The sequence below is a fragment of the Kitasatospora sp. NPDC057936 genome (assembly GCF_042887525.1).
In the GTDB taxonomy this organism is placed as follows: Bacteria; Actinomycetota; Actinomycetes; order Streptomycetales; family Streptomycetaceae; genus Kitasatospora.
In genome coordinates this window covers 1-95,213 of the sequence record NZ_JBHVPD010000028.1, presented here as the reverse complement: position 1 = coordinate 95,213, position 95,213 = coordinate 1, and the positions used below count along the sequence as shown (strand labels likewise).

Here is a 95,213-nt window from a genome sequence, read left to right as displayed (position 1 = left end):
GTCCGTGGCCGAGGGCGCCCAGTTCGTCGAGGACGTGGAGCGTGGTGCGCGGGTTGCCGCCGCACACCTCGGCGAGGCGGTCGACGAAGGCGGGTTCGACCGGGGCGGGCGACCACCGGCCGACGAGCCCGGCGACGGCGGCGCGGTCGAGCGGGGCGAGCGGCAGTGGGCTGACGAACGGGTCCGCGGTGAGGTCGAGCCAGGCCGCGGGGGCGGCCGGGCGGGCGCCGTCGCGGCGGGAGAGGGCGACGAGCAGCGGGAGTCCTGCCGAGCGCCGGAGCAGGAAGTCCAGCCAGCGCAGGGTGTGTTCGTCGCAGGCCTCGGCGTCGTCGAGGGCGAGGACGAGCGGACGGTCCGTCATGAGGCGGGCCGCGGCGCGGTAGAGGGCGTGGAAGACGGGGCAGGCCTCCGCGGGGTCGAAGGAGCGCGTGTGCCGCGGCCGGGGCAGGTGTGCGGCCAGTGCCGCGCCGCCCGATGCCTCGTCACCTGATGTCGCGTCCGGTGAGGTCGCGTCCGGTGTCACGCCGCTCTCGGCGAAGAGGGCGCGCAGGCCCGAGTAGCCCGTGCCGTCCGGCCGTTCGCCGTGCAGGACGAGCGCGCCGTGCCGGGTGGATTCCGCCCGCAGCTCCGCGAGCAGCCGGGTTTTCCCGATTCCGGCCGGGCCGGTGAGGACGACGCAGCCGGCGTTCCCGCGGCGGCCGGCCCCTGCGTGTCCGGAAAGCGTCGCCAGTTCACCTGCGCGACCGAGAATGTTCCCCTGGTCGGGAATTCCTGCCGTAGGCAGCACGGAACCTTCACCCCCCAAGCGCGGACGATTCCGCTATTCCGACACCACGCCCGGACCGCAGGACAATTGCGGTTGACAGGTGCAACAGTACCCCGGGTCATACGATCAAATATGTATGGGACCCGTCAAGAACAGCACGGGTGCCCGAACGATTTCCGGCCGTCGCGACCCCGCCGCGAGGCCGTCGCGCCGTCCGGGCCGGTGGCCGCCCTCCCCGTCGCGGCGCGCGGCCGGATCCCCCAAGGAATGTTGAACCTCCCGTTGGTTTGTCTTTACCGCCGGGCCGCGGTCCAAACCCGCGCACACCAGGACGATCGGCCCCGGCCCCGGGCCGGCCCCGTCCAGGACTAAGGAATTCCCGGCGCGGGGCGTGAGACCAAGGTGGGGTGCACCCCCAGCCGTCCCGCCCCGAGGGAGTCCGATGACCGCCCCGCAGCGTCCGATCCTGTTCGTCAGCCTGCCGGAGAGCGGACTGCTCAACCCGCTGCTGGTGCTGGCCGGTGAGCTGGCCCGCCGGGGCGTGCCGGACCTCTGGTTCGCCACCGACGAGCCCCGGCGCGCCGACGTGCTGGCCCTCGCCGACGGGTCGGCGGTGGAGTTCGCCTCGCTCGGCGAGGTCTTCTCCGAGCTGTCGGCCGTCAGCTGGAGCGACGAGGTCTACCGCGAGGTGACCCAGCCGGACCGCTTCCGCGCCCACCGGGCCGTCATCCACCAGTCCTACCGGCCCGATCTGCAGGCCGAGAAATACCGCCGGCTCGCGGCCGTGGTGGACAAGTGCAATCCGGCCCTGATGGTCATCGACTGCGTCAGCTCCTTCGCCGTCGACCTCGCCCTGACCCGGGGCATTCCGTTCGTGCTCAGCGTGCCGTTCCTGCCGAGCAATGTACTCACCTCGCACAGCCCATTCGGCAGCTCGTACACGCCCAAGGATTTCCCCGTCCCGCATTCCGGCCTGCCGTACCCGATGGGTTTCGGCCAGCGCCTGGCCAACCGGCTGTTCAAGCTGCGCACGCTCGCGCTCTTCTTCAACCCGGCCATGGGGAAGGTGCTTTCCGAGGACGCCCGGCTGCGCAAGGAACTCGGGCTTCCCAAGCCCAGCCCGATGACCCGGATCGACCGGGCCGAAATGGTGCTGTGCAATTCCGTGCGGGAGCTCGACTACCCGTTCGAGATGCCGGGGAAGGTCAAGCTGGTCGGGGCGATGGTGCCGCCGCTGCCGGAGTCCACGCGGGCCGCGGACGACACCGGAGTCATGGACTGGCTCGACGCGCAGTCCTCGGTGGTCTACATGGGCTTCGGCACCATCACCCGGCTGACCCGGCCCCAGGTGGCCGCGCTCGTCGAGGTGGCGCGCCGCCTGGACGGGCGCCACCAGGTGCTGTGGCGGCTGCCCGCCGAGCAGCAGCACCTGCTGCCGCCGAAGGAGCAACTCCCGGACAACCTGCGGATCGAGAGCTGGCTGCCGTCGCAGCTGGACGTGCTGGCCCACCCCAAGGTCGGGGTGTTCTTCACCCACGGCGGCGGCAACGGCTTCCACGAGGGCGTGTACTTCGGCAAGCCGCTGGTGGTGCGCCCGCTGTGGGTGGACTGCTACGACCAGGCCGTGCGCGGCCGGGACTTCGGGATCAGCCTGACCCTGGACCGGCCGCAGGACATCGACCCGGCCGACGTCGTCGACAAGCTCACCCGCGTCCTCGGCGACGGCTCCTTCCGCGAGCGCGCCGAGCGCATCGGCGCCCTGCAGCGCGCCGCCGGCGGCCGCACCACCGCGGCCGACCTGCTGCTCGCCCTGCCCGCCCTCGCCTGACCCTTCCCCCCCGGCGACACCCCCTTCGACCAACGCACCGAGCGAGGACCCTTTCATGCCCTTCACCATCCCCGTGTCCCGGCCCAGTCTGGACGGGCGCGAGCTGGAGTACGTCACGAGCACGATCGGCGACGGCTGGATCTCCTCCCAGGGCCCGTACGTCCGGCGCTTCGAGCGGGCCTTCGCCGACTACAACGGCTCCGCCCACGGCGTGGCCTGTTCCTCCGGCACCGCGGCGCTCACCCTGGCGCTGCGCGCCCTCGGCGTGGGCCCCGGCGACGAGGTGATCGTCCCCGAGTTCACGATGATCGCCACCGCCTGGGCCGTCACCTACACCGGCGCGACGCCGGTGTTCGTCGACTGCGCGGACGACCTGAACATCGACGTCGCGCGGATCGAGGAGAAGATCACCCCGCGCACCAAGGCGATCATGCCGGTGCACGTCTACGGCCGGCGCTGCGACATGGCGGCCGTCATGGACATCGCGCACCAGTACAACCTGCGCGTCGTCGAGGACTCGGCCGAGGCCCACGGCATCCGCCCCACCGGCGACATCGCGTGCTTCTCGCTGTTCGCCAACAAGATCATCACGGCCGGCGAGGGCGGCATCTGCCTCACCGACGACCCCCGCCTGGCCGCCCAGCTGGACCACCTGCGCGCCATGGCCTTCACCACCGACCACAGCTTCGTCCACAAGAAGCTCGCCTACAACTTCCGCATGACGGCCATGCAGGCCGCCGTCGCCCTCGCCCAGACCGAGCGCCTCGACGCGATCCTCGCCACCCGCCGCGAGATCGAGCAGCGCTACGACCAGGGCCTCAAGGACGTCCCCGGGATCACCCTCATGCCGCCCCGCGACGTGCTGTGGATGTACGACGTGCGGGCCGAACGCCGCGCCGAGCTGCGCGAGTTCCTCGCCGCCGAGGGGATCGAGACCCGGCTGTTCTTCCAGCCGATGAGCCGTCAGCCCGGCTACCTCGACCCGGCCTGGCCCGGCCTCAACGCGGCCCGCTTCGCCGCCGACGGCCTCTACCTGCCCACCTACACCGACCTGATCCCCGCCGACCAGGACCGCGTGATCGGCGCGGTCCGCGCGTTCTACGGCGCGTCCTGAACCGGCCCGCCGGAGGAGACCCGAACCCATGACGCCCGACACTGCGACACCCGGCACCGTGCCTCCCGACACCGTGCCCACCGACAACGTGACGTCCGGCGGCACGACGGGCGCCGAACCGCCGGTGGTCGACTTCCCGCTGCGCGTGCCCGGCGAGTCCTTCCCCCCGCCGCGCTACCAGGGCTACCGGGACCGCCAGGGCCTGGTGGTCTCCTACCTGCCGAACGGCCGCAAGGTCTGGCTGGTCACCCGGCACGAGGACGTGCGCTCCGTCCTCACCAACAAGAAGATCAGCTCCAACCCGGACCACCCCGGCTTCCCCAACGTCAGCGAGACGATGGGCGTGCCCCGCCAGGAGCAGATCCCGGGCTGGTTCGTCGGCCTCGACTCGCCCGAGCACGACCGCTTCCGCAAGGCGCTCATCCCGGAGTTCACCGTCCGGCGGGTACGGGAGCTGCGGCCGGCGGTCGAGCAGACCGTCGACCGGTGCATCGACGCGATGCTGGCGGCCGGCGGCGAGGCCGACCTGGTGGCCGACTTCGCGCTGCCCGTCCCCTCGCTCGTCATCTCCTCGCTGCTCGGCGTGCCGCCGGTGGACCGGGACTTCTTCGAGTCCCGCACCCGCACCCTGGTCGCGATCCAGGCCTCCACCGACCAGCAGCGCGACACCGCGTCGCGCGAACTGCTGCGCTACATCAACCGGTTGGTGGCGATCAAGCAGAAGTGGCCCGGCGACGACCTGATCAGCCGGCTGCTGGCCACCGGCGCGATCGAGCCCCACGAGATGTCCGGCGTGCTGATGCTCCTGCTCATCGCCGGGCACGAGACGACGGCCAACAACATCGCGCTCGGCGTGGTGACGCTCCTCCAGCATCCCGAGTGGATCGGCGACGACCGGGTGGTCGAGGAGACGCTGCGCTTCCACTCGGTGGCCGACCTGGTCTCGCTGCGGGTCGCGGTCGAGGACGTCGAGATCTCCGGGCAGCTGGTGCGGGCCGGCGAGGGAATCGTGCCGCTGGTGGCCGCCGCCAACCACGACGAGAAGGCCTTCTCCTGCCCGCACGCGTTCGACCCGGCCCGCACCGAGCGCCACCACGTCGCGTTCGGCTACGGCGTCCACCAGTGCCTGGGCCAGAACCTGGTCCGGATCGAGATGGAGATCGCCTACCGCCGGCTCTTCGAGCGCATCCCCGGCCTGCGCCTCGCGGTGCCCGTCGAGGACCTGCCGCTCAAGTACGACGGCGTGCTGTGCGGCCTGCACGCACTGCCCGTCCGCTGGTAGCACCCGTCCCGCCCGACCGTTTCAGGAGAAAACGTTCATGCGCATCACCGTCGACACCGACCGCTGCGTCGGCGCGGGCCAGTGCGTGCTCAACGCCCCGGCCGTGTTCGACCAGGACGACGACGGCGTGGTCGAGCTCCACGACCCCGCCGTGGCCCCCGAGGACCGCGACGCGGTCGACACCGCCGCCACGCTCTGCCCGTCCGGCGCCATCACCGTCCACCGGGGCTGATCCCCGCGAGGCCGGGCCCGTCCAGGGCCCGAAAAGAGAGGACCGACCCCCATGACCAGTCCCGGCACCGCGAGCACGCTGTGGCTGCGCCGCTTCCACCCGGGCGAGGGCCGCGCCGTGCGCCTGGTGTGCTTCCCGCACGCCGGCGGCTCCGCGAGCTTCTTCCACCCCGTCTCCGCGGCCCTGTCCGCCGAGGCCGAGGTGATCGCCCTGCAGTACCCCGGCCGGCAGGACCGCCGCCTGGAGCCCTGCATCGAGGACATCGCGACCCTCGCCGACCGGATCACCGAGGAACTGCTCACCCTGGACGACCGGCCCACCGTGTACTTCGGCCACAGCATGGGCGCCGTCCTCGCGTTCGAGACCGCGTGGCGCCTGGAGCACAAGGGCACCCACGCGCCCGGGGCGGTCATCGCCTCCGGCCGCCGCGCGCCGTCCACCACCCGCACCGAGACGGTGCACCGGCGGGACGACGACGGCGTCATCGCCGAGCTCAAACTGCTCAACGGCACCAACGCCCAACTGCTCGGGGACGAGGAGATCCTGCGGATGGCGATGCCGGCGATCCGCGCCGACTACCGCGCCATCGAGCGCTACACGTGCGGGACCGACCGCGTGCTCGGCTGCCCGGTCGTCGCCCTCACCGGCGACGCCGACCCGCGCACCACCATCGCCGAGGCCCGCGCCTGGCAGGCCCACACCGCCGGTGACTTCCGCCTCCAGGTCCTGCCCGGCGGCCACTTCTTCCTCGCCGACCAGCAGGCGGCGGTGCTCCGGGAGATCTCCGCCGAACTCGCCGCGCTCCGCTGACGGACCGCCGGCCCGGACAAGGACCCCTGATGCGCACACTCCTGGTCGACAACTACGACTCCTTCACCTACAACCTCTTCCACTACCTCGCCGAGGCCAACGGCCGCGATCCTGAGGTCATCAGCAACGACGACCCGGCGTTCCGGCCCGAACTGCTCGACGCGTTCGACAACGTCGTGCTCTCCCCGGGGCCCGGCACCCCGCACAACCCCGCGGACTTCGGCCACTGCGCCGGCATAGCCCGCGAGGGCCGGCTGCCCGTCCTCGGCGTCTGCCTCGGCCACCAGGGCCTCGCCCTCGCGCACGGCGCCACCGTGGGCCGGGCGCCCACGCCCCGGCACGGCCGTACGTCGGCCGTGCGGCACACCGGCACCGGGCTCTTCCACCACCTGCCGAACCCGCTGGAGGTCGTCCGCTACCACTCGCTCGCGGTCACCTCCCTGGCCCCCGCCCTCGAACCGATCGCGTGGGCCACCGACGACGGCGTGGTGATGGCGCTGCGCCACCGCGAACTCCCCATGTGGGGCGTGCAGTTCCACCCCGAGTCGATCGGCACAGAGGCGGGCAAGCGGCTGCTGTCCAACTTCCGTGACCTCACCGAGCAGCACGGACGCCGCCGCCGCACCGCCGCCGCACCGCGACCCTCCGCGTCACAAGCCTCCGCCACCGTGAGCGCCGCGCCCCGGCCGGCCGCGCGCCGGCTCGCGGTCCTGACCCGGCAGGTCGGGACCAGCTGGGACGCCGAGACCGTCTTCGACCGCGTGTTCCGCGGCGGCAGCCACCCGTTCTGGCTCGACAGCAGCCTGCCCGGCGGCCGCCTCGGGCACGTCTCCGCGATGGGCAACGCCGCCGGGCCGCTCGCCCGCGTCGCCACCGCCGACGTCCAGCGCGGCACCGTCACGGTCACCGCCGGCGAAACCGCGCAGGTGATCGAGGGCGAGTTCCTGGCCTGGCTCGACGACGACCTGCGCACCCTGGACGTCGACGTGCCCGAGCTGCCGTTCGACTTCGCGCTCGGCTGGGTCGGCTGCCTCGGCTACGAGCTCAAGGCCGAGTGCGGCGGCGACCGCGCCCACCGCTCGCCCGACCCGGACGCCGTCATGGTCTTCACCGACCGCGCCGTCGTCGTCGACCACCACACCGGCGCCGCCCACCTGCTCGCCCTCGCCGAGGACGGCCGGAACGACGCCGCCCTCGCCTGGCTGGACGAGACCGCCGCCCTGCTCACCGGGCCCGCCCCGCACACCGACCCGCCCGCGCACACCCCGCCCGGCGAGGACTCCCGGCTGCGGCTGCGCCACCCCCGCGACGCCTACCTCAAGCTCATCGACGCGTGCCAGGACGAGATCGCGGCCGGCGAGACCTACGAGGTCTGCCTCACCAACATGATCGACGCCCCCACCGACCTCGACCCCTGGCAGGCCTACCGCGCCCTGCGGCGGATCAGCCCGGCCCCGTTCGCCGCCTTCCTCTCCTTCGGCGACCTCGCCGTGCTCAGCTCCTCCCCCGAGCGCTTCCTGCGGATCGGCCCGGACGGCCTCATGGAGTCCAAGCCCATCAAGGGCACCCGGCCGCGCGGCGCCACCCGCGAGGAGGACGCCCTGCTCGTCGCCGACCTCGCCACCAGCGAGAAGGACCGGGCCGAGAACCTCATGGTCGTCGACCTCGTGCGGCACGACCTCGGGCGCTGCGCCCGGACCGGCTCCGTCGTCGCCGACCCGCTGTTCAACGTCGAGACGTACGCCACCGTGCACCAGCTCGTCAGCACCGTGCGGGCCCGGCTGCGCCCCGAGTGCAGCGCCGTCGACGGCGTCCGGTCGGCGTTCCCCGGCGGCTCGATGACGGGCACGCCCAAGCTGCGCACGATGCAGATCATCGACCGGCTGGAGAACGGGCCGCGCGGCATCTACTCGGGCGCGATCGGCTACTTCTCGCTCAGCGGCGCCGCCGACCTGAGCATCGTGATCCGCACCGCCGTGCTCAGCGGCGGGCGGCTGCGCTACGGGGTCGGCGGGGCGATCATCGCGCTGTCCGACGCCGAGGGCGAGTTCGACGAGACGGTGGTCAAGGCCCGGCCGCTGCTCGCGCTGCTGGACACCGCGCTCCCGCTGCAGAACCCGCCGGCCTCCGCCCGCCGGCGCCGGCCGTCCAGGGCCTTCCCGGCCGTCTCGGGCTGAGAGCCCCCTCCGCAATTCAGGCTGGGGACGGCCGCCGCAGCCGCCCAGCGACCCCGTCAGGAGCGAAGGTGTCCGTCCACAGCGATGACTACGCGATCGATCCGGCCGCCGGCTCCCCCGGGGCGCTGGGCGGCCACACCCTGCCCGCCGTGTTCGCGGCGGCGGTGCTCCGGGCGCCGGACGCCGTCGCCCTGGTCGACGGCGAGCGGGAGCTGACCTGGCGCCAGTGGGCCGACGAGGCCGCCGCGCTGGCCCGGGCGCTCCAGGAACTGGGCGTCGCGCCGGGCGACGTCGTCGCCGTCCAGCTGCCCAACTGCCGGGAGTACCAGACGGCGCACGTCGCCGTCGCCACCGCGGGCGCCGTCCTGCTGCCCGTGCACGCCGGGCACGGCGCCGCCGACGTGCGGGCGCTGCTGGCCCGGGTGGACCCGGTGGCCGTGCTGCTCCCGGCGGACGCGGCGGCTGCGGCGCCCGGCCTCCTGGCGGACGTACCCTCCCTGCGGGCGGTGCTGGTCGCGGGCGGCGAGGACCCGGCCGGGGGCGGCGAGGACCCGGCCGCGGCCGGCGTCCACGCGCTGGACCGGCTCACCGCCGCGTGGGCGGGCCACCCGCCGCACCCCGTGGAGGTGCGGCCCGAGGACCCGCTGGTCCTCATCCCGTCCTCCGGCACCACCTCGGCCCGGCCCAAGATCTGCGTGCACAGCCACGACGGACTGCTCTCCAACACCGCGTCCGTCGCCGAGGAGGGCGGCCCGGCCTTCGCCGAGGCGATCCTGACGGCCTGCCCGCTCACCCACCTCTTCGGCCTGCAGTCGCTGCACACCGCACTGTTCCGCGCCTGCCGGCAGGTGCTCCTGCGCGGCTGGGACCCGGAGCGCTTCCTCGCCCTCGCCCGCGCCACCGCGCCGAGCGCCGTCTTCGCCGTCCCCGCGCAACTCCACGACGTCGTCGCCTCCCTGGCCCGCAGCGGGCAGCCGGCCGGCTTCCGGCCGCACGAGGTGCGCACCGCCGGAGCGGCGATCCCCGCCGCGCTGGCCGCCGACGTCCGGGCGGTGCTCGGCGGCGAACTCGTCGTCGTCTGGGGCATGTCCGAACTCGGCACCGGCACCCGGACCTCCCCCACCGACCCGGTCGGCGCCGCCGTGCGCAGCGTCGGCCGGCCCACCAGCGGGGCGCGCGTACGGATCGTCGGCGAGGACGGGTGCGAACTGCCCCCGGGCGAGCCGGGCGACCTCCAGTACCGCAGTCCGAGCATGTTCCGCGGCTACTACCGCGAGCCCGAACTGACCGCCGCGGCCGTCACGCCGGACGGCTGGCTGCGCACGGGCGACCGGGCGAGCCTCGGGGCGGACGGACTGCTGCGCTTCCACGGGCGCGCGGCCGAGCTGATCAACGTCGGCGGGCGGAAGTTCGACGCGACCGAGGTCCAGGAGCTGCTGGCGGCGATGCCGGGCATCGGCCCGCTCGCCGTCGTCGGACGGGCGGACGCGCGGCTCGGCGAGATCCCGTGCCTGGTGCTCACCCGCGCGGCGGACCCGGCGATCGGGCTGCGGGCCGTGACCGGCTTCCTGCGGGAGCGCGAGGTCGCCGAGTACAAGATGCCGCTGGAACTGGTGACCGTCGACGACCTCCCGCGCACCCCGGCCGGGAAACTGCACCGGCGGTCACTGGAGGAGCTGGCGGCCGGGGAAACGGTCGTTCCACCACTGTCGATGGACTACCGCGACGCGCTGGACCTCGTGCGCTCGTGCGCGGCCGAGGTCATGGAGCGCGGCCCGGACGACGGACCGATCGGCGCCGACACGGCGTTCCGCGCCTACGGACTGGACTCGGTGCGCACCATCCGGCTGCGCAACCTGCTGGCGGAGGCGACCGGCCGTCCGCTGCCGGTGAGCCTCGGCTTCGACCACCCGACCCCGGCGGCCGTCGCCGCGTTGTTGTCGGGCGCGGTGCCGGACCGGTCGTCGGAGGAAGGTCCGGACGACGCCTCCTCCGATGAACCCATCGCCATCGTCGGCATGGCCTGCCGCCTGCCGGGCGGCGTCTCCTCCCCCGACGACCTCTGGGCGCTCGTCTCCGACGGCACCCACACCGACTCCCCGTTCCCCGCCGACCGCGGCTGGGACCTCGACGGCCTCTTCGACGACGACCCCGAGCACCCCGGGACGTCCTACGTCCGCCGGGGCGGGTTCCTGGACGGCGCAGGCCGGTTCGACGCCGCCTTCTTCGGCTTCTCCCCGCGCGAGGCCCTGGCCGCCGACCCGCAGCAGCGGCTGCTCCTGGAAACGGCCTGGGAGGCGCTGGAGCACGCCGGGATCGACCCGACCGGGCTGCGCGGCAGCCGCACCGGCGTCTTCACCGGGGCGATGTACCACGACTACGGTGCGGGCGCTCCGGCGGAGTTGGAGGGCCTGCTCGGGATCGGCACCGCCGGCAGCGCGCTGGCCGGGCGGATCTCGTACTGCTTCGGCCTGGAGGGCCCGGCACTCGCCGTCGACACCGCGTGCTCCTCCTCGCTCGTCGCCCTCCACCTCGCCTGCCGTTCGCTGCGGTCGGGCGAGTCCTCGCTCGCGCTGGCCGGCGGCGTGGCGGTGATGGCCACGCCGACGTCGTTCGTCGAGTTCTCGCGGTTGCGCGGCCTCGCCGCGGACGGCCGCTGCAAGTCCTTCTCCGACGACGCCGACGGCGCCGCGTGGGCCGAGGGCGCGGGCCTGCTGGTACTGGAGCGGCTGAGCGACGCGCGGCGCAACGGGCACCCGGTGCTCGCCGTCGTCCGCGGCTCGGCCGTCAACCAGGACGGCGCCTCGAACGGCATCACCGCGCCCAACGGGCCCGCCCAGCAGCGCGTGATCCGCCGCGCGCTCGCCGACGCGGGGCTCGCCCCCGGCGACATCGACGCCGTCGAGGCCCACGGCACCGGGACCTCGCTCGGCGACCCGATCGAGGCGCAGGCGCTGCTCGCCGTCCACGGGGGCGCGCGCCCGGCGGACCGGCCGCTGTGGCTCGGGTCCGTCAAGTCGAACATCGGGCACGCCCAGGCGGCGGCCGGGGTGGCCGGCGTGATCAAGACGGTGCAGGCGCTGCGGCACGGCCTGCTGCCGCGGACCCTGCACGTCACCGAGCCGACCACCCGTGTGGACTGGTCCTCCGGCGCCGTCCGGCTGCTGACCGAGGCGCAGCCGTGGCCCCGGAAGGACGGGCGGGCGCGGCGGGCGGGGGTGTCGTCGTTCGGGATCAGCGGAACGAACGCGCACGTGGTGCTGGAGGAGGCACCGGCCGCGGGCGCCGGAGACGGGCCGACGGGGTCCTCCGACCACGGGGAGGCGACCGCGCGGCGCACGGACGCCGGGCACACGGTGCTGCAAGACGCGCCCGCGGCGGGCTCCGGAGACGGGCCGACGCGGCCCACCGACCACGCGGACGCAGCCACGCGGCACACCGACGCCGGGCACACGGCCCTGCAAGACGCGCCCGCGGCGGGCTCCGGAGACGGGCCGACGCGGCCCACCGACCACGCGGACGCAGCCACGCGGCACACCGACGCCGGACGGGCCGAGGCCGGGACCGTGCTGCCCGGGGCTTCCGAGCGCGCCGACGACCGTCCGGTGCCGCTGGTGCTCTCCGCCCGCAGCGAGCCCGCCCTGCGGGCCCAGGCCGGGCGGCTGGCCGAGCACGTCGCCGCCCACCCCTCGTACGCTCTGCCGGACCTCGCCCACGCGCTGGCCACCACCCGGGCCGTCCACGGTCACCGGGCGCTGCTGGCCGCCGCCGACCGTACCGGACTCGTCGACGCGCTGCGGCGGTTCGCCTCCGGGGAGCCCTCGCCGGTCGCCCCGGCCACCGGTCGGCGCGACGGCGGCGGGCGGCTCGCCTTCGTCTTCGCCGGGCAGGGCAGCCAGCGACCCGGGATGGGGCGCGAACTCGCCGCCGCTTTCCCGGAGTTCGCGGCCGCCCTGGACGAGGTGTGCGGCGTCCTGGATCCGCTGCTGGAACGGCCGCTGCGCTCCGTCCTGTGGGACCGTTCCGACGGGCTCCTCGACCGGACGGAGTTCGCGCAGCCCGCACTGTTCGCCCACGAGGTCGCGCTCCACCGCCTGCTGGGGTCCTGGGGCGTGCGGCCCGACCTGCTGGCCGGGCACTCGGTCGGCGAGATCGCCGCCGCGCACGTCGCCGGGGTGCTGTCACTGGCGGACGCGTGCACGCTGGTCGCCGCCCGGGGGCGGCTCATGCAGGCCCTCCCGGCCGGTGGCACGATGCTCGCCGTCCGGGCGGCGGAGGACGAAGTAGTGCCGCTGCTGGGCGAGTTCGTCTCGCTCGCGGCCGTCAACGGGCCGTCGTCCGTCGTCGTCTCGGGCACCGAGGACGCGGTCGCGGCGATCGAGGCGCACTTCGCCGACCGGCGGACGACGCGGCTGCGCGTCTCGCACGCCTTCCACTCCCCGCTGCTGGAGCCGATGCTGGCCGAATTCCGCGGTGTGCTGGAGGGGTTGTCCTTCGCCGCACCCGCCGTGCCGCTCGTCTCCGGCGTGACCGGCCGCCCACTGACCGCCGACGAGGCCCGCGACCCCGGCCACTGGGTGCGGCAGGCCAGGGAGCCGGTCCGCTTCCGGGACGCCGTCGCCCGGCTGGGCGCGGAGCGCGTCGACGCCTACCTCGAACTCGGGCCCGCCGCCGCACTCGCCCCCATGCTCGGCGAGTGCCTCGCCGCCGCGGAGGCCGGAGCGTCGGCCGCCGTCATCGCCACCGGCTCGGCCGACCAGGGGGACGGGACGCGCGCCCTGCTCGACGCCGCCGGACGCCTCCACCTGCACGGCGTGCCGGTGGACTGGGACGCCGTCCTGCCCGGCGCCCGGCCGGTGCCGCTGCCGACGTACCCGTTCCAGCGGCAAACGTACTGGCTCGCGGCCGCCGCTCCGACGCCGCCGGGCGTAGCCGTCGCCGACGCACCGCTGCTCGACGCGCCGCTGTTCGACGCGCCGCTGTCCGACGACCGGCTCGCGACGGCGAGCCCCGAGGAGCGTGACGCCCTCCTCCTCAAGCTCGTCCTCGCCGAGACCGCCGCCGTGCTCGGGCGCGGCGCCGACGACCTCGACGCCACCCACGCGTTCTCCGACCTCGGCGTCAACTCCGTCAACGCGATCGAGCTGCGCGAACGCATCGCCGCCGCCACCGGCACCGCCCTCCCCGCGACCCTCGTCTTCGACCACCCCTCCCCGGCCGCCGTCGTCCGTGCCCTCGGCGCCCTCCGCGCCGCCCGCGCCCGGCCCGACCGGGGCGCCGAACCGGAGCCCAGCGCGGCCGACCTGGTCGACCGGCTCGCCGCGCTGTTCGCCGCCGGCACCACCCCCGACCCGGCCACCGCCACCCGCCTGCGCGACCTCGCCCGGCGCTGCGCCGTGCCCGCCGGGCCGACCCACCCCGGTCCCGGGCCCGACCTCGACGCGGCCACCGACGAGGAGCTCTTCCGCCTGATGGACGCCGTCGACTGACGTGCCCCGACTGACGAGCCCCGACCGCCCGTCCCACCACCGCCCAACGGAGAACCGGCCATGACTTCCCCGCCCACCCCGGCCGACGACGACCTCGTGATCGAGGCGGTCGACGTCGGCATGACCTTCGGTACCGTCCGCGCGCTCGACTCGGTCAGCCTCGCCGTCCCCCGCGGCAGCGTGCTCGCCCTGCTCGGCCACAACGGCGCCGGCAAGACCACCCTCGTCGGCGTCCTCACCACCGCCCTCGCACCCACCACCGGCCGGGCCAGCGTCGCCGGGTTCGACGTCTCCCGCCGCCCCGCCGAGGTCCGCCGCCGGATCGGCCTCACCGGCCAGTACGCGACCGTCGACGGGCGGCTCAGCGGGCGCGACAACCTCCTCCTGCTCGCCGGGCTGCTCGGCGCCGGACGCCGCGCCGGACGCGCCCGCGCCGACGAGCTCCTCGACCTGTTCGACCTCGGCCACGTCGCCGACCGGCCCGCCCGCGGCTACTCCGGCGGCCTGCGCCGGCGCCTCGACCTCGCCGCGAGCCTGGTCGGCCGGCCCGAGGTGGTGTTCCTCGACGAACCCACCACCGGGCTCGACCCGGTGAGCCGGCTCGGGCTCTGGGAGATCGTCGAAGGCCTCGTCGCCGAGGGCACCACCGTCCTGCTCACCACCCAGTACCTCGACGAGGCCGACAGGCTCGCCGACGCCATCACCGTGCTCTCCGGCGGGAGCGTCGTCGCCCACGGCACCCCGGCGGAACTCAAGGCCCGGGTCGGCCGGCGGACCGTCACCGTCGTCCTCGACGGGCCTGCCGGGGGCAACTCCGGAAACGACCCCGGGAGCGACGCCGGCCGCGACTTCGAGCGGGCCGCCGACGCGCTGCGCCGGGCCGGGCTCGCCCCGGTCACCGGGCGCGAGGGCGCCGCCCTCGTCGTCCCCATCGAAGCCACCCGCGACATCGCCGCCGTCGTCCGGGCGCTCGACGGGGTCGGGATCGAGGCCGCCGAGCTCACGTTCGGCGAACCCGGCCTCGACGACGTCTACCTCGCCCTGGCCCACCACCCCGACAGCCTCGACCGCCTCGACCGCCTCGACCGGCTCGTCAGCCCGGAAGGACCCAAGCGGTGACCACCACTCTCGACACCGGCCGACCGCCCCGCACCCCGACGGCCACCGCGCCCGCCTGGCGCGGCAGTTCGCGGCTCACCCAGGTCCGCATCCTCACCGGCCGGTCGCTGCGCGCGCTCGTGACCGACCCGGCGGTCCTGCTCTTCGGCCTGCTCCAGCCCGTCATCACGCTCGTGGTGCTCTCCCAGGTGTTCAGCCGCATGGGGCTCCCCCCGCACTTCCCGCCGGACGTCACCTACCTGGACTTCGTCCTGCCCGCCGTCCTCGTCGACAACGCGGTGCAGTCCGCCGTCCAGTCCGGGGTCGGCCTCGTCGAGGACCTCCAGAACGGCATCGTCGCCCGCCTGCGCTGCCTGCCCGTCGCCCCGAGCTCGCTGCTCGTCGCGCGCAGCCTCACCACGCTCGTGCGCGCCGCCGTCCAGGCCGTGATCATCCTGGCGCTCGGCACCCTCGTCCTCGGCTACCACCCGCGCGGCGGGGCCGGCGCGGTCGCCGCCTCGATCGGGCTGACGCTGTTCATGAGCTGGGCGCTCGGCTGGCTGTTCATCGCGGCGGCGGCCTGGCTGCGCCGCGCCGAGCCGATCCAGAACCTCGCGATCATCGCCGTGCTCCCCCTGATGTTCGCCTCCAGCGCCTACGTCCCGACCGCCGACCTCCCGGACTGGCTCGCCGCCGTCGCCCACGTCAACCCCCTGACGTACGCCATCGATTCGACGCGCGCCCTCGCCCTCGGCCTCCCGGGGACGGGCACGGCGGTGCCGGCCCTGCTGCTCGGCACCGCCGTGGCGGCGCTCGGCGCATGGCTGGCGGTGACGGGCTTCCGCAGGCCACTCACCCCACGCTGAGCAGCGCAGCCGGTGCGCAGGAAGTCGAAATAGCCGACTTCCTGCGCACCGGCATTCCGTGATCCGGCGACACCAACCCCGCCACTCCGCGCCACCCCGACCCGAGCACACTCATAGGAAGTCGACCCGCCCGACTTCCCACGCACCGGCACTTCGTGATCCGGCGACAGCAGACGGGCTTGGGCGGAGCAGGACACGAACGTCAAAGCGCGGTTGCGGCGGCCGCTTCCCGCAGAGCGAAAGCCGCACGTTGGGCGATCGGGTCGCCATGCTCGAAGGCCGCCGTTTCGACCTCCCGCTCAGCAAGCCGACGCAGTGACCGGATCGCTCGGACGCGGTCGGTGTCGAAGGCGCCCGGCATGGTCCGGCCGATGGCCGAGCCGGTGTGGCCCCGTGCCAGTGCGTCAGCACGATTCGCCGCGGTCGCCGTCCACCAGCACCTCCTCGATCCGCGCCGCGCAGCCCGTCGGTGCCGGGTACCTCGTGGCGGCCGTGCCACGCCCTTGACCTCAACCGCGCTTGAGGTCCTAGCTTGGCGATCATGACGACCGCAAACACCCCGAAGAACGGCACCACCGCCCTCGGCCAACGGCCCATCGCCCTGGTCGCCTGGGGCGCCACCGAGGCGATCCTGCGACACTCGCAGGCGGCCCTCGCACGCATCGACGTGACCCAGCCCCAGTGGTGGGCGCTCAACAACATCGTCCGGGCCGAGCAGGGCCTCGCCAGGGAGGAGATCCGCGCCGTGGCCGTGCCCTACGGCATGGGCCCCGAGGTGATCGTCCACGCCGTGGACGCCCTCGTGCACAGGGGCTGGCTCGGCATCGGCACGGACGACCGGCTGACCCTCACGGAACAGGGCCGTGAGGGCCTGACGACGGCGAAGGAACACATGAACCGGGTGCGGACGGATTTCCTCGGCGACATCACGGAGGCGGAGTACGCGGCTGCGGTCGCCGTGCTCCAGCGCATCACCGACAACCTGGCCCAGGAGCCGTTGTAGCAGTACTGGGCCCAGCGCCGTGCGCAGGAAGTCCACCGGGCCGACTTCCTGCGCACCCGCATGCGGGACCATACGGTCATGGAATTCCTCTGCTACCACCGCGACCGGACCGGTTCCCTGCCGCTGCGCCACGAACTGCTGGAAGACCACTGGTCCTACATGGACCGGTTCGCGGAGGAGATGATCGCCCGCGGCCCGACCCTCGACGACGACGGCGCGCCGACCGGCAGCCTGCACATCGTCGACCTGCCCGGCCCCGCCGCCGCCCGTGCGTTCGCCTTCGAGGAGCCGGGCTACCAGGCCGGCGTCTACCGGGACGTGCTGCTGCGGCGGTGGCGCAACCTGCTGGGCCGCACCATGTGGGACTTCCCGGGCGGCCGGACCGGCGGCAACCGGTACCTGGTGCTCGGCCTCGGCACGGGCGAGGCGGCCGACCTCGCCGTCCCGGCCGACCGGGACGAGCTGATCGCCTACGGGCCGCTGCTGTCCGACGACGGAGCCACCTGGCTCGGCACGGCGGCGCTGCTCCGCGCGCCGGACCGGGAGACGGCACGCGCCGTCCTGACCCCGGACCGGTACGCCCACATCGAGGTGCACGCCTGGCAGTTCGGCGGGCGGCGCTGACGACCCCGGGTGCTCGCCGACTACGAGCTGCACGGGGACCCGCTTGCGCGGGTCGGTCTCCGGTGGTTCTAGAACGCTTTCGCGCGGCGACGCGCCTGCACGGCCCGTCTTGATCAGCCACCTGAATCTCCAGACCACCCGCGGCTACGTCGCCGTGTTCGACGAGGACGTCGTGCGCCACTACATGGCCTACCTCGCCGAGCGGCGCGAGGTCAGGCCCTCCGAGGAGTACCGCGAGGCCACGACCGCCGAGTGGGAGGAGTTCGAGGAGCACTTCGACAAGCGCAAGGTCGAGCTCGGCTCCTGCGCCCGTCCCTATGGCACCCCCTGCCAGCACGAACACGCCTGCATCCGTTGCCCGATGCTCAACGTCAACCCCAAGATGCTCGGCCGGCTGAACGAGCTCGAAACCGACCTCCTCACCCGCCGCGAACGCGCGGAGGCCGAAGGCTGGTTCGGGGAGATCGAAGGTCTGGACCTCACCTTGCGCTCCTCCGCTCGATTAGGGACGAAACGGAGCGATTCACTCGCAGGCCCGTCATCGACCTCGGCATTCCCGCGCCACGAACAACCCCATCCCCACCGAAGACAGTTTGAATGCCGACATAGCCACGTTCGCCGCAAAGCGCTTTGCCCACTGGTCAGTTCATGTTCGTGAAGACAATCACATCATGGGGTAGATCTGGAAGACTGCTGCCCGGCGCGAGCTGGCGTCAGGGCAGGGAACCTGGAGGAGGGGGAGAGCCGCTGTGGAGCCGGTCCTCATCGTTCTGATCATCTTGGTGGCACTCGTCATCAGGACGTTGTTCAAAACGGTTTACATCGTTCGGGAGGCCAGCGCCGCCATCGTGGAGCGCTTTGGGCGCTACACCCGCACGCTAGACCCCGGTCTGAACTTCGTCATCCCGATCATCGACAAAGTTCGCTTCCGGGTCGACCTGCGTGAACAGGTCATGGCGGTTCCGCAGCAGCAGGTGGTCACGCAGGACAATCGACGCGTCGACATCGACATCTTTGTCTCCTACCAGGTGTCCGATGCAAGGGCCGCCACCTACGGCGTGACCAGCTACGTCCAGGCAATCGAGCAGCTCACGGTCGCCACGATGCGCCGCACCATCGACGGCATGGACCTCGAACGGGCCTTGAACTCCCGAGAGGAGATCACCATGGACCTGCTCGCTGCGCTTGATCGGGACACCGCCCGCTGGGGTATCCGGGTCCACCGAGTCGAGTGCAAGATGGGCGCACTGCCTACGCTCATCCAGGATCCGACACCGCAGCAGGCTCACGCTGACCGGTACAGGGGTCCCGTCGCCCCGACACATGGTGATGGGGTGGCGCCTGGTACGCCGCAATCGCTCGTGCGGTCGGGCATCGCCCCCGGGCACCGTCCGCTGCGGCAGGATGATCCTCGCCGTATCGGCCGCTACCGGCTGACGGCGGTACTGGGGCAAGGCGGAATGGGCACGGTCTACCTCGGCCAGTCGCCGGGGCAGCGCCTGGTCGCGGTAAAGGTCATCCGGCGGGAGCTCTCCGAGGATACGACCTTCCGGAAACGCTTCGCCCGCGAGATCGAAGCCGCAGGCCTCGTCGGTGGGTTCCACACCGCGTCAGTGGTCGACGCCGATCCCCACGGCGACCCGCCCTGGCTGGCCACCGAGTACATCCCCGGCCCATCACTGCACGAGGTCCTCAGCCAGCAAGGGGCCCTGCCCCCGAGGACCCTGCACACCCTCGCTGTCGGCGTCGCCGAAGCGCTTGAGCGCATCCACGCCCGCGGCATTGTCCACCGCGACCTCAAGCCAAGCAACGTCATCATCTCCAGCTCGGGACCCCGCATCATCGACTTCGGCATCGCTCGCGCCCTCGACAGCATCGGACTCACCAGTACCAACTATGTCCTCGGCACGCAGGGGTTCCTCGCTCCGGAACAGCTCACAGGCGCGCCGATCACACATGCCACGGATCTCTACGCCTTCGGCATGGTGTTGTGCCATGCCGCAGGAGCCGCGCCGCTCCCGGACGGCGAATCCCTGGAATCTGCTCTCAGCTTGTTACCCTCTCGGTTTGTCGGTGTCATCACCCGGTGCCTCGACCACGATCCCAGCCGCCGTCCGACTGCGACCGACGTACTCGAACTGCTATCCCGAAGCGACCAGTCGACAGGCGATTGGTTGCCGCTCCCAGTGCGCACGATGGTTGACCTGTACAACCCTCTTACCATCGCAGCACCTTGAAGCCCCCGCGCGTTCGATGGTGATCAATCTGCGGATTCGCCCTCCCAGTGGGCTCTGATCCGGTAGACCGCCTTGCGCGGCGCGAGTGCACCTGACGGACACCGTGTTGCATCGGAACCCAGGTGATCACCGGTGAGAGAACATTCGCCGCCGAACCGGCCCGCCGCATCGCTTGATTGAGTGAAGTGCAGAGAAGCGCCCCACGTCGTAACTGTGGCGCTGCTGCTCGGCGTCAGGGCCTTCCGTCGGCTCCCCGCCGATCGGGGCCGGGAGCGCGGAGCGGCGGCGGCCGCGCAGCCCGGTCGCGGCGGACAGGACGACGGGGGCCGCGGCCAGGGCGAAGCACACGGGCAGGGGCAGCCGCCCCACCAGCAGCCCGGCGCCGGCCGTCGCCGACGACGAGCCGGCGTTGAGGGCCGTGTTCACCCATGCGCCCGCCTTGGTGCGCGCGCCCGGGCGGGCGCACTCGTCGGCGATCAGATACGCCGTCGTGACGGCCGGGGCCACGAAGAGCCCGCCCAGTGCCGCACCGACGATGAGCACGTAGGGGTGGGGCGACAGACCGGTCGCCGCCAGGACGAGCCCCAGCGCGACCGCGAGCACCGACAGCCGGAGCCTGCTGGAGCTGCGCCACGGGACGGCGCCGTAGACGAGACCGCCGACGGCACTGCCCGCCGACAGCGCCGCCAGGACCCACGGCACCGCGTCCGGGACGTGCCGTGCGTCGGCGACCGCGATCACCAGGAGGTCCAGGGCTCCCAGGGCCACGCCCACGCCCGCCGCGACGGCGATCGCCTGCCCCGGCCCGGGACGGCCGCCCGGCCGGCCGGGCGTTCCGCCGTCCTCGGTCTTCCCCGCAGCGGCCCAGCCGCCGGCCGCCGGGGAGGTGGCCAGCGCGAGTGCTCCCGTCAACGCGAGGGCGGCGCTCACCGCGAGACCCACCGACGGCACGGCCACCTTCACCAGCACACCCACCAGCAGGGGTCCGGTGACGAACAGGAGCTCCTCGGCCACCCCGTCCAGGCTGTACGCGCGCTGCAGCAACCCCCGATCAGGGACGAGGGCGCTCCACAACGACCGCATCACCGGACCGAGCGGCGGTGTGGCGGCCCCGGCGGCGCCGGCGAGGACGCCCAGCACGACCGCCGACGCGCCCGACCACGCAGTCGCCAGCGCCAGCGCGGTCAACAGCGCCGCGTAGCCGGCGGCCATGACCGGCAGCACGCGGCGCGGTCCGTACCGGTCCACCAGGGCAGCGCGGGCTGGAGAGAGAAAGACACTGGTGAGGCCGAACACGGCCATGACGCCGCCGGCCGCGGCGTAGGAGTCGGTGGCCCGTCGGACCGCCAGGACCAGTGCGAGAGAGACCATTCCGTACGAAAGGCGGCCCAGCAGCGCCGCGCCGAACGTGCGGCGGGCGTAGGGGATCCGCAGCACGGCCGCGTACGACCGTGCCGTGAGAGGCGAAGACATGAACGTGTTCCTCGGGAATGCGCGAAGACGTGTGCGTGGGCAGCAAAAGGCCGCGCCCGGACGGGACGCAGCGACGGCGGCTTCTACGCACAGAGGAGGAACATGCCTGCGAACGTATCAGATCTTGCAGCCGAAAGAGACCGGGGCGCCTCCCGCACTGTGCGCGCACGGTGCGGGAGGGGCCCGGCCGTTGGCGTTCTCAGGCCTCGGTCCGGACGGCCGAGGAGTACAGCGGCCAGCCGTCCTGGTCCGGGCGGCACGTCACCTCGGCGAAGCGGCCGGACTCCCGCAGCAGCGCCGGCACCGTCGCGCCGTGCAGGTGCCCGTGCTCGACGACCAGCGCGCCGCCCGGCCGCAGCATCCCGGCCGCCGCCTCCACCACCTGCCGCACGACCCGCAGGCCGTCGGCGCCGCCGAACACGGCCTGGCGGGGCTGGTAGCGGCCGAATTCGTCCGGCACGTCGGCCGTGTCCGGCATGAACGGCGGGTTCGCGAGCACCAGGTCGGCCCCGGCCGCCAGGCCGGTGAGCGCGCCCGCCCGGTCCGCCGGGCCCTCGTGGACGGTCACCCCGGTGTCCCCGAGCGCGGCCCGACGGGCCGCGTTGCGGCGGGCGAAGTCCGCGGCGACCGGATCGAACTCGACCGCGTGCACCCGGGCGTCCGGCCGCGCGTGGGCGAGGGCCAGCCCGATCGCGCCGGAGCCGGCGCACAGGTCGACCACCGTCGGCGCCTGCGTCTCCGCGACGGCCTCCAGGCCCGCCGCGAGGACGAGCTCGCTGTGCACCCGCGGCACGAACACCCCCGGCCCGACGAGGAGTTCCAGCCCCCCGAACACGGCCCGCCCGGTCAGGTGGCCGAGCGGCACGCCGTCGGCTCTCCGGCCGACCAGGTCCCGCAACCGCCGCACCGATCTCCCGTCGAGCTCCCGCCGCGGATCCAGCCCGCCCGGCTCCACCCCGAGCACCCGCGCGGCCAGCTCCTCCGCCTCCCGCCGCGCGTCCGGCCCCACCGCGCCCTTCTCAAGTATCAGCACGGCCTCGTCGAGCAGATCCCCGAGCATCGTCGTCCCCATCCGTAGCCTCCAGGCCCCACCGCACGGCACCCACCGCCGCACGCTACCGCCAACTGTGCGGCCGCGGTGGCTAGGTGAGCGTCCAAATCTCTTGTCCTGAACGGTGGTTGGACGCTCGGGAACCTACGGTCGGCCTGGAGTCCCGGCCGTTCGCCTGCCTCCGAAACATCATCTGCGTGCCCTCAGGCTCACTCGCATGAGCTCGATCAGAGCCTCACGGCTCGCGTAGTGGTCGGCTTGCGGTCGGCGAAGTGCGCGCGGACCGCGTCAAACCGCGACGTCGCGGGAGCCCGGGGTGGGCTCCCGCGACGCGGGGGTGGGTGCGGGCGGGCCGGGGTCAGTCGGAGAGGCCCAGTTCGTTGTCCAGGAGGTCGAACATCTCGTCGTCCGACGCCGAGTCGAAGTCGAAGGCGTCGGCTTCGGAAGCGGCGGTACGGGAGGCGAGCCACTTCGTGCGCAGGACCTCCAGGCGGGCGGTGACCTGGGCGAACAGCTCGTCGTCGGAGACGTCGAGCTCCGTCGTGCCGAACGCCTGCTCCAGGCGGTCGAGTTCGGCCAGCAGGGCGGCCGGGCCCTCGGTGGGTTCGGGCCGCAGGCCGAGGCGGTCGAAGAGGTGGTCGGCCAGTTCCGCCACCGTCGGGTGGTCGAAGACCAGGGTGGCCGGCAGCCGCAGGGCCACCAACGCGCCCAGGCGGTTGCGCAGTTCGACCGCCGTCAGGGAGTCGAGGCCGAGGTCCTGGAAGGCCCGCTGCGGGTCCACCCCGGAGGCGTCGGTGTGGCCGAGGACCGCGGCCACCTGGCGACGGACCGCCTCCAGCAGCGCCTCGCGCCGTTCGGCGCCCGGCAGTTCGGACAGCCGCCGCACGAACTCGGCGCCGCCGCCCGTCCCGCCGTCCGCGCCCGCGGCCGCGCCGCGCCGCACCGGCACCCGCACCAGGCCCCGCAGGAGCGGCGGAACCTCGCCGCGCCGGCTCAGGCCGGCCGGGTCGAGGCGCAGCGGCAGGACGGCGGGTGCCGTGCCGGCCGTGGTCGCGTCGAACAGGGCGAGGCCGAGGTCCGGCGTGAGCGGCGGCATGCCGGCCCGGGCCAGTCGTTCGGCCTCGGCCTCGGTGAGGGTGCCGGTCATGCCGCCGGTGCCGGTCCAGGGGCCCCATGCCAGGGAGACGGCAGGCAGGCCGAGGGAGTGGCGGTGGCGGGCGAGGGCGTCCAGGAACGCGTTGGCGGCCGCGTAGTTGCCCTGGCCGGGGTTGCCGAGCGTTCCCGCCGCCGAGGAGAACAGGACGAAGGCCTCGACGCCCTCGGCGGCCCGGTGGAGGTTCCACGCGGCGTCCGCCTTCGGGCGCAGGACGGCGCCGATGCGCTCGGGCGTGAGCGAGCCGATCGTCCCGTCGTCCAGGACGCCGGCGGTGTGCACCACCGCGCGGACGTCGTGGCGGGCGAACAGGCCGGTGACGGCGGGCCCGTCGGCGACGTCGCAGGCCTCGACGGCCGTCTCGGCGCCGAGGTCGGCCAGTTCGGCGACCAGTTCGGCGACGCCGTCGGCGGCGGCGCCGCTGCGGCTGACGAGGAGCAGGCTGCGCACGCCGTGCTCGGCGACCAGGTGCCGGGCCACCAGGCGGCCCAGGCCGCCGGTGCCACCGGTGATCAGCACCGCGCCCTCGGTGGGCCAGCTCGGGGCCTCGGCCGCGAGCTCCGCCCGTGCGAGGCGGGCGGCGGACAACTCGCCGTCGTGCAGCAGGAGTTGCGGTTCGTCGACGGCGAGGGCGGCGGGCAGGAGCCGCGTCTCGGCGGTGGCCAGGTCGAGCAGGCCGAACCGGCCGGGCTCCTCCGAGGCCGCCGAGCGGACGAGGCCCCAGGCCGCCGCACCGGCGAGGTCGGTGCCGGACACCGCGCCCCGCGTGACGAACACCAGCCGCGAGGCGGCGAACGCGTCCTGCGCGAGCCACGTCTGGACCAGCTCCAGGACGGCGGTCACCGTGAGGTGCACCGACTCGGCGCCGCCGGAGGGGAGTTCGGCCAGGACGACCGGCGGCACCTCGGACGTCGCCGCGAGTTCGGTCAGCGCCTGCGCGGTCGGCTCGACGGCCGCGAACGCCACGTCCGCGTCGGCGGGCATCTGCACCGGCACCCAGTCGAGGCGGAACAGCGCGTCGTGGCCCGCCGGGCGGGCGGCCGCGCCGAGTTGTTCGGCGGCGATCGGCCGGACGGTGAGCGAGCCGACCGACGCCACCGGCCGGCCTTCCGGGTCGGCCGCGGCGAGCGCCAGCCCGCCGGACGCCGACGGCGTCAGCCGGACGCGGAGTGCGGACGCCCCGGAGGCGTGCAGCGCGACGTCCTCCCACGCGAACGGCACCCCGGCGCCGCCTTGCCCGGCAACGCTCGCCTCACGACCGGCGCTCACGGCGAGCGTGTGCAGGCAGGCGTCGAACAGGGCCGGGTGCAGGCCGTAGGCGCCGCCCTCGACGCCCTCGGGCAGAGCGACGTCCGCGAAGAGCTCGTCGCCCCGGCGCCAGACCATCCGGAGACCCTGGAACGCGGGACCGTACCCGAACCCGGCCTCCGCCAGGCCGTCGTAGAGGCCGGTCAGGTCGACCTGCTCGGCGTCGGCCGGCGGCCACACCGAGGCGTCGAACTCCGCCGGTGCCGCGCCCGTCCCGAGCACGCCGCTGGCGTGCAGGGTCCACGGGTGCAGGCCGCCCGAGCCGGGCCGCGAGTGCACGCTCACGGACCGGCGGCCCGCGTCGTCGGGCGCCCCGACGGCGACCTGGAGCTGAACGGCTCCCGTCCCCGGGAGGACCAGCGGCGCGGCGAGCGTCAGTTCCTCGACGGCGTCGCAGCCGACCTCGTCACCGGCGCGCACGGCCAGCTCGACCAGGGCCGTGCCCGGCACCAGGACCGAGCCCATGACGACGTGGTCCGCCGCCCACGGGTGGGACCGCGCCGACAGGCGGCCGGTGAACAGGAGGCCGTCGCTGTCCGCCAGCTCCAGCGAGCCGGTGAGCAGCGGGTGTTCGGCGTTCCTGAGCCCGGCGGACTCGGCTCCGCGGCCGGCGGGCAGGCCGCTCGGCCAGTAGTCGCGGTGCTCGAACGGGTAGGTCGGGAGTTCGGCGAGGTGGCGGCCGGCTCCGGCGAGCAGCGTGCGCCACTCGACCTTCGCGCCGTGGACGTGCAGGCTCGCGAGGGCCTGGACGAGGTTCGCCTCCTCGGGGCGGTCCTTGCGGAGCGCGGGGGTGGCCACGGTGTCGGCGTCCTCGGGCAGCGCGCCCGCCGTGAGGGCGGTGAGGACGGCGCCGGGGCCGAGTTCGAGGTAGCGGCGGACGCCGGCCTCGTGGAGGGTCCGGATGCCGTCGGCGAAACGGACGGCCTCGCGGACGTGGCGCACCCAGTAGTCGGGGGTCGTGATGTCCTCGCCCAGGGCACCGGTCAGGTTGGAGATCACCGGGAGCGAAAGAGCGCTGTACGTCAGCCCGTTGAGGACCGTACGGAAGTCCTCCAGCATCGGGTCCATCAACGGCGAGTGGAAGGCGTGGGACACGCGCAGGCGCGTGGTCCGGCGGTCGGCGAAGTGCTCCTCGATCGCCGCGACGGCGTCCTCCGCTCCCGAGACGACGATCGAGCGCGGGCCGTTGACGGCGGCGATCGACACGAACTCGCCGATCAGTGGCAGGACTTCGTCCTCCGTCGCCTGTACGGCGAGCATCGCGCCACCGGACGGCAGCGCCTGCATGAGCCGGCCACGCGCGGTCACCAGGGCGCAGGCGTCGGCCAGGCTGAACACCCCGGCCACGTGCGCCGCAGCGACCTCACCGATCGAGTGCCCGGCCAAGAACTCGGCCCGCAGGCCGAGGGATTCGACGAGCCGGTAGAGCGCCACCTCGACGGCGAACAGCCCGGCCTGGGCGTACGCGGTCTGGTTCAGCAGTTCCTCGTCCGAGCCCCACACGACGTCCCGAACGGGAAGCTCCAGCGCCTCGCACACCTCGTCGAAGGCCTGGGCGAACACCGGGAAGCGGTCGTACAACTCCCGCCCCATGCCCAGCCGTTGCGAGCCCTGACCGGAGAACAGGAACGCGCTCTTGCCGTCGCCCGCGACCCCCCGGGCCACCTCCACGCCGTCGACGAGCACCGTGCGGTGCGGCAGCGCCGACCGCCCGGCCAGCGTGAACGCCACATCCGCCGAAGGCAGTTCCTCGGCATCCGTGAGCCGCGCGAGCTGTGCGTCCAGCGCCGCCTCCGACTTGGCGGACACCACCCACGGCACGAGACCGGGTGCGGCCCCCTTGTCCGGCTCCGCCGACTCGGGCAGTTCCAGGATGACGTGGGCGTTGGTGCCGCTGATCCCGAAGGACGACACGCCCGCCCGGCGCGGGTGGCCGGTGGCCGGCCAGTCGATGCGCTCGGTGAGCAGCTCGACGGCGCCGGCCGTCCAGTCCACGTGCGAGGAAGGCGCGTCCACGTGCAGCGTGCGCGGCAGCACGCCGTTCTGCATTGCGAGCACCATCTTGATCACGCCGGCGACACCGGCCGCGGCCTGGGAGTGGCCGATGTTCGACTTGATCGAGCCGAGCAGCAGCGGGACTTCGCGGTCCTGACCGTAGGTCGCCAGCAGCGCCTGCGCCTCGATCGGGTCACCGAGTGTGGTCCCCGTGCCGTGCGCCTCGACGGCGTCCACGTCGCCGGACGTCAGCCCGGCGCTCGCCAGCGCCTGCCGGATCACGCGTTGCTGCGACGGACCGTTCGGCGCCGTCAGACCGTTGGACGCACCGTCCTGGTTGACGGCACTTCCCCGCAGCACTGCGAGGACGCGGTGGCCGTTGCGGCGGGCGTCCGACAGGCGCTCCAGCACCACCATGCCGATGCCCTCGCCCCAGCCCACACCGTCCGCCGCCTCGGCGAAGGCCTTGCTGCGGCCGTCGGCGGCGAGGCCGCGCTGCCGGGAGAACTCGACGAACGTCGCCGGGGTGGACATCACCGTCACACCACCGGCCAGGGCCAGCGTGCACTCGCCGCTGCGCAGGGCTTGCGCGGCCAGGTGCATCGCGACGAGGGACGACGAGCAGGCCGTGTCGACCGTCACCGCCGGGCCCTCCAGGCCGAGGGTGTACGAGACGCGGCCCGAGGCCACGCTGCCCGCGCTGCCGCTGCCCTGGTGGCCCTCGAACTCACCGCCGCCGAGCAGGTTCGCGTAGTCGGCGTACATGACGCCCGCGAAGACGCCCGTCCGGCTGCCGCGCAGGGACACCGGGTCGATGCCCGCCCGCTCGAAGGCCTCCCAGGAGGTCTCCAGCAGCAGACGCTGCTGCGCGTCCGTCGCCAGCGCCTCGCGCGGGCTCATCCCGAAGAACGCCGCGTCGAACGCCGCCGCCTCCCGCAGGAACCCGCCCGTCCGGGTGTAGGACGTGCCGCTGTGGTCCGGGTCCGGGTCGTACAGCGTCTCGACGTCCCAGCCGCGGTCGGCCGGGAACTCCGACACCGCGTCCACGCCGTCGGCCACCAGCCGCCACAGGTCCTCCGGCGACGCCACGCCGCCCGGATAGCGGCAGGCCATCCCGACGAGCACGATCGGATCATCGGACGGGACGGGCACGGCCGCCGGAAGCGGTTCCGCCGCCTCCGAGGCGCCGAACAGGCCCTCCAGCAGGAAGCCGGCGATCGCGTGGGCGGTCGGGTAGTCGAACACGACGGTGGCCGGCAGCTGGAGACCGGTCACGGTCCGCAGCCGGTTGCGCAGTTCGACCGCCGTCAGCGAGTCGAAGCCGAGGTCCTGGAAGGCCCGCGACGGATCCACCGTCGACCGGCCCTCGTGGCCGAGCACGAGCGCGATCTGGTCGCGCACCAGCTCCAGGACGGCCTCGCGCCGCGCGTCGCCGCCCAGCCCCGACAGCCGCCGGGTCAGGTCGACCGCGGCGGGGGCCGTGGCCGCCCGGCGCGCCGGGGCCCGGACCAGGCCGCGCAGGAGGGTGGGGACGTCACCCCGGTCCCGCAGGGCGGGCAGGTCGAGCCGGACGGGCAGGACGGCCGGCTCGGCGCCGGTGGCGACCGCGTCGAACAGCGCCAGCCCGTGCTCCGGGTCGAGCGGCGGCACGCCGGCGCGGGTCATCCGCTCCCGCTCGGCGTCGGTGAGCGTGCCGGTCATGCCCGCCACGTCGGACCACGGGCCCCAGGCGAGCGAGACGGCCGGCAGGCCGAGGGCGCGGCGGTGGACCGCCAGGGCGTCCAGGTAGGCGTTGCCCGCCGCGTAGGCGGCCTGGCCCGCATTGCCGAACGTACCGGCCATCGACGAGAACAGGACGAACGCTTCGACGTTCCCGGCGGCCCGGTGCAGGTTCCACGCCGCGTCCGCCTTCGGGCGGAGGACGGCCGAGAGCCGCTCGGGGGTCAGCGAGCCGATCACGCCGTCGTCAAGGACGCCCGCCGTGTGGACGACGGCACGGATGTCGTGCCGGGCGAACAGGTCCACGACAGCGGCCTCGTCGGCCACGTCACAGGCCTCGACCCTCGACCCCGCGCCCAGCTCCGCCAGCAACTCCTCGACGCCCTCGGCCTCCGCACCCCGGCGGCTCACCAACAGCAGGTCACGCACGCCGTGGTCGGCCGCCAAATGCCGGGCCACGAGCTTCCCGAGACCTCCGGTACCACCGGTGATCAGGACCGTGCCCTCACTCGGCCACGCCACCGCCGTCTCGGCCGCTGCTTCCGTACGCACCAGGCGCGCAGCCAGGACTTCACCGTCGCGGACGAGCAGCTGCGGCTCATCCAGGCCCAGAGCCTCCGGCAGAAGCACCTCGTCCCCCGCCAGATCCACCAGACCGAACCGGCCCGGCTCCTCCGACACCGCCGACCGCACCAAACCCCACACCGCCGCACCGGACAGGTCCTCGCCCGCCACCACACCACGCGTCACGAACACCAGACGCGAACCCGCGAAACGCTCCTCCGCCAGCCAGCCCTGCACCAGCTCCAGCACCCGCGCCGTCCGCGCGTGCACCTCACCAGCAGCCGCCTCGAAAACGACCACCGGCGGCACATCCTCCGGCACCTCCGCCAACGACCCGACCGCCACGAACGCCGAAGCAGCGCCCGCCTTCACCGGCACCCAGTCCACCCGGAACAGCGAGTCCCGGCCAACCCGCGTCCCGGCCGCGAGCTGCTCGGCGGCGATCGGGCGCACCGTCAGCGCGCCGACCGAGGCCACCGGCCTGCCGTCGGCGTCGGCCACGGCGAGCGCCAGGGCACCGGAGGCCGACCGCGTCAGCCGCACCCGCACCGCCGAAGCACCGGTCGCGTGCAGCGCCACGTCCTCCCACACGAACGGCACGCCGCCGCCCTCGCCGGACCCCGCCAGGGCGAAGCCGTGGAGGCAGGCGTCGAAAAGAGCAGGGTGCAGGCCGAAGCCGCTGCCGTCGGTGCCCTCGGGCAGGGCGACCTCCGCGAAGAGCTCGTCCCCGCGCCGCCAGGCGGCCCGGAGGCCCCGGAACGCGGCGCCGTACTCGAACCCGGCCTCCGCGAGGCCCTCGTACAGTCCGGCCGCGTCGACCGCCTCGGCACCGGCCGGCGGCCACACCGACGCGTCGAACGCCACCGGCACCGCGCCCGAGCCCAGCGCACCGCTCGCGTGCAGCGTCCAGACCGGCTCCGGACCGGTGTCCGCCGTGGAGTGGATGCCGACCGCGCGGCGCCCGGAGTCGTCCGGCTCGGCCAGGCGCACCTGGATCCGGACTGAGCCGTCCTCGGGCAGCACCAGCGGCGCGGCCATGGTCAGTTCCTCGACCAGGTCGCAGCCGGCCTCGTCCCCGGCCCGCACGGCCAGTTCGACCAGCGCCGTGCCCGGCACCAGCACCGAACCCATGACGACGTGGTCCGCGAGCCACCCGTGCGACCGGGCCGACAACCGGCCGGTGAACACCAGCCCGGCGGTCCCGGCCAGTTCGAGCGAGCCGGTGAGCAGCGGGTGGTCGGCATCGCGGAGCCCGGCGGACTCGGCCGTCGGGAAGAACGCCGGGGCGTCCGTCCAGAAGCGGCGGTGCTGGAACGCGTACGTCGGCAGGGCGACCCGGCGGGCGCCCGTCCCGGCGTGGAAGGCGGACCAGTCCACCGGGACGCCGAGCACGTGCAGGCGCGCCAGCGCCTCGACGACGGTCCGCTCCTCGTCGCGACCGCGGCGCAGCGCCGGGACGGCTTCGGCCTCGCCGTCGGGCAGCGCACCCGCGGTGAGGGCGGTGAGGACGGTGTCGGGGCCGAGTTCGAGGTAGCGGCGGACGCCGGCCTCGTGGAGGGTCCGGATGCCGTCGGCGAAGCGGACGGCCTCGCGGACGTGGCGCACCCAGTAGTCGGGCTCCTGGAGGCCTTCGGCCAGTCCGCCGGTCAGGTTGGAGACCACCGGGATCGAAGGCACGTTGTACGTCAGCCCGTCGAGAACAGCGCGGAAGTCCGCCAGCATCGGGTCCATCAGCGGCGAGTGGAACGCGTGCGAAACCCGCAGCCGCGTCGTCTTGCGATCGGCGAAGTGCGCCTCGATCTCCGCGACAGCCTCCTCCGCGCCGGAAACGACGACGGAGGTCGGGCCGTTGACCGCAGCGATCGACACGAACTCGCCCAGCAGCGGCAGGACTTCCTCCTCAGTCGCCTGTACGGCGAGCATCGCGCCGCCGGACGGCAGCGCCTGCATCAGACGGCCACGGGCACTCACCAGCGCACACGCGTCGGCCAGCGAGAACACCCCCGCCACGTGCGCCGCAGCCACCTCACCGATCGAGTGCCCCGCCACGAACTCGGCGCGGACGCCCAGCGATTCGACGAGACGGTACAGCGCCACCTCGACCGCGAACAGCCCCGCCTGCGCGTACTCGGTCCGGTTCAGCAGCTCCTCGTCCGAACCCCACACCGCATCCCGAACGGGAATCTCCAGCGCCTCGCACACCTCGTCGAAGGCCCGGGCGAACACCGGGAAGCGGTCGTACAACTCCCGCCCCATCCCCAGCCGCTGCGACCCCTGCCCCGAGAACAGGAACGCCGTCCGGCCGCTCGTGGCGACGCCGGTCGGCGCTTCGCCGTCCGCCACCGCCCTCAGGCCGGCCAGGAGTTGCCCGGTCCCGTCGCCGACCACGGCCGCGCGGTGTTCGAGCGCGGCGCGGGTCGTCGCCAGCGAGTACGCGACGTCCGCCGGGCGGGCGTCGTCCACGGCCGCGATGAGCCGCTCCGCCTGCGCGCGCAGCGCCTCCGGGGTCGCGGCGGACAGCAGCCACGGCACGACCCCCGGTTCGACCTCCGGCACCTCCGTGGACGGCGCCGCTGCCGGGGCCTCCTCGATGATCACGTGGGCGTTGGTGCCGCTGATCCCGAAGGAGGAGACGCCCGCGCGGCGCGGACGGTCGCCCGGGGCCCACGGCCGGGGCTCGGTCAGGAGCCGGACGGCCCCCTCCGACCAGTCCACGTTCGCGCTCGGCTCGTCGACGTGCAGCGTCGACGGCAGCTCGCCGTTGTGCATCGCGAGCACCATCTTGATCACGCCGGCGACACCAGCCGCGGCCTGGGTGTGCCCGATGTTCGACTTGATCGAACCCAGCAGCAGCGGCTGTTCCCGGTCCTGCCCGTACGTCGCGAGGAGCGCCTGGGCCTCGATCGGGTCGCCCAGCGTCGTGCCCGTGCCGTGCGCCTCGACCACGTCGACCTGGTCGGCGCCGAGGCGGGCGTTGGCGAGCGCCTGGCGGATCACCCGCTGCTGCGACGGCCCGTTCGGCGCCGTCAGGCCGTTCGACGCGCCGTCCTGGTTGACGGCGCTGCCGCGCACGAGCGCCAGCACCGGGTGCCCGTTGCGCAGTGCGTCCGACAGCCGCTCGACGACCAGGAAGCCCGCGCCCTCGGCGAAGCCCGTGCCGTCGGCGGCGGACGCGAACGACTTGCACCGCCCGTCGGGGGCGAGCGCGCCCTGGCGGCCGAACTCGGCGAACACGCCCGGCGTGGCCATGACCGTCACGCCGCCGGTGATCGCGAGCGAGCAGTCGCCCTGGCGCAGCGCCTGGGCGGCCAGGTGCAGGGCGACCAGGGAGGAGGAGCAGGCGGTGTCGACGGCGACGGCCGGGCCCTCCAGGCCGAGCTTGTACGAGACGCGGCCGGCCACGACGCTGCCGTTGCCGTCGCTGCCCGGGTAGTCGTGGTACATCACGCCGGTGAAGACACCGGTGCGGGTGCCGCGCAGGCCGCTCGGGTCGATGCCGGCCCGCTCCAGGGCCTCCCAGGAGAGCTCCAGCGTGAGCCGCTGCTGCGGGTCCATGGCGAGGGCCTCGCGCGGGGAGATCCCGAAGAAGCCGGGGTCGAACTCGGCGGCGCCGTCGAGGAATCCGCCCGCGTGGGTGTGGGACGAGTCCCCGGCGCCCCCGCTGTCCTCGGTGCGCAGCGTCGAGAGGTCCCAGCCGCGGTCGGCGGGGAACGGCGCGATGGCGTCCGCGCCGGACGTCACCAGCTGCCAGAGCTCCTCGGGCGTGGTCACCCCGCCCGGGTAGCGGCAGGCCATGCCGACGATCGCGATCGGGTCGTGGCGGACCTCGGCCGCCGCCCCGGGGTTGTCCGTCGCAGCGTCGGTCTCTTCGCCTGCGGCACGGATCCGGTCGTCGGTGAGGTCGAGCAGGGCGTCGACCAGGCCCGCGTCGCGCAGACGGCGGGTCGGGATCGACTGCAGCGCGGCCCGCAGGTCGGCCTCGGCGCGGGACGCCTCGCCGCTCGCGGCGGCGGTCCGCACGCCCAGCTCGGTGACGATGAGCTCCGTGACGGCCTCGGCGTTCGGGTGGTCGAAGGCGAGCGTGGCGGGCAGGCGCAGGCCGGTGAGGGTGTTGAGCTGGTTGCGCAGGTCGGTCGCGGCGAGGGAGTCGAAGCCGAGCTCCTGGAAGGCACGGTCCGGCTCGATCGCGTCGCCCGACTCGTGGCCGAGCAGCCCGGCCACCCGGGCCCGGACGAGGTCGAGGACGGTCCGCCGCTGCTCCGCCTCCGTCAGCCCGGCGAGCCGGGCCGCGAGGCCGTCCGCCGGGGCGGCCGGTGCCAGGGCGTGCGCCGCCGTGCGGCGGGCGGCCGGGACGAGGGCGCGCAGGAGTGCGGGGACCTCGTCGGTGCGGGCGCGCAGGGCGGCGGCGTCGACCCGGACCGGGACGACGGCGGCGCGCTCGCTGCGCAGACCGGCGGCGAACAGCGCCAGACCGGCTTCCCGGGTGAGCGGCGGGACGCCCTGGGCGGCCATGCGGTTGCGGTTGAGCTCCAGGAGCTGCTCGCCGAGGCCGGCGCCGACGTCCCACATGCCGTAGGCCATGGAGGTGGCGGGCAGGCCGGCGGCGTGGCGGTGGGCGGCGAGGGCGTCGAGGAAGACGTTCGCGGCCGCGTAGTTGCCCTGGCCCGCGGTCAGCACCAGGCCGCCGGCGGAGGAGAAGAGCACGAACGCGGTCAGGTCGAGGTGACTGGTCAGCTCGTGCAGGTACCAGGCGCCGTCGGCCTTCGGGGCCAGGACGGCATCCATCCGGTCCGGGGTGAGCGCGCCGACCAGACCGTTGTCACCGACACCGGCGGCGTGGACCACGGCGCTGAGCTCCGGGATCGCGTCGATCAGCGCGGCCACGGCCGCGCGGTCCGCCATGTCACAGGCACGCACGTCGGTGGTAGCGCCGAGGGCGGACAGCTTCGCCACCAGCTCCACCGCGCCCGGCGCCTCCAGGCCACGACGGCTCGTCAGCACCAGACTGCGGACGCCGCACTCGGCGACCAGGTACCAGGCCACGACGGCCCCCAGACCACCCGTACCACCGGTGATCAGCACCGTGTCATCCGAGCTGATCGGCAGCGGGCCCTCCGGCTGCGGCAGCCGGCTCAGACGCGGGACGCAGACAGCCCCGCCACGCACGGCCGACTCCGGCTCAGCGGTGACGATCACCTGCCCGTCCGTGTCCAGCAGGACGAAGCGGCCAGGGTTCTCCGCCTGCGCCGCCCGGACCAGACCCCACACCGGAGCCTGCGCCAGATCCACCGGCTCACCTTCACGCACGGCCACCGCACCCCGCGTCACCACCACCAGACGCGACACCGCGAACCGCTCCTCCACCAGCCACGCCTGGAGGACCTCCAGCACGGCGTGGACGTTCACACGGACACCGCTCGGGACGTCCTCGGGGCCCATGAAGCCGCCGCAGTCGAGGACGACCACGCCGGGCACCGGCTCCGAGGACTGCGAGACGTCCTCCCACAGCGCCCAAGAGCTCTCGGAGCCGGCCGGACCGGACAACTCCGCCCACTCGATCCCGTAGAGCGGGTCGACCGAGCCCAACTGCTCCGCCGACACCGCCCGGCCCACCATCGAGGCCACGGCCAGCACCGGGCCGCCCGCCGGGTCGGCGAGGTCGAGCCGCAGCCCGCCGCCGCCGCCGTCGCCGTCGCCGAGCCGGACGATCCGCACCCGCACCGCCGAGGCGCCGACGGCGGACAGGGTTACGCCGGTCCACGCGAACGGGATCATGGTCTCGCGCTCGCCGCCACCGGCCAGGATCGCGGCGTGCATGGCGGCGTCGAGCAGCGCCGGGTGGACGCGGAAGCCGTCGGCCGCCACCCCCTCCGGCAGCGCGACCTCGGCGAACAGCTCGTCGCCGCGCCGCCAGGCCGCCCGCAGCCCCTGGAACACCGGGCCGTAGCCGAACCCGGCCTCCGCCATCCGCTCGTACGCGCCCTCCACCGGCAGCGACTCGGCGCCGGCCGGCGGCCAGACGTCGAACGCCTCCGCCTCGACGGCTCCGCCGACGGCCAGCGAACCGGCCGCGTGCTGGACCCACCCGGCGTCCGGATCCCCGTCCAGGCGGGAGTGGATGGTGACCGCGCGCCGTTCCGAGGCGTCCGGGCCACCGACCCGCACGTGCAACTGGACGGCGCCGCGCTCGGGCAGCACCAGCGGTGCGGCGAGCGTCAGTTCCTCCACCACCTCGTACCCGACCTCGGCCGCGGCCCGCAGTGCGAGCTCGACCAGCGCCGCACCCGGGACCAGGACGGTGTCCAGGACCCGGTGGTCGGCCAGCCACGCGTGCGAGTCCAGCGACACCCGGCCGGTGAGGAGGAACCCGTCCGTGTGGGACAGGTCGACGGCCGCGCCCAGCAGCGGGTGCGCGAAGGCGCCCACGCCGACCGCGCCCAGGTCGCCGAGCGGGGTCGTCGCGTCGAGCCAGAACCGGCGGTGCTGGAACGCGTAGGTGGGCAGTTCCACCGTGCGGGCGCCGGTGCCGGCGAAGAGGACGGACCAGTCCACCTCCGCCCCGGCCGTGTGCAGCCGGCCGAGCGCGCCGACCAGGCTCGCCTCCTCGTCCCGGTCCGCGCGCAGGGCGGGCACGACGCACGTGCCCACGGCGGTCGGGTCGTCCAGGACGCCCTGCACCAGTCCGGACAGGACGGCGTCGGGGCCGAGTTCGAGGTAGCGGCGGACACCCGCGGCTTCCAGCGTTCGGACCCCGTCGGCGAAACGGACGGCCTCACGGACGTGACGCACCCAGTAGTCGGGGGTCGTGACGTCCTCGCCCAGGGAGCCGGTCAGATTGGACACCACCGGGAGCGAAGGAGCACTGTACGTCAGCCCGTTGAGGACTTCGCGGAAGTCCTCCAGCATCGGGTCCATCAACGGGGAGTGGAAGGCGTGGGACACGCGCAGGCGCGTGGTCCGGCGGTCGGCGAAGTGCTCCTCGATCTCCGCGACGGCGTCCTCCGCTCCCGAGACGACGATCGAACGCGGGCCGTTGACGGCGGCGATCGACACCACGTCGCCCAGCAACGGCAGGACTTCGTCCTCCGTCGCCTGTACGGCGAGCATCGCGCCGCCGGACGGCAGCGCCTGCATCAGACGGCCACGCGCGGTCACCAGGGCGCAGGCGTCGGCCAGGCCGAACACCCCGGCCACATGCGCCGCAGCGACCTCGCCGATCGAGTGCCCCGCCACGAACTCGGCGCGGACGCCCAGCGATTCGACGAGACGGTAGAGCGCCACCTCGACGGCGAACAGCCCGGCCTGGGCGTACTCCGTCCGGTTCAGCAGCTCCGCGTCCGACCCCCACACCACGTCGCGCAAGGCCGGATCCAGCTCCGCGCAGACCTCGTCGAAGGCCTCGGCGAACACCGGGAAGCGGTGGTACAACTCCCGTCCCATGCCCAGCCGTTGCGCGCCCTGACCGGAGAACAGGAACGCCGTCGCCCCACCCGCCCGGGCGGACGAGGTGGCCGCGCCCGGGGCGGTTTCGCCCCGGCTCAGCGCCTCCAGCCCGGCCAGCAGTTCCTCCCGGTCCGCGCCGAGCAGCACCGCGCGGTGCTCCAGCGCGGGCCGGGTCGCGACGAGCGAGTGGGCGACGTCCAGTGCGGCGAGCTCCGGCCGCGCGCCGACGAAGGTCGCGAGCCGCTCGGCCTGCGCCCGCAGGGCCTCCGGCGTCGCCGCGGCGAGCAGCCACGGCAGCGTGCCCGACTCCCGCCCACCGGTGGACGGTTCGACCACCGGCTCGGGGCCCTGCTCGACGATCACGTGCGCGTTGGTCCCGCTGATCCCGAAGGCGGACACGCCCGCCCGGCGCGGACGGCCGGTGGCCGGCCAGTCCCGGGCCTCGGCCAGCAGCTCGACCGCGCCCTGCGACCACTCGACGTGCGGCGAGGGCCGGTCGATGTGCAGCGACTTCGGCAGCACGCCGTGCTGCATCGCCAGCACCATCTTGATCACGCCGGCCACACCGGCCGCCGCCTGCGCGTGCCCGATGTTCGACTTGACCGAGCCGAGCAGCAGCGGGAGTCCACGGTCCTGCCCGTAGGTGGCGAGGACCGCCTGCGCCTCGATCGGATCGCCCAGCGTGGTGCCGGTGCCGTGCGCCTCGACGGCGTCGACGTCCGCCGCCGACAGACCGGCGCTCGCCAGCGCCTGGCGGATCACCCGCTGCTGGGACGGACCGTTCGGCGCCGAGAAGCCGTTGCTCGCGCCGTCCTGGTTGACGGCCGTACCGCGGATCACCGCGAGCACCCGGTGGCCGTTGCGCTCCGCGTCGGACAGCCGCTCGACGAGCAGCACCCCGACGCCCTCGGACCAGCCGACGCCGTCCGCCGCGCCGGCGAACGCCTTGCACCGGCCGTCCGCCGAGAGGCCCCGCTGCCGCGAGAACTCGATGAACATGCCCGGCGTCGACATCACCGTCGCGCCGCCCGCGAGGGCCAGCGAGCACTCGCCGGTGCGCAGCGCCTGGACCGCCAGGTGCAGGGCGACGAGCGAGGAGGAGCAGGCCGTGTCGACGGTCACCGCCGGGCCCTCCAGGCCCAGCGTGTAGGACACCCGGCCCGAGACGACGCTGCCGCCGCTGGTGCCGGAGGGGTTCGTGTTGAGGGCGTAGTCGTGGTACATGACGCCCGCGAAGACGCCGGTCCGGCTGCCGCGCAGGGACAGCGGGTCGATGCCCGCCCGCTCCAGCGCCTCCCACGAGGTCTCCAGGAGGAGCCGCTGCTGCGGGTCCATGTAGAGGGCCTCGCGCGGCGAGATCCCGAAGAAGCCGGGGTCGAAGTCGCCGGCGTCGTGCAGGAAGCTGCCGTGGCGGGTGTAGCTGTGGCCCTCCTTGCCGGGCTCGGGGTCGTAGAGGTGCTCGATGTCCCAGCCGCGGTCGGTCGGCAGTCCGGTGACGGTGTCGACGCCGTCCGCCAGCAGCCGCCACAGCTCCTCGGGCGTGGTCGCGCCGCCGGGGTAGCGGCAGGCCATGCCGACGATCGCGATCGGCTCGTCGGAGGTGAGCGGGCGGGCCGCGGTGCCGGTCGTCGGGGTCGCCTCCGGGCCCGTGCCGGCCAGGTCGAGGAGGTGCTCCGCGACGGCCCGCGCGTTGGGGAAGTCGAAGGCGAGGGTGGCGGGCAGGCGCAGGCCGGTGCGCTTGTTGAGGCGGTTGCGCAGGTCGGTCGCGGCGAGGGAGTCGAAGCCGAGCTCCTGGAACGCGCGCTCCGGCGCGATCGCCTCGGCGGAGGCGTGGCCGAGCACGGCGGCGACCTCGGTCCGGACGAGCTCCAGCGCCAGGCGCCGGCCCTCGCTCGCGCCCAGTGCGGCGAGGCGCCCGGCCAGGCCGGTCCCGGTCGCGCGGCCGCTCGCGGGCAGCTCGGCCCGCCGGCGCGGCGCGGCGAGGGCGCGCAGGAGTGCGGGGACCTCGTCGGTGCGGGCGCGCAGGGCGGCGGCGTCGACCCGGATCGGGACGACGGCGGCGCGCTCGCTGCGCAGGGCGGTGGCGAAGAGGGCGAGGCCGGTCGCGTGGTCGAGGACGGGGACGCCCTGGGTGGCCATCCGTGCCCGGTCGACGTCGGCGAGGTCGCGGCCGAGGCCGGCGCCGACGTCCCAGAGGCCGTAGGCCATGGAGGTGGCGGGCAGGCCGGCGGCGTGGCGGTGGGCGGCGAGGGCGTCGAGGAAGACGTTCGCGGCCGCGTAGTTGCCCTGGCCCGCGGTCAGCACCAGGCCGCCCGCGGAGGAGAAGAGCACGAACGCGGTCAGGTCGAGGTGACTGGTCAGCTCGTGCAGGTACCAGGCGCCGTCGGCCTTCGGGGCCAGGACGGCATCCATCCGGTCCGGGGTGAGCGCGCCGACCAGACCGTTGTCACCGACACCGGCGGCGTGGACCACGGCGCTGAGCTCCGGGATCGCGTCGATCAGCGCGGCCACGGCCGCGCGGTCCGCCATGTCACAAGCACGCACGTCCGCGACAGCACCGAGGGCGGACAGCTCCGCCACCAGCTCCACCGCGCCCGGCGCCTCCAGACCACGACGGCTCGTCAGCACCAGACTGCGCACGCCGCACTCGGCGACCAGGTACCAGGCCACGACGGCCCCCAGACCACCCGTACCACCGGTGATCAGCACCGTGTCATCCGAGCTGATCGGCAGCGGGCCCTCCGGCTGCGGCAGCCGGCTCAGACGCGGGACGCAGACGGCTCCGCCGCGCACGGCCGACTCCGGCTCAGCGGTGACGATCACCTGCCCGTCCGTGTCCAGCAGGACGAAGCGGCCAGGGTTCTCCGCCTGCGCCGCCCGGACCAGACCCCACACCGGAGCCTGCGCCAGATCCACCGGCTCACCTTCACGCACGGCCACCGCACCCCGCGTCACCACCACCAGACGCGACACCGCGAACCGCTCCTCCACCAGCCACGCCTGCACCGCGCGCAGCACGTGCTGCGTCACCTCGCGCACGGCCGCCGGAACATCGCCGTCCGGAGCAGGCACGGCCGAGCAGTCCAGGACGACGGTCTCCGGGGCCGCGCCCTCGGCGGGCAGGGCGTCCCAGGCCGTCCACTCCGCGCCCGCGTCCGGGGCGGCCGGCAGCTCCGCCCACTCGACCGCGTACAGCGGGTCGGCCGAGCCCAGCTGCTCCGCCGAGACCGCACGGCCCTTCACGGAAGCCACCGTCAGCACCGGGCCGCCCGCCGGGTCGGCGAGGTCGAGCCGCAGCCCGCCACCGTCGAGCCGCACCAGGCGCGCCCGCACCGCCGACGCGCCGACGGCGCGCAGCGCGGCGCCCGTCCACGCGAACGGGACCACGGTGTCGTCGCTCCCGGCGTCCACGATGGCGACATGCATGGCCGCGTCGAGCAGCGCCGGGTGCACGCCGAAGCCGTCGGCCTCGACGTCCTCGGGGAGTTCGACGTCCGCGAACAGCTCGTTCCCGCGCCGCCAGGCCGACCGCAGGCCCTGGAAGGCGTGGCCGTAGCCGAACCCGGCCTCCGCCATCCGCTCGTACGCGCCCTCCACCGGCAGCGACTCGGCGCCGGCCGGCGGCCAGACGCCGAACGCCTCCGCCTCGACGGCTCCGCCGACGGCCAGCGAACCGGCCGCGTGCTGGACCCACCCGGCGTCCGGATCCCCGTCCGGCCGGGAGTGGATCGTGAGCTCCCGGCCGCCGGTGGCGTCCGGCGTTCCCACGCGGAGCTGGAGCTGGAGCGCACCGTGCTCGGGCAGCACCAGCGGCGCGGCCAGCGTCAGTTCCTCGACCTGCTCGCAGCCCACCTCGGCGGCCGCGCGCAGCGCGAGTTCGAGCAGGCCGGCGCCGGGGACCAGGACCGTGCCCTGGACGACGTGGTCGGCCAGCCACGGGAACGCGGCCGTCGACAGCCGTCCGGTCAGCACCAGCCCGTCCTCGTCGGCCAGTTCGACGGCGGCGGCGAGCATGGGGTGCGTGGTGACGCCGAGGCCCGCGGAGCGGACGTCGCCGCCACGGGCGGCGAGGGGCGCGGGCCAGAAGCGGCGGCGCTGGAAGGCATAGGTCGGCAGGTCGACGGGCCGGGCGCCGGTGGCGGCGAACAGAGCGGCCCAGTCCACCGTCGCGCCGTGGACGTGGAGGCGGGCGAGGGCGTCGACGAGAGTGCGCTCCTCGGCCCGGTTACGGCGGAGCGCCGGGATGGTTTCGGCCTCGCCGTCGGGCAGGGCGCTCGCGGTGAGGGCGGTGAGGACGGCGTCGGGGCCGAGTTCGAGGTAGCGGGTGACGCCGGCCTCGTGGAGGGTCCGGATGCCGTCGGCGAAACGGACGGCCTCGCGGACGTGGCGCACCCAGTAGTCGGGGGTGGTGATGTCCTCGCCCAGGGCGCCGGTCAGGTTGGAGATCACCGGGAGCGAAGGAGCGCTGTACGTCAGCCCGTTGAGGACCGTACGGAAGTCCTCCAGCATCGGGTCCATCAACGGGGAGTGGAAGGCGTGGGACACGCGCAGCCGGTTCGTCTTGCGGTCGGCGAAGTGAGCCTCGATCGCCGCGACGGCGTCCTCCGCTCCCGAGACGACGATCGAACGCGGGCCGTTGACGGCGGCGATCGACACCACGTCGCCCAGCAACGGCAGGACTTCGTCCTCCGTCGCCTGTACGGCGAGCATCGCGCCACCGGACGGCAGCGCCTGCATCAGACGGCCACGCGCGGTCACCAGGGCGCAGGCGTCGGCCAGGCCGAACACCCCGGCCACATGCGCCGCAGCGACCTCGCCGATCGAGTGCCCGGCCACGAACTCCGGCCGCAGGCCGAGGGATTCGACGAGCCGGTAGAGCGCCACCTCGACGGCGAACAGCCCGGCCTGGGCGTACGCGGTCTGGTTCAGCAGTTCCTCGTCCGAGCCCCACACGACGTCCCGAACGGGAAGCTCCAGCCCGTCGCACACCTCATCGAAGGCCTGGGCGAACACCGGGAAGCGGTCGTACAACTCCCGCCCCATCCCCAGCCGTTGCGAGCCCTGACCGGAGAACAGGAACGCGCTCTTGCCGTCGACCGCGACCCCTCGGGCTACTTCGGAGCCGTCGACGATCACTGCTCGGTGCGGGAAGAGCGACCGCCCCGCCAAGGTCAACGCCACGTCTTCGGAGGGACGTTCATCAAGCTCCGCGAGCCGCGCGAGCTGCGCGTCCAGTGCCGCCTCGGACTTGGCGGACACCACCCAGGGCGTCACTCCCGCCGTCACCGTGACGTCCAGCCCGGCCTCGGGCTCGGCCTGCTCCAGGATCACGTGGGCGTTGGTGCCGCTGATCCCGAAGGACGACACGCCCGCCCGGCGCGCGTGACCGGTGGCAGGCCACTCGGTGCGCTCGGTGAGCAGTTCGACGGCGCCGGCCGTCCAGTCCACGTGCGAGGAGGGCGCGTCCACGTGCAGCGTGCGCGGCAGCACGCCGTTCTGCATCGCGAGCACCATCTTGATCACGCCGGCGACACCGGCCGCGGCCTGGGAGTGGCCGATGTTCGACTTGATCGAGCCGAGCAGCAGCGGCAGTTCGCGGTCCTGCCCGTACGTCGCCAGCAGCGCCTGCGCCTCGATCGGGTCACCGAGTGTCGTACCCGTGCCGTGCGCCTCGACGGCGTCGACGTCGGCGGTCGACAGCCCGGCGCTCGCCAGCGCCTGCCGGATCACCCGCTGCTGCGACGGCCCGTTCGGCGCCGTCAGACCGTTCGACGCGCCGTCCTGGTTCACCGCGCTGCCGCGCAGGACGGCCAGCACGCGGTGCCCGTTGCGGCGGGCGTCCGACAGCCGCTCCAGCACCACCATGCCGACGCCCTCGCCCCAGCCCACGCCGTCCGCCGCGTCAGCGAACGAGCGGCACCGGCCGTCCGCCGACAGGCCGCCCTGCCGCGAGAACTCCACGAAGGTGTTCGGCGTCGACATCACCGTCACGCCGCCCGCGAGCGCCAGCGAGCACTCGCCGCCGCGCAGCGCCTGCGCCGCCAGGTGCATCGCCACCAGCGACGACGAGCACGCCGTGTCCACCGTCACCGCCGGGCCCTCCAGGCCCAGCGTGTACGAGACGCGGCCCGAGGCCACGCTCCCCGCGCTCCCGCTGCCCTGATAGCCCTCGAACTCACCGCCGCCCAGCAGGCTCGCGTAGTCCGCGTACATGACGCCCGCGAAGACGCCCGTCCGACTGCCGCGCAGCGACACCGGGTCGATGCCCGCCCGCTCAAACGCCTCCCACGAGGTCTCCAGCAGCAGTCGCTGCTGCGCGTCCGTCGCCAGCGCCTCGCGCGGGCTCATCCCGAAGAACTCGTGGTCGAACTCCCCTGCCGTGTGCAGGAATCCACCGGAGCGCGTGTAGGAGGTCCCGGTGTGCTCCGGGTCCGGGTTGTAGAGGGTCTCGACGTCCCAGCCGCGGTTCACCGGGAAGCCGGACACCGCGTCGACGCCGTCGGCCACCAGGCGCCACAGGTCCTCGGGCGACTCGACGCCGCCCGGGTAACGGCAGGCCATGCCGACGATGACGATCGGATCGTCCGACGGCGACGGCAGAGCCTCGGGGACGTGGACGACGCTCTCGGTGCCGAACAGACCCTCCAGCAGGAAGGCGGCCAGCGCGCTCGCCGTCGGGTAGTCGAACACGACGGTGGCCGGCAGCTGGAGACCGGTCACCGACTTGAGCCGGTTGCGCAGCTCGACCGCCGTCAGCGAGTCGAAGCCGAGGTCCTGGAACGCCTTCGACGGGTCGACCGCCGCGCCGGCGTCGTGGCCGAGCACGAGCGCGATCTGATCGCGCACCAGGTCGAGGACGGCCGCCCGGCGCTCGGCCTCGCCCAGACCCGACAACCGCTGCGCCAGGCCCGCCGACACGGCCGAACCGGCGACGGCGGCGCGCCGGACGCGGCCCCGCACCAGGCCGCGCAGCAGGGTGGGAACCTCGCCGTGCGCGGCCATCGCCGCCACGTCGAGGCGGACCGGCAGCACGGCCGGGTGTCCGGCGGCGAGAGCCGCGTCGAAGAGCGCGACGCCCTGTTCCGGGGCGATGGCCGGCAGGCCGAGCCGGGCGATGCGCTCGGCCTCGGCGCCGGTGAGCGTGCCGGTCATGCCGGCCACGTCCGACCACGGACCCCAGGCGAGCGAGACGGCGGGCAGGCCGAGGGCGCGGCGGTGGACCGCCAGGGCGTCCAGGTAGGCGTTGCCCGCCGCGTAGGCGGCCTGACCTGCGCTGCCGAGCGTGCCGGCGACGGAGGAGAAGAGGACGAACGCTTCGACATTCTCGGCGGCCCGGTGCAGGTTCCACGCCGCGTCCGCCTTCGGGCGGAGGACGGCCGAGAGCCGCGAGGGGGTGAGCGAGCCGATCACGCCATCATCGAGCACACCGGCGGTGTGGACGACCGCACGGATGTCGTGCCGGGCGAACAGGTCCGCGACGGCAACATCGTCGGCCACGTCACAGGCCTCGACCTTTGCCCCCACGCCCAAGTCCGCCAACAGCTCCTCGACGCCCTCGGCCTCCGCACCCCGGCGGCTCACCAACAGCAGGTCACGCACGCCGTGCTCGGCCACCAAGTGCCGAGCCACGAGCTTCCCCAGGCCACCGGTACCACCGGTGATCAGGACCGTGCCCTCACCCGGCCACGCCACCACCGTTTCGGCCGCTGCTTCCGTACGCACCAGGCGCGCAGCCAGGACCTCACCGTCACGGACCAGAAGCTGCGGCTCGTCCACGCCCAGAGCCTCCGGCAGAAGCACCTCGTCCCCCGCCAGATCCACCAGACCGAACCGGCCCGGCTCCTCCGACACCGCCGACCGCACCAAACCCCACACCGCTGCGCCCGGCAGGTCCTCACCCGCCACCACGCCACGCGTCACGAACACCAGACGCGAACCCGCGAAACGCTCCTCCGCCAGCCAGCCCTGCACCAGCTCCAGCACCCGCGCCGTCCGCGCGTGCACCTCACCAGCAGCCGCCTCGAAAACGACCACCGGCGGCACATCCTCCGGCACCTCCGCCAACGACCCGACCGCCACGAACACCGGAGCAGCGACCGCCTTCACCGGCACCCAGTCCACCCGGAACAGCGAGTCCCGGCCAACCCGGCTAGCCTCGCCCGCCGCCACCGGGCGCACGACCAGTGACCCGACGGTCGCCACCGGGCGTCCCTCGGTGTCCGCGATCGCGAGCGCCATCCCGCCACCCGCCGCCGGCGTCAGCCGCACCCGGACCGCCGACGCGCCGGAGGCGTGCAGCGCCACGTCCTCCCACGCGAACGGCACGCCGCGCTCGTCGGAGCCGGTCAGCGCGAACGCGTGCAGGCAGGCGTCGAACAGCGCCGGGTGCAGGCCGAAGCCCGCGCCCTCCGTGCCCTCGGGCAGAGCGACCTCCGCGAAGAGCTCGTCCCCGCGCCGCCAGGCCGCACCGAGCCCCCGGAACGCCGGGCCGTACCCGAACCCGGCCTCCGCCAGGCCCTCGTACAACCCGGTCAGGTCGACCGCCTCGGCACCGGCCGGCGGCCACGCGGCCGCCTCGAAGGGCACGGGCGTAGCGCCCGTCCCCAGCACACCGGTGGCGTGGAGGGTCCAATCCGTCCCGTCCGCTTCGTCCGGCCGGGCGTGCACCGTGAGCGCACGCCGCCCGGACGCGTCCGGCTCGCCGACCCACACCTGCACCCGCACGCCGCCCCGCTCGGGCAGGACCAGCGGGGCGGCCAGCGTCAGCTCCTCGACCAGGTCGCAGCCGACCTCGTCGCCCGCGCGCACCGCCAGCTCGACCAGCGCCGTGCCCGGCACCAGGACGGAACCCATGACGACGTGGTCCGCGAGCCACCCGTGCGACCGGGCCGACAGCCGGCCGGTGAACAGGTAGCCGTCCGTGTTGACGAGCTCGACGGCCGCACCCAGCAGCGGGTGCTCGGCGGCACCGAGGCCTGCGAGCCGGACGTCGCCGCCGCGCGCGAGGGTGACCGCCGGCCAGTAGTGCCGGTGCTGGAACGCGTACGTGGGCACGTTCACGGCGCGGGCGCCGGTGCCGGCGAAGAGGGCGGCCCAGTCGACGTGCGCACCGGTGACGTGCAGGCGTGCGAGGGCGGCCAGGACGGTCGTGTCCTCGGCCTGGTCCTTGCGGAGGGCGGAGGCCAGCACGGCGTCGTCGGAGAGCGAGGAGGCCGCGAGCGCGGTGAGGACACCGTCGGGGCCGAGCTCCAGGAAGCGCGTGACGCCCGCGGCCTCCAGCGTACGGACGCCGTCGGCGAAACGGACGGCCTCGCGGACGTGACGCACCCAGTACTCGGGCGAGGTCAGGCCATCCGCCAGTTCGCCGGTCAGGTTGGAGACCACCGGGATCGACGGCGCGTTGTACGTCAGCCCGTCGAGAACGGAACGGAAATCCGCCAGCATCGGGTCCATCAGCGGCGAGTGGAACGCGTGCGAGACGCGCAGCCGCGTCGTCTTGCGGTCCGCGAAGTGCGCCTCGATCTCCGACACGGCCGACTCGGAACCAGAGACGACGATCGAGCGCGGGCCGTTGACGGCGGCGATGGACACGAACTCGCCCAGCAGCGGCAGGACTTCGCCCTCCATCGCCTGCACGGCCAGCATCGCGCCACCTGCGGGGAGCGCCTGCATCAGACGGCCACGGGCACTCACCAGCGCACACGCGTCGGCCAGCGAGAACACCCCGGCCACGTGCGCCGCAGCGACCTCACCGATCGAATGACCGGCCACGAACTCCGGCCGCACACCAAGGGATTCCACCAGACGGTACAGCGCTACCTCGACCGCGAACAGCGCAGCCTGCGCGAACTCCGTCCGGTTCAACAGCTCCGCATCCGACCCCCACACCACCTCACACAGGGCCGGATCCAGCTCCGCGCACACCTCGTCGAAAGCCGACGCGAACACCGGGAACCGGGCATACAACTCCCGCCCCATCCCCAGCCGCTGCGACCCCTGCCCGGAGAACAGGAACGCCGTCCCGCCCTCGCCCGCGAGCCCCCGGGCCACCTCGACGCCGTCGACGAGCACCGCCCGGTGCGGGAAGGCCGTGCGCCCCGCCAGCGTGAACGCCACCTCCGCAGCCGGGAGTTCACCGAGCTCTCCGAGTCGCGCGAGCTGCGAGTCCAGCGCTGCTTCGGACTTGGCGGATACCACCCAGGGCATCGCCCCCGCCGTCACCGGGGCGTCCCCCGCAGCCTCGGGCTCGGCCTGCTCCAGGATCACGTGAGCGTTGGTGCCGCTGATCCCAAAGGACGACACGCCCGCCCGGCGCAGCCGGCCGGCCTCCGGCCACTCCTGGGCCTCGGCCAGCAGCTCCACCGCGCCGGCCGTCCAGTCCACGTGCGAGGAAGGCGCGTCCGCGTGCAGCGTGCGCGGCAGCACACCGTTCTGCATCGCCAGCACCATCTTGATCACGCCGGCCACACCGGCGGCCGCCTGCGCGTGCCCGATGTTCGACTTGATCGAACCGAGCAGCAGCGGCAGTTCGCGGTCCTGCCCGTAGGTGGCCAGGAGCGCCTGGGCCTCGATCGGGTCACCGAGTGTCGTACCCGTGCCGTGCGCCTCGACGGCGTCGACGTCGGCGGTCGACAGACCGGCGCTCGCCAGCGCCTGCCGGATCACCCGCTGCTGCGACGGACCGTTCGGCGCCGTCAGACCGTTCGACGCACCGTCCTGGTTGACAGCGCTCCCCCGCAGCACCGCGAGCACGCGGTGCCCGTTGCGGCGGGCGTCCGACAGCCGCTCCAGCACCACCATGCCGACGCCCTCGCCCCAGCCCACGCCGTCCGCCGCGTCAGCGAACGAGCGGCACCGGCCGTCCGCCGACAGGCCGCCCTGCCGCGAGAACTCCACGAAGGTGTTCGGCGTCGACATCACCGTCACGCCGCCCGCGAGCGCCAGCGAGCACTCGCCACCGCGCAGCGCCTGCGCCGCCAGGTGCATCGCCACCAGCGACGACGAGCACGCCGTGTCCACCGTCACCGCCGGGCCCTCGAAGCCGAAGGTGTAGGACACCCGGCCGGAGGCGACGCTGGGGGCGCTGCCGTTGCCCCGGAAGCCCTCGAACTCCTCGCCGTCGAGGAGCGAGCGGTAGTCGGTGTACATGATGCCCGCGAAGACGCCCGTCCGGCTGCCGCGCAGCGACACCGGGTCGATACCGGCCCGCTCGAACGCCTCCCACGAGGTCTCCAGCAGCAGGCGCTGCTGCGCGTCGGTCGCCAGCGCCTCGCGCGGGCTCATCCCGAAGAACTCGGGGTCGAACTCCCCCGCGTCGTGCAGGAACGCGCCGCGCCGGGTGTACGACGTGCCCGGGACGGACCGGTCCTCGCTGTAGAGCGAGTCGAGGTCCCAGCCTCGGTTCGCCGGGAAGTCGGAGACCGCGTCGACGCCGTCGGCCACCAGCCGCCACAGGTCCTCGGGCGACTCGACGCCACCGGGGTAGCGGCACGCCATGCCGACGATGACGACCGGGTCGTCCGACGACACCGGGAGCGCCGACGGGAGCTCCTCGGCCTCCTCGGCGCCGAACAGGCCGTCCAGGACGAAGCCGGCCAGCGCGCTCGCCGTCGGGTAGTCGAACACCACCGTGGCCGGCAGCTGGAGACCGGTCACCGACTTGAGCTGGTTGCGCAGTTCGACCGCCGTCAGCGAGTCGAAGCCGAGGTCCTGGAACGCCCGGGACGGGTCGACGACCGAGCCGCCCTCGTGGCCCAGGACCACGGCGATCCGATCGCGCACCAGCTCCAGGACGGCCGCCCGGCGCTCGGCCTCGCCCAGGCCCGACAGGCGCTGCGCGAGGCCGGCCGAGGCGGCCGAGCCCGCGACCACCGCGCGCCGGACCCGGCCGCGCACCAGTCCGCGCAGCAGGGCGGGCACCGAGTCCTGGGCCCGCAGTGCCGCGAGGTCCAGGCGGACGGGCAGGATCGCGGGCTCGCCCGCCGCGAGCGAGGCGTCGAACAGGGCGGCGCCCTCGGCCGGGGTGAGCTCCGGCATGCCCGAGCGGGCGATCCGGTGCAGGTCGACGTCGGCGAGCGTGCCGATCATGCCGCCGTCGCGGGTCCACGGGCCCCAGGCCTGCGAGACGGCGGGCAGGCCGAGCGAGCGGCGGTGCACCGCGAGCGCGTCGAGGTAGGCGTTGCCCGCCGCGTAGGCGGCCTGGCCGGGGCCGCCGAAGACGCCGGAGACGGAGGAGAACAGGACGAAGGCCGCCAGCGCGCGGTCCTTCGTGGCCTCGTGCAGGTTCCGGGCCGCGTCCGCCTTCGGGCGCAGGACGGTGCTGACGCGCTCGGCGGTCAGGGAGCCGATCACGCCGTCGTCGATCACCCCGGCCGTGTGGACGACCGCGCGGATCTCGTACCGGGCGAACAGGCCCGCCACCGCCGCCGGATCGGCGACGTCACACGCCTCGACGACGGCCTCCGCACCGGCCTCCGCGAGCTCGGCGAGCAGTTCGTCCGTGCCCTCGGCGTCGACGCCCCGGCGGCTGACCAGCAGCAGCTGCCGCACGCCGTGCTCGACGGCCAGGTGCCGGGCGATGACCCGGCCCAGGCCACCCGTGCCGCCGGTGATCAGGACGGTGCCCTCGCCGGCCCACACGACCGGCTCGCCCGCCGCTTCGGCGCGCACGAGCCGCGCCGCGAGGACCTCCCCGTCGCGGACGAGCAGCTGCGGCTCGTCCAATCCCAGGGCAGTGGGCGGCAGTTCCTCCGAGCCCGCCAGATCCACCAGGCCGAACCGGCCCGGCTCCTCCGACATCGCCGACCGCACGAGACCCCACGCCGCCGCGCCCGGCAGGTCCTCGCCCGCCACCGCACCACGCGTCACGAACACCAGACGGGAGGCCGCGAAACGCTCCTCCGCCAGCCAGCCCTGCACCAGCTCCAGCACGTGCGCCGCACGCGCGTGCACGTCGCCGTCCGCCGGTCGGATCACCACTACCGGCGGCACGTCCTCCGGCACCTCCGCCAGGGACTCGACCTCCGCGAACTCCGGTGCGGCAGCGGTCTTCACCGGCACCCAGTCCACCCGGAACAGCCCGTCCCGGGCCGCTGCCGGCTCCCCGCCCGCCACCGCGCGCAGGGCCAGCGACCCCACCGACGCCACCGGCAGGCCCTCGGCGTCGGCGACCGCCACCGCGACGGACCCCTCGCCGGTCCGGGTGACGCGCACGCGCACCGAGGACGCGCCGGAGGCGTGCAGCGACACGTCCTCCCACGAGAACGGGACGACACCGTGCGGCAGCCCGTTGACGGCCGTCACGTGCAGGGCGGCGTCGAGCAGCGCCGGGTGCAAGCCGTAGCCGGTGCCTTCGGTGCCCTCCGGGAGGGCGACGTCGGCGAACACCTCGTCCCCGCGCCGCCAGGCCGCCCGCAGGCCCCGGAACACCGGGCCGTACGCGTAGCCGCCGTCGGCCATGCCCTCGTACAGCCCGGTCAGGTCGACCGCCTCGGCGCCGGCCGGCGGCCAGACGGTCGCGTCGAACGGGGTGCGCGTCTCCCCCGCGGCCAGGACGCCGGTCGCGTGCTGGTCCCAGGCGCGACCGTCGGCGCCCTCGGGCCGGGAGGCGATGGTGAAGGTGCGGCGGCCGGTCTCGTCGGCCGCGCCGACGCGCAGTTGCAGTTGGACGCCCTCGTGCTCGGGCAGGACGAGCGGTGCGGCCAGGGTCAGTTCCTCGACGCGGTCGCAGCCCGCCTCGTCCCCGGCGCGGACGGCCAGTTCGAGGAACGCGGTGCCGGGCAGCAGGACGTTGCCGCGCACGACGTGGTCGGCGAGCCAGGGGTGGGACCGGCGAGAGAGCCGGGAGGTGAACAACAGGCCATCGTCGTCGGAGAGTTCGAGCGAGGCGGAGAGCAGCGGGTGGTCGGCGCTGTCGAGGCCTGCGGCGCCGAGGTCACCGGCCGCTTCGGCAGCGGCGTCGGGCCAGTAGCGACGGTGCTGGAAGGCGTAGGTCGGCAGGTCGACCGGGCGGACGCCGGTGCCGGCGAAGAGCGCGGCCCAGTCGACGTGCGCACCGGTGACGTGCAGGCGTGCGAGCGCAGCGAGCACGGTCGCGTCCTCGGCCTGGTCCTTGCGGAGGGCGGAAGCCAGCATGGCGTCGTCGGCGAGCGAGGAGGCCGCGAGTGCGGTGAGGACACCGTCGGGGCCGAGCTCCAGGAAGCGCGTGACGCCCGCGGCCTCCAACGTCCGGATGCCGTCGGCGAAGCGGACTGCCTCACGGACGTGGCGCACCCAGTACTCGGGCGAGGTCAGGCCATCCGCTAGTTCGCCGGTCAGGTTGGAGACCACCGGGATCGACGGCGCGTTGTACGTCAGCCCGTCGAGAACAGCGCGGAAGTCCGCCAGCATCGGGTCCATCAGCGGCGAGTGGAACGCGTGCGAGACGCGCAGCCACGTCGTCTTGCGATCGGCGAAGTGCGCGCGGACCGCGTCAACGGCCTCCTCCGCGCCGGAGACGACGACGGAGGTCGGGCCGTTGACGGCGGCGATCGACACGAAGTCCGTGAGCAGCGGCAGGACTTCGTCCTCCGTCGCCTGCACCGCCAGCATCACGCCACCCGAGGGCAGCGCCTGCATCAGACGGCCACGGGCACTCACCAGCGCACACGCGTCGGCCAGCGAGAACACCCCGGCCACATGCGCCGCAGCCACCTCACCGATCGAGTGACCCGCCACGAACTCTGCCCGGACGCCCAGCGATTCGACGAGACGGTACAGCGCCACCTCGACCGCGAACAGCCCCGCCTGGGCATACTCCGTCCGGTTCAGCAGCTCCGCATCGGAACCCCACACCACCTCGCGCAAAGCCGGATCCAGCTCCGCGCACACCTCGTCGAAGGCCGACGCGAACACCGGGAACCGGGCATACAACTCCCGCCCCATCCCCAGCCGCTGCGACCCCTGCCCCGAGAACAGGAACGCCGTCCCACCGCCCCGGACCGCGCCCTCGACGACCGCGCCCTCGACTCCCCTGCCCGAGCCCGCCGCCAGCGCGTCGAGCCCGCGCAGCAGCGCGTCCCGGTCCGAACCCACCACCACGGCCCGGTGGTTGAGCATCGAGCGGCTCGTGATCAGTGCCACCGCGATGTCGGCGGCGGGCCGGCCCGCCGCGATGTCGCGCAGGCGGGCGGCCTGGGCGCGCAGCGCCTCCGGCGTCCGGCCGCTCAGCACCCACGGCAGGACGGCCGAAACCGGGGCGGCCTCCGCGGGCTCGTCCGCCGCGACCTCGTCCGCCTGCTCCAGGACCACGTGCGCGTTCGTCCCGCTGATGCCGAACGCCGAGACGCCCGCCCGGCGCGGACGCCCGGTCCGCGGCCAGTCGCGGGCCTCCGTCAGCAGCTCGACGGCGCCCGCCGTCCAGTCCACGTGCGAGGACGGCTCGTCGACGTGCAGCGTGGCCGGCAGCACGCCGGCGCGCAGCGCCATGACCGTCTTGATCACGCCCGCGACGCCGGCCGCCGCCTGGGCGTGGCCGATGTTCGACTTGACGCCGCCGAGGTAGAGCGGCCGGTCGGCGGGCCGGTCCTGGCCGTACGTGGCGAGCAGGGCCTGGGCCTCGATCGGGTCGCCGAGCGTCGTGCCGGTGCCGTGGGCCTCGACGGCGTCGACCTGGTCGGGGGTGAGGCGGGCGTTGGCGAGCGCGGCCCGGATGACGCGCTGCTGCGAAGGGCCGTTGGGGGCGGTCAGGCGGCTGCTGGCGCCGTCCTGGTTGACGGCGGTGCCCCGGACGACGGCGAGGACCTCGTGGCCCAGGCGCCGGGCGTCCGAGAGCCGCTCGACGAGCAGGACGCCGACGCCCTCGGCCCAGGAGGTGCCGTCCGCGCCCTCCGCGAAGGGCTTGCAGCGCCCGTCGGGGGCGAGTCCGCGCTGGCGGGAGAACTCGGTGAACAGACGGGTGGTCGGCATGACGGCGACGCCGCCGGCGACGGCCATCGAGCACTCGCCGGCGCGCAGCGCGCGGACCGCGAGGTGGAGGGCGACGAGGGCCGAGGAGCACGCGGTGTCGACGGTGACGGCCGGGCCCTCCAGGCCGAGGGTGTAGGCGATGCGGCCGGAGAGGACGCTGACGGCTCCGCCGGTGAGGAGGTGGCCCTCGGTCTCCTCGGTCCGGCGGGCGAGGGAGCCGTAGTCGGTGTCGGCGCCGCCGATGAACACGCCGGTGTCGCTGCCGCGCAGGGCGGCGGGGGCGATGCGGGCGCGCTCGACGGCCTCCCAGGCGGATTCGAGGAGGAGCCGCTGCTGCGGGTCCATGGCGAGGGCCTCGCGGGGGGCGATGCCGAACAGCTCGGCGTCGAAGTCGGCGACGCCGTCGAGGAAGCCGCCGTGGCGGACGTAGCTCTTGCCGGGGGTGCCGGGGGTGGGGTCGTAGAGGCCCCCGGTGTCCCACCCGCGGTCCTCCGGCAGGTCGCCGATGGCGTCGGCGCCGTCGGCGACGAGCCGCCAGAGGTCCTCCGGGGTGCGGACGCCGCCGGGGTAGCGGCAGGCCATCCCGATGATCGCGATCGGCTCGGCGTCCCTCGCCTCGACGGACTCCAGGCGCTGCTTCGTGCGCCGCAGGTCCGCGGTGACCTTCTTGAGGTAGTCGCGGAGCTTGTCCTCGGAGGTGCTGGCCATGGGTGGGAAACCTCGCAGTTCGGAAGGGTGGTACGGGCCGGCGTCTTACGGGGTCGCCTCAGGCGAGTCCGAGCTCGCGGTCGATCAGGTCGAACATCTCGTCGTCCGTGGTGGCGTCGAGCGCGTCGTCCGGCCCGTCGGCGGCCGCGGGCGACTCGGTGGTGTCGCCGTCGAGCCGCCACTGGAGGCTCTTGAGGCGGGCGAGGAGGCGGGTGCGGGAGTCGGCGTCCAGTTCGGTGGCGCCGAGCGCGCTCTCCAGCTCGTCGAGTTCGGCGAAGACGGGCCGGGCGGGCGCCGTGGTGCCGGCGGGTGCGCCCACCAGGTCGCGCAGGCGCCCGGCGAGGGCGGTGGGCGACGGGTGGTCGAAGATCGTCGTGGTGGGCAGCCGCAGGCCGAGTTCGGCGTTGAGGCGGTTGCGCAGCTCGACGGCGGTCAGGGAGGACATCCCGAGGTCGAGGAAGCCGCGCTCGGGTTCGACGGCCTCGGGCGAGCCGTGGCCGAGGACGGCGGCGAGGTGGCCGACGACGACGTCCAGCAGCAGCTTCTCCTGCTGGGCGGCGGCGAGGCCGGGCAGCCGGTCGAGCACGCCCCGATCGCCGGTCGCCGTGCTCCCGGCCGGGCCGGCGGCCGTGCGCCGGGCGGCGGCTCGGCGGGGCGCGAGCTCGGCGAACAGCGGTGGTGCCCCGGCCGTGGCGAGGGCGTGCCGGTCGAGCCGGATCGGGGCGAGGTGCGGTCGGTCGACGCCGCTCGCGGCGTCGAGCAGGGCGAGGCCCTGGACGGCCGTGAGCGGCAGCATGCCGGAGCGCGCGAAGCGGGCGATGTCCACGGCGTCCAGCGTGGACGTCATTCCACTCGATTCTCCCCAGTATCCCCACGCGAGGGAGACGGCCGGGCGGCCTTCGGCGCGGCGGAGGTGGGCGAGGGCGTCGAGGAAGGCGTTGGCGGCGGCGTAGTTGGCCTGGCCGGGGCCGCCGGCCGTGGCGGCGAAGGAGGAGAACAGGACGAAGGCGGAGAGGTCGAGGTCGCGGGTCGCGTCGTGGAGGTTCCACGCGGCGTCGACCTTGGGGCGCAGCACCTCGGTGAGCTGCTCGTCCGTCAGGCTTTCGAGCAGTCCGTCGTGCAGGACGCCGGCGGCGTGGACGACGCCGGTGAGCGGGTGGTCGGCGGGGACGGTGGCGAGGAGCGCGTCGAGGGCGGCGCGGTCGGCGGTGTCGCAGGCGGCGACGCGGGCGTGGGCTCCGAGGGCCGCGAGGTCGGCGACGAGCTCGGCGGCGCCGGGGGCGTCCGGGCCCCGGCGGCCGGTGAGCAGGAGGTGGCGCACGCCGTGCTCGGTGACGAGGTGGCGGGCGACGAGGGTGCCGAGGGTGCCGGTGCCGCCGGTGATCAGGACGGTGCCGGCGGGGTTCCAGGACCACGCGCGGTCGTCCCCGCCGGAGGGCAGCGCGCGCAGCCGGGGGGCCGTCACCTCGCCGCCGCGGACGGCCAGGCGCGGCTCGTCGGGGACGGCGAGGGCGGTGGGCAGGGACGCGGCGGAGGCCGCGTCCTCGTCGAGGTCGACGAGGAGGAAGCGGCCCGGGTTCTCGGACTGGGCGGAGCGGATGAGTCCGTGGGCAGCGGCTTGGGCGAGAACGGTGGCGTCGGTGGAGGGGGCCGCGGCCTCGGCGCCGTGCGTGAGCAGGGCGAGGCGGGCGTCGGCGAGCCGGGGCTCGCCGAGCCAGGCGCGGGCGAGGCCGTGGGCGGCCCGGACGGCGCGGTGCGCGGCGGTGACGGGATCGGCGTCGTCGGCCGCGGTGAGGCGGTGGACGACGGTGGCGGGTGCGGGCTCTCCGGCGTCCAGGGCGGCGGTGAGGCCGGCGAGGTCGGCGTAGGAGCGGGCGCCGAGGGTGGCGGCGAGCGCGTCGTCGCCGCCGAGGACGGCCGTGTCCTCAAGGCCGGTGGCGGACACGGCGCTGTTCGGTGTCGGAGCCCACTCGACCGCGTAGAGCGGGTCCGCCACCGGGGCGAGGTGCTCGGCGGCGATCGGGCGGACGGTGACGGCTCGGGCGGTGAGCACGGGGGCGCCGTCGGCGTCGGCGGCGGTGAGCGCGTGGCCGCCGTCGGCGGCCGGGGTGAGCCGGACGCGGAGCAGGGCGGCGCCGGTGGCGTGGACGGTGACGCCGCGCCAGTCGGTGGGCTGGGCGGGGTCGGTGCCGCCCGGGAGGGCGGCGAGCAGGGCTTGGAGGAGTCCGGGGTGGACGCGGAAGCCGGCCGTCTCGGTGCGGTGCTCCTCGGGCAGGGCGACCTCGGCGAACAGCTCGTCGCCGCGCCGCCAGCGTGCGGCGACGGTGCGGAAGCGCTCGCCGTACTCGGCGTCGTCCAGGGTGTCCACCGCCTCGGCACCGGCGGGCGGCCATGCGGTCAGGGACGCGCCGTCAGCGCTCTCAGCGGTCAGGGTGCCGCTCGCGTGGCAGGTCCACGGGAGGTCGTCCGGCGCGCCGGTCGGGCGGGCGTGGACGGTGAGGGCCCGTCGGCCGTCGGCGTCGGCGGGTCCCGCGGTGAGCTGGAGGTCGACGGTCCCGTGGTCGGGCAGGGTCAGCGGGGTGAGCTCGGTGAGGTCGGCGACGGCCGGGCAGCCCGCCTCGTCGCCGGCCCGCACGGCCCAGTCGAGCAGCGCGGTGCCCGGCACGACGGCGGTGCCGCGCACGCGGTGGTCGGCCGTCCAGGGGTGCGTCCCGGTGCCGATCCGGCCGGTGAGCAGGACGCTCCCCGAGCCGTCCGCGAGCCGGACGACCCCGTCCAGCCCGCTGGGTTCGAGGGGCGCGCCGGTACGGGCGGCGCCCTGGGCGAGCCAGTAGCGGCGGCGCTGGAAGGCGTAGGTGGGCAGGTCGGCGGGCCGGCCGCCGGCGAGGGCGGGCCGCCAGTCGATCCGCACGCCGTGCACGTGGGCCTCGGCGAGGGAGGCGAGCAGCCGGTCCTGGCCGCCGTCCTCGCGCCGGACGGTGCCGAGCACGACGGCCCGGACGCCCGCGTCGGCGGCGGTGTCCTCGACGGCCATGGCGAGCACGGGGTGCGGGCTGCATTCGAGGAAGGCGTCGTGGCCCTGGGCGAGCAGGGCGCGGACGGACTCCTCCAGGCGGACGGTCCGCCGCAGGTTGCGGTACCAGTATCCGGCGTCGAGCGGGGTGTCGCCGAGCCAGTCGGCGGTGACGGTGGAGAAGAACGGGATGCGGGCCTCGCGCGTGGTCAGTCCGGCGAGTTCGGCGAGGAGGGTCTCCTCGATCCGTTCGACCTGGGCGGAGTGGGAGGCGTAGTCGACGGGGATGCGCTTGGCCCGGACGCCGTCGCGGGCGCAGTCGGCCAGGAGGTCGTCGAGGGCCGCGTTCTCGCCGGAGACGACCACGCCGGACGGGCCGTTGGCGGCGGCCACCGAGATCCGGCCGCCGTGGGGCTCGATCCGGGCGAGGACGTCGGCGTGCGCCAGCGGCACCGACACCATGCCGCCGTGGCCCGAGAGGCCGCGGGCGATGGCCTGGCTGCGCAGGGCGACGACCTTGGCGCCGTCCTCCAGGGAGAGCGCGCCGGCCACGCAGGCGGCGGCGATCTCGCCCTGGGAGTGGCCGAGCACGGCGGCGGGGGTGACGCCGTGGGCCTGCCAGCAGGCGGCGAGCCCGATCATGGTGGCCCACAGCGCGGGCTGGGCGACGTCGACGCGGTCGAGTGACGGCGCCTCGGCCCGGCCGCGCAGGACGGCTTCGAGGGACCAGTCCGTCCAGGGGGCGAGGGCCCGTTCGCAGGCGGCGATCCGCTCGGCGAACTCCGGGGAGGCGTCGAGCAGTTCGGCACCCATGCCGACCCACTGGGAGCCCTGGCCGGGGAAGACGAGGACGGCCCGGCGGTCGCGGCCGGCGCCGTGCCGGCCGGTGACGACGCCCGGGGCGGGCGTGCCGTCGGCGAGCGCGGCGAGCCCGGCGCGCAGGTCCTCGATGCCGGTGCCGACGACGGCGGCGCGGTGCTCCAGGAGCGCGCGGCCGGTGGCGAGGGAGTACGCGAGGTCGAGCGGCGCGGCGCTGCTGGCGGCGAGGTGGTCGAGCAGCGCGCGGGCCTGGCCCCGCAGGGCCTCGGCGCTGCGTGCGGAGAGCAGCCAGGGCAGGGCGGGGCGCTCGGGCCCGGGTGTCGAGGAATCGGGCTGGGACTCCTGCTGGGGGGCCTGTTCGAGGATCACGTGGGCGTTGGTGCCGCTGAGTCCGAAGGAGGAGACGCCGGCGCGGCGGGGCCGTCCGGTGGCGGGCCAGTCACGGGCCTCGGTGAGCAGGTCGACGGCGCCCTCCGTCCAGTCGACGTGCGTGGTGGGCCGGTCGATGTGGAGCGACACCGGCAGCTCGCCGTGCCGCAGGGCGAGGACGGTCTTCATCACGCCGGCGACGCCGGCGGCGGCCTGGGTGTGGCCGAGGTTGGACTTCACCGAGCCGACGAGGAGCGGGTGTTCGCGCTCCTGGCCGTAGGCGGCGAGCAGGGCCTGGGCCTCGATCGGGTCGCCGAGGCGGGTGCCGGTGCCGTGCGCCTCGACGGCGTCGACCTCGGCGGGCATCAGACCGGCGTCGGCGAGGGCGGCCCGGATCACGCGCTGCTGGGACGGGCCGTTGGGGGCGCTGAGCCCGTTGCTGGCGCCGTCCTGGTTGACGGCGGAGCCGCGCACGACGGCCAGCACCGGGTGCCCGTTGCGCCGGGCGTCGGAGAGCCGCTCGACGAGCAGCACGCCGACGCCCTCGGAGAAGCCGGTGCCGTCGGCGGCGTCCGCGAAGGGCTTGCAGCGCCCGTCGAGGGCCAGACCGCGCTGGCGGGCGAAGTCGACCGGGATCATCGGCGTCGACATCACGGTGACGCCGCCCGCCAGGGCGAGCGTGCACTCGCCGCCGCGCAGCGCGCGGACGGCCAGGTGGAGCGCCACGAGGGACGACGAGCAGGCCGTGTCGACGGTGACGGCCGGGCCCTCCAGACCGAGCGTGTAGGCGACGCGGCCGGAGATCACGCTCGCCGCGTTGCCGGTGCTGACGTACGGCGCGGCCTCGTCGGGGATGCGGGCGACCCGGTCGAGGTAGTCGCTGGAGGACAGGCCGGCGAACACGCCGGTGCGGCTGCCGCGCACCGTGCCGGGGTCGATGCCGGCGCATTCGAGGGCCTCCCACGAGGTCTCCAGGAGGAGCCGCTGCTGCGGGTCCATCGCGAGGGCCTCGTTGGGGCTGACGCCGAAGAAGGCGGCGTCGAAGCCGGCGGCGTCGGCGAGGAAGCCGCCCTCGCGGGTGCGGGAGGAGTCGGGGTGGTCGGGGATGCCGTCGTAGAGGCGGTCGAGGTCCCAGCCGCGGTCGGCGGGGAAGGGGGCGATGGCGTCGGTGCCGGCGGACAGCAGGGTCCACAGGTCGTCGGGGGTCGCGACGCCGCCGGGGAAGCGGCAGGCCATGCCGACGATCGCGATCGGCTCGTCGGCCGCCTGGAGCGCGCCGCCGGTCCCGGGCGCCGCGGCGGTGCCGGTGAGGCCGTCCGCCAGGTGCCCGGCGAGCGCCCCGGGGGTGGGGTGGTCGAACACGAGGGTCGCGGGCAGCCGCAGGCCGGTCGCGGTGTTGAGGCGGTTGCGCAGTTCCACGGCGGTCAGGGAGTCGAGGCCGAGGTCGCGGAACGTCCGCGCGGCGTGGACCTGCTCGGCCGAGGAGTGGCCGAGGACGGCCGCGGTGCAGCCGCTCACCAGGTCGAGCAGCGCCGCGGCGCGGTCGGCCGCGCTGAGCCCGGCCAGGCGGGCGCGCAGCCCGTCGGCGGCTTGGGCGCCCTGCGCGGCACGGCGGGCCGGAGTACCCCCGAGGGAAAAACGCAGCAGGGAGCGCAGCAGGGCGGGGAGTTCGGCCGCGCCGCGCGAGCGCAGGGTGGCGGTGTCGAGGCGGACGGGGACGAGGAGGGCGCGGTGGTCGGCGAGGGCGGCGTCGAACAGGGCGAGGCCGTCCGGGGTGCTGAGGGTCAGTGCGCCGGACTGCTCGGCGCGGGCCCGGTCGCCCGCGCCGAGGTGGGCGGTCATGGTGCTGGCCTGCGCCCACAGGCCCCAGGCGAGCGCGGTGGTGGGCAGGCCGGCGACGCGGCGGTGCTGGGCGAGGGCGTCGAGCCAGGCGTTGGCGGCGGCGTAGTTGCCCTGGCCGGGCGAGCCGAAGACGCCGGCGGCGGAGGAGAACAGGACGAGGTCGGCGAGGTCGAGGCCGCGGGTGAGCTCGTGCAGGTGGCGGGCGGCGTCGGCCTTGGGGCGCAGCACGGCGGCGAGCCGGTCGGCCGTCAGGCCTTCGACCACGCCGTCGTCCAGGACGCCGGCCGCGTGGACGACGGCGGTGAGCGGGTGTTCGGCGGGCACGGCGGCCAGCAGGGCCGCGAGCGCGGCGCGGTCGGCGGTGTCGCAGGCGACGACGCGGGCGTCGGCGCCGAGGGCCGCGAGGTCGGCGAGGAGTTCGGCCGCGCCGGGGGCGTCCGGGCCGCGCCGGCTGGTGAGCAGCAGGTGGCGGACGCCCCGCGTGGTGACCAGGTGCCGGGCGAGTTCGGCGCCGAGGGTGCCGGTGCCGCCGGTGATCAGGACGGTGCCGTCGGCGGCCCAGGGGCGCGGGACGGTGAGCACGATCTTGCCGGTGTGCCGGGCCTGGGCCATGTACCGGAAGGCCTCGCGGGCGCGGGTGACGTCCCAGCAGGTGAGCGGGAGGGGCTGCAGCGCGCCCTGTTCGAACAGCTCGACCAGGTCGGCGAGCATCCGCCCGATCCGCTCGGGCCCGGCCTCCTGGAGGACGAAGGCCTGGTAGCGGGCGCCACCGTGGGCGGCGGCGACCTCGGCGGGGTCTCGGACGTCGGTGCGGCCCATCTCGATCAGCCGTCCGCCGGGCCCGAGGAGGCGCAGCGAGGCGTCGACGTGCTCCCCCGCGAGGGAGTTGAGGACGACGTCCACGCCTTCGCCGCCGGTCGCGGTGCGGAAGCGCTCCTCGAAGTCGAGGGTGCGGGAGGAGGCGATGGCGGTGTCGGGCAGGCCGTCGGCGCGCAGGAGGTGCTGCTTGGCCTCGCTCGCGGTGCCGTAGACCTCGGCGCCCCAGAGGCGGCCGAGCTGGGTGGCGGCCATGCCGACGCCGCCGGTCGCGGCGTGGACGAGGAGGCGTTCGCCTTCCCGGAGGTCGGCGAGGTCGCGCAGGGCGTAGTAGGCGGTGAGGAAGACGACGGGGACGGAGGCGGCCTGGGCGAAGGTCCAGCCCCGGGGGACGCGGGCGAGCACGCGGTGGTCGGCGACGGCGAGCGGGCCGAACCCACCGGTGACCATGCCCATGACGTGGTCGCCGACGGCGAGTCCGGTGACGCCGGGGCCGAGTTCGCGCACGACGCCGGCGGCCTCGGCGCCGAGGAAGCGGGCGCCGCCGGGGTACATGTCGAGGGCGTTGAGGACGTCGCGGAAGTTGAGGCCGGCGGCGCGGACCTCGATGCGGACCTCGCCCTCGGCGAGCGGCGCGGCCGCGTCGGGGCTCGGCAGGAGTTCGAGGTTGTCGACGGTGCCCTTGGTGCGGATGTCGAGGCGCCACGGGCCGTCGGGCACGGGCAGCGGCCCGGCGCTGTGGGCGCGGGCCAGGCGGGGGGCGTGGGCGGTGCCGTGGCGCAGGGCGAGCCGGGGTTCGCCGGTGGCGAGCGCGGCGGGCAGGGCGCGCCAGGAGGCGGGGTCGTCGTCCAGGTCGGCGAGGACGATGCGGCCGGGGTGCTCGCTCTGGGCGGAGCGGACCAGGCCGTGGACGGCGGCGGCGGGCAGGTCGTGGACGTCCTCGGCGGGGTCGGCGGCGACGGCGCGGCGGGTCAGGACCAGCAGGGGACGGTCCTCGGCGAGCTGGTCCTGGAGGACGGCGAGGGCGCGTTCGAGGGCGGCGAGCGGGTCGTCGCCGCTCAGCTCCACGACCGTCAGATCGGCGTCGGCGGCGTCCGTCAGGGTGACGCCCGCCTCGGCGAGGGCCGCCGCGTGGGCGGGCGGCTCGCCGAGGACGGTCCAGCGGGCGGGGGCCGGCCCCGGCTCGGGGAGGGTCAGGGCCGGCCAGTCCAGGTGGAAGAGCGCCTCGCGGGCCACCCGGGCGGCCGGGTCGAGGGCGCCCTCGGCGAGCGGGCGCACGGCCAGGGCCTCGATGGCGGCCACCGGGCGGCCGGCCGGGTCGGCCATCGCGACGGACACCGCGTCGGGCCCGGCCGGGGTGAGCGTCACCCGCAGCGCGGTGGCCCCGGCGGCGTGGAGCGTGACGCCGGTCCAGGCGAAGGGCAGCCCGGGGCGGCCCGCCAGCGGGCCGAGCCCGGCGGGGTGCAGGGCGGCGTCGAGGAGGGCGGGGTGCAGGCCGTAGCGGGCGGCGTCGGCGCGGGCCGGCGCGGGCAGCTCGACCTCGGCGTGGACGGCGTCGCCGAGGCGCCAGGCCGCGCGCACGCCCTGGAACACCGGGCCGTAGCCGTAGCCCTGTTCTCGCAGGCCCGGGTAGAAGCCGTCGACGTCGATCGGCTCGGCGCCGGCGGGCGGCCAGGCGGCGGCCGTCGGCGCGGGTTCGGCCCCCGCGGGGGCGGGGGCGCGGTCGGGGGCGACGCCGCCGTCGGCGTGCCGGGTCCAGCCCTCGGGCGCGTCCGCGTCGGCCGGGCGGGTGTGCAGGGCGACCGGGCGCCGGCCCGTGTCGTCCGGGGCGCCGACCTCGATCTGCACCTGGAGCGCACCGCGCTCGGGCAGGAGGACGGGGGCGTGCAGGGTCAGTTCCTCGATGCGCCCGCAGCCGAGCTCGTCGCCGGCCCGGACGACCGCCTCGACCAGCGCGGCGCCGGGCACCACGACGGTGCCCGCGACGGCGTGGTCGGCGAGCCACGGGTGGGTGTGCAGCGACCAGCGGGCGGTGGCCACCAGCCCGCCGCCCTGGGCGAGTTCGACGGCGGCGCCGAGCAGCGGGTGCTCCGGCGCGGCCAGGCCCGCCGTGGTGACGTCGCCGCCGGTACCGCCGGGGCGCGGCCAGTAGCGCTGCCGCTGGAACGGGTACGTCGGCAGCTCGGTGGCGCGCGCGCCGGTGCCGGCGAACAGGAGGTCCCAGTCCACCCGGGCGCCGTGGTTGCGGGCGTCGGCGAGGGCGAGCAGGAAGCGGCCGGGGCCGCCCTCGTCGCGGCGCAGCGTGCCGAGGGCGGCGGCGGGCAGGCCGCTGTCCTCGATGGTCTCCTGGACGCCGGTGGTCACCACGGGGTGCGGGCTGACCTCGACGAACACCCCGTGTCCCGCGGCCAGCAGGGTGCGGGTGGCCTGCTCGAACTCCACGGTGTGGCGCAGGTTGCGGTACCAGTAGGCGGCGTCGAGTCCGGCGGTGTCGATCACGGCGCCGGTGACGGTCGAGCAGAACGGGACGTCGGCGCTGCGCGGGGTGATCGGCGCGAGGAGGTCGAGCAGCTCGTGTTCGATGCGCTCGACGTGCGCGGAGTGCGAGGCGTAGTCGACGGGGACGCGGCGGGCCCGGACGCCGGCCCGCTCGCAGTCGGCGATCAGCTCCTCCAGGGCCTCGGGGTCGCCCGAGACCACCACCGAGCCGGGGCCGTTGACGGCCGCGACGGAGATGCGCTCGTCCCAGCGCGCGAGGCGCTCGCGGACGGCGGCGACCGGCTCGGCCACCGAGACCATGCCGCCGAGGCCGGCGAGCCGCCGGATCGCCCGGCTGCGCAGGGCGACGACGCGGGCGGCGTCGTCCAGGGAGAGCGCGCCGGCCACGCACGCGGCGGCGATCTCGCCCTGGGAGTGGCCGAGTACGGCGGCCGGTTCGACGCCGTGCGCGCGCCACAGTTCGGCGAGCGACACCATGACGGCGAACAGCACGGGCTGCACGACGTCGACGCGGTCGAAGCCGGGTGCGCCGGGCTCGCCGCGCAGGACGTCCGTCGCCGACCAGTCGGTGAACGGTTCGAGGGCCGCCGCGCACTCGGCGAAGCGCTGCGCGAACACCGGTGCGGTGTCCAGGAGTTCGACGGCCATGCCGGCCCACTGGGAGCCCTGGCCGGGGAACACGAACACCGGTGCTCCGTCCCCCGCGGCCTGTCCTTCCAGGACGGCGGGGGTGGCGCGGCCGTCGGCGAGCGCGTCCAGGCCGTCCAGGAGCCCGGCCCGGTCGGGCGCGACGACGGCGGCCCGGTGCTCCAGGGCGGCGCGGGTGGTGACGAGGGAGCGGGCGACGTCGTCCGGGGCGGGCTCGGCCGCACGGACGTGGGCGGCGAGGCGGCGGGCCTGCTCGCGCACGGCCTCGGGGGTCCGGGCGGAGAGCAGCCAGGGCAGCGGGCAGTCGGCGGCCGGGCGCTCGGGCAGCGGCTCGGGCGCGGGGGCCGCTTCGAGGATCACGTGGGCGTTGGTGCCGCTGACGCCGAAGGAGGAGACGCCGGCGCGCGGCGGCCGTCCGGTCTCGGGCCAGGTGCGGGCCTCGCTCAGGAGCTCGACGGCGCCGGCGGTCCAGTCGACCTGCGCGGTCGGCTCGTCGATGTGCAGGGACTTCGGGAGCTCGCCATGCTGCATCGCGAGCACGGTCCTCATCACGCCGGCGACGCCGGCGGCGGCCTGGGTGTGGCCGAGGTTGGACTTCACCGAGCCCAGGAGCAGTGGGAGTTCGCGGTCCTGCCCGTAGGCGGCGAGCAGGGCCTGGGCCTCGATCGGGTCGCCCAGGCGGGTGCCGGTGCCGTGCGCCTCGACGGCGTCGACCTCGGCGGGCGTCAGACCGGCGTCGGCCAGCGCGGCCCGGATCACCCGCTGCTGCGACGGGCCATTGGGCGCCGTCAGCCCGTTGGAGGCACCGTCCTGGTTGACGGCCGAACCGCGCACGACGGCCAGCACCGGGTGCCCGTTGCGCCGCGCGTCGGAGAGCCGCTCGACGAGCAGCACGCCGACGCCCTCGGCCCAGCCCGTCCCGTCCGCCGCGTCCGCGAACGGCTTGCAACGGCCGTCGGGGGCCAAACCGCGCTGGCGCGAGAACTCGACGAACACCTGCGGCGTGGACATCACCGTCACGCCGCCCGCGAGCGCGAGCGTGCACTCGCCGCGGCGCAGCGCCTGGGCGGCCAGGTGCAGGGCGACCAGCGAGGACGAGCACGCGGTGTCGACCGTGACGGCCGGGCCCTCCAGGCCGAGCGTGTAGGCGACGCGGCCCGAGATCACGCTGGCGGCGTTGCCCGTCATCACGTGCCCGGCGACGCCCTCCCGGGCCGGGTCCAGCAGCAGGTGGTAGTCCTGGAAGTTGGAGCCGACGAACACGCCCGTCCGCGAGCCGTGCAGGGCGCCGGGGTCGATGCCGGAGCGCTCGACGGCCTCCCAGACCGTCTCCAGCAGGAGCCGCTGCTGCGGGTCCATCGCGAGGGCCTCGCGCGGGGAGATGCCGAAGAAGGCGGCGTCGAAGTCGGCCGGGGCGGTGAGGAAGGCGCCCTCGGCGACGTAGCTGGTGCCCTCGTGGTCCGGGTCCGGGTGGTGCAGGCGGTCGGTGTCCCAGCCCCGGTCGGCCGGGAACGGGCCCACCGCGTCGCGGCCCTCGGCAAGCAGCCGCCAGAGGTCCTCCGGCGACTCGACGCCGCCGGGGAAGCGGCAGGCCATCGCGACGATCGCGATCGGCTCGTCGGCGGCGACGGCGGCCACCGGCTCCAGGACGGCGGCCGTGCCCGCCAGTTCGGCGCGCAGGTGCGCCGCGACGGCGGCCGGGGTCGGCCGGTCGAACAGCAGGGTGGCGGGCAGGCGCAGACCGGTCGCGGCGGTGAGGCGGTTGCGCAGCTCGACGGCGGTCAGCGAGTCGAACCCGAGGTCCCGGAACGCCCGGGCGGCGTCGACGGTCGCCGTCGAGACGTGCCCGAGGACGGCGGCGGCCTCCGTGCGGACGAGCTCCAGCAGCAGGCGTTCCTGCTCGTCGGCGCCGCGGCCGCGCAGCTGCTCGGCCAGCGGGGAATCCTTCTCGGTCGCCAGGGCGGGGGTGACCGCGCGACGCACCTCCGGCAGGTCCGCGATCAGTGCGCTCGGCCGGGCGGCGGTGAGCACGGGGGCGAGGGCGCTCCAGTCGACGTCCGCCACGGTGAGGCCGGACGCGTCCGCGAGCAGGGCCCGGCGCAGCGCGGCGACCGCCCGCTCCGGGTCCATCGGGGCGAGCCCGCTGCGCCGCATCCGGCCGGTGAGGCCCGGGTGGTCCCCCGCCATGCCGGCCCCGGCCCACGGGCCCCAGGCGACGGCGGTGGCGGGCAGTCCGGCGGCGCGGCGGTGCTCGGCGAGGGCGTCGAGGTAGGCATTGGCGGCGGCGTAGTTGGCCTGGCCGGGGTTGCCGAGGACACCGGTGATCGAGGAGAACAGGACGAACAGGGCGAGGTCGTGCCCGGCCGTCAGCTCGTGGAGGTTGCGGGCGGAGACCGCCTTGGCGCGGAGCACCGTGTCGAAGCGGTCGGCCGTGAGGCCCTCCAGGACGCCGTCGTCGAGGACGCCGGCGGCGTGGACGACACCGGTGAGCGGGTGCTCGGCGGGCACGGCGGCGAGGAGGGCGGCGAGCGCGTCGCGGTCGGCGACGTCGCAGGCGGCGACGGTGACGCGGGTGCCGAGTCCTTCGAGCTCGGCGCTCAGCTCCTGCGCGCCGGGGGCCCCGGAGCCACGGCGGCCGACGAGGAGGAGGTGCTCGGCGCCGGCCCGAGCCAGCCAGCGGGCGACATGGGCGCCGAGGGCGCCGGTGCCGCCGGTGACGAGCAGGGTGCCCCGGGGGGCGGTCCAGCCGTCGGGGGCGTCCGGCGCGCTCGGCTGCGCCGCTTCACCGGCCGGACGGCCGGCGGCCGCACCGGTGTCGGGCCTGGCATCGACACCGGTGCCCGACGCGTTCCGCTCCACCACGTCGTCACCCGGACGGTCCGACGGCACGGACAACTCCGCCACCCCGCGCCCTCCGGAGGCGGGCCGCGGCAGGCCGGCCGCGCGGCCCGGGACCGGCGGCAGGTGGCGGCGGGTCAGGCGGCGGGCGTAGGCGCCGGAGCCGCGCAGGGCGAGCTGGTCCTCGGCGGTCTGGGCGAGGAGCCCGGCCAGGCGCACGGCGGTGCGGGCGTCGGGAGCGGCGGGCAGGTCGATCAGGCCGCCCCAGCGCCGCGGGTGTTCCAGCGCGGCCACCCGGCCGAGGCCCCACAGCTGCGCCTGCCCGGGCTCGCTCACCCGGTCCGCGCCCTCGGCCGCGACGGCGCCCCGGGTGAGGCACCAGAGCCTCGCCGGACCGCCGGCGGCCTCCAGGGTGCGCAGCAGCTCGACGGTGGCGGGCAGGTAGCGGGGGACGAGGTGGTGGTCGGGGTGCGGGCGGCCGTCGGCGGCGAGGAAGGAGAGGACGCCGGCGAGCGGCTCGCCGACGCCGTCCGCGAGCACCTCGGCCAGGGCCTCGGTCCCCGCTACTCGCTCGATCCGCAGACCGCGCTCGGCGAGGGCGCCGAGGACGGCCTCGGGCCATTCGCCTTCCGCGCTCTCCGGTACGACGGCGAGCCAGCGCCCCGCCGGGACGGCGTCGGTGAGGCCGCGCACGGGCACCCAGCTCGTCCCGTACGTCCACCCGTCCAGCGCGCCGAGCAGGCGCCGCTGACCGCGCCAGGAGGCCAGGACGGGCAGCAGGCGGTCCAGCGAGGCCTCGGCGGCCTCCTCCGCGATCCCGAGGACGGCCGACGCCTCCTGCAGGTCCCCGGCCTCGACGGCCGTCCAGAACGCGTCCTCGACCGGGTCGGCCGCCGGCGTGCCCGCGTCGCGGCGCTGGAGCTCGGGCAGCCAGTAACGCTGCCGCTGGAACGCGTACGTGGGCAGGTCGACGCGGCGGCCGCCGGACCCGGCGAGCACCGCCGCCCAGTCCGGGCCCGCTCCGCGCACGTGCAGGCGGGCGAGGGCTTCCAGGATGGCCGGCTCCTCGGGGCGGTCCTTGCGGAGCACGGCGGCGAGGGCCGCGTCGGCGGGCAGCGACTCGGCCGCCAGCGCGGTGAGGACGCCGTCCGGGCCGAGTTCGAGGAAACGCGTGACACCGGCGGCGTGCAGCGTGCGGATGCCGTCGGCGAAGCGGACGGCCTCGCGGACGTGGCGCACCCAGTAGTCGGGGGTGGTGAAGTCCTCTCCGAGGCCGAGGGCGCCGGTCAGGTTGGAGACCACCGGGATCGAAGGCGCGTTGTACGTCAGCCCGTCGAGAACAGTGCGGAAGTCCGCCAGCATCGGGTCCATCAGCGGCGAGTGGAACGCGTGCGAGGCGCGCAGCCGCGTCGTCTTGCGATCGGCGAACTGCGCGCGGACCGCGTCAACGGCCTCCTCCGTGCCGGAGACGACGACGGAGGTCGGGCCGTTGACGGCGGCGATCGACACGAAGTCCGTGAGCAGCGGCAGGACTTCGTCCTCCGTCGCCTGCACCGCCAGCATCGCGCCACCCGAAGGCAGCGCCTGCATCAGTCGGCCACGGGCGCTCACCAGCGCACACGCGTCGGCGAGCGAGAACACCCCGGCCACATGCGCCGCAGCCACCTCACCGATCGAGTGCCCCGCCACGAACTCCGGCCGCACACCGAACGATTCGAGCAGGCGGAACAGCGCCACCTCGACCGCGAACAGCCCGGCCTGGGCGTACGCGGTCTGATTGAGCAGCTCGGCGTCCGAGCCCCACACGACCTCGCGCAGGGCCGGGTCGAGTTCCGCGCACGCCGCGTCGAAGGCCTCCGCGAAGACCGGGAACCGGGCGTACAACTCCCGCCCCATCCCCAGCCGTTGCGCCCCCTGCCCGGAGAACAGGAACGCCGTCGCCCCCTTCTCCGCCACGCCCGTCACCAGGCCCGCTCCCCCGCCCCCGACCGCCAGGGCGTCCAGGGCGCGCAGGCGCTCCTCCGGGTCCGCCGAGACGACGACGGCCCGGTGCGCCATGGCCGTCCGGCCGGTCGCCAGGGAGTGCGCGACATCGGCCGGGTCGAGCGGTCCGCGCGTCCGGAGGTGGGTGGCCAGGCGTCCGGCCTGGGCCCGCAGGGCCGGCCCGCTACGCGCCGACAGCACCCACGGCAGCGTTGCCCCCGGCCCCTCGTCGGAGCCGTCCCCATCCTCGGCGCACGCGTCGATGCCACCCACGCCCGACGCAGACACCGCCGCACGGCCCGATACAGCCTCGGGCGCGGCCCCCGAACCCGACGCCGCGCCCGACCCGGCGCTCACGCCCGACGCAGACACCGCCGCACGGCCCGGCCCGGCATCGGGCTCGGCCTCCGCCAGCCCAGCCCCCGACCCCGACCTAGCACTCACACCCGTGCCCGCGCGCGAACCCGACGCAGACACCGCCGCATGACCCGACCCGGCCTCCGTCGGCGCCGCCTCCAGCACGACGTGCGCATTGGTGCCGCTGACGCCGAAGGAGGACACGGCCGCCCGCCGGGGCCATGCGTTGGCGGGCCATTCGCGGGCCTCGCCCAGGAGTTCGGCGGAGCCGGCGGTCCAGTCGACGTGCGGGGTCGGGGCGTCGAGGTGCAGGGTGCGCGGCAGCAGGCCGTGCCGCATCGCGAGCACCGTCTTGATCACCCCGGCCACGCCGGAGGCGGCCTGGGTGTGGCCGGTGTTGGACTTCAACGCGCCGATGTACACGGGCCGTTCGCGGTCCTGCCCGTAGGTCGCGAGCAGAGCGTGGGCCTCGATCGGGTCGCCGAGCCGCGTGCCCGTCCCGTGCGCCTCGACGGCGTCGACATGACCCGCCGTCAGGCCGGCGTCGGCCAGCGCGGCCCGGATCACCCGCTGCTGGGACGGGCCGTTGGGCGCCGTCAGCCCGTTGGAGGCACCGTCCTGGTTGACGGCCGAGCCACGCACGACGGCCAGCACCGGGTGGCCGAGGCGCCGCGCGTCCGAGAGCCGCTCGACCAGGAGGACGGCGGCGCCCTCGCTCCACGCGGTGCCGTCGGCCGCCGCCGCGAAGGGCTTGCACCGGCCGTCGGCAGCGAGGCCGCCCTGCCGGGAGAACTCGGTGAACATCTGCGGGCTCGACATCACCGTCACGCCGCCCGCGAGCGCCAGCGAGCACTCGCCGCGGCGCAGCGACTGGACGGCGAGGTGCAGGGCGACGAGGGAGGAGGAGCACGCGGTGTCGACCGTGATGGCCGGGCCTTCGAGGCCGAGGACGTAGGAGATGCGGCCGGAGGCGACGCTGACGGTGTTGCCGGTCAGGAGGTGTCCGGCGGCGGTCTCGGCGACCTGGCCGCCGGCGGTGGAGGCGCTGTCGTAGCCGCCGTGCCCGGTGCCGACGAACACGCCGGTCTGCGTGCCGGTGAGCGTCCCGGGGTCGATGCCGGCCCGTTCGACGGCCTCCCAGGCGGTCTCCAGGAGGATCCGCTGCTGGGGGTCCATGGCGAGGGCCTCGCGCGGCGAGATGCCGAAGAACCCGGCGTCGAACTCGCCGGCGTCGTGCAGGAATCCGCTCTCGCGGGAGGTGACGGCGCCCTCGGGGAGGTCCCAGCCGCGGTCGGCGGGGAAGGCGGAGACGGCGTCGACGCCGTCGCGCACCAGGTCCCACAGCTCCTCCGGGGAGGCGACCCCGCCGGGCAGCCGGCAGGCCATGCCGACCACGGCGATCGGCTCCCGGTGCTGCTCGGTCGCCTCGCGGAGCTGCTCGCGGGTCTCGTGGAGGTCCGCGATCGCCCGCTTCAGGTAGTCGCGGAGCTTGTCTTCGTTCGACATCGGGACGTCAACCTCTCCGGGGATCTGCCAGGGAACGCCGTGCGGGTGGGGCCCGGCCGGACGCCCGGTGCGGCGCCGCGCGCGAACTCCCGACGTCGGGTCCGACCCGTCGCCCGCCCAGTCTCGCCACGGACGGCCCCGGTTTTCCCTAGACGAATGGGCCTGCAAGGAGGGCCTGACGTCGTGACGCGCGTGTGGGCCCGGGACGCCCCAGCGCCCGGGCCCAAACATTGGAGCGGTCAGACCCAGGTGTAGTTCTGGTCGGTGACCGGCTCCAGCTCGAACGCCGGCAGCGGTGCGTACGGCGAGGGCAGCTGGGCGAGGGCCTTGCCGATCGGCGGGAACAGGGGCAGGTCACCGACCTTGCGGTAGTCGATCCACTCGATGGTGCCGACCTCGTGGCTGCCGTCGGGCAGTTCGTCGAACTCTTGGGTCGCCAGGGTCGCGCGGACCTCCGGGGTGACGTGGGTGCGGTAGATGAGGTGGATCTTGCGCGGCGGTGCCGTCGGCCCGGGCCGGGTGACCCGGGCGTCCGCCATCGCGACCAGCTCCAGGTCGGCAGCCTGCTCGGGGGCGAGCCCGAGCTCCTCCCGCAGCTCCCGCGCGGCGGCGTCGCGGAAGTCCTCGCCCGCGGCGACATTGCCGCCGATGGTGGTGTAGTGCGTCGAGTCGGTGCGGTCCCGGCGCAGCAGCGCGACGTCGTCGCCGCAGAAGACAAGGCCGGTCACCCGGACCTTGATCCTGCTGAACGGCTTCTCGGTCGTCGCTTCGGTGGTGCTCATGGGTGTGGATCTCCTTGGTGGACGTGGCCAGGCCAGTTGTGCCCGGCAGTGCCTCCCGGTCCAACGACCGGGAGGAGTAGGGGGTTTGGCGTCTATTCCTAGAGTGCCCCGGGGAAGCCGTGGAGAGTGCGGGCTTCACTCTGCGGGACGTGTTCGATCTCGACGCCGGTGAGGGGGATGCGCCGCAGGCGGCAGCCGGTGGCGCGAATGACGGGGGACAGATGGCAGGGGTCCATCTCCTCCACCATCAGCGTTGGGCGAGCAGTGCGGGTGTTCTTGCCTCCGGTGATGGCGAGCGGCAGGTGCCCGCCTCCGAAGGGCATCGGGGTGATCCGCCAGATCGGCCCTCGGTCGCTGGACACGCTCGCCTGCCCGAAGCCGCGCTCCTCGCGCAGGGTCATCGGCTCGCCGTTGGTGCCCGTCAGGCCACGGAACAGGGCCTCAGCGCGGCCCTGGTTGACGATCTGTCCGGTGTCGATCGTGAATTCGCGGGAGAAGAACGCGGAGGCGGGGTAGCCGGCCTTGAGCAGGGCGCGGACGTAGACGCTCACCTGGGGCAGGACCTGCTCGCGCAGGTGCGCAGCGGCCAAGTGGTCGACGGGGTCGAGGGCCATGGCCAGCTGGCGCAGGGCGGTGAGGACGCCGTCGATGTCAGCCGGGGTCGAGGTCAGGAAGCTTCCGCGCCGGTCGATCCGGCGGGCGGTCTTGTATGCCAGCAGGGTGTTGAGGAAGTGCCGGGTGGTGTCGGTGTACCCGCTGGCCTTGCGCTGGTCGGTGGCCGGGTAGAGGTTGAGGGCGGTGAAGCGGCCGTCGGGGTGGAGGTCCGGGTCGGCGGCGAAGTAGTCGCCGTCCGCGTTGTGCAGACGGTGCAGCCGGATGGGGATGGCGCGGTGCTGGACGGGCAGGACGCCGTCCAGCGCGTCCCGGACGGTTTGCGTAGTGGGCTCGGCGGCGTCGGCCGTCACGTGCAGGTAGAGGCGGCCCTGCTCGGACAGCACCGGCTGGTTGCGCTCGTCCAGGCGCGTGATCTCGGTGTAGGGCAGCTCGTCCGTGCCGGGCTGGGCGGCGATGAGCAGGTGAGGGCCGCAGGCGAGGACGTGGTGGCCGTCGATGTGGGTGTCGAGGAGTTCACCGAGGCCGACGAGCGGGGCGAACCGCAGCTCGACGGCGGCGGTGGCCGCGCCGTGGCCGAGGTGGTCGAACAGCGACCGGTAGGTCCGCAGGACGTGGGCGAGGTCGTCGGCGTAGCGGTCGCGGCTGGTGCCGGGTGACTTGCCGACGTAGCCGGTGGCGTACGGAGTGAGCGAGATGCGGATGCCGTCGAAGACATCCTTGAAGTCCTCGGCCAGGCGACGGTGCATCGCGGCGAGGTGGCCGGCGTCCTCGGACCAGCCGACGGTGGAGATGCGGATCTTCACGCCGAGGACGTCGCGGGCGAGCCGGGCGTAGGTGTCCAGGTAGGGGTAGGACGCGATGTCGTTGTCCAGGTAGGGGAACAGCACGCCCGGGCGGTGGGCCCGGCCGCCGCCGATCCGCACGCCCCGCTCGGAGGCCTCCTCGGCGAGGGCGTGAAAGAGGTCGCCGAGGCCGTGCTCGGTGAGCTGCCAGATGTCGCTGCCGGCGGCCTGGCTGCACATCGCGCACCGGTTGACGCAGCCGACCGCCGGCGGCAGGTACTGCAGGTTGGTGAACGCCTCGGTCGGCAGGGTCCGCAGCTGGTCCCTCAGCCGGGGCATGGTCTGAGTGGTCACGGTCTCGCTCCTTCAGGGGGTGGGAAGGTCGGTGGGGATCAGGTGCTGGTCGAGGGCGCTCAGCAGCGCGCGCCCGACGGGGGAGAGCCGGTGCGGTCCGGCGAACGGGCCGCCGCCACACGGCGTGACGGCTTCAGCGGTGCCGAGCTCCGCGCCCGGCAGGCACAGCACGCCCGGCTCGGGGAGGTTGGCCAGCAGCACCTCCCCAGTGGCGGACTCGGCCGGGTGGGCCCCGGGGCCGACCCAGCGCAGCCGGCCGCCGTGGACGCGATAGCGGCCGGGGCGGGCCAGGTCCTGGTCCAGGACGACTGGCGTTTGCCCCCGGTGGCGGAGTTTCAGGTAGTAGGGGCCCGGCACCGTGGAGGCGGCGGCTCGCACCGTGGCGGCGTTGAAGTCGTCCGGGTCGGGCAGCCAGTCCACCCGCCCGCCGAGCAGGGTGGTCAGGTGGGCGACGACGAACGGCGGCAGGCCGCGCAGCTGCTGGTTGACCGCCGAGACCTCGGTGGTGCCCTGGTTGCGGCAGTTGATCTCGTTGAGGAACACCCGGCCGTCGTCGGTGAGGATCGCGTCCAGGCCGAACAGCCCGGACATGCCATGGCGGCGCCAGGCCCAGCGGGCGACGCGCTCGGCCGCGTCCACGACGGCAGCCGCGGCCGGCTCGGGCCAGGCGACGGACCAGCAGTTGCCCGCGCTCTTTCCGGGGCCGATCCCGGCCTCCGGCACCCCGACGGCCTTGTGGGAGGGCCGGTCGACGTAGACCCGCAGGTCGCCGCGGTGGTCCGGCACGGACAGCACGGTGACGTTCGAGGACCAGCCGGGGGTGAACGCGGTGACCCGGTACGGGCCCGGCATCCGGGCCGCTCTGGCCAGGTCGGGCTCGTCGTCCACGAAGACCGTGCCCCGGCCGCCGGAGTCGGCGCCGCACTGCACCACCAGCCGCACGGCGCCGACCCGGCGACGGAGCTCCGCCAGGCCCGGAAGCGGGCCGTCGACCCGCACCCCGGCCAGGTGGAGGGCGGCGGGCACCTGGGCGCCGCGCAGCAGCTCGCCGAAGTGGGCCTTGTCCTCGATCCGGGCGCGCAGATCGTGGTCGATCGCCGCGACCACGCCACGCGGCCCGGCCCACGAGCGCAGCCGGTCGGTGCCGTACCAGGCGGAGACGACCACCGGCTGGTCCAGTGCGGCGATCGCAGAGCGGGCCAGCCGGTCGATGCCGGCCATCCAGTTGCGCCGCTGGGCGACGCCGCGCACCCGGGTGCCGCTCTCGGCGGCGAGCACCCGCAGCGGCGCGGCCTGCGGCCAGGGCCGGTAGCAGCCGATCGCCAGCGCCGGGCGGGCCGCTTCCAGGGGGAACGGGCCCGTGTAGGTCGTCCGGCCGGCCGTGGTGAACCGCTCGACGCTCACGAGGACGCTGCGGCCCAGCGCGGTGGTGAGGCCGCGGGCGGCCTCACCCCACACTCCGGCGTCCACGGTGGTGGGCGCACTGGTCACGCGATCCTCCCGGCCGCCATCACGGAGCTCTCCTCGGCAGGCGCCCTGCGGGGCGCCTGCACCGTGAACGCCAGCCCGGCCTTGGCCAGAACGTGCTTGGCGATCTCCTCGGGCCTGTGCTCGGCGGTGTCGAAGACCAGCAGCCGCTCCCCGTGGCGACGGCCCATGCCATGCAGCAGTGCCGCGTTGAATCGCGCCGCGAAGGCCTCGTCCTCGACGCTGCGCCGGTCGGCGGAGTCCACCTCCTCGCGGCCTTCCATCCGCGTGCGCCGGACCTCGGGGGAGGCGTGCAGGTAGACGGCGACGTCGAACGGGGCGAAGTAGCGCGCCCCCCAGAGGCTGAGCACGGCGGTCAGGTAGGGGCCGCCAGCGATGCCAAAGGCCGCGGTCCGGTCGGCATAGCCGTCCTGGATGAGGACCGCGCCGCCGGTACGGGGCGGGTCGACACGTACCAGCGCGGCGTCCAGGGCGTACCCGCCGACCAGGAAGGCGGCGGTGATGGCGCTGGACTCGGCCTGGCGGACGAGCGGGAGCCGCTTGAGCAGTGGCTCGATCGGGTGGTGCTCGGCGAGCATGCCGCGGTGACGTATGGCCGGGATGCCGCAGCCGTCGAACAGGGAGATCAGGGCCTGGACCGTGGTCGTCTTTCCGGACATGTCGAGCCCGTCCACAAGGATGCGCACGACTGCCTCCTTCACTGTCGTGAGGACGGCGCCTGATGTGGCGCCAACCGATAGCCTGGCGTGACGGCTTGGTCGCTTGTAGTGAGAGATCGCCGCCCGGCCAGGGCGAAGTCACCGCCCGTTCGAGGCGGCGGCCTCGGCCACGCAAGGACGGTTCGAACAGCCGACGGCAAGGCACATCCGGGGAGCAGAGCGACGCCGCGCAAGGGAGCGGGCAGCGCTGACAAGGGGAGGTCACCGATGACCGTCACCAGCACCACGGCACCGGACGGCGCGCACTCGGCCGCCTGCGGGCGCCGGATCAGAGAGCGGACGCTCGGTCAGGCCGGGAGCCCGGAGCCGGTGCCGCACGACCTGGCCGAGCTGATCGCCAAGGAGATCGCGGCGCACTGCGGCCACCGCCCGCTCAAGGCCTTCCGGATGGCCATGGGTTGGACCGTCGCCGAGGCGGTCCGGGCGGCGCACGACCTGGTCGAGCGGGAGAACCTGCGCAAGGTGGGGCTCACCGAACGCTCCTGGAAGGACTGGGAGGCGGGCAAGGCGCCGAGCCCGGAGTACCAGGACCTGCTGTGCCGCCTCCTGTCTACGGGCCCGGTCCAACTCGGGCTGGCCGCCGACTACACGCCCGGGTCGGCCTGGGCCGACAGGCCGGACAGTGCGACACTCCCAGCAGGACCCGCCGACGCGGGAGCGGGGCTGGAGGGGGTGACGGCCACGAAACGGCGAACCGCGCTCATGCTCACCGGGCTCGCCCTCGCGGCGCCCGCCACCGCCGCCCAGGTCCTCGACCAGGCCGCCGCCGAGGCACTGGAGTTCACGCGCCAGGCCGAGGCCAGCTCCCTGGGCGCCGGGACGCTCGACCACCTGGACCTCGCCGTCACCGACTTCAACGACGCCTACTCCATCAAGCCCCCGCAGCAGGTGTTCGCCGAGGCGCTGGACTACCGCCGCAAGGTGGACGCGCTGTTGAAGGCCCGACACACCCACGAGCAGGGCCGCGAACTGCTCGCCTACGCCGGGTGGCTCTCCGAACTCCTCGCCTGGCTCGCCCACGACCTCGGCAATCCCCGCGCCGGTCTCGCCTTCGCCAACGATTCCTTCGTCCACGGCCGGCAGGCCGGCCACGGCGAACTGTGCGCCTGGGCCATGGACGCCGCCGCCTCCATCAACCTGTACGAGCACCGCGCCGACCGGGCGCTCGCCGCCGCCCTCCGCGGCCTCACCCAGGCGCCGGCCACCCATCCGCTGACTGTCCGTCTCCACGCCCAGGCCGCCCGCGCGGCGGCGGCGGACGGCGACGCTGACGGCTTCACCGCCTCCCTACGTGCCGCCGAGGACGCCCACCGCTTCCTGCCCGTCCGGATGGCCCACCGCTTCGGCCTGGACCCGCTGCCGCTCGCCGACTACGCCCTCACCTCCTACCCGGCCACCGCCTACATCCGGCTCGGCCAGGCCGAGAACGCCCGAAGGCATGCCGAGCACGCCCTGCAGGTCTACGAGGCCGCCCCGGCCGCATCCCGCTCGCCCAGCCGCGAGGCCATCGCCCGCATCGACCTGGCACTCGCTCACGCCCAGCTCGGCGCCCCCGACGACGCCGTCGCCCTCGGCACTGAAGCACTCGGCTCCGACCGCGTGGTGGACTCCGTACGCAACCGCGCCACCGACCTCACCACCTACCTCGCCCGTCGCTACCCCGGCCACGGCCCCGCCGGTGAACTTCGCGAGCGCCTGTCCGCCCTGTCCACCCCGGTGTAGAAAGAGAGCTCATGCCCGAGCAGGACCGCGTCATCCAGATCCGCCGCCCCTACCTCGACCTGATCGCCGACGGCACCAAGACGATCGAGGTCCGCGTCGGCTACCCGAGCATGCGCAGGATCCACCCCGGCCAGGCCCTCGTCTTCGAGTCCGGCGGGACTCGCTGCCGTACCCAGGTCGTCAAGGTCACCGAGTACCCGACCTTCGAGGCGATGCTCGACGCCGAAGACAACGAGGCGATCGGCAGCGAGGGCATGGTTCGGGCCGAACTGCTCGCGGCCTGCCGCGAGATCTACCCGCCGGAGAAGGAAGCGCTCGGCGTCCTCGCGATCCACCTGCAGCTCACCCCCACCACCGAGGACGATGTTGCGCGCCGAGAGTGACCGTGCCCGGGTCGACGGGCGGCTCGTCGGGCCGAGCACGACCCGCAACGAATGACCCCCACAACGACGACGGGCGCGCCGGACACCTCGGAGGGTGACCGGCGCGCCCGCTCGAAGGCGTCACTCCCGGCCGCGCAGCCACTCCTCGACGATCTCGGCGGTGAGGGCCGAGTCCTCGCGGATCATCGACAGGTGGTCGGCGGCGACTCCGCGCACCTGGGCGCCCGGCACGAGGGGTTCGGCCTGGGCGCGCTGCTCGATGGGGGCCTCGTCGACGCCGGTCAGGGCGCGGTCGCAGGTGACGAGCAGGACGGGGGCCGTGGTGTGGTGGACCTCCAGGCGGTTGAGGAGGACCATCCAGCGGCCCATGGCGGACAGGCGGGAGTTGGTCAGCCGCACCGGCGAGTCGGCGCCGGTGAAGTTGAGCCGCATCATGCCGGTGTAGTCGGTGCCCTCGTCGGCGTTGTGCTGGAAGCTCAGCGTGTCGAAGAGGACGACGCCCGCCGGGCGGATGCCCCACGTGTGCTCCAGCAGGCCGGCCGCGGCGTAGGCGAAGGAGCCGCCGGAGGAGTGGCCGGCGAGGACGAACGGGTGGCCGTCGCTGGCGCGCAGGGCGCTCTCGGCGATCACCCGGGTGGCGACCTCGGGGGTGGCGGGCAGCCGCTCGCCGGTGGCGAAGCCGACCAGCGGGAGCGCCGACACCTCGCGCTCGCCGCGGAAGTGGGCGGCGAGCCGGGAGTACTGGTGCACGCCCGCGTTGGCCGTCGGCGCGCTGACGCAGATCAGCCGGGTCGGGCGGGGCCCCTCGGCGAGGCGGGTCGCCCAGGGCAGGTCCTCCAGTTCGGCGGTCGCTTCGAAGGTGGGCCGCAGGGCGGCGACGGTGGCGAGCATGCGCTGGGCCTCGGGCACCTTGCCGTTGGCCAGGGCGTCGGTGAACAGGCGCTCCAGGGAGTCGAGTTCGGGTTCACCGCTGGAGACGAGGACGGGTGCCCCCTCGCCGTCCTCGGTGCGCTGGTTGGCGAGCTCGCTGCGGATCCAGGTGGCGAGCTCGACGGGCGAGCGGCTGTCGAAGACGACGGTGGCGGGCATCCGCAGGCCGGTGACGGCGGCGATCCGGTTGCGCAGTTCGACGGCGGTGAGCGAGTCGAACCCGAGCTCGTAGAAGTCGCGTTCGGCGTCGACGGCCTCCGGGGAGGGGTGGCCGAGGACGGCGGCGGCTTCGGCGCGGACGGTGTCGACGAGGTAGCGCATGCGGTCGCGCTCGTTCAGGTCGAGCAGCTGCCGGGTGAAGTCGGCGGCCGCGTCGGCACCGCCGGCGCCGGCGCCGGAGGCGGTGCGCCGGGCGGCGCGCCGGGCGGCGCGGACGAGTCCGCGGAACAGCGGCGGCACGTCGCCCTGGGGGCGCATGCCCCCGGCGGCCAGGCCCATCGGGATGACGAGCGGTTCGGCGGAGCCGAGGGCGGCCTCGAACAGGGCGAGGCCCTGCTCGACGGAGAGCGGCGGGATGCCGCCGGACTGCATGCGCCGCATGTCGGTCTCGCTGAGCTCGCTGGTCATGCCCGCCTCCTGGGCCCACGGGCCCCAGGCGAGCGAGGTGCCGGCGAGGCCGAGCGACCTTCGGTGGTCGATCAGGGTGTCCAGGAAGGCGTTGGCCGCGGCGTAGTTGCCCTGGCCGGGGCTGCCCATGACGCCCGCGATGGACGAGAAGACGGCGAACTGGGCGAGGCCGAGGTGGCGGGTGAGCTCGTGGAGCTGCCAGACGGCGTCGACCTTGGGCCGCAGGACGGCCGACAGGCGCTCGGGGGTGAGCGCGGTGACGATGCCGTCGTCCAGCACACCGGCCGTGTGGATGACGGCGGTGAGCGGGTGCTCGGCGGGGATGCCGGCGAGCAGCGCCTCGGTGGCGGCGCGGTCGGCGGTGTCGCAGGCGACGACACGGGCCTCGGCGCCGAGGGCCGCCAGGTCGGCGAGGAGTTCGGCCGCGCCGGGGGCGTCCGGGCCGCGCCGGCTGGTGAGCAGCAGGTGGCGGGCGCCGGTGACGGCGAGGCGGCGGGCGAGGTGGCGGCCGAGGGCGCCGGTGCCGCCGGTGATCAGGACGGTGCCGTCGGGGTCGCGCTCCACGGGCATCGTGAGGACGGTCCGCTTGTCCGGGTCCCCGGCGGTGCGGGCGTCGCGGATGTCGCGCGCGGCGACGGGCGGCGCGGTGAGTTCGCCGCGTCCGGCGAGGGCGGCGAGTTCCGCGAGGATCGCGGCGGTCTCGTCGGCCTCCGGTGCGGGCAGGTGGGCGAAGGCGTCGGCGTCGAGGACGAGGTCGGTGCCCGCCGCCGCACGCCCGAGGAGTCGCTCCGGCGGCAGGCCGTGGCCGAGCAGGGTCTCGCGCAGGCCGTCGGGGGCCGTGGCGGAGACGTCGGCGCCGAGGAGCAGGGCGAGCTGGACGGCGGCGGTGGCCGGTCCGGTGGCCGTGGCGTGCACGTGGACGGTCCAGCCGGTCCGGCCGGCCTGAGCGGCCGGGCCGCCGAGGGCCTGGCGGGCGGGGACGAAGTCGGCGGCCAGGGCGGCGGCGGCCCCGAAGGACCAGCCGGCGGGCAGCGGGGCCAGCAGGCGCCGGTCGGCGACCGCCTTCGGCCCGGCGGCCAGCACGCCGAACACCTCGTCGCCCGGGCGCAGGTCCGGCACGCCGTCACCGACCGCCGTCACCACGCCGGCCGCGCCGGTGCCGTGTCCGTGAACCGCGGCGGCCTTCACGGCGACGGCGACCTGCCCGGTCGCGGGCGGCCCGGCCGCCTCGGGCGACGGGACCAGGGCCACGTCCTCGGCGACGTCCAGCCGCCACGGCGTGCCCGCCGGGGGCAGCAGCCCCGCGGCGTCCGCGAGCCGGGCCAGCCGGCCCACCCGCAGGGCGCCGCCGCGGACGGCGAACTGGGCCTCGCCGTCGGCCAGCAGGCCGGGCAGCAGCGGCAGCACCGCGGCCACGTCCTCGGTCCGTTCGACGTCGAGCAGGGCGAAGCGGCCGGGGTGCTCGGAGTTCGCGGTGCGGGCCAGGCCCCAGGCGGCGCCGCCGGGCAGGTCGCGGACGGTCTCGCCGTCGGCGGCCCGGACGGCGCCCCGGGTCACGAACACCAGCCGGGAGGCGGCGGCGCGGTCGTCGGCCAGCCAGTCCTGGACGAGGGCGAGCACGCGCGTGGTGTGCGCGTGGACGGCCTCGGGGACGTCGCCGGCCGGGCCGTCCAGGGCGACCAGGACGAGGTCGGGCACCGGGCGGCCGAGGTCCGCGAGAGTCGCGGCCGAGGATCCCGTGCCGTAGGCGTCCCGGCCGAGCGCGGTGCAGCTCGGCGTCGTGGCGGCGGGCGGCGTGGCCGGGGCGGGGACCCACTCGATCCGGAACAGCGGGTCGCGGCCGGTGCGGGCGGCGGCAGCGGCGGCCTGCGGGGCGCGCAGGACGACCGAGCCGACCGTCAGCACCGCGCCGCCCGCCGGGTCGGTGGCGGTGACGGACACCGTGTCCTCCCCGAGGCGGGCGACGCGCACCCGCAGGGCGGCCGCTCCCCCGGCGTGCAGGGCCACGCCCTGCCAGGCCCGGGGCTGCGGCAGCTGCTCCTCGGTGCCGACGCCGATCAGGACGGCGGCGTGCAGGGCGGCGTCGAGCAGGGCCGGGTGGAGGCCGAAGTAGCGGGCGTCATCGGCGGGTTCGCCGTCGAGCTCGACCTCGGCGAACACCTCCTCGCCGCGCAGCCAGGCGGCGCGCAGCCCCCGGAACGCCGGGCCGCGCCCGGGCTCGCGGTAGAAGCCGTCCAGGTCGACGGCGAGCGCGCCGGCTGGCGGCCAGGCCGCCTGGGCGTAGTCCGGCAGGTCGGTGTCCTGGGGCACGAGGGTGCCGGTGGCGCAGCGCGTCCACGGCTCGTCGGGGGCGGCGTCGCCGGGGCGGGCGTAGCAGGCCACCGGGCGGGCGCCGGTGTCGTCGGGCGCGCCGACGCGCACCTGCACGACGGGTTCGTCGTCCTCGGCGAGCGGCAGCGGGTCGCCGAGCGTCAGCTCCGCGATCCTGCCGCAGCCGACCTGGTCGCCGGCCCGGACGGCCAGTTCGACGAGGGCGGCGGCGGGGAAGGCGAGCCGGCCGCCGATCCGGTGGTCGAGCAGCCACGGGTGGACGCGCAGGGCGAGACGGCTGGTGAACAGCACGCCGTCGGTGTCGTCGGCGAGCGGCACCGCGGCGCCGAGCAGCGGGTGGTCGGCCGGGACGAGGCCGACGGAGGCGACGTCGCCGGAGAGGGCGGCCGGGCGCGGCCAGTAGCGGCGGTGGTCGAAGGCGTAGGTGGGCAGGTCGACCCGGCGGGCGCCGGTGCCGTCGAACAGGGCCGCCCAGTCGACCGGGACGCCGGCCGTGTGGAGTGCGGCGAGGGCGGTGAGCAGGGTGCGCTCGTCGGCGCGGTCCTTGCGCAGGGCGGCGGCGCGGACGCAGTCCGCGTCCTCGCCGAGGCTCTGGTCGGCGAGGGCGGTGAGGACGCCGTCGGGGCCGAGTTCGAGGAAGGCGGTCGCGCCGGCCTCGCGCAGGGCGCGGACTCCGTCGGCGAAGCGGACGGCCTCGCGGACGTGGCGCACCCAGTAGTCGGGGCTGGTGAACTCCCCGCCCAGCGCGCCCGTCAGGTTGGAGACCAGTGGGATCGACGGGGTGCCGTAGGAGAGGCCGTCGAGGACGGTGCGGAAGTCCTCCAGCATCGGGTCCATCAGCGGCGAGTGGAAGGCGTGGGACACCCGCAGGCGGGACGTCCGGCGGTCGGCGAAGTGCGCCTCGATCGCCGCCACCGCTTCGAGAGAGCCCGAGACGACGACGGAGGCCGGACCGTTGACGGCCGCGATCGAGACGAACTCGGTGAGCAGCGGCAGGACTTCGTCCTCCGTCGCCTGCACGGCGAGCATCGCGCCGCCGGACGGCAGCGCCTGCATCAGCCGGCCGCGCGCCGCCACCAGGGCGCACGCGTCGCCGAGCGAGAACACCCCGGCCACATGCGCGGCCGCGATCTCGCCGATCGAGTGGCCCGCGACGAAGTCCGGCCGCAGGCCCAGGGATTCCACCAGCCGGTACAGCGCCACCTCGACCGCGAACAGCGCGGCCTGGGCGTACGAGGTCCGGTTCAGCAGCTCCGCGTCCTCGCCCCACACGACCGCGCGCAGCGGCTGGTCCAGGTGCTCGTCCAGCACCGCGCACACCGCGTCGAAGGCGTCCGCGAACACCGGGAAGCGCGCGTACAGTTCCCGGCCCATGCCGAGGCGCTGCGAGCCCTGGCCGGAGAACAGGAAGGCCGTCGAGCGGTCCGCCGCGACGCCGCGGGCCACCTCCGTCAGGCCCTCGCTGCACGCGAGCAGCACGGCCCGGTGCTCGAAGGCGGAGCGTCCGGCGGCGAGCGAGAACCCGATGTCCAGCGGGGAGAGTTCGAGCGCGCAGGCGCGGGCGAGGTGGGTCTCCAGCGCGTCCTCGGAGCGGCCGGAGAGCACCCACGGGACGACGGCGGGCAGCACCCGCTGGTCGTCGGTGGGCTCGGCCGCGGCGGGCGCCTGTTCGAGGATCACGTGCGCGTTGGTGCCGCTGATCCCGAACGAGGACACCCCGGCGCGCCAGGGCCGGTCGACCTCGGGCCACGGCCGCGCCTCGGTGAGCAGGTCGATCGAGCCCGCCGTCCAGTCCACGACGGCGGACGGCCGGTCGATGTGCAGGGACTTCGGCAGCACGCCGTGCCGCATGGCGAGCACGGTCTTGATCACTCCGGCGACCCCGGCGGCGGCCTGGGTGTGGCCGATGTTCGACTTCAGCGAGCCGAGCAGCAGCGGCCGTTCGCGGTTCCTGCCGTAGGTGGCGAGGAGCGCCTGGGCCTCGATCGGGTCGCCGAGGGCGGTGCCGGTGCCGTGGCCCTCGACGGCGTCGACCTCGGCGGCGGACAGTCCGGCGCTCGCGAGGGCCTGGCGGATGACGCGCTGCTGGGACGGGCCGTTGGGCGCGGTGATGCCGTTCGAGGCGCCGTCCTGGTTGACGGCGCTGCCCCGCACGACGGCGAGCACCGGGTGCCCGTTGCGGCGCGCGTCGGACAGCCGCTCCAGGACGACCATGCCGACGCCCTCGGACCAGTTGGTGCCGTCGGCGGCGTCCGAGTAGGCCTTGCAGCGGCCGTCCGCGGCGAGGCCGTTCTGGACGGTGAAGCCGGCGAAGCTCACCGGCGTGGTCATCACCGTCACGCCGCCGGCGAGCGCGAGTCCGCACTCGCCGTTGCGGAGCGCCTGGGCGGCCCAGTGCAGGGCGACCAGGGACGAGGAGCACGCGGTGTCGACGGTGACGGCCGGGCCCTCCAGGCCGAGCGTGTAGGAGATGCGGCCGGACAGGACGCTCGACGCGAGGCCGGTGCCGGCGTGGCCGCCGATGTCCTCGCGCGAGTTCATCATGAGCGTCGCGTAGTCGAGGCCGTTGGTGCCGACGAAGACGCCGGTGCGGCTGCCGCCGAGCCGCTGCGGGTCGACCCCCGCGCGCTCCAGGGCCTCCCAGGAGGTCTCCAGGAGGAGGCGCTGCTGGGGGTCCATCGCGAGGGCCTCGCGCGGCGAGATGCCGAAGAAGGAGGCGTCGAAGTCGGCGACGGCGTCGATGAAGCCGCCTTCCAGGGTGGCGCTGCGGCCGCGGCCGTCGCGGTCGCCGACGAGCAGGGTCCGCAGGTCCCAGCCGCGGTCCTCGGGGAAGCCGGCGATGCCGTCGCCGCCCTCGGAGACCAGGCGCCACAGCTCGTCGGGCGAGGTGACGCCGCCGGGCAGGCGGCAGGCCATGCCGACGATCACGATCGGGTCGGCGTCGTCGGCCGCGGCCCGCGGGGCGGGCAGCAGCGGGTCGGCGGGGGTGTCGAGGAGCTCGGCCAGCAGGTGCTCGGCGAGGGCCTGGGCGGTCGGGTAGTCGTAGACGGAGGTGGCGGGGAGCTTGAGGCCGGTGGCCGCGCCGAGCCGGGCGGGCAGCTCGACGGCGGTCAGCGAGTCGAAGCCGAGGTCGCGGAACTTGCGGTCCGGGGCGACGGCGGAGCGGTCGGCGTAGCCGAGCACGGCGGCGACGTGGGTGCGGACGAGGTCGGTGAGCAGGGCGGTGCGCTCGGCCGGGGTGAGGGCGCGCAGGCGGCCGGTGAGCTCGGAGGCGGCGCTCGCGTAGTCGCGGCGGGCCGCGGCGGCGGCCTCAAGGGCGGGCCGGGCGGCCGGGAGGTCCCGCAGCAGCGGGTTGCCGCGCAGGCCGACCAGGCTCTCCAGGACCTGCGGCTGCGTCAGGTCGAGCAGCACGAGCGCCGGGGCCGGGCGGGTGACGGCCTGGCGCAGCGCGGCCAGGGCGAGCTCGGGGTGCAGGGCGGGGACGGCGGCGCGCTGGGTGCGGCCGTCCTCCTCGGCCGGGGCGCCCGCGTCGGGGCCGGTGTACTCGGCGCCGATCCAGGCGCCCCAGGCGATCGAGGTGGCGGGCAGGCCCTCGGCGCGGCGGCGCTGGGCGAGCGCGTCCAGGACGGCGGCCGGGCCGGCCAGGGTGGCGCGGCCGGGGGTGCCGACGGCGCCCGCGACGGAGGAGCAGAGCACGAAGGCCGTCAGGTCGAGGCCGCGGGTCAGCTCGTCGAGGTGGAGGGCGGCCCCGGCGCGGACCCGGTGGACGGCGGCGAGGCGCTCGGGCGTCAGGTCGTCGAGGACGCCGTCGTCGACCGTGCCCGCCGCGTGGACGACGGCGGTGAGCGGGGCGTCGGCGGGGATCGCGGCCAGCAGGGCGGCGAGGGCCTCGCGGTCGGCGACGTCGCAGGAGGTGATCGTCACGGCGGCGCCCAGGCCGCTCAGCTCCTCGGCGAGGTCGGCGGCGCCGGGGGCGTCGGGGCCGCGGCGGCTCGCCAGCAGCAGGTGGCTCGCGCCCGCGGCGGCGAGCTGCCGGGCCACCGCGGCGCCCCGGCCGCCGGTGCCCCCGGTGATCAGCACCGTGCCCGGGGTCGCCCCCGGTGTCCAGCCCGCGTCGGCTGCGCCGGCCGGGGCCGGGACCAGGCGGCGGGCGTGGACGGCGGCCGTGCGGATCGCGATCTGGTCCTCGGCGTCCGAGCCGTCCGGGCCGTCCGCGCCGGCGAGGACGGCGGCCAGCCGGCGCACCGCGGTCTGGTCCGGTGCCCCGGGCAGGTCGACGAGGCCGCCCCACTGCTGGGGGTGCTCCAGCGCGGCGACCCGGCCGAGGCCCCACACGGCGGCCTGCTCGGGCGCGGTCGGCACGTCGGTGCGGGCCACGGCGACCGCGCCGCGCGTCAGGCTCCACAGCGGCGCGGTGACGTCCGCGTCGCCCAGGGCTTGCAGGAGGGCGAGGGTCACCGCGGCCGGGTCGGTGCCGCGGCCGAGCGCGAGGAGGGACAGGACGCCGGTGAACGGGCGCCCGGTCGAGGGCAGTTCCCGCAGCAGCGCGGCGAGCTCGGCGCGCTGCGGGGCGGGCACGGACAGGAGCAGGGCGTCCGGTCCGACGGCCTCGCAGGCCGCCTCCGTCCACGCCTCGTCGCCGTCCTCGGCCGGCGTGACCACCAGCCACGGGCCGGAGGGCCGGGCCGTCGAGCCGCCCGGCAGCGCGCGCCAGGACTCGTGGAAGCGCAGCGCGTCCAGCAGGGACTGGTCGCGGTGGTGGCGCCGCCAGGCGGACAGGGCGGGGAGCACCGCGCCGAGCGCGTCGCCGTCCACGGCGAGGTCGGCGGCCAGCGCGTCCAGGTCCTCGCCCTCGACGGCGGCCCAGAAGCGGGCGTCCAGCGGGTCGTCCTGCACGGCGGCGCCGGGGCCGGCGGCCGGGGCGTACGTCTGCGGCCAGTAGCGCTCGCGCTGGAAGGCGTACGTCGGGAGGTCGGTGCGGCGGGCGCCGGTGCCGTCGAACAGGCGTGCCCAGTCGACGGGCACGCCGACGACATGGAGACGGGCCAGCGCGGTCAGCAGGACGGTCTCCTCGGGACGGCCACGGCGGCCGGCCGGCTCGACGACGGCCTCCGGGGCGTCCGCGAGGGTCTGACGGACGGCCGGGGCGAGGGCCGCGTCGGGGCCGAGTTCCAGGAAGTCGGTCGCACCGGCGGCGTGCAGCGTGCGGATACCGTCGGCGAAGCGGACGGCCTCGCGGACGTGGCGCACCCAGTAGTCGGGGGTGGTGACGTCGCCGTCCAGGGAACCGGCCAGGTTGGAGACCAGCGGGATCGAAGGGGCGCCGTAGGCAAGCCCGTTGAGGACGGTGCGGAAGTCCTCCAGCATCGGGTCCATCAGCGGCGAATGGAACGCGTGCGAGACCTTGAGCCGCGTGGTCCGCCGGTCGGCGAAGTGCTGCTCGATCGCCGCCACCGCTTCGAGAGAGCCCGAGACGACGACGGAGGTCGGACCGTTGACGGCCGCGATCGACACGAAGTCACCCAGCAGCGGCAGGACTTCGTCCTCCGAAGCCTGCACGGCGAGCATCGCGCCACCCTCCGGCAACGCCTGCATCAGCCGGCCGCGAGCACTCACCAGCGTGCAGGCGTCCTCCAGCGAGAACACCCCGGCGACGTGCGCGGCCGCGATCTCGCCGATCGAGTGGCCCGCGACGAACTCGGCCCGCACACCCAGCGATTCGACGAGCCGGTACAGCGCCACCTCGACTGCGAACAGCCCGGCCTGGGCGAACTCCGTCCGGTTGACCAGCTCCTCGTCCGAGCCCCACACCACCTCGCGGACGGGCAGATCGAACTGCGCGCACACCGCATCGAAGGCCTCGGCGAACACGGGGAAGCGGGCGTACAATTCCTGCCCCATTCCCAGGCGTTGGGCGCCCTGTCCGGAGAACAGCAGTGCCGTCCTGCGCTCGCCGTCGGCGACGCCCCTGGCCACCTCGGCGCCGTCCAGCAGCACCGCCCGGTGCGCGAACCGCGACCGCCCGGCGGCCAGCGAGAGGCCGACGTCGACCGGCGAGGCGTCCAGCCCGACCAGTCGTGCGAGCTGCGCGTCCAGCGCGGCCTCCGACTTGCCCGCCGGCACCCACGGCACCACGCCCGGCGCCACCGACGGCTCCGGCGCGGGGGCCTCGGCCGGCGGCGCCTGCTCGACGATCACGTGCGCGTTGGTGCCGCTGATCCCGAAGGCCGACACGCCCGCGCGGCGCGGCCGGCCGGTCTGCGGCCACTCCTCCGCCCGCGTGAGCAGCCGGATGTCACCGGCCGTCCAGTCGACGTGCGAGGACGGCGCGTCCACGTGCAGCGTGCGGGGCAGCACACCGTGCTGCATCGACAGCACGGCCTTGATCACGCCCGCCGCGCCGGCCGCGGCCTGGGTGTGGCCGATGTTGGACTTCAGCGAGCCGAGCAGCAGCGGGCGTTCGCGCTCCTGCCCGTAGGTCGCGAGGAGGGCCTGGGCCTCGATCGGGTCGCCCAGGGTCGTGCCCGTGCCGTGGCCCTCGACGAAGTCGACGTCCGCCGCCGACAGGCGCGCGTTGGCGAGGGCCTGGCGGATGACGCGCTGCTGGGACGGGCCGTTGGGGGCGGTGAGGCCGTTGGAGGCACCGTCCTGGTTGACGGCGCTGCCGCGCACGACGGCCAGCACCGGGTGCCCGTTGCTGCGGGCGTCCGAGAGGCGCTCCAGCACCAGCACGCCGGCGCCCTCCGACCAGCCCGTCCCGTCCGCGCCGTCCGCGAAGGCCTTGCAGCGCCCGTCCGGGGCCAGCCCGCCCTGCCGGGTGAAGCCGGGGAAGCCGAGCGAGGACGACATCACGGTGACGCCGCCCGCCAGGGCCAGGGTGCACTCACCGCTGCGCAGGGACTGCGCGGCCAGGTGCATCGCCACCAGGGAGGAGGAGCACGCCGTGTCGACGGTGACCGCCGGGCCCTCCAGGCCGAAGGTGTAGGAGATCCGGCCGGAGACCACGCTCGCGGCCAGGCCCGTGCTCGCGTGGCCCTCGATGTCCTCCCGGGCGTTCATGACGAGCGTCAGGTAGTCCTGGCCGCCGGTGCCGACGAAGACACCGGTCCGGCTGCCGCGCAGCGCCGTCGGGTCGATCCCGGCGCGCTCGATGGCCTCCCAGGACGTCTCCAGCAGGAGCCGCTGCTGCGGGTCCATGGCGAGGGCCTCGCGCGGCGAGATGCCGAAGAAGGAGGCGTCGAAGTCGGCCACCCCGTGCAGGAAGCCGCCCTTGGCGGTGGCGCTGCGCCCCCGGTCGCCGGGGCCGCCGCCGAGCAGGGTGTCGAGGTCCCAGCCGCGGTCGGTCGGGAAGTCGGAGATGCCCTCGCGGCCCTCGGCGACCAGCGCCCACAGCTCCTCGGGCGTGCCGATCCCGCCGGGCAGGCGGCAGGCCATGCCGACGATCGCGATCGGGTCGTCGGCGGTGGCGGCGGCCGCCGCGGCCGGGGCGAGCGGCTCGTCGTGCTGCCCGAGCACCTCCGCGAGGACGAGGTCGGCGATCGCGGCGGGGGTCGGGTGGTCGAAGACCAGGGTGGCGGGCAGGCGCAGGCCGGTGACGGCGGTCAGGCGGTTGCGCAGTTCGAGTGCCGTGAGGGAGTCGATGCCGAGGTCGTGGAAGTCGCGGTCGGCGGCGACGGCCTGCGGCGAGGCGTGGCCGAGGACGCCGGCGGCCTCGGTGCGGACCAGGTCGACGACGTGGCGCAGGCGGTCGGCCTCGCGCAGCTCGTAGAGGCGGGCGGCGAGCGCGGCCACCGCGCCGGTGCGGCCGCCGGAGGACTCCGCCGTGCGGCGGGCGCCGCGGACGAGGCCGCGCAGCAGCGCGGGCACGGTGCCGGGCATCCGGGCCGGGCCGGTGGCGCGGCCGATGGGGACGAGGTAGGGCTCGTCGGTTCCCATGGCGGCGTCGAGCAGGGCGAGGCCCTGTTCCTCCGTGAGGGGCGGGACTCCGGTGGCCCGGATGCGGTGCAGGTCGGCCTCGGTGAGCGTGCCCGTCATGCCGGCCGTCGGCACCCAGGCGCCCCAGCCCAGGGACTGGGCGGCCAGGCCCTGTTGACGGCGCCAGACGGCAAGCGCGTCGAGGTAGACGTTGGCTGCCGCGTAGTTGCCCTGGCCGGCCGTACCCATCACGCCCGAGATGGACGAGAAGAGGACGAAGGCCTTGAGGTCCTGGTCCTTCGTCAGCTCGTGCAGGTTCCAGGCGGCATCGACCTTGGGACGGAGGACGGCCGACAGGCGCTCGGGGGTCAGCGCGGTGACGATGCCGTCGTCCAGCACACCGGCCGCGTGCACGACACCCGTGATCGTCCGACCGCCCAGGGCCTGCGCAAGCGCCTCGCGGTCGGCCGCGTCACAAGCCACGACCTCCGCACGGGCACCCAGCCCCGCCAGCTCCTCCACCAGCTCGGACGCGCCACCACGGCGGCTCAGCAACAGCAGCTCCCGCACGCCGTGTTCGGCGACGAGATGCCGGGCGACGAGACGGCCCAGACCGCCGGTGCCACCCGTGATCACCACGGTGCCCGTGCCCCAGCCCTTCGAGGGTTCGCCAGGAGCCACCCGGTCCAGCCGGCCCACTCGGACGGCTCCGGCACGCGCAGTGAACTGGAAGTCGCCGCCGTCCAATTGGGCGCAGAGGACGGGCAGCGCCGCCTCGACGTCCGACGCACGCTCGACGTCGAGCAGGGCGAACCGGCCCGGGTTCTCCGCCTCGGCCGCCCGGACGAGACCCCAGACCGCGCCGCCGACGAGGTCCGCGACCTCGCCGCCCGGCACCGCGCCCCGGGTGACGAACACCAGGCGGCCGTCGGCGAAGCGCGGCTCGGCCAGCCACTCCTGCACCAGGCCCAGCGCCCACGCCGTCACCTCGTGCGCCTGCTCGGGCGTCGAACCGCCCGCCACCGGCACGAGCACGACCTCCGGCACCGCTCCCGTCACGTCGGCGAGCGACGGCACGTCCTCGCCCAGCGTGACGGCCCGCACGGGCGCGGTGGCGCGCGCCGGTACGTCCACCCAGTCGAGCCGCAGCAGCGCCCCGGCCAGGTCGGCTCGCTCGGCCACGGCGGCCGGCTCGCCCAGCGTCAGCGACCCGGCCGACAGCACGGGACCGCCCGCCGCGTCGGCGACCTCCACGGACACCGCGTCCTCGCTCGCCCTCGCGACCCGCAGCCGCACGACGGCCGCACCGGTCGCGTGCAGCGCCACGTCGCGCCAGTCCGTGGGCACCAGCCGCGCGCCGTCGTCCGCCCCAATGAGGGCGGCGATCTGGACGGCCGCCTCCAGCAGCGCCGGATGCAGCCCGTACGGCGCCGCGTCCTCGGCCCGCCCCGGCAGGACGGCCTCCGCGAACACCTCGTCGCCCCGCCGCCACACCGCCTGCAGCGTGCGGAACGCCGGGCCGTGGTCCAGCGGGTCGTGGCAGGACGCCGGATCCACCGCCACCGCGTCCACCGGGGGCCACGCGGAGGCGTCGAAGTCGTCTTCCCGCTCGCCCACGGCCAGCGTGCCGGTGGCGTGACAGGTCCACGGGCCGTCCACGGCCTCCGCCGGCCGGGCGTAGCAGCTCAGAGAACGCGTCCCGGCCTCGTCCGGCGCGCCGACCGCCAGCTGGACGACGACGGCGCCGTCCTCGGGCAGCACCAGCGGCTCGGCCGGCGTCAGCCGCTCGACCCGGTCGCAGGCCACCTGGTCGGCGGCCCGGACGGCCAGCTCCAGGAACCCCGTCGGCGGGAACACGGCCACGCCGCCCACCCGGTGGTCGCCCAGCCACGGCTGCGCCTTCAGCGACAGCCGGCCGGTCAGCAGCACGCTGCCCGAGTCGGCCGGGGAGACCACCGCGCCCAGCAGCGGGTGCTCGGCCGACTGCAGGCCCGCGCCGGTGACGTCGCCCGTGTGCGCGGCCTGGGCGGGCCAGTAGCGCTCGTGCTGGAAGGCGTACGTCGGCAGGTCGGTGCGGCGGGCGCCGGTGCCGTCGAACAGCCGGGCCCAGTCGACAGGCACGCCGGTGACGTGCAGGCGGGCGAGGGCGGTGACGAGGGTGTGCTCCTCGGGCCGGTCGCGGCGCAGCGCGGGGACGGCGACGCGGTCGGCGCCCTCGTCGAGGTTCTGCACGGCGAGGGCGGTGAGCACGCCACCGGGGCCGAGCTCCAGGTAGTCCGTGGCACCGGCTGCGTCGAGGGCGAGGATCCCGTCGGCGAAGCGGACGGCCTCGCGGACGTGGCGCACCCAGTAGTCGGGGGTGGTGACGTCCTCGCCGCCGAGCTCACCGGTGAGGTTGGAGACCAGCGGGATCGAAGGGGCCTGGTACGTCAGTCCGTTGAGGACCTCGCGGAAGTCCGCCAGCATCGGATCCATCAGCGGGGAGTGGAACGCGTGCGAGACCTTCAGCCGCGTGGTCTTGCGGTCGGCGAAGTGCGCCTCGATCGCCGCCACCGCTTCGAGAGAGCCCGAGACGACGACGGAGGTCGGACCGTTGACGGCCGCGATCGACACGAAGTCGCGCAGCAGCGGCAGGACTTCGTCCTCCGAAGCCTGCACGGCCAGCATCGCGCCACCGGAAGGCAGCGCCTGCATCAGACGCCCACGAGCACTCACCAGCGTGCAGGCGTCCTCCAGCGAGAACACCCCGGCCACATGCGCAGCCGCGATCTCACCGATCGAGTGCCCGGCCACGAACTCGGCCCGCACGCCTAGCGATTCGACGAGCCGGTACAACGCCACCTCGACCGCGAACAACGCGGCCTGGGCGAACTCCGTCCGGTCCAGCAGCTCCTCGTCCGAACCCCACACCACATCGCGGACGGGCAGATCGAACTGCGCACACACCGCGTCGAACGCCTCCGCGAACACCGGGAACCGGGCATACAACTCCCGCCCCATCCCCAGCCGCTGCGACCCCTGCCCCGAGAACAGCAGCGCGAGCCGCCGCTCTCCCGCCGTGCCACGCGCCACCTCGGCGCCGTCCAGCAGCACCGCCCGGTGCCCGAACCGCGACCGCCCGGCCAGCGACAACCCGACGTCCGCCGACGAGCCGGCCACCCCGGCGAGCCCGGCCAGTTGCGCGTCCAGCGCGTCCTCCGACGCTCCCGAGACCACCCATGGCACCACGCCGGGCACCGAGCCCGGCGCCTCCGCGCCATCCACGACAGGCGCCTGCTCGACGATCACGTGGGCGTTCGTCCCGCTGATCCCGAACGACGAGATCCCGGCCCGGCGAGGGTGCCCGGCCTCGGGCCACTCGCGCGCCTCCGTCAGGAGCTCCACCGCGCCGGCCGACCAGTCGACGTGCGAGGACGGCGCGTCGACGTACAGCGTCTTCGGCAGCACGCCCGCCCGCATCGCCTCCACCATCTTGATCACGCCCGCGACCCCGGCCGCCGCCTGGGTGTGCCCGAGGTTGGACTTCACCGAGCCGAGGAACAGCGGGAGTTCACGCTCCTGCCCGTACGTGGCGAGCAGCGCCTGCGCCTCGATCGGGTCCCCGAGCGTCGTTCCCGTGCCGTGCGCCTCGACGGCGTCGACCTCTCCCGCCGACAGCCCCGCGTTCGCCAGCGCCTGCCGGATGACGCGCTGCTGGGACGGGCCGTTGGGGGCGGTGAGACCGTTGGAGGCGCCGTCCTGGTTGACGGCGCTGCCGCGCACGACGGCCAGCACCGGGTGCCCGTTGCTGCGGGCGTCCGAGAGCCGCTCCAGCACCAGCACGCCGGCGCCCTCCGACCAGCCCGTCCCGTCCGCACCGTCCGCGAACGCCTTGCAGCGCCCGTCCGTCGCGAGCCCGCCCTGCCGGGTGAAGCCGAGGAAGCTCATCGGTGTGGACAGGACGGTCACGCCGCCGGCCAGGGCCAGGGTGCACTCGCCGCTGTTCAGGGACTGCGCGGCCAGGTGCATCGCCACGAGCGAGGAGGAGCAGGCGGTGTCGATCGTGAGCGCCGGGCCCTCCAGGCCGAAGCAGTAGGACACCCGGCCCGAGATCACGCTGTTGGCCAGCCCGGTGCTCGCGTGGCCCTCCACCTCCTCCCGGGAGTTCATCACCAGCGAGGCGTAGTCCTGGCCCGTCGTGCCGACGAAGACGCCGGTCCGGCTGCCGCGCAGCGCGGTCGGGTCGATGCCCGCCCGCTCGAAGGCCTCCCAGGACGTCTCCAGCAGCAGGCGCTGCTGCGGGTCCATCGCGAGGGCCTCGCGCGGCGAGATGCCGAAGAAGCCCGCGTCGAAGTCCCCGAGGCCGGCGAGGAAGCCGCCCTGGCGGGTGGCGCTCACGCCGTGGCCGGTGCCGAAGAGCGCGTCGAGGTCCCAGCCGCGGTCGGTCGGGAAGTCGGTGATGCCGTCGCGGCCCTCGCTCAGGAGCCGCCAGAGGTCCTCGGGGGTCCGCACGCCGCCCGGCAGGCGGCAGGCAATGCCGACGATCGCGATCGGCTCCCCGGCGTCGGCGGTGGTGGCCACCGGGGCCGCCACGTCGTCCTCATCGTCGAGGAGGTCCCCGAGTAGGTGCGCGGCGAGGGCGTGCGGGGTCGGGTAGTCGAAGACCATGGTCGCCGGCAGCCGCAGCCCGGTGACGTCGGCAAGGCGGTTGCGCAGCTCGATCGCGGTGAGGGAGTCGAAGCCGAGGTCCCGGAACTCGCGCGCGGGGTCGACCGCCTGGCCCGAGGCGTGGCCGAGGACGCCGGCGGCCTCCGCGCGGACGAGGTCGACGAGGTGGCGCAGGCGGTCGCCCTCGCGCAGCTCGTGCACGCGGGCGGCGAGGGCCGTGCCGGTGGTGCTCACGGCGGTACGGCGCCCGGCGGGCAGGAGGGCGCGGAACATCGTCGGCACCTCGCCGCGCGGGCGGGCGCCGGAGGCCATGCGGCCGGTCGCGACCAGGTACGGCTCGTCGACGGCCATCGCGGCGTCGAGCAGCGCGAGACCGTCCTCCTCGGTCAGGGGCGGGACGCCGGAGGAGCGGATGCGGTGCAGGTCGGCCTCGGTGAGCGTGCCCGTCATGCCGGCGGTCGGCACCCACGCGCCCCAGCCGAGGGACTGGGCGGGCAGGCCGTTCTGACGGCGCCGGACGGCAAGCGCGTCGAGGTAGACGTTCGCCGCCGCGTAGTTGCCCTGGCCGGCACTGCCCAGGACACCGGAGATGGACGAGAAGAGGACGAAGGCCTTGAGGTCCTGGTCCTTGGTCAGCTCGTGCAGGTTCCACGCCGCGTCGACCTTGGGACGCAGGACGGCAGCGAGTCGCTCGGGCGTCAGTGCGCTCACGACGCCGTCGTCCAGCACACCGGCCGCGTGCACGACGCCCGTGATCGTCCGGCCCTTCAGGGCCTCGGCGAGCGCCTCGCGGTCGGCGGCGTCACAGGCCACGACCTCGACGTCGGCGCCCAGCTCGCGCAGGTCCTCCAGCCACACACCGACGCCCCCGCGGCGGCTCAGCAACAGCAGGTCCCGGACGCCGTGTTCCGCCACCAGGTGGCGTGCGACGAGACGGCCAAGACCGCCAGTGCCGCCCGTGACGACGACCGTTCCCTCGCCCCAGCCCGCGGACGACCCACCGCCGGGAGCGCGGGTCAGCCGGCCGACGCGCACGGCACCCTCGCGGATCACCACCTGCGACTCGCCGGTCGCCAGCACGGCGTCCAACGGCAGCTCGCCGTCCGTGTCCACGAGCACGAAGCGGCCCGGGTTCTCCGACTCGGCCGCCCGCACCAGACCCCACACGGCAGCGCCCGCGAGGTCCGACACCCCGTCGACCGCGCCCCGGGTGACGAACACCAGGCGGGCATCCGCAAAGCGCGGCCCCGCCAGCCACTCCTGCACCAGGCCCAGCGCCCACGCCGTCACCTCGTGCACCCGCTCGGGCGTCGAACCGCCCGCCACCGGGACCACCACGACCTCCGGCACGTCGTCGCCGAGCTCGGACAGCCCGGCGACCTCCACGGACCGAACGCCCACCGGCCGGACGGGCGTAGCCGCGATCCACTCCAGCCGCAGCAATGACCCGTTCGCCCCGTGAGAGGCGGCGGCCGGCTCACCCAGCTCCACGGACTCCGCCGAGAGCACGAGCTCGCCCGCCGCGTCGGCGAGGGCCAGCGACACCGTGTCCGCGCCCGTCCGCACCAGCCGGGCGCGCGCCACCGTGGCGCCCGTGGCGTGCAGCGACACCCCGGACCAGGCCACGGGGACGAGCCCCCGGCCGTCCGCCCGCAGGACGGCGGCCAGCAGCGCGGGGTGCAGCCCGAACCCGGCTGCCGTGCCCGCCAGTTCGGCCGGGAGCTCGGCCTCGGCGAAGGTCTCCTCGCCGCGCCGCCAGACGCCGGTGCCGTCCGTGACCGCGTCGTCCGCGACCGCGCCGGCCGGCGGCCAGACCGCCGCGTCGAAGTCGGCGGCGCGCGCTCCCGTGGTCAGCACCCCGGTGGCGTGTTCGGTCCAGGGCTCGTCGAGCCCGCCGTCGGGGCGCGAGAAGAACGTCACCGTCCGCGCCCCCGACCCGTCCGGCGCACCGGCCCGGACCTGGAGCATGGTGCCCGCGTCCAGCGCGAGCGGCCGGGTCACGGTGAGCCGCTCGACCCGGTCGCAGCCGACGTGGTCGCCGACCCGGATCGCCAGCTCCAGGAACCCGGCCGACGGGAAGACGTCCGCGTCGCCGTCCCACACCGCCGTGCCGGGCGCGAGCCGGCCGGTGAAGACGACGCTGTCCGTGCCCGCGAGCGGCACAGCGGCCCCGAGGAGCGGGTGGTCCGCCGCCAGCAGACCGGCGGAGGCGACGTCGCCGACGCCGCTGCCCAGGGCGGGCCAGTAGTGCTCGTGCTGGAAGGCGTACGTCGGCAGGTCGACGCGGCGGGCGCCGGTGCCCTCGAACAGCCGGGCCCAGTCGACGGAAACGCCGGTGACGTGC

Annotated in this window: 25 protein-coding genes; 15 read left to right on the top strand and 10 right to left on the bottom strand. The window is 75.2% G+C overall.

The window, feature by feature from the left end:
• Nucleotides 1-787: ATP-binding protein (locus ACFVU9_RS17330; RefSeq protein ID WP_387594083.1), on the bottom strand; the 787-nt coding region annotated here is incomplete at its 3' end.
• A gap of 421 nt (nt 788-1,208) precedes the next feature.
• Between ACFVU9_RS17330 and ACFVU9_RS17325 the strand changes: the two genes are divergently transcribed.
• The 13 genes from ACFVU9_RS17325 (at nt 1,209) to ACFVU9_RS17265 (ending at nt 19,526) form a co-directional block, all read left to right on the top strand.
• Nucleotides 1,209-2,594, top strand: coding sequence for a glycosyltransferase (locus ACFVU9_RS17325; protein WP_380446394.1), 1,386 nt, complete (start codon nt 1,209-1,211; stop codon nt 2,592-2,594).
• A 55-nt stretch (nt 2,595-2,649) separates the two neighbouring features.
• Nucleotides 2,650-3,708, top strand: coding sequence for a DegT/DnrJ/EryC1/StrS family aminotransferase (locus ACFVU9_RS17320; RefSeq protein ID WP_387594081.1), 1,059 nt, complete (start codon nt 2,650-2,652; stop codon nt 3,706-3,708).
• A 28-nt stretch (nt 3,709-3,736) separates the two neighbouring features.
• Nucleotides 3,737-4,990 (top strand): cytochrome P450, encoded by a 1,254-nt coding sequence (locus ACFVU9_RS17315; protein WP_387594079.1) that lies wholly within the window; start codon nt 3,737-3,739, stop codon nt 4,988-4,990.
• Nucleotides 4,991-5,027: 37 nt separating this feature from the next.
• A complete protein-coding gene (locus tag ACFVU9_RS17310) occupies nt 5,028-5,222 on the top strand; it encodes a ferredoxin (RefSeq protein ID WP_380446397.1) in 195 nt (64 codons plus the stop codon).
• A 51-nt stretch (nt 5,223-5,273) separates the two neighbouring features.
• A complete protein-coding gene (locus ACFVU9_RS17305; RefSeq protein WP_387594077.1) occupies nt 5,274-6,032 on the top strand; it encodes a thioesterase II family protein in 759 nt (252 codons plus the stop codon).
• A 29-nt stretch (nt 6,033-6,061) separates the two neighbouring features.
• Nucleotides 6,062-8,209: an aminodeoxychorismate synthase component I gene (gene pabB, locus ACFVU9_RS17300; RefSeq protein ID WP_387594075.1), complete on the top strand. Its 2,148-nt coding sequence runs from the start codon at nt 6,062-6,064 to the stop codon at nt 8,207-8,209.
• Nucleotides 8,210-8,277: 68 nt separating this feature from the next.
• Nucleotides 8,278-13,698 carry a beta-ketoacyl synthase N-terminal-like domain-containing protein gene (locus tag ACFVU9_RS17295; RefSeq protein WP_387594073.1) on the top strand — a complete coding sequence of 1,807 codons (5,421 nt, stop codon included), beginning with the start codon at nt 8,278-8,280 and terminating at the stop codon, nt 13,696-13,698.
• A gap of 60 nt (nt 13,699-13,758) precedes the next feature.
• A complete protein-coding gene (locus ACFVU9_RS17290; protein WP_387594071.1) occupies nt 13,759-14,817 on the top strand; it encodes an ATP-binding cassette domain-containing protein in 1,059 nt (352 codons plus the stop codon).
• Complete coding sequence (locus tag ACFVU9_RS17285) at nt 14,814-15,662, top strand: ABC transporter permease (RefSeq protein ID WP_387594069.1); 849 nt, start codon at nt 14,814-14,816, stop codon at nt 15,660-15,662. The genes ACFVU9_RS17290 and ACFVU9_RS17285 overlap by 4 nt, the downstream gene beginning before the upstream one ends.
• 541 nt (nt 15,663-16,203) lie before the next feature.
• Entirely contained in the window at nt 16,204-16,665 is a 462-nt protein-coding gene (locus ACFVU9_RS17280) for a MarR family transcriptional regulator (protein WP_387594067.1), read from the top strand.
• A 78-nt stretch (nt 16,666-16,743) separates the two neighbouring features.
• Complete coding sequence (locus ACFVU9_RS17275) at nt 16,744-17,289, top strand: YciI family protein (protein ID WP_380491523.1); 546 nt, start codon at nt 16,744-16,746, stop codon at nt 17,287-17,289.
• A gap of 109 nt (nt 17,290-17,398) precedes the next feature.
• Nucleotides 17,399-17,947 carry a hypothetical protein gene (locus ACFVU9_RS17270; RefSeq protein ID WP_387594065.1) on the top strand — a complete coding sequence of 183 codons (549 nt, stop codon included), beginning with the start codon at nt 17,399-17,401 and terminating at the stop codon, nt 17,945-17,947.
• A 91-nt stretch (nt 17,948-18,038) separates the two neighbouring features.
• Nucleotides 18,039-19,526, top strand: coding sequence for an SPFH domain-containing protein (locus ACFVU9_RS17265; protein ID WP_387594063.1), 1,488 nt, complete (start codon nt 18,039-18,041; stop codon nt 19,524-19,526).
• A gap of 126 nt (nt 19,527-19,652) precedes the next feature.
• Here the strand turns inward: ACFVU9_RS17265 and ACFVU9_RS17260 are convergent, their stop codons facing one another.
• The 8 genes from ACFVU9_RS17260 to ACFVU9_RS17225 all read right to left on the bottom strand — a co-directional run bounded on the left by ACFVU9_RS17260 (nt 19,653) and on the right by ACFVU9_RS17225 (nt 74,282).
• On the bottom strand, nt 19,653-20,999 hold the full coding sequence (locus ACFVU9_RS17260; protein ID WP_387594061.1) for an MFS transporter: 1,347 nt from the start codon (nt 20,997-20,999) through the stop codon (nt 19,653-19,655).
• Between the two features lie 199 nt (nt 21,000-21,198).
• A complete protein-coding gene (locus ACFVU9_RS17255; RefSeq protein WP_387594059.1) occupies nt 21,199-22,071 on the bottom strand; it encodes a N5-glutamine methyltransferase family protein in 873 nt (290 codons plus the stop codon).
• 337 nt (nt 22,072-22,408) lie between these two features.
• On the bottom strand, nt 22,409-52,885 hold the full coding sequence (locus ACFVU9_RS17250) for an SDR family NAD(P)-dependent oxidoreductase (protein ID WP_387594057.1): 30,477 nt from the start codon (nt 52,883-52,885) through the stop codon (nt 22,409-22,411).
• A gap of 58 nt (nt 52,886-52,943) precedes the next feature.
• The gene (locus tag ACFVU9_RS17245) at nt 52,944-69,575 is read right to left on the bottom strand and encodes an SDR family NAD(P)-dependent oxidoreductase (RefSeq protein WP_387594055.1); all 16,632 of its coding nucleotides are present in this window, start codon (nt 69,573-69,575) and stop codon (nt 52,944-52,946) included.
• 239 nt (nt 69,576-69,814) lie between these two features.
• A complete protein-coding gene (locus tag ACFVU9_RS17240; RefSeq protein ID WP_387594053.1) occupies nt 69,815-70,357 on the bottom strand; it encodes an NUDIX hydrolase in 543 nt (180 codons plus the stop codon).
• Nucleotides 70,358-70,455: 98 nt separating this feature from the next.
• Nucleotides 70,456-72,108 carry a hypothetical protein gene (locus tag ACFVU9_RS17235; RefSeq protein WP_387594051.1) on the bottom strand — a complete coding sequence of 551 codons (1,653 nt, stop codon included), beginning with the start codon at nt 72,106-72,108 and terminating at the stop codon, nt 70,456-70,458.
• A 12-nt stretch (nt 72,109-72,120) separates the two neighbouring features.
• Nucleotides 72,121-73,599 carry a hypothetical protein gene (locus ACFVU9_RS17230; protein ID WP_387594049.1) on the bottom strand — a complete coding sequence of 493 codons (1,479 nt, stop codon included), beginning with the start codon at nt 73,597-73,599 and terminating at the stop codon, nt 72,121-72,123.
• Nucleotides 73,596-74,282, bottom strand: a complete 687-nt coding sequence (locus tag ACFVU9_RS17225; protein WP_387594048.1) for a hypothetical protein — start codon at nt 74,280-74,282, stop codon at nt 73,596-73,598. Before ACFVU9_RS17225 ends, ACFVU9_RS17230 begins: the two co-directional genes overlap by 4 nt.
• A 240-nt stretch (nt 74,283-74,522) precedes the next feature.
• On the opposite strand from ACFVU9_RS17225, the gene ACFVU9_RS17220 reads away from it, so the two are divergent.
• Nucleotides 74,523-76,037 (top strand): tetratricopeptide repeat protein, encoded by a 1,515-nt coding sequence (locus ACFVU9_RS17220; RefSeq protein ID WP_387594046.1) that lies wholly within the window; start codon nt 74,523-74,525, stop codon nt 76,035-76,037.
• A gap of 11 nt (nt 76,038-76,048) precedes the next feature.
• The gene (locus ACFVU9_RS17215; RefSeq protein ID WP_387594044.1) at nt 76,049-76,420 is read left to right on the top strand and encodes an ASCH domain-containing protein; all 372 of its coding nucleotides are present in this window, start codon (nt 76,049-76,051) and stop codon (nt 76,418-76,420) included.
• A gap of 120 nt (nt 76,421-76,540) precedes the next feature.
• Here ACFVU9_RS17215 and ACFVU9_RS17210 read toward each other — a convergent pair whose 3' ends face one another.
• The gene (locus ACFVU9_RS17210) at nt 76,541-95,065 is read right to left on the bottom strand and encodes a type I polyketide synthase (RefSeq protein WP_387594085.1); all 18,525 of its coding nucleotides are present in this window, start codon (nt 95,063-95,065) and stop codon (nt 76,541-76,543) included.
• Nucleotides 95,066-95,213 lie beyond the last annotated feature (148 nt).

What these genes read in the sequence shown, in the direction of transcription:
- ACFVU9_RS17325 (WP_380446394.1), top strand. Translation starts at nt 1,209, where the DNA reads ATGACCGCCCCGCAGCGTCCGATCCTGTTCGTCAGCCTGCCGGAGAGC.
- ACFVU9_RS17320 (WP_387594081.1), top strand. Translation starts at nt 2,650, where the DNA reads ATGCCCTTCACCATCCCCGTGTCCCGGCCCAGTCTGGACGGGCGCGAG.
- ACFVU9_RS17315 (WP_387594079.1), top strand. Translation starts at nt 3,737, where the DNA reads ATGACGCCCGACACTGCGACACCCGGCACCGTGCCTCCCGACACCGTG.
- ACFVU9_RS17310 (WP_380446397.1), top strand. Translation starts at nt 5,028, where the DNA reads ATGCGCATCACCGTCGACACCGACCGCTGCGTCGGCGCGGGCCAGTGC.
- ACFVU9_RS17305 (WP_387594077.1), top strand. Translation starts at nt 5,274, where the DNA reads ATGACCAGTCCCGGCACCGCGAGCACGCTGTGGCTGCGCCGCTTCCAC.
- pabB (WP_387594075.1), top strand. Translation starts at nt 6,062, where the DNA reads ATGCGCACACTCCTGGTCGACAACTACGACTCCTTCACCTACAACCTC.
- ACFVU9_RS17290 (WP_387594071.1), top strand. Translation starts at nt 13,759, where the DNA reads ATGACTTCCCCGCCCACCCCGGCCGACGACGACCTCGTGATCGAGGCG.
- ACFVU9_RS17280 (WP_387594067.1), top strand. Translation starts at nt 16,204, where the DNA reads ATGACGACCGCAAACACCCCGAAGAACGGCACCACCGCCCTCGGCCAA.
- ACFVU9_RS17275 (WP_380491523.1), top strand. Translation starts at nt 16,744, where the DNA reads ATGGAATTCCTCTGCTACCACCGCGACCGGACCGGTTCCCTGCCGCTG.
- ACFVU9_RS17260 (WP_387594061.1), bottom strand. Translation starts at nt 20,999, where the DNA reads ATGTCTTCGCCTCTCACGGCACGGTCGTACGCGGCCGTGCTGCGGATC.
- ACFVU9_RS17255 (WP_387594059.1), bottom strand. Translation starts at nt 22,071, where the DNA reads ATGGGGACGACGATGCTCGGGGATCTGCTCGACGAGGCCGTGCTGATA.
- ACFVU9_RS17250 (WP_387594057.1), bottom strand. Translation starts at nt 52,885, where the DNA reads ATGGCCAGCACCTCCGAGGACAAGCTCCGCGACTACCTCAAGAAGGTC.
- ACFVU9_RS17245 (WP_387594055.1), bottom strand. Translation starts at nt 69,575, where the DNA reads ATGTCGAACGAAGACAAGCTCCGCGACTACCTGAAGCGGGCGATCGCG.
- ACFVU9_RS17240 (WP_387594053.1), bottom strand. Translation starts at nt 70,357, where the DNA reads ATGAGCACCACCGAAGCGACGACCGAGAAGCCGTTCAGCAGGATCAAG.
- ACFVU9_RS17220 (WP_387594046.1), top strand. Translation starts at nt 74,523, where the DNA reads ATGACCGTCACCAGCACCACGGCACCGGACGGCGCGCACTCGGCCGCC.
- ACFVU9_RS17215 (WP_387594044.1), top strand. Translation starts at nt 76,049, where the DNA reads ATGCCCGAGCAGGACCGCGTCATCCAGATCCGCCGCCCCTACCTCGAC.